The following is a 110,915-nucleotide window of genomic DNA, read 5'->3' on the forward strand; positions in this document are numbered from 1 at the left end:
AGCGAGTGCCATTGCCGTGCTGGTCTTCCTCGGCCAGCTGTTGCTGTTGCCCAAGCTGCCACCGACACAGGCCATCCGCCTGCGCCAGTTGCCGATGATTTTCGGCATTCGCAAGGCCAGGCTGGGCCTGATCGCCACGGCCATGCTGTTCACGGGCCAGTTCGCCGCCTACACGTATATCGCGCCCTTCCTCACACAGATTTCGCACCTGGCCGCCGGCACCGTCAGCGCCATGCTGCTGGTGTACGGCGCTTCCGGCTTCATCGGCAACCTGGTGGGCGGCTGGGCCGCGGGGCGCTACGAACGGGCAGCGCTGATGCTGACGGGCGCCGTGCTGGGCCTGTCCACCCTGGCGCTGGCCGCGCTCGGCAGTCATTCGGTGACGGCGATGCTGCTGGTGGCCGTCTGGGGTTTCGGTTTCGGCGCCATGCCCATCGCCGTGCAGACGTGGATGTTCAAGGCCGCGCCACACTTGATGGAAGGCAGCAGCGCGCTGTTCGTTGCCATCGTGCAAGTGTCGCTGGCGTCCGGCGCCTTGCTCGGCGGCATGGCCGTCGACCGGCTGGGCGTGTCCAGCGCGATGGTGGTGGGCGGCGTGTTCGCCCTCGGCTGCGCCTTGACGATCGCCATCTTTGGCAAGCCGCAAGCCAGCGCCAAGGCGGACGCCGGTGCGGCTTGCGAAGCCTAGCAGGGAAGTCGGTTCAGATGCGCCCGCGGCGAAATTCGCCGAGGAATTTCGTCACGTCGGCCGGCGTCATCACCACATCCACGTCGCCATGATATGCATACAGGAAAGGCGTGCCGCCCAAGCGGTCCGTCAGCTTGGCAAACAGTAAAAAGCGGCTGCCCAGCGGATAGTGTTGCAGGTCGACCAGGCGGCGTGAGCACTGCACGGCCAGCTCGGGCGAAAAGGCCTGGCCTGGCACGGGACGGATTTCCACGCGGCCATGAATCGCGCGCGATTCGACGGCGACGTGCCGGTATGCATAAGTATCACGGGCCATGCCGCCACCTTGAATGAAGTAAAGGCGCCATCTTAAGCGAAGTGGGCGCCGGCCGTGCTACTGCGCCACGATGCGCAGCAAGCGGCCATTGTCTTCATCCGTCAGCGCATACAGATAGCCATCCGGTCCCTGGCGCACGTCGCGCACGCGCGCGCCGATGGCCAGGCGGTCCTGCCCCGTCACCTTGCCGTTCGCATCGACGGCGATGCGGCGGATATCCTTGGCCGCCAGGCCGCCACTGAAGATGCTGCCGCGCCAGGCGACGATCTTGTCGCCCGTGTAGACGGCCAGCCCCGACGGGGCCGGCGACGGCACCCAGGCCACGCTCGGATTGAGCATGCCCGCCACCTCATGCTTGCCGATGGGTTCGTGCGTCGTGTAGTCGGCGCCGTAGCTTTGCAGGGGCCAGCCGTAGTTGCCGCCCGCCACCACCAGGTTCAGCTCGTCGCCGCCATACGGACCGTGTTCCGTGGCCCACACGCGGCCCGAGACGGGATCGAGCGCCAGACCCTGCACGTTGCGGTGGCCGTATGACCAGATTTCCGGCAAGGCGCCCTTGGCCGCCAGCGGATTGCCGGGCGCGGGCTTGCCGTCTTCCGTCAGGCGCAGGATGGAACCCTGGTGCGTGGCCAGGTTCTGCGCCTGCTCGCGCGCCAGGCGGTCGCCTATGCGCAGCGGCGGATTGCCACCGTCGGCCACGCTCATCAGCAAAGTGCCGTCCGGCAGCCACAGCAGGCGAGAACCGAAATGCTGGCCGCCGCTCTTGTCCGTGGCCACCTTGAACAGGGTCTGGATGCCCGTCACCTTCTTGCCATCGAACACGCCGCGCACCAGGGTCGTGCGGTTGGCGTCATTGTTGCCCGTCGACACCGTCATGTAGACTCTTGGCGCGGCCTTGCCCGCATCCTGCGGGTGAATGACGATATCGAGCAAGCCGCCCTGCCCGCCCGTAAACACCTTGGGCATGCCTTCCAGCGCCACGTCCTCGAATTTTTTGCCATTCAGCAAATGCAAAGTGCCCTGCTTGCTGGTGACGAGCGCGCGCCCCTCATCCAGCCAGGCGATGCCCCACGGCTGGCGCACGCCCTGCGCGACGGTCTCGGCCTTCCACCCCTGTCTGGCGGCGGGCGGCTCGCCCGTGGCTTGCAGTTCGGCATGGGCGGGCATGGCGCAAGCCGCGAAGGCTCCCAGCAGCAGTGCGGTGGCAAGGCGTGTGCGCTTGATGGTTGGCATCGGGAATTCTCCTGTGTCGTCAATGAAAAAGGCGGCCGCGATGGTCTTTGCCATCGCGCCGCCTTCTAAAAATAGCACAGATTGCACGGCGGTCGCGCCGCCGTTTTCATGCGATCAGCGATACACCAGATAGTACCTCGCGCGCTGCGTGCTTTTCTGCGCGCCGCCCGTCTGCACCAGCGCCACCGGGTCACCGGCGGCCGTATGGAAGATGCCGATGCCGTAGCTGGGTTCGCCGCCGATGTACGGCAAGGTGACATCGTCTGCAGGGAACAACAGATCTCCTGTGAAACGCTTGTAGCTGGCTTGATACGCCGGATCACTGCCGAGATAGCCGAGGCCATCACGCTCCATCACCAGCGCCTCCGCCTTGACGGGCGAATAGCTCATCGACAACACGCCGTTGTTCGTATTACTCAGAGCAAAGCGACCAACGTATACCAGCGTATCCGCGTTGAAGTATGTACCGCTTGCCGTAAATAGCAGGTCTTCCTTGGGTGACAAGAAAAACGGCGCGGCCATCGGGATCGGATGCGGCATGAAAATAGAGTAGGAGGTTTGCAAGATATAGCCTTGCTGCGAATTAACGAGAAAAGCCGAGGGCTGGAACAGTGGCTCCTCATTGATGGTAACGAGTCCCTTGTTCAGCGATGCCACGAAGATACCCCTCATTTCACCATAGAAACCTCCCCTCGTGGTGCTCTTCTCTACAAGCTGGCCAGTACGCGCATTGAACCCTTCCAACACAGGCTCTCTGAGCGATCCCTTGGATTGACCGGACAGAAAGACAATGCCCGCGTCGGTCGTGAACACTTCCGTCTGCGAACCGGCTGTGCCGGTCGAACGCAGCAGTTTCCCCGCTTCCAGATCAATCAGGCTGACCGCCCCCTCATGCAACACGCCGGCCAGTTTTCCGTCTGCACTCAGACTGAAGGACTTGACGGCGGCAGGCAAACTGACGCTGCTGAAAGTGCCATCGGCCGGATTAATGATTTTCAAGCTATCGGGATTGGGCGTCACCACGATCAGTCGGTCCATTCCCTTGCTGTAATGCGCCTCCAAAGGCCTGAACGGCAACGCCACGACACTGTAGGTGGGGACGATCACATTGAGCTTCAGGTAGGCCACCGCCGTTTGCCGGCCACTGGTGACCGTCATCGACAGCACATACGCGCCGGTCACGTCTGGCGTGAACGACGGCACTACCGCCGTTGCTGCCCCGATCACGGCGACGGAACCGGCAGGCTGGCTGTCAACCGCCCATGCATAAGCGAGTTTGCCGCCTCCGTCGTCATAACTCAGGATGCCGCTGGTCACCACCGGCTGGCCGACGGGCACTGTTTGATTTTCACGGCTGATGACAGCGACCGTGCCTTGGATCACGCCGGATGGCATCGTATTATTAGCATCGAACTGGTACACCGTTTCGGCATATGCGCCCTTGCCATCCGCACCGCGGGCGCGTATTTTATACAGGCCCAGCACATCGGGCGAGAAACGGGCAACCTGATCGACAACGCGCAAATTGGATGTGCTGCCAGCCGGTTTTTCGATCAAATCCCACGTGGTGGTGACCTTGTCACCGTCAGCGTCAGTGCTGCCGGTGGCGTCGAGAACGATACCGGCTCCCATCGACACACTCACGGCTGGTTTGACAAGTGCTTGCGCCGTAAAAGTGGCATTGACCACCACCACCGCATTCGGTACCCGGTTATTCACCAGCACGGTGGCGTTCTTTTCTGCAAAGCCGCCCTTGCTATTCGTCACGCGCAGCTTGAAGATATAGGTGCCCAGGGCATCGGGCTGGAAGTTCAGTTTGGGGGTCGTGACAGCGCCGATGTTCAAGCCGCTGCCGGCAGGTTTGGAGACCATGCTCCAGGCAAAACTCAGCGTCCCGCCGTCGCTATCCTTGCTGCTACCGGCATCGAGTTCAATCTGCCCGCCCATGCTGCCAATGGCATCGGCACCTTCCGCCGCCGCCGACACGGCGCCGGCAAACAGGATGGCAGCCTGCGGCACGATCGCCACGGGCGGTGGCGCCGCAGTTTCGCTGCCACCGCCACCACCGCCGCACCCGGCCAGCATGGCCACGGCCAACATCCCAACGCCCAACCAACGCACGACTGGCCCTTGCATACGACTGCGCATATGATTCCGTTCTCTCAATATTTCCCGTGGTTATAAGGTGACGTCTTGTCGCGTCCGAAAAAGCGGACAAATATTATCATGACAATAACGTTAAATTTTCACCAAATTTTACTTTGGAAATATTAATTTTCAGGAATCATTAAAAAGGGGCTGCCGAATATGCTCAGGCGCGCAGCAGCAAGGCCACGGCTTCGGCCGCGATGCCTTCTTCACGGCCCAGGTAGCCCAGCTTTTCATTCGTCTTGGCCTTGATGTTGACCTGACTCACACTCACGCCCAGGTCTTCGGCCACGTTGGCGCACATGGCGGCGATGTGCGGCGCCATTTTCGGGCGCTGGGCGATGATGGTGGCGTCGATATTGCCGATGATATAACCGGTGGCTTGCACGCGGCGCACGGCTTCGCGCAGCAGGGTGCGCGAATCGGCGCCCTTGAATTGCGCATCCGTGTCGGGGAAATGGCGGCCGATGTCGCCCAGGGCGGCGGCGCCGAAGATGGCGTCGGTAATCGCGTGCAGCAGCACGTCCGCGTCGGAATGGCCGAGCAGGCCCAGGTGATGGGGAATCTTCACGCCGCCGATGATCAGGTCGCGGTGTTCCACCAGCGCGTGGCAGTCATAGCCCTGGCCAATGCGGAAAGGCAGTACGGGAGTGGTGATGGTCGTCATGCGGTCTTTCTGTTCAGGATTCAAGGATGGGCCAAGTACAGCTCGGCCGTGTGTATGTCGCGCGGCAAGGTTACCTTCAGGTTGCGCGGGTGGCCCTCAATGAGCCTGGGTGCCAGGCCCAGCGCTTCGACGGCGCTGGCGTCGTCCGTGATCGCTTGCGGATCGGGCGCTTGCGACAAGGCCCGGTGCAGCAAGGCATAGCTGAACATTTGCGGCGTCTGCGCCAGCCACAGGCCGTCGCGCGGCACCGTCTGCGCCGACAGGCTGCCCGGCCCCGCCCGCTTGACGGTGTCGACCACGGGCAAGGCCAGCAAGCCGCCGGCCGGATGTTCACCGACTTCGGTAATGAGCTTTGCGATCAGCGCCGGCGTCAGGCCGGGCCGCGCCGCATCGTGCACCAGCACCTGGTCGTGGGCGGACAGGCTGCCGTGCAGCGCCTGCAAGCCATTCAAGATCGTTTCCATGCGCGTGGCGCCGCCGCAGCGCAGCACCGATATGCCAACCCCTGCGCCTTGCTCGGGCACGACCGTGTCAATCAGGCCATCCTCGGCGCTGACGACAATGTAGGTATGCGCGATCAGCGGGCTGGCGAGAAAGGCATCCACGGCGTGGCGCAGCATGGGTTTGCCGGCGATGGGTAAATATTGCTTGGGACTGCCCGCATCCATGCGCGCACCCACGCCGGCGGCGGGGATCAGCGCAAAATAACGGGGACGATTCGATGCTGCTGTCATGCGCTTCCTTGTCTTGTCACTGCTGGGCGGACTGTACCTTGCCCGCCAGGATGTTCTGGATTTCGCCCTTGCACGCCTTGCCCAGGCGCGCATATTCCTGCGGCGAATCGATGGCGGCCTGCAAGACTTCCACCTTGCGCATCTCGGCCTTGACGTATGGCAACCAGCCCGTATCGATCTCGCGCGCCAGCGCCGCCTTGGCCGTGCCGCTGGGCGCATACAGGGGCCGCGCCTCGAAACGTCTGGCCAACGCCGCGCGCACGGTCTTTTCCACGCGCGGCAAATGTTCCATATAGGTCTTCATGTGCCGCAGTTCATGCGCGAGTATCTCATCATACGCGCAAGTGCCCGGGGCAAATTCACGGCCGATATAGATCACCACGGGCGCATACGTCAGGGTCACGGTGATCTGCGGCGCCACGCATTCATAGCCGCTGGCAGGATCTTGCAGCATGGGCCCGGCCAGGCCAATTTGCACTTGCGACTCGGTCTTCGTCAGGCCCAGCACCCAGGTATTCGCGCGCGCCGTGCCCTTCATCACGGTCAGCGCCTTGTACGGCAGATGCGTGTCGATGCTGTAGCCGTTCTGCTGCGCCGTCAGCACGGACACCGTCTTGCTGATCGTGTCTTCGCAGCGCACCTGGAACGGCGTGCGCGCCTGCGCCTGTGCACCCAGGGTGACACAGGCAAGCAGCAGGAAAATGGGCAGGCGCAGGCGCAAGATCAAGCCGCTTGCCAGGCGCCGCTGGTGATCTTGTCGAGCCAGAAGATGCCGATGACGGTTTTCACGTCGGTGATCGTGCCATCCTTGACCCAGTCGAGCAGCTGCGGCACGGTGGCCGTAAACGTTTCCAGGAACTCGCCCTCGTCCAGACGGCGCTCGCCGGCGACCAGGCCGCGCGCCAGAAACAGTTCCAGGTGTTCATCGGAATACGCGATGGCGTTGTGGATGGTGGAGACGAATTGCCAGTCGCTGGCCGTGTAGCCCGTTTCTTCCAGCAACTCGCGCTGGGCGCACGCCAGATGCGATTCTCCCGAATCGATCTTGCCGGCCGGGAATTCAATGAAGACCCTGTCCAGCGGATAGCGGTACTGGCGTTCCATCAGCACCGTGCCATCGTCGAGCAGCGGCAGGATGACGACGGCGCCCGGATGCAGAATGAATTCGCGCACCGTCATCTTGCCGTCAGGCAGGGTCACCCGGTCGCGCTGCACTCGCAGGAAGCCGCCCTGGTAGACGAGTTCGCCGTCAACTTTGGTCTCAGTTAAATTCATATCCATGTGTTCTGTATCCATACGTTGATTATGCTCAATAAAAAAAAACGGCGCCAGAGGCGCCGCTTTCGGTCGATGGGGCTAGCGCCGCTTGCGCAAGTAGCGTCCGACAAAGCCGGGAAAAGCCAGCACCAGAAACAGACAACCGGTGATGGCGTAAAACTCCCACGTCTGCGGAAAAGCGTTGCCGATGCGCGCTTCGAGCGCGAACGCCACGGCGCCGACGATGAAATACAGAATCACCATCTCCAGCAGGCGCAGCGCCAGCGGCTTGCGCCAGCCCTGCTCTGCCTGCGCCGCTTTTTTCAGCGGCACGGCGGCAAACAGTTTCTCATTCAGAAATGGCAGGTTGGCGCCCAGGATACCCAGGGCGATCACCAGCCAGCTCGAGGCGGTGACATCCATCGGTCAGGACGCCAGGGTCTTGGTGATGGCGGTCGCGCAGGCAGCCAGGATGCTGTTAGGCATCACACCGAGGGCCAGGACGAACACGCCGTTCAGGGCCAGCACCACGCGCATGTCGCCATGCACGACCAGTGCGTTGGTGTCCGTCGGCTCGTCGAACCACATCATCTTCACGACGCGCAGGTAGTAGAAGGCGCCGATCAGCGAGAACAGCACGGCGGCGATGGTCAGCCACAGCTGGCCCGTGGCCAGCACGGAGGCCAGCACCGAATACTTGGCCATGAAGCCCATCAGCGGCGGCACGCCGGCCAGCGAGAACATGAACAGGGTCATCACCAGCGCGAAGATCGGGCTGCGTTTGCCCAGGCCCTTGAAGTCGGCCAGTTCTTCTGCTTCGAAACCATTACGTGCCAACAACATGATCACGCCAAAGGTACCCAGCGTGGTGAACACGTAGGTGATGACGTAGTACATCGAGGCGCCGTAGGCGGTGGCTGCGCCAGCCGCGTTCAGGGTGTTGTTCGGCGCATCGACGGTGCCGGACAGCAGACCCAGCAGCACGAAGCCCATTTGCGCGATGGTCGAGTACGCCAACATGCGCTTCAGGTTCGTTTGCGCGATGGCGGTGAAGTTACCGATGGCCAGCGACATCACGGCCAGCACCAGCAGCATTTGCTGCCAGTCATGCGCCATCGGCAGCAAGCCCTCGCCCAGCAAACGCAGGGTGATGGCAAACGCGGCCAGTTTCGGCGCACCGCCCAGCAGCAAGGTCACGGCTGTTGGCGAACCTTGATACACGTCAGGCACCCACATGTGGAATGGCACGACGCCCAGTTTGAAGGCCAGGCCAGCGACCAGGAACACCAGGCCGAAGACCATGATGGTGCCGTTGGTCTTGCCGTTTTCCAGCGCCACGCGCAGTTCGCCCAGGTCCAGCGTGCCGGAGGCGCCGTACAGCATCGAGATACCGTACAACATGAAACCGGAAGCCAGCGCGCCCAGGATGAAGTATTTCATGGCCGCTTCCGTGGCCTTGGCATTGTCACGGCGCAGAGCGATCAGTGCATACAGCGACAGCGACATCAGTTCCAGACCCAGGTAGATGATCAGGAAGTTGTTGGCCGAGATCATGATCATCTGGCCCAGCAGTGCAAACAGGGCCAGCACATAGAACTCGCCGCCCAGGTTGCCCGACAGCATGCTGCGGTCGGTGGCATAGGCACGCGAGTAGATCAGGGTCAGCGCCACGGCGCCATACGAGAACAGTTTCAGCAACTGCGACATCGGGTCCGACACGAACATGTTGTGGAACGTGTAGACGGTGGTGCCCGCGTTGAAGTCGCCCACTGTCAGCAAGGCGCAGCCGGCCAGGGTCAGCAAGGACAGCGCATAGGTGATCGAACGCTTCGCCGCAGGCAAGAACATATCGATCAGCAAGAGCGCCGACGTGGCGATCAGCAGAAAGATTTCCGCGTACAGCGGTACCAGATTAGGTGCATTAGTCATGTTATCGGTCTTCTATTTAAGGCAACTTGCTGATGGCGACATGCTGCAGCAGGTCGGCAACCGAAGTTTGCATCGTGTCGGTGAACGGGGCTGGGTACAGACCCATCACGAGCACGGCGATGGCCAGCACAGCAAGCATGAAGAATTCACGTTTGTTGATGTCGGTCAATTCGGCCACATGCTTGTTCTTGATCTTGCCGAACACCACGCGCTTGGCCATCCACAGCGAGTACGCCGCGCCCCAGATCAGTGCCGTTGCAGCCAGCAGACCGATCCAGAAGTTGTATTGCACCGCACCCAGGATCACCATGAACTCGCCGACGAAGCCGGAAGTCGCTGGCAAACCGCAGTTGGCCATCGAGAACAGCACGAACAAGGCGGCAAATTTCGGCATGCGGTTCACGACGCCGCCGTAGTCGGCGATGTTGCGGGTATGCATGCGGTCATACAGCACGCCGATGCACAGGAACATCGCAGCGGAGATGAAGCCGTGCGAGACCATCTGCACGATACCGCCCTGCACCGAAATGTCGTTGAACATGAAGAAGCCCAGGGTCACAAAACCCATGTGCGCGATCGACGAATAGGCGACCAGTTTTTTCATGTCGGTTTGCACCAGGGCAACCAGACCGATGTAGATGACGGCGATCAGCGACAAGGCGATCATGAAACCCGACAGGTAGTGGCTGGCGTCCGGCGTGATCGGCAGCGAAAAACGCAGGAAGCCGTAGGCGCCCAGTTTCAGCATGATGGCGGCCAGCACGGCGGAACCACCGGTAGGCGCTTCCACGTGGACGTCCGGCAACCACGTGTGGACCGGGAACATCGGCACTTTCACGGCAAACGCCATCAGGAAGGCCAGGAAGATGAAGATCTGTTCGTTCATCGTCAGCTTGAACGCATGCCAGGCCAGGATGTCGAAGGTACCCGACACATTGCGCAGGTAGATGATGGCAACCAGGGTCAGCAGCGAACCGAAGAAGGTGTACAGGAAGAACTTGAACGACGCGTACACGCGGTTCGAACCGCCCCAGATACCGATGATGATGAACATCGGGATCAGGGTTGCTTCAAAGAAGAAGTAGAACAGCAAGCCGTCCAGCGCGCAGAACACGCCGATCATCAGACCCGACAGAATCAAGAAGGCACCCATGTACTGGGCGATGCGCTTCTCGATCACTTGCCAGGCCGAAATGACGACGATGACCGTGATGAACGCCGTCAGTGGAATGAACCACAGCGACAGGCCATCGATACCCAGCGAGTACCAGATATTGAAAGTTTCAATCCACGGTGCTTTTTCGACGAATTGCATGCCGTGCGCGGCGTTGTCGAAATGCTGGATCAGCGGCAAGGTGCACAGCATGCTGAGCACGGCGCCAGCCAGCGACAGCCAGCGGGTAAAGCCCGCTTTGCTGTCACGGCCAAGAGCCAGGACCAGGACGCCGCAAATGATCGGCACCCAGATCGACAGACTCAGGTAAGGAGGTAGTGTAGAAATCGTAGACTGCATCATGGTTCTCAGTATTCTTTTATCAGGTCAGCTTACTTAGCGGGCCAGAATGGCAGGAAATAGATCAGGAAGCCCAGCACGCCCAGGATCATCACGAATGCATAGTGATAGATGTAGCCGGTCTGCAACACTCGCGACAGCGAGGACAGCCAGGCGACAACCTTGGCGCTGCCATTGACGACGAAACCGTCGATCAGCTTCTTGTCACCGAAGTTCCACAGGCCATTACCCAGCAAACGGGCACCGCCGGCGAACACGACTTCATTGAACTTGTCCATGTAGTACTTGTTGTCCAGCAGGGTGTGGATCGCGTGGAACTTGGCAAAGAACCAGGCCGGTACACGCGGGTTGACCATGTAGCAGTAGTAGGCTGCCACGACGCCGGACAATGCCAGCCAGAACGGTGCCGTCGACAGGCCGTGGATCGCCATCGCCATTGCGCCGTGGAATTCATGCGACAACTCTTCCATTGCTGGATGGTTTTCGCCGACGAAGATCACGCCCTTGAAGAAATCGCCATGCAGCATCGGGCCGATCGTCAGGTAACCGATCAGCAGCGACGGGATCGCCAGCATCACCAGCGGGAACCACACGACGAATGGGGATTCATGCGGCTTCTGGCCAGGTTCCAGACCGTGGTGCGCGTGGTCGTCTTCGTCTTCTTCATCGTGCGCGTCCGAATCATGCTTGGCCGCAGGCGCGTGATGGTCGTCATGGCCGTGCGCATGCGCCTGGCCGAAACGTTCCTTGCCGTGGAAGACGAGGAAATACATGCGGAACGAGTAGAAGGCGGTGACGAACACGCCAGCCAGCACGGCGAACTGGGCAAAGCCAGCGCCCCAGATGTGCGTCGCTTCGACGGCTTCGATGATGCTGTCTTTCGAGTAGAAACCGGAGAACAGCGGCGTGCCGATCAGGGCCAGCGAACCGACCAGGGAAGTGATCCAGGTGATAGGCATGTATTTGCGCAGGCCACCCATGTTGCGGATGTCCTGGTCATGGTGCATGCCGATGATGACGGAACCGGCGCCCAGGAACAGCAGTGCCTTGAAGAATGCGTGCGTCATCAGGTGGAACACGGCCACCGAGTATGCGGACGAACCGAGCGCCACGGTCATGTAGCCGAGCTGCGACAGGGTCGAGTAAGCGACGACGCGCTTGATGTCGTTCTGGATGATGCCCAGGAAACCCATGAACAGCGCCGTGATGGAACCGATCACCAGGATGAAGGACAGTGCCGTGTCGGACAGTTCGAACAGCGGCGACATGCGCGAGACCATGAAGATGCCGGCCGTCACCATCGTCGCGGCGTGAATCAGTGCCGAGATCGGGGTAGGACCTTCCATCGAGTCAGGCAGCCACACGTGCAGCGGGAACTGCGCCGATTTGCCCATCGCGCCGATGAACAGGCAGATGCAGGCAACGGTCAGCAGGGCCCAGTCGGTACCTGGCAGGGTCAGGACGGACAAGGCTTCCTTCTTGGCGAAGATTTCTTGGTAGTCCAGCGATTGACCATACGCCAGCAGCAGGCCGATGCCCAGGATGAAGCCGAAGTCGCCCACGCGGTTGACCAGGAACGCCTTCATGTTGGCCACGATGGCCGTCGGACGCTGGTACCAGAAACCGATCAGCAGGTAAGAGACCAGGCCTACGGCTTCCCAACCGAAGAACAGTTGCAGGAAGTTGTTGGCCATGACCAGCATCAGCATCGAGAACGTGAACAGCGAGATGTAGGCGAAGAAGCGGTTGTAGCCTTCGTCGTCCTTCATGTAGCCGATCGTGTAGATGTGCACCATCAGGGAGACGAAGGTGACCACGCACATCATCATCGCCGACAGCGAATCGATCTGGAAGCCCACTTCCATCTTCAGGGTGCCGATCGTCATCCAGTTATAGATCGTGCCATTGAATGTCGCGCCATCCATCACTGCCAGCAGTGTCTGCACGGACAGGATGAACGCTATCAGTACGCCCAGGATCGTCGCGGTATGCGACGTCTTGCGTCCGACCAAATTACCCAGGAACTGGGTGCCAAGCAAACCTGCAATCGCGGCACCGGCCAGCGGCGCCAGCGGTACGGCAAGAAGGAGGTTAGGGTTGAGGAGTTGCCCCGCCATGATGAACCTTAATCGTTATTATTCGAGAGATCGAGTCTGAAAAACATCAGCCTTTGAGGCTGTCCAGGTCTTCGACGTTGATGGTATCCAGATTACGGAACATCACCACCAGAATAGCCAGACCGATAGCCGACTCAGCGGCGGCAACCGTCAGGATGAAGAAAACGAAGATCTGACCGGCCGCGTCGCCCATGAAATGGGAGAACGCGATGAAATTCATATTCACCGCCAGCAGCATCAATTCGATTGCCATCAGCAATACGATGATGTTCTTGCGGTTCAGGAAAATACCGACGATCGAGATTGCGAACAGGATCGCGCCCAGGACCAGAAAATGTGTGAGCGATAATGTCATGGTGCCTCCTTAACTTCCGGCTCAGCCGCAGGACGCTCGACGACCGCGTCCATCTTGATGATCTTCAGGCGGTCGTTGCGCTTGACGCGCACCGCATCGCCCGGAGCAAAGTGCTTGGTGTCCTTGCGTTTGCGCAGGGTCAGTGCAACCGCGGCGACGATGGCCACCAGCAGCACGACGGCGGCGATCTCGAAGGCGAACACATATTCCGTGTAGATCAGCAGGCCCAGTTCCTTGGTGCCGCCCAGGTTGACGTTCACCGGAGCGATGCTAGGCGTAAAGTTGCGGAAACCGTGCCACAGGACGGCGGCCATTTCCAGCACGATGATCACGCCCACCGTCACCGACAGTGGCAGGTAGCCCCAGAAGCCTTCGCGCATGCGGTCGATATTGATATCGAGCATCATGACCACGAAGAGGAACAGCACCATCACGGCGCCGACATACACCAATACCAGCACGATGGCCAGGAATTCAGCTTGCAGCAGCATCCAGATGCCCGCTGCGGAAAAGAAGGACAGTACCAAAAACAGTACTGCGTGGACCGGATTACGGGCCGTGATGACGCGCGTCGCTGCCAGAATCAAGATCAGCGCGAAGGCGTAAAACAAAATTGTTTTAAAGTCCATAAAAAACCCAATAGACGTACAGATGAACGAGGGGCGCGCCGCAGCCATTGGCTACGGCGCATCCATCAGCGATAAGGTGCGTCGGCGGCGCGCGCAGCGGCGATGTCATTTTCATAACGATCACCCACGGCCAGCAACATCTCTTTCGTGTAATACAAATCCCCGCGTTTCTCGCCGTGGTATTCCAGGATTTGCGTCTCGACGATCGAATCGACCGGGCAGGACTCTTCGCAGAAACCGCAGAAGATGCACTTGGTCAAGTCAATATCGTAACGCGTGGTGCGGCGCGAACCGTCGTCACGCTGTTCCGATTCGATCGTGATGGCCATCGCCGGGCAAACCGCTTCGCACAGTTTGCAGGCGATGCAACGTTCCTCGCCGTTCGGGTAGCGGCGCAGCGCGTGCAAGCCACGGAAACGCGGCGAGATCGGTGTCTTCTCTTCCGGGAATTGCACCGTGATCTTGCGCGAAAACATGTACTTGCCTGTCAACGCCATGCCCTTGATCAGCTCGCCTAACAAGAGGCTGCTGAAGAAATCTTTTACCTTATCCATTCGTATGCACTCTCTTACTTCCAAATATTCCAGGATGTCTGCATCCAGGCAGCGACGAAGACCAGGTAGACCAGCGTCAACGGGATAAACACTTTCCAGCCGAGGCGCATGATCTGGTCATAACGGTAGCGTGGGAACGTACCGCGCACCCAGATGAACACCGAGACGATGAAGAAGGTCTTGGCGAACAGCCAGAAGAAGCCGCCGAAACCACCCCAGAACTCAAGGAAAGCAAATGGTGCGGACCAGCCACCGAGGAACATGATCGAAGCCAGCGCGCCGATCAGGATCATGTTGGCGTATTCGGCCAGCATGAACATGGCGTAGGCCATGCCCGAGTACTCGACCATGTGGCCGGCAACGATTTCCGACTCGCCTTCGACGACGTCGAACGGGTGACGGTTGGCTTCAGCCAGGCCCGACACCAGGTAGATGACGAACATCGGCAGCAGCGGCAGCCAGTTCCACGACAGGAAGTTCACGCCCTTGTCGGCGAAGAAGCCGATTTGCTGGCCGCCGACGATGTCGATGAAGTTCAGGCTGCCCGAGACCATCAGCACGATGACCATCACGAAGCCCATCGGGATTTCATACGAAATCATCTGTGCCGAAGCGCGCATGGCACCCATGAACGAGTACTTCGAGTTCGAGGCCCAGCCGGCGATGATGATGCCGTAGACTTCCATCGAGGTAATCGCCAGCAGCATCAGCAAGCCCGCGTTGACGTTGGCCAGCACGGCTTGCGGGCCGAATGGCACGACCGACCAGGCGGCCAGGGCCGGCATGATGGTCATGATCGGGCCGATCACGAACAGGCCCTTGGCGGCCTTGGACGGGATGATGATCTCTTTGAACAAGAGTTTCAGTGCATCGGCGATCGGCTGCAGCAAGCCCAATGGACCGACGCGGTTCGGGCCGACGCGGATCTGGATCCAGCCGATCAGCTTGCGTTCCCACAAGGTCAGGTAGGCAACCAGGCCCATCAGCGGCAACAGCACGCACAGGATCTTGATCAGGGTCCAGAAGAACGGCCAGGAGCCGCCCAGCAAATCCTGGCCGCTGCTGTTGATGACGTTTACAAATTCAGGCAGAGCCATCAGATTTTCCCCTCTGCTGTTTCAACTGTGATGTCACCGAACATGCCGCCCAGGCTAGCCGTCGAGGCATGCGCCGCCGACACTTTGACCACATTGGCTGGCAGGCCGGCATGGATTGCCGCCACCAGGATGGCGCTGCCGGAGCCTTGCGCCACTTTGACCTTGTCGCCCGCCTTGATGCCCAGCTTTTCAGCCAGCGCCAGGGACAGGTGCGCTTGCGGCGCGGCGCCATCGACCGTGCGCAGCAGCGGTTCGGAGCGGCGTACCAGCGCGTCGGCGAAGTAGATCGGCACGTCGGCGATGCGTTGCAACGCTGGCGAAGCCGGTGCATAGCTTGCCGCTTCCGGTGCGTTCTTGGCGCTGTTGTTCAGCTGTGCCGACAGATCGGTCACACCAAAGCCAAACGCTTCGTCGCGGATCGCTTCCGAGGTGTCGTAGTCGAAACCGGCCAGGCCCAGGATGTTGCCCAGGACGCGCAGCACTTTCCAGGCTGGACGGGTATCGGCCAGCGGTTTGACGGTGCCGTTGAAACTTTGCGCGCGGCCTTCGCAGTTGACGAAGGTACCCGAGGTTTCAGCGAACGGAGCGATCGGCAGCAAGACATCGGCGTAATCCATGCCGTGCTTGAAGGCCGACATCGCCACGACCATGTCGGCGCCATCCAGGGCGGCGCGGGCCGCTTGTGGATTGGCGGCATCGAGTTCCGGCTCGGCATGCAGCAGCACGTAAGCTTTCTTCGGTACGGCAAAGGCAGCTTGCACGTTGGCGCGCGGCTTGGCGACCAGGTGCGCGCCTACCGTGTTGGCCGCTTCCGTCAGGTAACCGAGCTTGGCGCCCGTCTGCTCGGCGATCCATTGCGCGGCAGCGTGCAATTGCGACGCTTGCGGGTGTTGCGTTGCCGCGTTACCCAGCAAAATCGCGCCATGGTCGCCGGCCATCAGGCTGGCGGCGATAGCCACAGCCACGTCCGAAGCGACAACTGCTTCAAAACCGGCTGGCGCGGCGATTTCTTTGGCTTTGGCAACAGCGACGAGCACTTCCGACAAGGCCGCCAGCCAATCGCCTGGTGCCACGATCATCTTGTTGGCGATGCTGATCAGTTGATCATCGTCGGACGCGTGCAGGATGGACAGCTTGGCGCCGCCCTTGACGGACGCGCGCAAACGCGTGGCCAGCAAGGGGTGATCCTTGCGCAGGAACGAGCCGATGACGAAGGCGCGCTTGATCTGGCCAAATTCGCTGATAGGCATGCCCAGCCATGGTTTCACACTGGCGTCGAGCGCGAAGTCGGTCTGGCGCAGGCGGAAGTCGACGTTCTCGGAACCGAGACCGTGGGCGACTTTTTGCAGCAGGACCAGCTCTTCGACCGTCGAATGCGGGGTGGCCAGCGCGGCGATGGCGTCAGCGCCATGCTCGTGCTTGATATTTTTCAAACCGTGCGCCACGTATTCCAGCGCGGTCTGCCAATCGACTTCTTTCCACTCGTTGCCTTGTTTCAGCATCGGGGAAGTCAGGCGTTCGGCACTGTCCAGCGCTTCGTACGAGAAACGGTCCTTGTCCGAGATCCAGCACTCGTTGACGGCTTCGTTTTCCAGCGGCAATACGCGTTTGACCTTGCCAGCTTTCACTTGCACGATCAGGTTCGCGCCCAGGCCGTCATGCGGGCTGACCGATTTGCGGCGCGACAATTCCCACGTACGGGCGCTGTAGCGGAACGGCTTCGAGGTCAGTGCGCCGACCGGGCACAGGTCGATCATGTTGCCCGACAGTTCGGAGTCGACCGTCTGGCCGACAAACGACACGATTTCCGAGTGTTCGCCGCGGCCGATCATGCCCAGCTCCATCACGCCGGCCACTTCCTGGCCAAAGCGTACGCAACGGGTGCACTGGATGCAGCGCGACATTTCCTGCATGGACACCAGCGGACCGGCTTCCTTCGGCTGCACCACGCGCTTGTCTTCCTTGTAGCGCGATTCGCTCTTGCCGTAGCCCACTGCCAAGTCTTGCAACTGGCATTCGCCGCCCTGATCGCAGATCGGGCAATCGAGCGGGTGGTTAATCAGCAAGAATTCCATCACCGACTTTTGCGCCTGCACAGCTTTATCGCTGGCGGAGCGCACGATCATGCCGGCACTGACCGGGGTCGCACAAGCGGGCAAAGGCTTCGGAGCCTTTTCCACTTCGACCAGGCACATGCGGCAGTTCGCTGCGATCGACAATTTCTTGTGATAGCAGAAGTGCGGAATGTAGGTTCCCAATTTGTTGGCGGCGTCCATCACCATGCTACCAGCAGGGACTTCGACTTTTTTGCCGTCTATTTCGATTTCAACCATGGTGATCGTTACCTGACGCAGCTTAGATATATGCGGGCACTAAGCAATGCTTGTGCTCGATATGATATTCAAATTCTTCACGGAAATTCTTAATGAAGGCCCGTACCGGCATGGCAGCCGCATCGCCCAGCGCGCAAATGGTGCGGCCCTGGATGTTGTCGGCGATCGAGTTGAGCATGTCCAGGTCGTCTGGACGACCCTGCCCCTGCTCGATGCGGTGCACCATGCGGTACATCCAGCCTGTGCCTTCACGGCAAGGCGTACACTGGCCGCACGATTCTTCAAAGTAGAAGTAGGACAGGCGCTCCAGCGCCTTCACCATGCAGCGTGTTTCGTCCATCACGATGACGGCGCCCGAACCCAACATCGAACCGGCTTTCGCGATCGAGTCGTAGTCCAGGTCGGTCTGCATCATGATGTCGCCGCGGATCACCGGCGCGGACGAGCCGCCAGGGATCACGGCCTTGATCTTTTTGCCACCGCGCATGCCACCTGCCAGTTCCAGCAGTTTGGCGAACGGCGTGCCGAGCGGCACTTCGTAGTTGCCCGGTTTTTCCACGTCGCCCGAGATCGAGAAGATCTTCGAACCGCCATTGTTCGGCTTGCCCATCGCCAGATATTTCTCTGGGCCGATGTTCAGCACGAATGGCACGGCCGCGAAGGTTTCCGTGTTGTTGATCGTCGTCGGCTTGCCGTACAGGCCAAACGAGGCAGGGAAAGGCGGCTTGAAGCGCGGCTGGCCTTTCTTGCCTTCCAGGGATTCCAGCAGGGCCGTTTCTTCGCCGCAGATGTAGGCGCCATAACCATGGTGCGCATGCAACTGGAACGAGAACTCGCTGCCCATGATCTTGTCGCCCAGGAAACCGGCGGCGCGCGCCTCGTCCAGCGCTTCTTCGAAACGGGCGTACTCGGCCCAGATTTCGCCGTGGATATAGTTGTAGCCGACGGTGATACCCATCGCATAAGCGCCAATGGCCATGCCTTCGATCAGCGCATGGGGATTGTAACGAATGATGTCGCGGTCCTTGAAAGTGCCCGGTTCGCCTTCATCTGTATTGCAGACGAGGTATTTTTGACCCGGGAACTGGCGCGGCATGAAGCTCCACTTCAAGCCGGTAGGAAAACCCGCGCCGCCACGGCCGCGCAAGGACGAAGCCTTGAGGTCGGCGATGATCTGTTCCGGCGTGATTTTCTCTTCCAGGATACGCCGCAGGGCGCTATAGCCGCCGCGGTTCACATAGTCTTGCAAATGCCAGTTCTTGCCATCCAGATCCTTCAGGATCAATGGATCGATATGGCGGTTGTGGAGTGACGTCATTTCTTGAGTTCCTCCAGCATGGCGTCGATTTTCTCGTTCGACATCCAGCTGCACATGGTTTTATTACTGACCAGCAAGACCGGCGCATCGCCGCAAGCACCCATGCACTCGCCTTCAACCAGGGTGAACTGGCCATCGGCGGTGGTTTCGCGGAAATCGATGCCCAGTTTCTGCTTCAGGTAGTCTGCAGCGCGCACGCCGCCCGACAGGGCGCATGGCAGGTTGGTGCACACGGTGATCTTGTGCTTGCCCACGGGCTTGACGTTGTACATATTGTAGAACGTGGCCACTTCCTGCACGGCAATCGCCGGCATACCGATGTAATCGGCCAGTTCCTTCATGGTGTCCGGCGCCAGCCAGCCCAGTTCATCCTGGGCATGGGCCAGCGCGGCCATCACGGCCGACTGACGCTGGTCGGCCGGGTACTTGGCCAGCTCGCGGTCAATTTTCTTATAGCATTGCTCTGATAACAACATACTTTTTGCCTCTTAGCGGTCAATACTGCCGAACACGATATCTTGCGTCCCGATGATGGTCACGGCGTCGGCAAGCATGTGCCCACGCGCCATCTCGTCGAGCGACTGCAAGTGAGCGTAGTCTGGCGCGCGCAGTTTCATGCGGTACGGCTTGTTGGCACCATCGGACACCAGGTACACGCCGAACTCGCCCTTCGGATGTTCCACGGCGCTGTAGGCCTCGCCTGGCGGCACGTGGAAACCTTCGGTAAACAGCTTGAAGTGGTGAATCAAGGATTCCATGTTGGTCTTCATGTCGACGCGGCCCGGAGGCGCCACCTTGCGGTTGCTGGTCATGACAGGACCTTCATTGTTGCGCAGCCACTCCACGCATTGCTTGATGATGCGGTTCGACTGGCGCAACTCTTCCACGCGGACCAGGTAGCGGTCGTAGCAATCGCCGTTGGTGCCGATAGGAATGTCGAAATCCATCAGGTCGTACACTTCGTACGGCTGCTTCTTGCGCAAGTCCCACTGCACGCCCGAGCCGCGCAGCATGGCGCCCGTAAAGCCCATGGCCAGCGCATCTTCCGGCGAGACGACGCCGATGCCGACGGTACGCTGTTTCCAGATACGGTTATCGGTCAGCAGCGTTTCGTACTCATCCACGGAATTCGGGAAACGGCGCGCGAAGTCTTCGATGAAGTCCAGCAGGGAACCCTGGCGGTTTTCATTCAGCCTGGAAATCGCCTTGGCGTTGCGGATGATCGAAGCCTTGTGCTGCGGCATCGAATCCGGCAAGTCGCGGTACACGCCACCCGGACGGTAGTAGGCCGCGTGCATGCGCGCGCCCGAGACTGCCTCGTAGGCGTCGAACAAATCTTCGCGGTCGCGGAAGCAATACAGGAACGGGCCCATGGCGCCGACGTCCAGCGCGTGGGTGCCGAGCCACATCAGATGATTCAGGATGCGCGTCATCTCGTCGAACATGACGCGAATGTATTGCGCGCGCAGCGGCACTTCCAGGCCCAGCATCTTTTCGATGGCCATCACGTACGCATGTTCATTGCACATCATCGACACATAGTCGAGACGGTCCATGTACGGCACGGATTGCAGATAGGTCTTTTGCTCGGCCAGCTTTTCGGTGGCGCGGTGCAGCAGGCCGATATGCGGGTCGGCACGCTGGATGACTTCGCCATCCATCTCCAGCACCAGGCGCAGCACACCGTGCGCGGCCGGATGCTGTGGCCCAAAGTTCAGGGTGTAGTTCTTAATCTCAGCCATTATTTCATCCCGTAATGTTCTTCGCGGATCACGCGCGGCACGTTTTCCCGCGGCTCGATCGTCACGGGCTGGTAAATCACGCGCTTTTGTTCCGGATCGTAACGCATCTCGACATAGCCGGAGACGGGGAAATCCTTGCGGAACGGATGGCCGATGAAACCATAGTCGGTCAGCAGGCGGCGCAAGTCGTTGTGGCCTTCGAAGAGGATACCCAGCAGGTCGAACGCTTCGCGCTCATACCAGTTGACGGCACGCCAGATGTTCACCACGGACGGCAGCAGCGGCATGTCATCGTTGGGCGCGAACACGCGCACGCGCACGCGCCAGTTGTGCTTGACCGACAGCAAGTGCGAGACGGCCGCGAAACGCAGGCCATCCCAGCTACCATCGCCATAGGTCGAGTAGTCGACACCGCACAGGTCGAGCAATTGCTCGAAATGCAGGGTCGGATCGTCGCGCAAGGTCTGCATCACGGCCAGGTAGTCCCCGGCCTTGACGACCAGGGTGACTTCGCCCAGCGCAACCGTGGTGCTAACGCGATCGCCCAGGGCAGTGCCGAGGGCGTTTTGCAATACTTCTAAATGTGTTGTCATAATCTGAAGCGGCCCGGTTAGCGTGCGATCGTGCTGGTACGCTTGATCTTGTTCTGCAACTGCATGATGCCGTACAGCAAGGCTTCAGCGGTCGGAGGACAGCCAGGCACATACACGTCGACGGGCACGATGCGGTCGCAACCGCGCACCACGGAATAGGAGTAATGGTAGTACCCGCCGCCATTGGCGCAGGAACCCATCGAGATGACCCAGCGTGGCTCTGCCATCTGGTCGTAGACCTTGCGCAAGGCCGGCGCCATCTTGTTGCACAGGGTGCCGGCAACGATCATGACGTCGGACTGACGCGGCGACGGACGAAACACGACGCCGAAACGGTCCATATCGTAGCGGGCTGCGCCCACATGCATCATTTCGACCGCACAGCAGGCCAGACCGAACGTCATCGGGAACATAGACCCGGTGCGCGCCCAGTTGATCAGCTTGTCGGCCGAGGTGGTGATGAAACCTTCGCTTAATACGCCTTCAATAGCCATGGCTTATTCCCAGTCAAGGGCACCTTTCTTCCAAATGTACCAAAATCCGACCACGAATTCAGCGATGAACACCATCATCGTGACGAAACCGGCCCAGCCCAGGTCGCGCATTGCAACGCCCCATGGGAAAAAGAATGCCGTTTCCAGATCGAACAAAATAAACAGGATTGCGACCAGATAGTAGCGCACATCAAATTTCATGCGCGCGTCTTCGAATGCTTCAAAGCCACATTCGTACGGGGAGAGTTTTGCTGCGTCAGGCTTGTGAGGGCCTAACAGGCGCCCCAGGAGCTGGGGAGCGATACCGACACCAAGGCCGATAATAATGAACAGCAGGACGGGGAAGTAATTTTCGAGGTTCACGATTGATAAGCTTATATTGAACGATCGGTTAAATGAGGACGCTGCGATCATTTGCAGCGTATCTAACGCACGACCCCAATCAAAGCTAAGACCAGGATCGAACGACACATCCTCGTAAAAAAAGCCAGCAACTTTGTACGAGCCATGGCTCGTGCGCCGTTGCTGGCTTCTGATTTCTGGTGCCGACGACGAGACTCGAACTCGTACAGCTTGCGCCACTACCCCCTCAAGATAGCGTGTCTACCAATTTCACCACGTCGGCGGTAAGGCCCGTATTCTACTCTGCTTTGCCGCTAAAGTTAATGCACAAATGCATCAAAACACAGATAAAAACGATAAATTTTTACATCTTCCAGCGCGTCACGATTTTTTCCTGCCGCGCTGCCAAAACATTGAGCAATAATCTGCCCGTAATGAGAATTAATCTCGATGAGGTATCGAGATACTACTCAGTGACACTGAATTACTTCGGAATCGCGCCTGCCGGGGTGCTGGCAACAGGGGCTGCCGCCGCTGGGGCGCTGGCCGCTGGAGCCGCAGCAGGTACCGCCGTCGGGATCGCACCCGCGCCGGTGACTGGCACTGGCTTGACGACTTTATCCATCACGCCGCCGCCCACCGTGGTGGCACGCTGGTTGGCCATCAGCGACAGGGCCAGGGTGGCGCCGAAGAAGATCGCAGCGGCAACGCCCGTCGATTTCGACATGAAGTTCGACGAACCCGTCGCACCGAACAGGCTGCCCGAGGCACCCGAACCAAACGCGGCACCCATGTCGGCGCCCTTGCCGTGCTGCAGCAACACCAGCGCGATAATCGACAATGCCGAAATAACCTGTACTACCACTACCAGATTGAACATCATGTTCATTGCAATTCCATTCTTAGTTTAAATTAATTCAATCAGCGGCGTGAATAATCGCCAGGAAATCCGCCGCCTTCAATGCCGCCCCACCGATCAGACCGCCATCGATATCCGGCATCGCCATCAATTCTTTTGCGTTCTCCGGCTTCATGCTGCCGCCGTACAGGATCTGCACGCCGGCGGCCGCTACCGCATTCTTTGTCGCCAGTTGCGCGCGCAACACCAGGTGCACGTCCTGCGCCATTTGCGGCGTGGCTGTCTTGCCCGTGCCGATGGCCCAGACCGGCTCATAGGCCAGCACCAGTTTCGCCACATCGTCGGCGGAAATCGCCGCCAGCACGGCACCCAGTTGCTGCGCCACGACCGCGTCGGTCTGACCCGCTTCGCGCTGCGCCAGCGTCTCGCCGATGCAGACGATAGGCGTAATGCCCGCCGCCAGCGCGGCAACCGTCTTGGCCGCCACCTGCGCATCGCTCTCGCCGTGGTAGGCGCGGCGCTCGGAATGCCCGATCACCACATAGCCGCAGCCGAAATCCTGCAGCATGGCGACCGAGATTTCTCCCGTGTAGGCACCGCTGGCGTGCGCGGAAACATCTTGCGCACCCCAGCCGAGAGGCGAGCCTGCCAATTGCGCCTGGCACTGCGCCAGATATGGCGCGGGCACACAGACGGCGCTGGCGGCGCCAGAGGCAGCCAGGCCAGCAACTATTTCAGACAATAACACCGCGTTCGAGGTGCGACTGCCGTTCATTTTCCAATTTCCGACGACGAGTTTGCGACGCATAGTAGCCTAAATTTTAATAACCCGTCATTCTAACCCCGGCACCGATGCCGGTCAAACTGGCAGCCCCCCGTTTCAGGCAACTTGCAACATGATCTTGCCCACGTGCGTGCTCGCTTCCATCAAGGCATGCGCCTCGTTCGCCTTCTCCAACGGGAAAGTCTGATAGATGACGGGCTTGATCTTGCCCGCCTCGATCAGCGGCCAGACGGTCGTGCGCAAGTGGTTCGCAATGGCAGCCTTGAAGGCGACAGGGCGCGGACGCAGGGTGGAACCGCTGACACTCAGGCGGCGGCGCAGCACTTGCCCCAGGTCCAGGGTGGCCTTGGTGCCGCCTTGCACGGCGATCAGGCCGATGCGGCCGTCGTCGGCCAGGCAATCGATCTCGCGCGGCAGATAGTCGCCGCCCACCATGTCGAGGATGACGTCGACGCCTTTGCCATCAGTCAATTCCTTGACGACGGCAACGAAATCTTCCGTGCGGTAATTGATGCCCCGTTCGGCGCCCAGCGCCTCGCAGGCGCGCGCCTTTTCATCGCTGCCGGCCGTGGCGAACACGCGGTGACCGAGCGCAGCGGCCAATTGAATGGCCGCCACGCCGATGCCGGACGTGCCGCCCTGCACCAGCAACGTTTCGCCTTCAAGCAGCGCGCAGCGGTCGAACACATTGCTCCAGACGGTAAAGAAGTTTTCCGGCAGCGATGCGCCTTCCAGCGCCGTCAAGCCTTTGGGCAAGGGCAGGCACTGGCCGGCGGGCGCAGCGCAGTATTCGGCATAGCCACCACCCTGCACCAGCGCGCAGACCAGGTCGCCCTTCTTGAATGTCGTGTTGGTGAAATCGCCATCGACGACTTCGCCCGCCACTTCCAGGCCCGGCAAGTCGGACGCGCCGGCGGGCGGCGCATACTTGCCCAGGCGCTGCAGCACGTCAGGGCGGTTGATGCCGGCCGCGTGCACCTTGATCAGCAACTCACCCGCCTTATATTGCGGCATGGGACGTTCGGCGATCTGCAAAACGTCGGCGGGACCTGGCTGGCTGATGGCAACTGCACGCATGGCGGGACTCTTTCAAGGGAAAACGGCGATTGTACGCCAAGCCGCCAGCCCTTGCAGACCGCCACCTCACCCGTCAGGCACCACCCGTCTTCGACTGGCGCGGCAGTGGCGTGCCGGGCTTCCATTTGGCCGACAGGGCTTGCCCTTCCTCGACTTGCTCATGCGTCATCTTGCGCACGACGGCGGCGCGCTGGTCGGCCGCATTCGCGTTGCCATTCGCGGCCGCCAGGTTCCACAGCATGTAGGCGATGACGTTGTCTTGCGGCACGCCACCCATGTGATAGCGGTACATCAGGCCCAGCACCTGCTGCGCCTCCGCATGGTTCTGCTCGGCCGCCTTGCGGAACCAGCCGACGGCCTGCTTGTGATCCTGCAGCACGGCGTTGCCCGTGTAATACATGGCGCCCACCACGTACTGGGCATCAGCCTTGCCCTGCTCGGCCGCCTTGCGGTGCCAGAACATGGCTTGCTTGTAATCCTGCGGCAAGCCCCGTCCCATGTAATACATCAAGCCCAGCAAATGCTGGGCATCGGCGCTACCGGTCTTGGCCAGTGGCAGGATTTCCTTGTAGGCGAGCGCGTAATTCTTGTTGTTGTAGGCGCTGGCCCCTTCGGCGAAGCCAGCCCGCGCGGGTAGCTGTATCGTCAACAGCATGAGTAATGTAATGATCAGTTTTTTCATCGGAATGGGATGTGGTCTGACTACTTATTCTTGTCCTGCAGAAGGCCTGCGGCAGGATGCATTTACTTCCAGCTAACTTTGCCCAGGCCCTCGACGCTGACATCGCGGTTGGCCGGCTTGCCGTACACCACCACCGAACCGAGTCCACTCAGGTTCAGCTTGGCATTTGTATGGGCATTCACCGTGGCATTGCCGAGGCCGCTCAATTCCAGGCTGACGGCGTCCGCTTCGAATTGCTGCGCATTCAGGCTGCCCAGGCCGCCCAGGCTGGCTTTCAGGATGCGCCCGCGTCCGCCCAGCACCACCGAGCCGGCGCCCTGCAAGTCCAACTCGGCCCGCTCATTGTTGCCGATCCAGAGCTGCATGCTGCCCACGCCGCCCAGGCTGGCATTGAGCTTGCGGTAGTCGCCCACCAGCTTGATGCTGCCCGCCCCTTCCAGCGACAGGGTCAGCTCCTCGCCCTTGAAACCCGTGATGTCCGTGCTGCCAAAGCCTTCCGAGCTCAATTCGCGCAAGTTCGGCAAGACCAGGTCGGCGCGGATCGACGAAGGGCCGAGCTTGAAGCCGCGCACTTCCGTCTCGATGTGCAGGGTGTCGCCGCTTTGCGCCGTACTGACATCGGCGATGTAGCGCTTGTCGGCCGTGATGCTCAAGGACGCCACGTTGCCCTGGCGAATGCGCACTTCCATCACACCATCGAGCTTGACGCGTACCACGCGGGCGTCGATGTTGCGCATTTCCAGCAAGCGGGTCTCGGCAGCCACGCCGCGCACCAGGCCAAAAGTCGCCAGGAATAGCAGCGCCAGTTGCAGTATCTTTTTCATGTAGTGCATCCTCGGTATCTTGTTTTTATGTGTCGCGGCGCCCTCATGGGGCTCCCGCGCATTGCCACTGGCTGCCACTGTAGCAGCAGCAAAAATTGCTGACAATCAATTATGCGAAACGGGCTTTTTCGGTAGCGCTCAGGCGCTTGGCCTTGACTACCACCACGTGCATGGCAGCCTTGCCCGCGGGCGCGGCCACGGTGGCCGTGGAGCTGGCCACTTGCAGGGCCGGGGCGGCCGGGGCGATGGCGTAGCAGCTGGCGCCGAGCAAGATGGCGGCGGTAACGGCAATGACTTCCATGTTTTTAGCGACGTTCATGTTGGTACTCCTCGGGTATCTGGCAGTGGGCTTGCGGTATGGTGTCACTATAGCCATACCGCCCCCGGCCAACACGCCGATTGCGACGAACTGCGCTTTTGGCAGGCTGGCCTGACAAAAACGCGGATGAACGCGCAGATCGCTACGCTTGCAACTTAAAACTCTTCCCACTCGTCGGCGCCGGACTTGGCCGCCTTGACGGGCTTGGCCGCCGACAACGCACGGGCCGGCGCACGTGGTACGGATGCGGCCGGCTTCGCCTTGAGGCGCGTCACGGGTGCGGATGCTGCGGCAGGGCCCGCATCACCGAGGCGGAACATGCCGACGGCCTGTGCCAGGTCCACGGCCTGCTCCTGCAGGCTTTCCGCGGCAGCGGCGGCCTGCTCGACGAGGGCCGCGTTTTGCTGCGTCATGGTATCCATGTGCGTGACGGCCGTATTGATCTCGCCGATGCCGGCGCTCTGTTCGCGGCTGGCCACCGTGATCTCGCTCATGATGGTCGTCAATTGCTGCACCGAGGCCACCACCTGGTCCATGGTCTGGCCCGCCTCATTGACGAGGCGCCCGCCCGCATCGACTTTTTCCACCGAGTCGCCGATCAGCTCCTTGATTTCCTTCGCCGCGCCAGCGGAGCGTTGCGCCAGGTTGCGCACTTCCGACGCCACCACGGCAAAGCCCCTGCCCTGCTCGCCCGCGCGCGCCGCCTCGACGGCCGCGTTCAAGGCCAGGATATTCGTCTGGAAAGCGATGCCGTCGATGACGCCGATGATGTCGACGATCTTGCGCGAGCTTTCCTGGATGCCGGCCATGGTGCCCACCACCTGCTGCACCACGCGGCCGCCCTTGGCCGCCACTTCCGAGGCGGACATGGCCAGCTCGTTGGCCGCATGCGCGTTTTCCGCATTCTGTTTGACGGTCGAGGTCAGTTCATCCATCGAACTGGCTGTTTCTTCCAGCGCGCCCGCCTGCGCTTCCGTGCGCGAGGACAGGTCGGCGTTGCCAGCGGCAATATCGGCCGACTCGCTGCGCACCAGGGTGCTGATGCTGCGGATCTGCACCAGCACGGTGGCGATCTTTTCGACGAACAAGTTGAAGGCCTTGGCGATCTGCGCCAGTTCGTCCGTGCCTTGCGCGTCGAGGCGGCTGGTCAGGTCGCCGTCGCCCGTGGCGATCGCTTCCATTGCATCGCGCACCAGGCCCAGGCGGCGCAGGGCGCGCGCCACCAGCGCGCTCAATACTGCGGCGGCCAGGACCAGCACCAGCAAGGCCGTCAGGGCCGAGGCACGCAGCATGGAGCTCAGTGCTTGCGTCGCTTCCGCGCGGTCGAGCACGGTCGCCAGCAGCCAGTCGCTGCCCGGCACTTTACTCACATGCAAGATGCCGTTACGCTCGCCGAGGCGAATGGCGGCGCCGTCGCCGCTCTTTTCAATATCGGCCAGCGCCTGCGCGCTCAGGCCCGGGTCCAGCTCGGCCAGCGGTTTCAGGGTCAGCTTGCCGTCAGGATGGGCGATGATCTTGCCGCCGCCATCGACGAGAAAGCCGTAGCTGGACGCCGTCGGCTTGATCGAGGCGACGTTTTGCACCACCGCATCCATCATCACGTCGGCCGCCATCACGCCCGTCACGCTGCCCTTGCCGCCCAGCGGCTCGGCAAACGTCACCACCAGCTTGCCCGTGCTGGCACCGATATACGGCGCCGTGATGACGGGGCCGCCAGTTTCGGACGCCAGCTTGTACCAGGGCCGTGCCGTGGGATCGTAGTCGGCGGCGCGCTGACGCTCCTGCGAAAAGACGGCATGCTTGTCGGCAAAGCCGATATACGCCATGTCGAACGTGCCCGCCTGCTCGGCCGCCTTCAGGGCCGGCAGCGGATCGGCCGCCGTGGCGCCCTGCTTGAGCGAAGCGACGACAGCCTGCTTGGAACGCAGCCATTCGGCGATGGCCGCCGCATGGCTGTGCGACAACTGCAGCATCTGCGTGTCGAGCGCGGCCAGGGTGCTGGAGCGCGTGGTGAAGAAATTGGCGATGGCCACGGCCAGCATGGCCAGCACGACGATGGAAACGGCGATGGCGATCAGCCGCGCCTTAAGGGAGGACAACATGGTGCATCCAATAAAAAAGGGGAAATCGGGAGGGATGCGCCATGGTCCGGGAATAAGATTTTGTCGTCAAGCAATACCGACTCTCAATTACCCAGAAACAACAATTGATACCTTATATTAACTTCACATTGACGATACATTAACTATATCTCGCCCCGCAGCTTGCGCAAGGCGGGCGATTCGCCGCCCGTGGCCTCGATGCGGAAGCGGGCAAATGCCTGTTCCAGCTCGGGGTACTGGCGCAAACCGCCTTCCGTAAAATAACGCCCGCCGGGGATATCACCCCATGGCAGGGGTGCGCTCAAGGCGCCGCTGCCAGCCAGGGCCAGCAGCGGCTCGACCGCGCTGCGCAAGTCGGCCACCTCCCCATCGACGAGCGCCAGGCGCGCCAGCAACTGTTCCAGTTCGGCAGTACAGGCTTGCAGGCGCGACTGATCCATGTTCACTCCTAATTCTTGATGGTGCCCACCAGCACGGGCGCCGACCACAGCTTGCGATTGGGCAACAGGTATTGCAAGGCACCTCCCTTGCGCCGCACCAGGCCGCCCAGCTCTTCGGTCGGCGCCACCGAGCTGACAAACACCGTCACGGCCCCGTTAGGCGTGACCATATACACATCATACAGCGGCGCTTCGCTCCTGAGCGGCAAGCCGAAGCAGTCTGCCAGCGAGTCACACTCGTCGCTGCCTTGCAACTGCCCGATAGTGGTGAAGTATGGCGAATACGGCGAGACGCTCTGTCCGTGCGGCACTACTTTGTAGAGCGGAATATCGATCAGCCCGACGGTCGGCAACTTATTGCCGGACGCCAGCTGTTCGAGGGCCCGCGCATAGATGGTATCGGCCGGCGCGGCGGGATCGGCGGCGCGCAGCTGGGCCAGGAATTGCTGCCCGTCCTCACCCTCCAGCCAGCCGTCGATCACCGGGCGCTGCAAGCCCGCCGTCTTGAACGTGCTGAGGTCATTGATTTCGCGTGCATGCACGGCGCGCAAGGCGTCGATATCCTGCGCCGGCATGGCCGTGGATGCGGCGGCGATGGGAATGGGCAGCGGCACCAGCATGGGCGCGTTGTCCAGCTGGGCCCGGACGCCGGGCGCGACGGCAAGCAGAAAGGCGGCGGCCAGCCCGCAGAATGTGCGCATGCTGCATCTCCTTGGAAGACTCGTTCAGGGGAAGATCCCCTCCCGAATCTACAAGGCGTACAACTGGCCAATGCGAGCTGGATCAAGGCCGATGCGCAAAGCGGCATCTACCTTGATGCAGCACAAACGCGGCGCAAAAAAACCGCCAGGGCTTGCGCGCTGGCGGTTGTTGAGCATGCGGCCAAGGCCGCACTCAGGCGAACCTGAAGGAAATTAAGCGGCTGGCGCTTCGTTGCCTTCAGCAGCTTTCATCGACAGTTTCAGACGACCGCGGTCATCCGTTTCCAGCACTTTGACGCGGACCAGCTGGCCTTCTTTCAGGTAATCGGCCACGGCGTTGACGCGTTCGTTGGCGATCTGGCTGATGTGCAGCAAGCCGTCTTTGCCTGGCATGACTTGCACGATGGCGCCGAAGTCCAGCAGTTTCAGCACGGTGCCTTCGTAGGTCTTGCCCACTTCGACGGAGGCCGTCAGTTCTTCGATGCGGCGCTTGGCTTCCTGGCCGGCAGCGGCGTCGACGGAAGCGATGGTGACCACGCCTTCGTCGCTGATGTCGATCTGGGTGCCCGTCTCTTCGGTCAGCGCGCGAATCACGGCGCCGCCCTTGCCGATCACGTCACGGATTTTTTCCGGGTTGATCTTGATGGTGATCAGACGCGGTGCGAAATCGGACAGTTCGGTTTTGACGTGCGGCATGGCTTTTTGCATTTCGCCCAGGATGTGCTCGCGGCCTTCCTTGGCTTGCGCCAGTGCCACTTGCATGATTTCCTTGGTGATGCCCATGATCTTGATGTCCATCTGCAGCGCCGTGATACCGTTGCGGGTACCGGCTACCTTGAAGTCCATGTCGCCCAGGTGATCTTCGTCGCCCAGGATGTCGGACAGCACGGCAAACTTGCCGCCTTCCTTGATCAGGCCCATGGCGATACCGGCCACGTGTTCTTTCATCGGCACGCCGGCGTCCATCAGTGCCAGGCAGCCACCGCACACCGAAGCCATCGACGAAGAACCGTTCGATTCCGTGATTTCCGATACCAGGCGCACCGAGTAGCTGAACTCTTCAGCTGCTGGCAGGGCGGCGATCAGCGCGCGCTTGGCCAGGCGGCCGTGGCCGATTTCGCGGCGTTTTGGCGTACCGACACGGCCCGTTTCGCCGGTGGCGAACGGAGGCATGTTGTAATGCAGCATGAACGAATCGGTGAACTCGCCCATCAGCGCATCGATCTTCTGGCTGTCGCGGGCGGTGCCCAGGGTAGCGACGACCAGCGCCTGCGTTTCGCCGCGCGTGAACAGGGCCGAACCGTGGGTGCGTGGCAGCACGCTGGTGCGGATCGAGATCGGACGCACGGTGCGCGTGTCGCGGCCGTCGATGCGTGGCTCGCCGTCGAGGATTTGCGTACGCACGATTTTCGCTTCGATGTCGAACAGGATGTTGTTCACTTCGGCGCTGTCGATGGACGCGCCACCGTTGGCGGCGGCTTCAGCCGACAGATCGGCGATCACTTCCGACGTCGCCGCTTTCAGCTTGGCCGTACGCTCTTGCTTGTCCTTGGTTTGATACGCGTCATTGATCTTGGCGTTGGCGAAATGCGCGACGCGGGCGATCAGTGCTTCGTTTTTCGGCGCAGGCGCCCATTCCACTTCCGGCTTGCCGCCGTCACGCACCAGGTCGTGAATCGCGTCGATGACGACTTTCATCTGGTCGTGGCCGAAGACCACGGCGCCCAGCATGATTTCTTCGGACAGTTGTTTCGCTTCGGATTCGACCATCAGTACGGCCGTTTCGGTACCGGCGACCACCAGGTCCATTTCCGACGTTTTCAGTTGCTGGACGGTCGGGTTCAGGATGTACTGGCCATTCGCGTAACCGACGCGCGCAGCGCCGATAGGGCCGCTGAAAGGCACGCCCGATACGCACAGGGCAGCCGATGCGCCGATCATGGCGGCGATGTCCGGATCGATTTCAGGATTGACCGACAACACGTGAATGATGACTTGCACTTCATTCAGGTAGCCTTCCGGAAACAGCGGACGGATAGGACGGTCGATCAAACGGGATGTCAGTGTTTCTTTTTCGGAAGGACGGCCTTCGCGCTTGAAAAAACCGCCCGGGATTTTACCGGCAGCATAGGTTTTTTCAACATAATCAACCGTCAAAGGGAAGAAATCCTGGCCTGGTTTGGCATCTTTGCGTGCCACTACCGTTGCCAGCACGACGGTATCTTCGATCGACACCAGCACTGCGCCGGATGCCTGACGTGCGATTTCGCCGGTTTCCAGGGTCACTTGATGTTGACCGTACTGGAAGGTTTTCGTAACTTTGTTAAACATGGGGTATCCCTTTTCTAATTGCCGACAGATTTTCAGGGGCTGTCGTTCACCTCACCACAGGCGGTGGAAAAACCGTTGCCGCCTTTACTACTTTACTTTTAAAACATGATATCGGTAAGAGAATACTTTACTTACAGACATAAATCCGGAATTCAAATGACAAAATGCCCGCGTCAGCGAACTGGCGCAGGCATTTCTGTATAAACCTTGTGCGGCAAAAATTACTTGCGCAGACCAAGTTTAGCGATCAGGTCGCGATAACGGGTAGCGTCTTTCGACTTCAGGTACGACAACAGGCTCTTACGACGGTTGACCATCATGATCAGGCCGCGGCGGGAGTGGTGATCTTTCGAGTGGGCTTTGAAGTGGCCGTTCAGTTCGTTGATGCGAGCTGTCAGCAGTGCAACTTGCACTTCAGGGGAGCCGGTGTCGTTTTGACCACGTGCGTTGTCCGCGATGATAGCGGCTTTGTTGATGTTTTCTACTGTCATGATAAACCTTTCACATGCGGTGCACAGAGTCTGAACCCTATCCACCGTGAACTACGATTATTAAAATACTGGTCTATGCTTACAACCAGACGCGCAAGTATATCGGAAAAATGCCCGCCTGTATCCTGCCGTGCGCTCTTTTCTCGGCGCATGATAGGATTTTCCCGCATTTCAGGAGGACAAACATGAAAAAACTGCTCAAATTAGCAACGCCTGTGCTGCTGGCCACGCTGGCCGGCTGCGCCAGCTGGAACGTTCCTCCGCCCCAGCCAGGCGAAGCGCGCGCCGCCGTGGAAGCGCGCCTGGGCCGTCCTACGGCCATCTACCAGCTGGCCACGGGCCCGGAACTGGAATACGCCACGGGGCCGTACGGCCAGTACACGTATATGGCGCGCTTCGGCCCCGACGACAAACTCATTTCTTACGAGCAAGTCCTCGACACGCCGGGCTTTGCCCGCATCAAGGTGGGCATGTCGACCCAGCAAGACGTGCTGCACACCCTGGGCCGCCCGACGGAAACATCGTACCTGTCTCTGCCGAAACTGCACGTCTGGTCCTACCGCTACAAGGAATCGGGCGTGTGGGATTCCATGATGCACGTGCACTTCGACCACGACGGCATCGTGCGCATGATGATGAACGGGCCCGATCCGGACAAGGAAGAGCGCCGGTTTTTCTGGTGAAGACAGCCTTATGGCTGGGGATCGATGCGCTCATCCTTGGCATGCAGTTTGTTGAGCGCCGACAAATACGCCTTGGCCGACGCGACGATGATGTCGGGGTCGGCGCCCACGCCGTTGACGATGCGTCCGTCGCGCGACAATCGCATCGTCACTTCGCCCTGCGACTGCGTGCCCGTGCTGATGGCATTGACGGAGAATAAGACCAGTTCCGCGCCGCTGGCGGCCGCGCTTTCGATCGCGTTGACGGTGGCGTCGACGGGGCCATCGCCCCGCCCTTCGCAGCTGCGCTGCACGCCGCCGACGAGAAACTCTACGCGCGCGTGCGGCACGGCGCCCGTCGTCGATTGCTGCGCCAGGGAAATGAAACGGTAGTGCTCACTCTCCTGCGCCTGCTGCTCTTCGCTGACGAGGGCCATGATGTCTTCATCGAAAATCTCGGATTTCCGGTCCGCCAGTTCCTTGAAGCGCAGGAAGGCGGCGTTGACTTCCGCTTCCGACTCCAGCGCGATGCCCAGCTCGTGCAGCCGCTGCTTGAAGGCGTTGCGGCCCGACAATTTACCCAGGACGATCTTGTTGGCGGTCCAGCCCACGTCTTCGGCGCGCATGATTTCATACGTCTCGCGCGCCTTTAAAATGCCGTCCTGGTGGATGCCGGACGCGTGCGCAAAGGCGTTCGCACCCACGACGGCCTTGTTCGGCTGCACGGCAAAGCCCGTGATCTGCGACACCATTTTGGAGGCCGCCACGATTTGCGTCGTATCGATACCCACCGTCAAGTTGTAATACGCGGCGCGCGTGCGCAGCGCCATCACCACCTCTTCCAGCGCCGTGTTGCCGGCCCGCTCGCCAAGACCATTGACGGTACACTCGATCTGCCGCGCGCCGCCTATCATGACGCCGGCCAGCGAATTGGCCACGGCCAGGCCCAGATCGTTATGACAATGGACGGACCAGATGGCCTTATCCGAGTTCGGGATGCGCTCGCGCAAACGCTTGATGGTATTGCCGAAAATCTCGGGCACGGCGTAGCCCACCGTATCGGGGAAATTGATGGTGGTGGCGCCCTCGGCGATCACGGCTTCCAGCACGCGGCAGAGGAAATCTTCGTCCGAGCGGCTGCCGTCTTCGGGGCTGAATTCGATGTCGTCCGTGAACTGGCGCGCGTAGCGCACGGCGTTCTGCGCCTGCGTAAGCACTTGCTCGGGCGTCATGCGCAGCTTCATCTGCATATGCAGGGGCGAGGTGGCGATGAAAGTGTGGATGCGCTTGCGCTCGGCCGGCTGCAGCGCTTCGGCGGCGCGGGCGATGTCGCGGTCGTTGGCGCGCGACAGCGAGCAGATGGTGGACTCGCGCACGGCACCGGCAATCGCCCGTATCGACTCGAAATCGCCCTGCGAGGCGGCGGCGAAGCCCGCTTCGATCACGTCGACCTTCATGCGCTCAAGCTGCTTGGCGATGCGCAGCTTTTCCTCGCGCGTCATGGAGGCGCCCGGCGATTGCTCGCCGTCGCGCAAGGTGGTGTCAAAAATGATGAGTCGGTTGCTGGTGTTCATGGCTGCTCCTGGCTGGCTGAAAACTGGCGACGCTACCGACTCAGCGCATTAATGCTCGGGGTCGGTCTGGATGATGCTGACGGGCTTGCCCTTCGCCATGCGCCAGAAAAACACGGCGTAGCCGGACAGGCCATAGGCGACGAAAATCGGGAACAGCACTTTCGGCGGGTCGATGGAAATGAGCGCGAAGAACAATGCCAGCAGGAATACCACGATGAAGGGCACGGACTTGCGGAAATTCACATCCTTGAAGCTGTAGAACGGTACATTCGTGACCATGGTCAGGCCGGCGAACAGGGCGATCGTCCACGAGACCCAGGCCAGCTGGTTGCCGGCAAATTCCAGGTCGTTCATCAGCAGGATGAAGCCGGCCACCATGGCCGCCGCCGCCGGGCTGGGCAAGCCCTGGAAGAAGCGCTTGTCGACCACGGCGATGTTCGTGTTGAAGCGGGCCAGGCGCAAGGCGGCGCCGGCGCAATACACGAAGGCGGCCAGCCAGCCCAACTTGCCCATGCCGCGCAGCGACCATTCATAGATCACCAGCGCGGGCGCAGCGCCGAACGACACCATATCGGACAGGCTGTCGTACTGGGCGCCGAATTCGCTCTGCGTATTCGTCAGGCGCGCGATGCGGCCATCGAGGCCGTCGAGGATCATGGCAATGAAGATGGCCCAGGCCGCGTGTTCGAATTTCTGGTTCATGGCCATGACGATGGCGTAGAAGCCGCAAAACAGGGCTGCCGTCGTGAAGGCGTTCGGCAACAGATAGATGCCGCGGCGGCGCAAGGTTTTCTTGCCAGTGCCATCGGTCACCGGCTGTCGCACGAATTTGCTGAAGCGGGACGCTTTGGATACTGCGGGAGTGCCGTTCTTGCCTCTACGACGGGGGAAGTTTGCCATGTTGTTCCATATCTTGTGTGCTGCGGGGGATTCGGTGCCAGATGGCAGGCGCATTCGTCTCGCGGCATGCGCCTGCCGATGTTGCCATTATAGAGGAGCCACCGCCAAAGAAAAGTGCGGCGGCGTCAAGCTGGCAATATTGACGCTTGTTCAAACATTATTTGAACTTGATCTTGGCCACCAGGCCCATGTTGAGGGTCGTTTCGCCCGGCTCGAAGCTCGGTTCGGCGACCTGGTTGCCGCCATAGCCCATGGAGTCGGCGCTCATGGCGCGTGCACCAGCCATATTGGCGCGCTGCGCGTAGTTGCCCGAACCTTCGAAATCGATGGTGTCGATCACGGCGTCATTGACGTTGCGGCCCATGGCGCCGGCGATGGCGGCCACGCGCTCGTTGAGGTTCCTGTAGGCGGCGGCGATGCGCTGGTCGTCGAGCTTGCGGATGGTGGCGGGCGCCAGGCCGAAGTTCAAACGGTTCAGGGTCAGCACGCCTTGCGCTGCGGAAACTGTTTTCGGCAAGGCGGCCAGATTCGTCGTCGTCACCTGCAGATACTGGCCCACTCGCCAGCCCGTCGGTACGCGTGGCTTGGCGACGACGCCCGGCGGCAAGGGCGCCGTTTCCGGGTACACGGCGTACGTGTAGTAACCCTGGGTCTTCAGCACGGCTTGCGGATCGGCTTTCTTGACGATGGCCGCGCCCTGGTTCATCTTCTGGTTCACGCGCGAGGCGGCGGCGGCCTTGTCCTTGTCCTGCTCTTCGATGGCCAGGGTGACGGTCACCTGGTCGTTCGCATGCACCACTTCACCATTCGCGGGCACCACCACGAGGGTGCCAGAGGTGGGCAAGGCCTGGGCGTGTGCGCCCAGGGCAACGGTAGCGACGGCGGCAGCCAACAGCGATTTCATGACGGTCATGGTGTTCTCCTGGAAAATAATGGGGCAAAAACAACCATGGGGCCAACAGCCCCATGATTTTTTAACACATGTTAACGCGGAAATGTTTCCACGTTGACGAGCTTACTCGCACTTACTTGAACTTGACCTTGCCGACGACACGCATGTCGAGCGTCGTTTCACCCGGTTCGAAGCTCGGCTCGGCGACGACACTGCTGTCTTCGGCCATCTTGGCGCTGCGCATCATCATCGGCGCGGCGGCAGGACGGCTTTCCGTGGCGTAGTTGCCCGAACCTTCGAAGTCCACCGTATCGAGCACGGCGTCGGAGACGTTGCGGCCCATGGCCTTGGCGATGGCGGCCACGCGCTCATTGAGGTTTTTGTACGTGGCGGCGATACGCTGGTCATCCAGCAGGCGGATGGTTTCCGGCTTCAGGCCAAAATTCAAGCCGTTCAGGGTCAGCACGCCTTGCGCCGCCGATACTGTTTTTGGCAAGGTCGCCAGGTTGGCCGTCGTCACTTCCAGGTACTGGCCGACTCGCCAGGCCGTCGGCAAACGTGGCTTGGCCACGGCGCCAGCCGGCAATGGGCGCTCTTCCGGATACACGGGATAGGTGTAATAGCCGTACGATTTCAGCGCTGCCGACGGGTCGGCTTGCTTGACGATGGCGATGCCCTTGTTCATCTTCTGGTTGACTCTCGACGCGGCGGCGGCCTTGTCCTTGTCCTGTTCTTCGACGGCCAGGGTAGCGACCACCTGGTCGTTGACATGCTTGACTTCGCCAAATGCGGGGACGACCACCAGGGTGCCGGAAGTTGGCAAGGTTTGCGCTTGCGCGCTCAGGGCAACGGTGGCTGCGGCGGCAACAAGGATGGATTTCATCACGGTCATGGGGGTACTCCTAGGTAGTTAATATGGCTGACAGCCTGCGAAAGGGACGCTTTTGCCATCCCTTTCGCCTGAGAAACTTGTCAAACTGTGTAGATTCTAACGCCTCGTTCATTCCCGTGGCGCAAATTAACAAATCCTCACAAAATGCGCTTCCCAGTCACATCTGCTCACATTTCAACACATTGATATTCAAAATAACAGTGTTGTTAGTGACCTATGACCGCGCCGCCGCTGCGCCGGCCCGGCTTGAAACTGTGGCGGTGCGCGCACCAGGCGATAGTCAACGCCACCAGCAGCAAGGCCAGCATGGCCCACGGGAACGATGCCGCGCCATAGCCGTCGAGCAGCATGCCGCCCGCCAGGCCGCCGCCCGCGATGGCCACATTCCAGATGGTCGCCACCATCGCCTGCGCCACATCCATGCCGTCGCCGGCCGCGTCCGCCGACGCCGTCTGCAGCAAGGTGCCGGCGCCGCCGAAGGTGATACCCCAGATGGCCATGCTGACATAGATGACGATAGGGGAGTCCATCGCCAGGCCCAGCGCCACCACCACCAGGGCAAAGGCGGCGATGCAGCCCAGCACGAGCGGGCGCAGCCAGCGGTCGATCAGCTGGCTGACCAGCCAGATGCCGGCCAGCGAACCCACGCCATACACGAGCAGCACCAGGTCGATGCGGGGGCGCAAGCCAGACGGCGCCAGGAACGGTGCGATATACGTATATAAAATATTATGCGCCAGCATCCAGGCGACGATCACAAACAGAATCGGCCGCACGCCCGGCGTCACGAACACCTGGCGTATCGACAGCCGTTCGCCACTCTTTTGCCCCGGATAATCGGGCACGACCAGCAACACCCACGCGACCAGCACCACGGCCATGCCGGACATGATGCCAAAGATGCTGCGCCAGCCCAGCACGCCGCCCATCAGGGTACCCAGCGGTACGCCCAGCGACAGGGCCAGCGGCGTGCCGATCATGGCAATGGCCATCGCCCTGCCCTGCTGCTCGGGACGCACCATGCGGCGCGCATAGCCTGCCATCAAGCCCCAGGCCAGCCCGGCGGCCATGCCCGTCACGAAGCGCGCGACCAGGGCGACGGTGTAGTTGGGCGCCAGGGCCGTCGCCGTATTGAAGATCAGGAAGCCGATGATGGCCAGCAACAAGACATTGCGCCGGCGCCAGGTGCTGGTGAGCGCCGTCAGGGGAATCGCCGTCAGGATGGAGCCGATGGCGTACACGGTCACCAGCTGACCCGTCATGACTTCGGAAATGCCGAGGTCCTTGGCAATCTGCGGCAGCAAGCCGGCCGGCAAGGTTTCCGACAGGAGGGCAAGAAACGCCGTCATGGCCAGGGCCAGCAAGGCCAGGATGGGAATGGAAGAGTCAACAGCAGCCTGCGAGGGCGCCGTGGCGGTGATACGGTCAGTCATGGGGGGTCCTTCTACTTGCGCAAGCGGCTAAATAACTAGCGCCTGGCGTGCGACAAAAGCGGTGATGCGCGTTGCGGTCGGCAGATACCGAAACAGATGCAGTCCATAGGAAACTGCAAAGGAAGGGCGGGATTATATAGGAGACGAGCGAAAAACGTGCGTGCTCAAACAACCGTGCTCAAGCTGCCGTCATGCAGGCATCGTTGGCCGCCTTGCGTGGCGAAAACCAGGCATTCGATTTCGGACTGTACAGCAAGGCGCAGATGACGGCGAACGTGAGCGCGCCAGGCAAGACGTTCATTTTGACCGGCAAGGTCGCCAGGCAGAGTGCAATGTCGATCACGCCCCACACCAGATACACAGTGCGCGCGCCACGCTGCCTTTGCAGCATGGCCAGCGCTGCCACCAGGTTAATGCCCATGCTAAACATCAAAATCGCGTACTGCACCTCGGCGGGAATCACGCTGCGCCCCATTCCGGCCAGCATGGCGGGATCGTTGCGGCCGAGGTAAGCCGACACCAGCGCCGACAGCGAACCGATGACCAGAAACCAGCAGCTGATGGCAACCGAGACGGGGCGCTTGACGACATGCAGATTGCCGACAAAAACTTTAGAAAAAACAAGCATGGTGCTCACGGTTTGGTTGAATGGCCCTGATTGTAATAAAAAAAGCCGGCTTGCGCCGGCTTCTTCGTGGAACGACAGCTGCTTAGTTTTTCGACTGGTCAACCATCTTGTTCTTGGCGATCCAAGGCATCATGGCGCGCAGTTTGGCGCCCACTTCTTCGATCGGGTGCTCGGACGTCAGGCGGCGGCGCGAGATCAGGGTCGGTGCGCCTGCCTTGTTTTCCAGGATGAAGCTCTTCGCGTATTCGCCCGTTTGGATGTCTTTCAGGCATTGACGCATCGCATCCTTGGTGGCCGAGGTCACAACCTTAGGACCGGTCACGTATTCGCCGTATTCGGCGTTGTTCGAGATCGAGTAGTTCATGTTGGCGATGCCGCCTTCATAGATCAGGTCGACGATCAGTTTCAGTTCGTGCAAGCACTCGAAATACGCCATTTCAGGAGCGTAACCGGCTTCCGTCAGGGTTTCGAAACCGGCCTTGATCAGTTCCACGGCGCCGCCGCACAGCACGGCTTGTTCGCCGAACAAATCCGTTTCGGTTTCTTCACGGAAATTCGTTTCGATGATGCCGGCACGGCCGCCACCGTTGGCCGAGGCGTACGACAGGGCGATATCGCGGGCGATGCCCGATTTGTCCTGGTACACGGCGATCAGGTGGGGCACGCCGCCACCCTGGGTGTAGGTGGCGCGCACGGTATGGCCCGGGGCTTTCGGTGCGACCATGATCACGTCCAGGTCGGCGCGTGGCACGACTTGGCCGTAATGCACGTTGAAGCCGTGGGCGAAGGCCAGCACGGCGCCCTGCTTCGCGAACGGGGCGATGTTTTCGTTGTAGACCTGGGCGATGTTTTCATCCGGCAGCAAGATCATGATGACGTCGGCCGCTTTCACGGCGTCGTTGACTTCCGCCACTTTCAGGCCGGCTTGCTCGACCTTGGTCCACGAAGCGCCGCCCTTGCGCAGGCCGACGGTGACGTTGACGCCCGAATCGTTCAGGTTTTGCGCGTGCGCGTGGCCTTGCGAACCGTAGCCGATGATGGCAACGTTTTTGCCTTTGATCAAGGAGAGGTCAGCGTCTTTGTCGTAAAAAACTTTCATGGTATTTCCTATAATTTGATGATGCATTGTTGTTTTAAATGCGGCCCGTGGGCCGCGTAGTGCTGCTGTGTACTTTTATACTTTGAGGATGCGTTCGCCGCGGCCGATGCCGGAACCACCCGTGCGGACGGTTTCCAGGATGGAGGCGCGGTCGATCGAGTCGATGAACGCGTCGAGCTTGACCTTGTTGCCGGTCAGTTCGATCGTGTACGTCTTTTCGGTGACATCGATGATGCGGCCACGGAAGATATCGGCGGTACGCTTCATTTCCTCGCGCTCCTTGCCAACGGCACGGACCTTGATCAGCATCAACTCGCGTTCGATATGCTGGCCTTCGGTCAGGTCAACCACCTTCACCACTTCAATCAGACGATTCAGGTGCTTGGTGATCTGCTCGATGATATCGTCCGAGCCGCTGGTGACGATGGTCATGCGCGACAGGGTCGAGTCTTCCGTCGGCGCCACCGTCAAGGTTTCGATGTTGTAGCCGCGTGCCGAGAACAGGCCCACCACGCGCGACAGGGCACCCGCTTCGTTTTCCAGCAAGACAGAAATAATATGGCGCATGATTAGAGATCCTCCGAACCGAGCATCATTTCGGACAGGCCTTTGCCGGCTTTCACCATGGGCCACACGTTTTCGGACTGGTCGGTAATGAAATTCATGAATACCAGCCTGTCTTTCATGCCAAACGCCTCTTTCAGGGCGCCGTCGACGTCGCCCGGTTTTTCAATTTTCATGCCCACGTGGCCGTATGCTTCAGCCAGCCTTTCGAAGTCGGGCAGCGAATCCATGTACGACTCGGAATAACGCGAACCGTAATCGATTTCCTGCCACTGGCGCACCATGCCGAGGAAACGGTTGTTGAGCATGATGATCTTCGGCGTCAGGTGGTACTGCTTGCACGTGGCGAGTTCCTGGATGCACATCTGGATCGAGCCTTCGCCGGTGATGCAGGCAACGGTGGCGTCCGGATTGGCCATCTGCACGCCCATGGCGTACGGCAAGCCGACCCCCATGGTGCCCAGGCCGCCGGAATTGATCCAGCGGCGCGGCTTGTCGAAGCCATAGTATTGCGCCGCCCACATCTGGTGCTGGCCCACGTCGGACGTGATGAAGGCGTCGCCCTTGGTGATCTGGAACACTTTTTCCACCACCGATTGCGGCTTGATGACCAGGTCGGAAGTCGGGTACTTCAGGCATTCGCGGCCACGCCATTCGGCGATCTGCTTCCACCAGTTACTCAATGCATTGACGTTCGGCTTGGCTTCGGCCGCGTCCAGCTGCGCGAGGAACTCGATCAGCACGTCCTTGACGTTGCCGACGATGGGGATATCGACCTTGACGCGCTTGGAAATCGACGATGGATCGATGTCCACGTGGATGATCTTGCGCGGATGCGAGGCGAAATGTTTCGGGTTGCCGATCACGCGGTCATCGAAACGGGCGCCGATGGCGATCAGCACGTCGCAATTTTGCATCGCCATGTTCGCTTCGTAGGTGCCGTGCATGCCGGGCATGCCGACATACTGCTCGCTCGAGGCGCGGTAGCCGCCCAGGCCCATCAAGGTATTGGTGCACGGGAAACCCAGGCGGTCGACCAGCTTGTTCAGCTCGGGAGCCGCATTCGCCAGGATCACGCCGCCGCCCGTGTAGATCATCGGGCGTTCGGCTTGCAGCAACAGCTGCACGGCCTTGCGGATCTGGCCCGAGTGCCCCTTGTCGACGGGACGGTAGGAACGCATCTCGACTTCCTTCGGATAGTCGAAATGGCATTTGTGCATGCTGATATCCTTGGGGATATCGACCAGCACGGGTCCCGGACGGCCGGTACGGGCGATGAAGAAGGCTTTCTTGATCGTCGCTGCCAGGTCCTTGACGTCCTTGACGAGGAAGTTGTGCTTGACCACGGGGCGGGTGATGCCGACCGTGTCGCATTCCTGGAACGCATCCTGCCCGATGGCGTGGCTCGGCACCTGGCCGGAGATCACCACCATGGGAATCGAGTCCATGTACGCGGTCGACAGGCCCGTGACGGCATTCGTGACGCCCGGACCGGACGTGACGATGGCGACACCGACTTTGTTCGAGCTGCGCGAATAGGCATCGGCGGCGTGGATCGCGGCCTGCTCGTGGCGTACCAGGATATGCTGGAATTTGTTTTGCTGGAAGATGGCGTCGTAGATGTAGAGTACGGCTCCGCCCGGGTATCCAAAGACGTGCTCGACGCCCTCTTCAGCCAGACAGCGCACGACAATTTCTGCGCCGGTAATTGGTCCTGCTGCTGCTTCGGTATTCATGAAACATTCCTTTCAAGGTCCATTGGAGATTGATCGGATGTTCTTTCCTGACGAAGTTCGCTGTGCGCGACAGTGCTCCTGCTTCCCTTTTCATGCGGTCACGCAATTTCTTTGGGCACCCATAGATACCTTACAAAACAACGCTTAACGCAACTCGTTTGGCCGGAGTTTCTGTGGCGCCTGTACGAACCGCTCGCGCTTGTGGCACGGGTTAGAACAAACTGCCTACAAATGAAAGCGCGTCTTGCCGCGGATGGCCTTGTGTGCCGGTCGCGACCTGACCATAGGGCTTTGGGGTGTTCAAAGCGTCCCATACGTTATCGCGTTGCACCATTATGGTCAAGGAAAATGTCAGCCTCGCTGCATTTTTGCTCGCACGACGTGCAAAAACCCTGCGGAAACGCACATTTTTTGCTAGCATGCACGGGGTTGCAAAAAGCATACCCGCCCCCATTTCGCCCACCGCACCCGCAGCCGCTAAGATCCCCATACCGCATGGCAACAGACAAAGAATTATCCGACTTTCTAGAAAATGTCGAGCGGCGCGCTTTCAAGCAAGCCGCCTACGCGGTCCGCAAGGAAGAATCGGCACTCGACATCGTGCAGGATGCCATGATCAAGCTGGCCGAAAAATACGGCGACAAGCCGGCCGCCGAGCTGCCGATGCTGTTCCAGCGCATCTTGCAGAACACCATCCTTGATTATTTCCGCCGAGAAAAAGTTCGCAACACCTGGGTCAGCCTCTTCTCCGGCATGAAGCCCTCGGGCGACGAGCATGAAGATTTTGATATACTTGACACGTATGAATCGGAACAGGGCAGCAGCGCCGCCGAATCGTCGGCCGACCAGGTCGAACGCGCGCAAATGCTTGATTTGATTGATGCAGAGGTACAAAAACTGCCGTCACGTCAACGCGAAGCCTTCCTCATGCGTTACTGGCAGGACATGGATGTGGCTGAAACAGCGGAAGCGATGGGTTGCTCCGAAGGTAGCGTGAAAACACATTGCTCTAGAGCTACCCACACGCTCGCCGAATCGCTGAAAGCCAAGGGAATAAAATTATGAACACCGACGATCTCAATTTCGCTTACAAAGTGCGCCATGCACTGAACGAAAAACTCGACGACCTGCCCGCATCGGCCACCGATCGCCTGGCAGCGGCACGCAAGCTGGCCCTGTCGCGCAAGAAGGCGGACGCGCCCGCCGCCGTTGCCGTGCGCAAGGACGTGTTCGCCGGCATCGCCAGCAGCCTGTTTGTCGAGCCGCTGTCGTGGCTGGGCCGCATGAGCGTGATCATCCCGCTGCTGCTGCTGGTCGGCGGCCTGGTGGGCATCTATCAGTTCGAGCAGGAACAACATATTGCCGAACTGGCAGAAATCGACGCCGCCGTGCTGTCGGACGAATTGCCGCTCTCCGCCTACATGGACCATGGCTTCAACGCCTACCTGACGAAACGCGAGCAATAAGCATGGCACGCTTGAGCGTACGCAAAGGCTGGCTGGCTGGCGGCATCGGCCTGGGCGCCTGTGCCCTGGCTGGCGCCGCATGGGTAGGTGCGCAACAACATCCTGCACCCACGACCACTGCCGTGGCGGCAGCGCCCGTGACTGCCGTAGCACCTGCCCCGGCCGTCAAGCCCGGCTCGCCCCGCACGGCCGGCAAAGGCGGCACGCCGCCCAAGGCCAGCGACAACCCTGCCTGGAACAAGCTGTCGCACGCGCAGCAGGAAGCCCTGCAGCCGCTGGCGGGCGAATGGAACAAGCTCGAACCGCTGCGCAAGCAGAAATGGCTCGATATCGCCAGCCGCTTTGCTTCCATGTCGCCCGACGAACAAACCCGCGTGCATGAACGCATGCGCGAGTGGATCAAGCTGACGCCGGCACAGCGCAGCCTGGTGCGCGAAAACTATGCGCGCACGAAGAAGATTGATCCTGGTCAAAAAACCGCGCAATGGGAGCAGTACCAGCAATTACCGGAAGATCAAAAGAAAAAGCTGGCGACGGAACTGGTGCCGAAAAAGCCGCTGGGCAAGGTGCCTGCAATCAATTCGAATACCAGCAAGCCGCCCGTGATCGTGCCACCGGCCATGCCGGCAGCGCCTGCCGTCGCCGCGCCCGTCCTGCCGCCCGCTCCCGCAGCAGCAAGCGTGCCCGTCGCCGATCCTGCCGCGGCCCCCGCCACCGTGCCCGTCACGCCACCTGCCACGCCTGCCCCACTGCCGAACTATGCCAAATAGCACCAATAGCACGCCCGCCGCCAGCATCACTTCCCATCCCACGATCAAGCGCCGCCTGATTTCCATGGTGTACGAGTCGCTGCTGGCCCTGGCCGTGCTGTTCTTGCCTTTCCTGCTGTTTGAGCTGGCCGTGCAAGGTGCGCATACGCCGTTGACGGAACACATGCGCCAGTGCCTGGCCTTCCTCATCATGGGCGCGTATTTCATCCATCAGTGGAGCCGCGAAGGGCAAACGCTGGCCATGAAGACCTGGCGCCTGAAAGTCGTGCTGGCGGGCCACGCCCACGTGCCGCTGCGCGTGGCCGCCTGCCGCTACATCCTGTCATGGATGTGGCTGCTACCGGCCCTGCTGGTGTCGTACGCATTCGATTTGCAACACTGGACTGCCCTGGGCGCCATCGGCGTGGGCATCCTGGCCTGGTCGGCCACGGCCCTGTTCACGGGCAATGGACAATTCCTGCACGACAAGCTGGCGGGCACGCAGATCGTGCAATTGCCCGCCCCCGCGAAGAAGTCGAAGAAAGTCGCCGCCTGAGTTTTTACGCGGCTTGACCTGGGTCATTGAAGCGCCACGGGGGCTCTGCGATCATGGCATGCCATGAATAATACCGCCCCCCTCCCCCACACACGCTTCGCGCCCTACCGCGAGGAAGTCTGCAGCGAAGACGACGTCAAGCATCTCGTTCACACCTTTTATGCGGCCGCGCGCGATGACGCCATGCTGGGCCCCATCTTTGCCGCCGAGGTCAAGGATTGGGATGCCCATCTGGCAACACTGGTCGATTTCTGGTCAGGTTTGCTGCGCGGCACCATGCGCTACCACGGCAAGCCACTGGCCCAGCACGCAAAAATGGAACACCTGACGCCGTGCATGTTCCGCCGCTGGCTGACCCTGTTTTTTGCGACGACCGAGAGCATGGGCAACCCGGCCCTGCAAGAGAAGGCCGATACCATCGCCTTGAATATTGCTGAGCGGCTATGGAAAAGCTTTGCGGAAAGCCACGCCATCGTGGCGCCGCAACTTTAGAATCGTTCGTAACCCTGCAGATAGCGCCACTGACCTGACGGCATGGCGCCCATCGGGATGCGCCCGATGCGCAAGCGCTTCATGGCGACCACGTCCAGCCCCACCATCTTGCACATGTGGGCGATCTGGCCTGGCTGCACGTTTTTCAGGGCAAAACGCAAACGCGTCTCGTTCTGCCAGCTGACCTTGATCGGCGGCAAAGGCTTGCCATTGAAAGGCAAGCCGTGATTCAGCAACGCCAGGCCATTGTCGGCGATGGCGCCCGACACTTCCACGATGAATTCCTGCTCCACCGTTTTGGCTTCGTCGACCAGCTTGCGGGCGACGCGGAAATCCTGCGTAAACACCAGCAGGCCGGACGCCATGGTGTCGAGCGGATTGGTGATGGTCAGGCCGATCAGGTGGCGCTTGAGGAATCGCGTGACGGCGCTGGGCAGCACGTTTTCGGGGGTGAACAGCTCTTCGGGACGCAAACAGGCCAGGGCCGGCTTGCCTTCGCTGCCCACGCCGCCGTTGATCCCGGCCGGCTTGTGCAGCAAAATCGTCACGGGCGGCATCTCGTCGAGGGTCGCGTTCGGCAACAGCACCACCGCCTGATTGTCGGCCACGCGCGCGCCCGACTCTTCCACCAGCACGCCATCGACCGTGACCCAGCCGCCCTCGATATACAGCTCGGCCTCGCGGCGCGAGCAGGGCACGTCTTCAGACAGGCGCTTGGCCAGGCGGACGGTGGGCATTTCTATTGGTGTGGTCATGGGGAGGCGCAAAAAGCAAGGGAGGAGAAAGCCGGTATTGTAACCGACCCGCTCCTCCCCTCGTTTGGCAATGCGGAAGTCTTACGCGCTGGCCTTGGCCAATTCCTCGGCAAAGAAACGGTGGCCCATCTCTTCCAGGCCCAGCGTCTGCAGCACTTCCTGCAGGCGCTCGGTCGGACGCTGGCGCGGCAAGTTTTTATAACTGGCGATGATCAGTTCATTCTTCATCGAATGCTCCCAGCCCACCAGCTCCGTCACGCTGACCTGGTAGCCATGCGCTTCCAGCTGCAGGCAACGCAGCACGTTGGTGATCTGGCTGCCGAACTCGCGCGTGTGCAGCGGGTGGCGCCACAATTCCGTCAAGGCACTCTTGCCCAGGCTCTTGCCCTTGTTCTTCTTCAAGACGGACGCCACTTCCGCCTGGCAGCAGGGCACCAGCACCATGAATTTCGCCTTCTTCTTCAGGGCGAAGTGGATCGCGTCATCGGTGGCCGTGTTGCACGCATGCAAGGCCGTGACGATGTCGATCTGCTGCGGCAGCAAGGTCGATTCCGTCGATTCGGCCACGGACAGGGGTAAAAACGACATGCCGGGGAACTTGAACTTCTTCGCCAGCTCTTGCGAACGCTGCACCAGCTCTTCGCGCGTCTCGATGCCGTAGATGTGCGAACCATCGTTGCCGTTCTTGAAGAACAGGTCGTACAAAATGAAACCCAGGTAGGACTTGCCGGCGCCGTGGTCGACCAAGGACACGCCGGGGTGATCGAGCTGCACTTCGCGCAGCAGCGGCTCGATGAACTGCGTCAGGTGATACACCTGCTTGAGCTTGCGACGGCTGTCCTGGTTCATCTTGCCGTCGCGCGTCAGGATGTGCAATTCCTGCAGCAAGGCGACCGACTGGCCATCCTTGATCTCGGGCATGTTGCTGGCGGCCGTGATGACGTCTTTCGGCGCGGCGACTGCGGTGGCGGCGGCTGCCGCGCCCTTAGCGCGCTTCATCGATCCACGCCATCTGTATCGCTTCGAGCACTTTTTCGCCGCCGCGCGTATGGTCGTCGTCGAAGCCATCCAGTTCCACCACCCAGTTATGCAGGTCGGTGAAACGCACGGTCAGGGGATCGATGTCCGGATGCGCGTCGTACAGCGCTTCGGCGATCGCGTGTATATCGGACCATTTCATGTTAGTGACTGCCTTCGCTGACCTGGTTGATCGTGTATTTCGGGATTTCGACGACGAGGTCGGCGTCGGCCACGATGGACTGGCACGACAGGCGCGACACGGCTTCCAGGCCCCAGGCCTTGTCCAGCATGTCTTCTTCCAGTTCCGTCGCTTCGTTCAGCGATTCGATGCCTTCACGCACCAGCACGTGGCAGGTGGTGCAGGCGCACGATTTTTCGCAGGCGTGCTCGATGTCGATGTCGTTTTCCAGCAGGATGTCGCAGATGGACTTGCCGGCCGGGGCTTCGATGACGGCGCCGTCCGGGCAAAGCTTGGCGTGCGGCAGGATAACGATTTGTGGCATGGTTTCTTCTTTCAGTCTGTCATTCGGAGCGCGGCCGCAGGCTATGCTCGCGGCGGCGCGCGGTTCAATTAGTCTTGTACGACCTGGTCCAGGGATTTACCCGTCAAGGCCGTGCGCACGCTGCGGTCCATGCGGCGCGAGGCAAAATCCTCGGTGCCGTCGGCCAGCGCTTCGATCGCCAGTTTTAATGCCTGGTGGTCGATGGCGCCGCTTTGCGATTGCGCAATGGCGTCGCGCACCTTGTTCATCAGGCCATCCACGGTGACCCGTTCGACATCGTCGAGCAAGCCGCCGTCTTCGTCCAGCGCCGACTGCGTGGCCAGCAGAATGCGTTCCGCTTCCACCTGCTCTTCGCGCAGCGCGCGCGCCACCATGTCGACGTCGGCGGAGGTGTAGGACTCCTGCAGCATGCGCGCGATGTCGTCGTCGCCCAGGCCATAGGCCGGCTTGACGCTGATCGACGCTTCCACGCCCGAGCGCAATTCGCGCGCCGAGACGGACAGCAAGCCATCCGCGTCGACCTGATACGTGATGCGGATGCGCGCGGCGCCCGCCACCATCGGCGGAATGCCGCGCAGCTCGAAGCGCGCCAGCGAGCGGCAGTCGCTCACCAGTTCGCGCTCGCCCTGCAGCACGTGCACGGCCAGGGCCGTCTGGCCATCTTTAAATGTCGTGAATTCCTGCGCACGGGCGCACGGTATCGTCGAATTGCGCGGGATGATCTTTTCCACCAGGCCGCCCATGGTTTCGATACCCAGGGAGAGCGGAATCACGTCCAGCAGCAGCCAGTCGTCGCCGGCGGCGCGGTTACCCGCCAGCAAGTTCGCCTGGATGGCCGCGCCCAGCGCCACCACTTTATCCGGGTCGATATTCGCGTGCGGCGTCGTGTGGAAGAATTCGCTGACGGCGCGCTGCACGTGCGGCATGCGCGTGGCGCCGCCCACCATCACCACGCCATCGACGTCGTCCGCATCCACGTTCGCGTCGCGCAAGGCTTTCTTGATGGCGTTCATGGTTTTCACGACCAGGTGCGAAGTCATGGCGGCAAATTCCGCCGCCGTGATGCGCAGGTGGATTTCTTCGCCCGAGTTCAGGGCCGCATCGATCATCGTTTCCGACTTGGTCGACAGCGTTTCCTTGATTTCGCGCGCTTTCACCATCAGGATGGCCGTGTCTTCGTCCGACAGCGGCGCCAGCTTGGCGTGCTCGCTGATCCAGCAGAACAGGCGGCGGTCGAAATCGTCGCCGCCCAGGGCCGAGTCGCCGCCCGTGGACAGCACTTCGAAGACACCCTTGCTCAGTTTCAGGATCGAGATGTCGAAGGTGCCGCCGCCGAGGTCATACACGGCGTACACGCCTTCGGAGGCATTGTCGAGGCCATACGCGATGGCGGCGGCCGTCGGCTCGCTGAGCAGACGCAAGACATTGATGCCGGCCAGTTGCGCCGCATCTTTCGTCGCCTGGCGCTGCGCATCGTCAAAGTAGGCGGGCACGGTGATCACGGCGCCGACCAGGTCGTCGCCCAAGGAATCTTCCGCGCGCTGGCGCAGCGTGGCGAGGATTTGCGCCGACACCTCAACCGGGCTTTTCACGCCGGCCACGGTTTTCAGCTGCACCATGCCAGGCGTATCCTGGAAGTCGTAGGGCAGGTTTTCCGCGTAGGCGATATCGGCCAGGCCGCGGCCCATGAAGCGCTTGACGGACACGATGGTGTTCTTCGGGTCGGTGGTTTGCGCGGACAGGGCCTTGTAGCCGATGTTCGCATGGCCATTCGGCAGGTAGCGCACGACGGAGGGCAGCAGGGAGCGCCCGTCTTCGTCGTTGAGCACCTCGGGAATGCTGTTGCGCACGGTGGCGACCAGGGAATTGGTGGTGCCCAGATCGATGCCGACGGCCAGGCGGTGCTGGTGCGGCGCGGTCGACATGCCTGGTTCGGAAATTTGCAGAAGTGCCATTGTATTCGTGCCTCGATTAATTTTGTGCGTGGTGCTGCTGATGCCTGTCGCGCATTATAAGACGCGCGCCAGACTGGCGCTTGGCCGGTCAGGCTTCCATGGCCTCGTAGGCAAAACGGACTTCTTCGCCGAATTTGTCGAGGAACATCAGGGCGCGCACGCTTTGCGCGGCATTCACATAGTCGCCCGCGTCGAGCTGGGCCGCCACCTGGGCCAGCAAGACCTTGCGCTCACCGCGCAACTGGCGGTCCAGGGCGTCGAGCGCGTCGGCATCCTTGCCGGCACGCGCGTCGCCCAGTTCCTCGCGCCATTCCATCTGCTGCATCAGGAAGCTGACGGGCATGGCCGTGTTCGATTCCGTCTGCAAATCGACGCCATTGAGTTCGCACAGGTATTGCGCGCGCTTTTGCGGGCTTTTCAGGGTTTGATAGGCTTCATTGGCACGCGTGGCCCATTGCATCGCCACGCGCTTTTCAGCGCTGCTGGCGTTGATGAAGCGGTCCGGATGGACCTTGCCCTGCACGTCGCGGTAGGCGGAGTCGAGCGCGCTCATGTCGAGCCCGAACTGCGCCGGCAACTGGAATAATTCGAAGTGATTTTGCATAATGGTCGGTGGTCGCTGTACCGCAATCGATGGGTACAGCGCACCGACCGGGGTCTTGCCAGCTGTTTAAATCCTGAAGGACTCGCCGCAGCCGCAGGCGTCTTTTTCGTTCGGATTGTGGAACTTGAAGCCTTCGTTCAAGCCTTCGCGCGCGAAATCGAGTTCCGTGCCGTCGATGTAAGGCAGGCTTTTCGGGTCGACGAAGACTTTCACGCCGTGCGACTCAAAAACGCTGTCTTCGGCCGCCACTTCATCGACATATTCGAGCTTGTAAGCCAGGCCCGAGCAGCCCGTGGTGCGCACGCCAAAGCGCAAGCCCATGCCCTTGCCGCGCCGTTCGATATAACGGTTGATGTGTTTCGCCGCTTTTTCGGTCAGTGTGATCATGTATTTCTCCGCAACTGCCCCGGCCTTGCGGCTGGGGCGGGCTGCCAACGTTTAAGCTGCTACTGGATGGCGGGTCTGGTAATCCAGCACTGCCGCCTTGATGGCGTCTTCCGCCAGGATGGAGCAGTGGATTTTCACTGGTGGCAGGGCCAGTTCTTCGGCGATCTGCGTATTCTTGATGGCCAATGCCTGGTCCAGGGTTTTACCTTTAACCCATTCGGTCACCAACGAGCTCGACGCGATGGCCGAACCGCAGCCATAGGTCTTGAATTTCGCATCTTCGATCAGGCCATCGGCGCCGACCTTGATCTGCAGTTTCATCACGTCGCCGCAGGCGGGCGCGCCCACCATGCCGGTGCCGATGGTTTCATCACCCTTGTCGAAAGCGCCCACGTTGCGCGGGTTTTCGTAGTGATCGAGTACTTTGTCCGAGTAAGCCATTTTGATGCTCCTTTAATATTCTTGCCGGCCCCGTGAGCGGAGCCTTCGTGATGGTTAGTGTGCCGCCCATTGGATCGAATTGATGTCGATCCCTTCCTTGAACATGTCCCACAGGGGCGACAGCTCACGCAATTTGTGTACTTTCGATTTCAGCAGGTTCACGGCGAAGTCGATGTCTTCCTCGGTCGAGAAGCGGCCGATGGTGAAGCGGATCGAGCTGTGCGCCAGTTCGTCGCTGCGGCCCAGGGCGCGCAGCACGTACGATGGCTCCAGGCTGGCCGAGGTGCAGGCCGAACCGGACGACACGGCGATATCCTTGATCGCCATGATCAGCGACTCGCCTTCGACGTAGTTGAAGCTCACGTTCAGGTTGTGCGGCACGCGGTGCTCCATGTCGCCGTTGATGTAGACTTCTTCGATCTCTTGCAAGCCCTTCGCCAGGCGGTCGCGCAAAGCCTTGATGCGGCCGATTTCGCTGTCCATTTCTTCCTTGGCGATGCGGAAGCTCTCGCCCATGCCGACGATCTGGTGCGTCGGCAGGGTGCCCGAGCGCAGACCGCGTTCATGGCCGCCACCGTGCATCTGCGCTTCCAGGCGCACACGCGGCTTGCGGCAGACGTACAGGGCGCCCACGCCTTTCGGGCCGTAGGTTTTGTGCGCCGTGAAGGTCATCAGGTCGACCTTGGTCTTTTGCAGGTCGATGACGACCTTGCCCGTCGCTTGCGCGGCGTCGCAATGGAAGATGATGCCTTTCGAGCGGCAGAACACGCCGATTTCGTCGACCGGCTGGATCACGCCGATTTCGTTGTTCACCAACATCACCGACACGAGGATGGTATCCGGGCGCACGGCCGCGGCCAGTTGCTCGACGGTGATCAGGCCGTTGTCCTGCGGTTCCAGGTAGGTCGCTTCGAAGCCGATGCGTTCCAGTTCGCGCACCGTGTCGAGCACCGATTTATGCTCGGTCTTGACGGTGATGATGTGCTTGCCCTTGGTCTTGTAGAACTGCGCCGCGCCCTTGATGGCCAGGTTGTTGCTTTCCGTCGCGCCGGAAGTCCAGATGATTTCGCGCGGATCGGCGTTCACCAGGGCCGCCACGTAGCCGCGTGCCTCTTCCACGGCTTTTTCCGCCGTCCAGCCATACATGTGGCTGCGCGATGCCGGATTGCCGAACTGCTCGCGCAGGTAAGGAATCATCTTGTCGGCGACGCGTGGGTCGATCGGCGTGGTGGCCGAGTAATCCATGTAGATCGGGAAATGCGGTGCGGTTTCAAAGTGCACTTGGCCTACGTTTTTTTCAGGGGCGTTCATCAATAACTCCAATGCAATCAGCAACTTAGTATTTTGTATTTATCAACCGAGGGCGGCGTGGTTACGGTGCATCACCATCACGCTTTGCTCGGCAATCTTTTGTCTCTGCTGGTCGACCAGGTCCTGCAAGGACACAGAATCCAGATAATCGACCATTTTTTCGTTGAGCGTGGACCACAGCTCATGCGTCATGCAGCGCGCGCCCGTGGCCGCGTCGGCGCCGTGGCAATGTTCCTTGCCGCCGCACTGCGTGGCGTCCAGCGGCTCATCGACGGCGATGATGATGTCGGCCACCGTCACCTTGTCGGCACGGCGCGCCAGGCTGTAGCCGCCGCCCGGACCACGGATCGATTCGACGATCTCATGCCGGCGCAGCTTGCCAAACAGCTGTTCCAGGTAGGACAGGGAAATCGACTGGCGCTGGCTGATGCCGGACAAGGTGACCGGTCCCTTGCCCTGGCGCAGGGCAAGATCAATCATCGCTGTCACGGCAAAACGACCTTTTGTAGTCAGACGCATACATCCTCGGTTCAACTGTTCAATAACTAGTTTAAAATATTGCGGCTTTTCAACTTCTCAAACCCTGAGTAGTTGAATGATTTAGTCAAGTATAACAAATTCGGCGGGGTTTGTCAGAGCGCCCCTCGATGACCACAGGGCTGGAAGGGGCATAGCCGGCCGCGCCAGGCGCGGCGGCTTCGGGAAAACAACAGTACGGCTCAGGCGCGCAGAGCGCTGCGCACTTTCATCAGCTCAAAACCCAACAGGTTCAAGCCGTCCCAGGTGGCGGGGTCCAGGATGCGCGGATTGTCCGACGCCAGGCCCACGCCCCAGATGCGGTCGACGGGACTGGCTTCGACGATGACGCGTTCGCCCGTTCCCAGCAGAAACTTGCGCAGCGCGGCCTTTTGCGAGAACTTGGCAAAGTTGCCATCGAAGACGATGCCGGCGCGCGCCGCTTCCCATACCCTGGCGTCAAAGTTCACCACTTCGCGCCCCAGCTTCTTCACTTCCGACGGCCGCCCGGCCGCCACGATGCGCGCCTGCACCGCCGTATCGCCAAACAGAGCCGCCTTTTGCGCCATCATGTAGTGCTCGGCCGTCGCATACGTCACGCCGGCGAGGCTGAACGGCGACGGAAACCACTGACTGAAGCAACTTTTGTCGGGCACCTGCGGCTGCGCCGGCGTGTGCCCCCAGAAATACAGATAGTCGGGCACGCCGCCCGCCGCTATCCACGCCTTCAATTCTTCCACGTTACTGATTTGCATATTCCCCGCACTTCCGCCAGACAGGCGATGATTCAAGCTCAAGCACGCAATAGTTGCATCGGGCCAAACAAGGCCTGCATGTCACGATTGCCGATAAAGGACAGATTATACGGATGTTCCGCCGTCACCTGCGGCAACGATGCCGCCACCGGCAGGCGTTTGATGAGCTCGGCTATCTTGCCCCACAACACCAGTTGCGGCAAGGCCGCCCCGCCCTGCTGCGCCAGCGCTTCCAGCACCACCTGCAGGAAAGGCAACCAGCCGCGCGCATCCTGCACGGGCGGCACGTGGGAACGGAACACCAGCGCCGCGTTGAGCAGCAAGAAGCCCTGCTCCGTCATCTTGCGCTGCAAGTCGGGCAGGGTCTGGATCACGCCGCTGCCGGCTTTCTGTGCGGCGGCGGCCACGGGCGCCATGGCGGCGCCGGACGTGTCGCCGCCCTGCAACTGGCCATCGGCCACCAGCAGCATCTTCATGAAGTTGCGCAGAGAGGTGGCGCGGTTGACGGGTTTCGACAGCCCCGTGGCCGACCACAGACTGCCGACGGCGCCATCCATGAAGCACACGCCCGTGGCGCTATCGGCGCGCGGATACGGCCCCTCGCCCACCAGTACGTAGCGCACCTGCGCCAGCGGCAGGGCAAAGGCGGCGAACAGCCGGCCCTGCGTGGGCAGGTAATCATCGACGGCCAGCGCCGGCAGGTAGGCGGGATCGGCCACCATCACGGCCTGCAAGCCGCGCAGCAGGATGGGACGCCAGGAAGCGTGCGCCAGGGACAGGGCATCGGTGATGCTGGCAGGAACGGTGATTGCGGTCATGAGGCGTGAAGTATTTGGGCAAACGCAAATTGTAGCCTACCGGCAAGCTGGCATTGACTGCCCCAAATCAAGCACGCATAAAAAATCCCCGGTCTGTTGCCAGGCCGGGGATTCTTGTATTGCGCCGCATCAAGGCTATTCGGCGTCAGGCTGCCGCGACGGATGGGCGGCGGCAAAGGCCGGCAAGCCGGCGCAATGCGCGTGGATGCGCGCCACGCGCGGGTATGGCGCCAGGTCGATGGCAAAGCGCTGCGCATTGAACACTTGCGGCACCAGGCAGCAATCGGCCATCGTCGGGCTGTCGCCATGGCAGAACAGGCCAGCTCCGGCCGGGTCGCCCTGCGCCAGCAGCGCCTCCACGGCCGCCAGTCCCTCGGCCATCCAGTGGCGGTACCACTCCTGTTTGGCTTCGTCCGACAGGCCCAGGGTATTTTTCAGGTATTTCAGGACGCGCAGATTCGTCAGCGGATGCGCGTCGCAGGCGATCGCCAGCGCCAGCGCGCGCACGCGGGCGCGTCCCAGCGCATCGCCCGGCAGCAGCGGCACGGCTGGCCGCGTTTCGTCCAGGTATTCGAGCATCGCCAGCGACTGCGTCAGGATGGCGCCATCGTCATCGAGCGCCGGCACCAGCGCCGAGGGATTCACGGCACGGTAGGCCGGCAGCAACTGCTGGCCGCCATCCTGCAGCAGATGCACGGGGATGCTGTCGTAGGCGATGCCCTTCAAATTGAGGGCAATGCGCACGCGGTAGGCGGCCGAACTGCGGAAATAGGTGTACAACTTCATGCTCATGGCGGGGCGTCCTTTCAGGCGCGGCCGGCGTACAGCGCGACCGTCTGCTCGATGCTGCCGAAGATGCTGGCGCCGGCCGCGTCGCGCATCTCGATGCGCACCGTGTCGCCGAACTTCAGGTACGCCGTTTTCGGTGCACCGTGTTCGATGGTTTCATACATGCGCACTTCGGCCAGGCAGCAATAGCCCACACCGCCGTTCTCGATGCTGGAACCGAACAGATTGCCCTGCTTGTTCGACACGGTGCCCGAGCCGACGATGCTGCCGGCGCCCAGTTCGCGCGTCTTCGCCGCATGCGCCACCAGCTGCGCAAAATTGAAGGTCATGTCTTCGCCCGCATTCGGCTTGCCGAACGGCTTGTCGTTCAAGTCCACCAGCAGCGGCAAATGCAGCTTGCTATCCGCCCAATCGGCTCCCAGTTCATCGGGCGTGACGGCGACGGGCGAAAACGCGCTGGCCGCCTTCGACTGGAAGAAACCGAAACCCTTGGCCAGTTCGCCCGGGATCAGGTTGCGCAGCGAGACATCGTTGACCAGCATCACCAGGCGAATCGCTTTCGCCGCATCGTCCACGCTGGCGCCCATGGCGACGTCACCCGTGACGACAGCCACTTCCGCTTCCAGGTCGATGCCCCACTCTTCCGACAGGGCGAAGATGGGGTCGCGCGGGCCGATAAAACTGTCCGAGCCGCCCTGGTACATCAGCGGGTCCGTGTAGAACGAGGCCGGCACTTCCGCGTTGCGCGCCTTGCGCACCAGTTCCACATGGTTGATGTAGGCGGAACCGTCGGCCCACTGGTAGGCGCGCGGCAGCGGCGAGTGGCACAGATTGGCATCAAACGGCTGCGCGTCCGGCGCCTGGCCCGCGTTCAAGTCGGCGTAGGCCTGTTCCAGCTTGGGCGCGACGGCGTCCCAGTTGTCGAGCGCCGCCTGCAAGGTGGGGGCGATGGCGGCCACGCGCTGGTACTGGCGCAGGTCACGGCTGACGAGGATCAGGGCGCCGTCGCGGCTGCCGTTTTTCAGGGTTGCGAGTTTCATGGTGTTCCTTGTTCGGTGTGTGTTTCAGAGAGTATCGATCCGGGGCGCTCAGGCGTCAGCCGGCGCATGCATCCAGGCGGCGTGCTTCGGCGCGCGGCGCGTCTGCGACCATTCTTCCAGCATTTCCCATTTGACGGCGTCCAGTTTGGCCATCATTTCGGGCGTGCCCACGTTGGCCGCCAGTTCCAGGCGGTGACCGTTCGGGTCGAAAAAATAAATCGACTGGAAGATGGCGTGGTTGACGGGGCCCAGCACCTCGATGCCGGCGGCCACCAGGCGCTCCTTGGCGGCCAGCAGTTCTTCCATGCTGCCCACTTCCAGCGCCAGGTGCTGCACCCAGGCCGGGGTATTGCGGTCGCGGTCCATCGGCGGCTGCGTCGGCAGCTCGAAGAAAGCCAGTACATTGCCATGGCCCGCGTCGAGGAAGACGTGCATGTACGGGTCCGGCGCCTTGGTCGACGGCACCAGGTCTTCGGCGATGGCGAGGACGAAATTCATGTTCAAATGCTTGACGTACCACTCGACGGTTTTCTTCGCGTCGATGCAGCGGTAGGCGACGTGGTGGATTTGCTTGATCTTCATGGTGTTTGTCTCCAATGGATGCGCCCGGGGCGCGATGGCTGGCCTGTTTTTCAGCTTTTCACCATTAGAATCGAGTTACAGCTATCATACAAACAATTTTTAACCATTGATTTATCGGATTATCTTATGAGTCCCAGCCTGCGGCAAATGCGCGCCTTCGTGGCGCTGGCCAAGACCGGCAGTTTTACCCTGGCCGCCGAATACCTGCACGTGACGCAATCGGCCTTGAGCGGCTTGATCAAGGAACTGGAAAGCGTGCTGGGCGTGCGCGTGGTTGAGCGCAGCACGCGCAAGACGCAGCTGTCGGAAATCGGCCGTGAACTGTATCCGCTGTTTGAAAAGATGATCGAGGACCTCGATGGCGCCATGGCCGGCATCGCCCAGCGCAAGGCCCTGAAAACGGGCATGGTGCGCATCGCCGCGCCGCAGATGATGGCGTGCACCCTGCTGCCGGAAGTGATCGCCGCCTACCGCCAGGCGCACCCGGAGGTGCAGCTGCGCCTGGTCGATTGCCCCGTGGAAAATGTGTCGGCGCGCGTCTTCAGCGGCGAAGTCGATTTCGGCATCGGCCCCGAACGTGACCCGACGGCGGAAATCGCCGCGCAAGTGCTGTTCGAGATGCCCTTCGTGCTGGTCTTCCCCGAGCAGCACCCGCTGCAGCAGAAAGAGCGCGTCACCTGGGCCGACGTGGGCGATTACCCCTTCATCTCGCTGCAGGGCCAGTTCACGGAACGCCTGCTGCGCGACATGCACGGCGCGTTTCGCGAGCTGTCGCTCAATCCCTACAACGAAGTGACCTTCATGACGACGGCGCTGGCCATGGTCAGCGCCAACCTGGGCATCACGGTCTGCCTGCCGTACGCGGAACCGATGGTCAAACTATACAAATTGCACATGCGCGCCCTGCACGAGCCGGAACTGACGCGGCGCTTTTTCGTCTACACCAAGACGGGGCGTTCGCTGTCGCCGGCCGCCGAGAGCTTCATGGCCTTCCTGTTCCGCTTTGTCGAGACGCACGAGTGGAACGTGGGAGCGGGCGGCCCCGCCGCCCGCGACGCACCGCCGGCCGGCGGCCCCGCTGGCGCCGCTTTATAATAGGGTACCGCCCCTTGCCGCTAACGCCATGACCCAGCCTGACCAGCACGACCTGTCGCCCATCGACGCCGCCACCATCGCCATCAACCAGCGCATGAACAAATTCGACGGTCACGACCAGGTCTGGCTGTTCGGCTATGGCTCGCTGATCTACAAGGCGGACTTTCCCTATATCGAACGGCGCCCCGCCAGCATCGCCGGCTGGACGCGGCGCTTCTGGCAAGGCTCGCACGATCATCGGGGCACGCCGATGGCGCCGGGCCGGGTCGCCACCATCGTGCCACAGGCGGGCGCCGTGTGCGACGGCATGGCTTACCTGATCACGCCCGAAGTCTTCGCCCACCTCGACCACCGCGAAAAGAACGGCTATTTGCGCCTGGCCACCGACATCACCTTCGACGATGGCAGCAAGGTCGAAGGCCTGGTGTACATCGCCAACGAGGAAAACGCTGCCTTCCTCGGCGCCGCCCCGGAACTCGACATCGCGCGCCAAATCGCCCGTTCAAACGGACCCAGCGGCCCGAACAGCGAATACCTGCTGCACCTGGCCAACGCCCTGCGTGAGCTGGGCAAGAGCGATCCACATGTCTTTGCCATCGAGCAACATCTGGCGCAGCTCCAGACAGCTGCCCAGGACAGCGCCGCAGCATACCCCGGCGGCATCAGCGCTGACGCCGGTTTAACTTAAAACAAATCCAGCTGCCCCGCATTACCCCCTTTTTCCCTGGCTCCCAACGGCGGCACCACCAGCGGGCGGCGGAACTGCGTGCAATCGAGCTGCTTGAAGCGGCCGCCCTTGCCGTGCAGCCCCAGCCGATGCACGGCCTTTTCAAAGCGCTGGCGGATGAGGTCCGCCCACACGCCCTCGCCCCGCATGCGCGTGCCGAACGCGCTATCGTAATCCTTGCCGCCGCGCATTTCGCGCACGCGGTTCATCACGCGCTGGGCCCGCTCCGGGAAGTGCGCTTCCAGCCATTGCTGGAACAAGGGGCTCACTTCCCACGGCAGGCGCAGCACCACGTAATGGGCGTGGATGGCGCCCGCGTCGCGCACGGCTTCGAGCAACTGCTCGATTTCCGGCTCCGTCACGAAAGGAATGATGGGCGCGATGCTCACGCCCACGGGGATACCCGCCTCCGTCAAGGTGCGGATGGTACGCAGGCGCCGCGCCGGGGCCGCCGCGCGCGGCTCCAGGGTGCGCGCGATGGCGGGGTCGAGCGTGGTGACAGTGACGGCCACGGCGGCCAGGCGCCTGGCCGCCATGGGCGCGAGAATGTCGATGTCGCGTTCGATCAGTGACGATTTCGTGATCAACGCAACGGGATGATCGCACTCGTGCAACACTTCCAGCACGCGCCGCGTCAGCTGCCGTTCGCGTTCGCACGGCTGATACGCATCGGTATTGACCCCCAGGGCGATCGGTTCGGGCACATACGACGGCTTGGCCAGTTCGCGCCGCAACAGGTCGGGGGCATTCACCTTGGCGTAGATGCGGCTTTCGAAATCCAGGCCCGGCGACAGGCCCAGATAGCTGTGCGTGGGACGGGCAAAGCAATATATGCAGCCGTGTTCGCAGCCCCGGTACGGGTTCAGCGACACATTGAAGGGCAAATCGGGCGAAGCATTGCGCGTGAGGATGGTGCGCGCCTGCTCATCGCTGACCTGCGTCTTCCAGCCCGGCGCCGCCTCCCCCTCCGCCCCATCCAGGCCGCCCACGCTCCAGCCGTCATCGAAACCGGCGCGCGCATGCGCCTCGTAGCGCCCTTGCAGGTTCGACACGGCACCGCGCCCCTTGAGGGCTTTCAGCGATTGCGGCGGCAACATGGCTTGCCCGGCGAAGCTGTCATCGTGCTCTGGAATGATTGCTTTCATGAACGGCCCCATTAACTGTATATACGTACAGTATACTATGCCGCTGTGCGGGCAAGATCAAGGGCTGGCGTGCTGCCGTTTCACGCTTTTTCACCATGCGGCATGACATAACTCAACTGCTGTGCGACAAAGCCATCAAATGCCGTGATCAGGGGAACGAAGCGGGACGCGTCCTGCTCCAACTGCATCAGGGCATAGCAGGTCGCTTCCAGGGTCGATAGCTGGTCTGGCGCGTGCGCCTTGCGGATCAGGTAATGGGAAGCGGGCGTGTCGCGCAGGGGCAGGCGCGGCAGCTGTTGCAACTGGGGATTCAGGTACAGCATCTTGCGGCTCTTGCGCCAGGTGGCGTCCAGCACCACCAGCCGCAATCGGGCCGGATCGAGCAGGATGGCGGGGTCGAGCGCTGGCGGCGGCGCGATGCCCAGCGAACGGTCGCCTGGCGTCTCCGGGTACAACAGCACGTTGTGCTTGTCGGCCAGCACTGCGGCGAGCGTATCGGGGGCAAACTGCTCGCCCGTCAGCATGCGGCTGTTGGGCAGGCTCAGGTGCAACAAGCGGGCACTGCCCTTGGCGTTGTGGACTTCCAGCGGATGCTGCAGGATCAGCACGTCCACTGCGTGGGCAACGGGGGCGATCCAGCGGCATATGCAGCTGCTTTCGGCGCGCAGACAGCTTGGACAGCGCGCGCGTTTGGCGGTTTCAGCCAGGGAGGACGTTGCGAAGGTAGAACTGGAGGTACGGCGGGTGGTCATGGCGGAGCGCGTTCGCGGCTGTCTTCAAGCCGCGATTGTAGCGCCCGCGCCATGCCACGGGGAATCTGCGCTTAAAACTCTTCCCATTCGTCGGCGCCGGAGGCCACCGGCGCCTTCGGCGCGCGTGCGCGCACAGCTTCCGCCGGCGCCGCCACGCCCGCCGCGGGTGCAGTCATGGCTGGTGCCGGCGCACGCCGCACGGCGGGCCGCATGGCAGCTTGCATGACAGTTTTGACCGGCGCAGGCGCTTTCACAGACGGGGCCCCACTGGCGGAAACAGAGTGCTGCGTGGCATCGAGCTTGAACACGCCCACCACGTCGGCCAGCCTGGCTGCCTGTTCCTGCATGGATTCAGCCGCCGCAGCGGCTTCTTCCACGAGGGCCGCGTTTTGCTGCGTCACCTGGTCCATCTGACCAATGGCCTGGTTGACTTGTTCGATGCCTGCGCGCTGCTCATCGCTGGCATCGGTGATCTGGTTCATGATCTGCGTCACGTGGCTGATGCTTTGCACGATTTCGTCCATGGTGCGACCCGCCTTGTCCACCAGTTGCGAACCGGCCTCGACCTTTTGCACGGAATCGTCGATCAAGCCTTTGATTTCCTTGGCCGCCGCGCTGGAGCGCTGCGCCAGGTTGCGCACCTCGGAAGCCACCACGGCAAAACCGCGGCCCTGCTCGCCAGCCCTGGCCGCTTCCACGGCCGCGTTCAGGGCCAGGATATTCGTCTGGAAGGCGATGGCATCGATTACGCTGATGATGTCGACAATCTTGCGCGAGGAATCGTTGATCGAACCCATGGTGCTGACCACTTCCGACACCACCACGCCGCCCTTGCTGGCGATCTGCGAGGCGTCGATGGCCAGTTGATTCGCGCTGCGCGCATTGTCGGCATTGCGTTTCACGGTCGAGGTCAGCTCTTCCATCGAAGACGCCGTCTCTTCCAGCGAGCTGGCCTGCTCTTCCGTGCGCGATGACAAGTCCAGGTTGCCGGCGGCAATTTCGCTCGACGCCGTGCTGATCGATTCGGTGCCCACGCGCACCTGGCCGACGATACTGACCAGTTTATCGTTCATGTTTTTCAGCGCATGCATCAGCTGCCCCGTTTCATCGCGGCTGTCCACCACGATATGGCTGGTCAGGTCGCCGGCGGAAACGGCTTCCGCCACCTCGACGGCGCGCGTGATGGGACGCGTGATCGAGCGCGTGATCCAGTAGGCGCAGGCGATGCCCAGCAAGATGGCGACCGCGCCCAGCGAGATCAGCAGCAAACGGCCGTTTTCATAGCGCGAACGGATGTGCGCGGCCGCTTCATCGAGCAATCTGGCTTCCAGCACTTCCAGCTTCTTCAGCGCTGCCAGGTAAATGTCGCGCTTGGCGGCCATGTCGCCTTCGTACAGGCGCTTGCCCAGTTCCAGGTCGCCCGCATTCTTGGCCTTGAAGACATTCTTGCGCACTTCCGTGTACGCCTTGCGCGTGCTCAGCACTTCCTGGTACAACGCCTGCTCTTCAGCGTTCAGCTCGCTCTTGCCGATAGCGTTCTGGATTTCCGTGGCGCGGGCGGACGAGACCGCCATTTCCTGTTCAAACTGCTTCTGGTGTTCGGGATCGCCCACTTTCCAGGCGGCCGCCGTGCGCGCCGCATTCACCTCGATGACCTTGGTCCATTCACCGATCAGGCGCTCATTACGCACCTTGACATTGACCAGTGCATCGGTTTCCTTGCTGGCGCTTTGCATCTGCACGATGCCCACCACGGTCAGGCTCGTCAACAGCAGCAGGACGGCGGCAAAAGCGCCACCGAGGCGTACGCCGATTTTGAGGTTTTTCATTGCGTGATTCCTATCTGAAAAAAACAATGCACAGACGCCACGAAACCGACTTGCTGCTACGTACCAATATAGCAGGCATCCGCCGTGCGGCAATCACGAGCGGCGACGCAACGCTACCCAGGTCGCCAGAATGGCGGCGCGCCGCAGCGCACCACTTTGGAGCAGATTGTGAGTGAATCAGGATGGTATTGCAAGAAATAACATGCAGAAAAGCAACAATTGCAAGGCGCTATGCCGCCACGAACGGGCTGCAGGCAAGCATGGTCAGTTTTGCTTCACATAGATCAATTTTGACGTATCGAAACCCAGCCCCCGGGCTTTCTCAACCAGGCGCTGCTGCAAGGCAGGGTCCATGGTGGGCGTGCGCGACAGCAACCACAAGTATGACTTGTCGGGGCCGCTGATCATGGAGTAGCTGTAATCTTGCTGATCCAGGTCAAACACAATGTAGGAACCATAGAAGGGGCCGAAGAACGACACTTTCAGGTAGCCCACGTCTTTCTTGTCCACGAAATACGCCTTGCCTTCCGCTTCCTTCCACTTCGCGTCCGCCTCCTTGTAGCCGCGATTGAGTACTTTCAGGCCGCCATCCTGGCGCAGGCTGTAGTCGGCCGTCACATGGCTCAGGCCCCGTTCGAACGAGTGGTCGAGGCGCGCGATCTCATACCACTTCCCCAGATAGCGGGTCGTGTCAAAGTGATTGACGGGATGAATATTCTCGGGCCGGCCCACACAGCCGGCCAGCACGAGCACAAACAGGAACAACAGTTTTTTCATGCTCTTCTCCATAGCTAAAATCAGGGTAATAATGCCTGGTCGACGATGCGGCGGATCGCGCCACTATGTTGCATGCGCACGATGGCGGCATTGAATTGCTCGATAAAGTCATCGCGATAGGGGTAGGCGGCCGGCCGGCGCACCGTGAAGCCCAGGTGGCCCTGCTGGCTGGCCAGCTGCGCCGTTTCCTCGATCGCCTGCATCGGCGCGCCCGGCGGACTCTCGCGCCCGATGCGCTGCAATTCCCACTGTGCCGACAGGCGGTCGCTGACATAGCAATCGATGCGCCCGCGCATCAGCTTGAGCAGATTCGTGCGCGTGCCCTTGGCCGGGTCAAGCACGATTTTTTCGGCGCGCAAGGACGCCGTCAATGCCGCATCGCCAAGCAGGAAACCCGCGTTCACGCCAATGTGCAGGCCGCCGTAATCGGCGGGCCACTGCCGCAGCGCGCGCCTGGCCAGCACGTCCTGGTTACACAGCACCACCAGCTGCTCCATCAGCAGCGGCACGGAATAGCGCACATACGGCCGTTCGCTGCGCCACGAATACGGCGGGTACAGGGCAAAGGCCTCGCCCGTCTGCAGCATCAGCAGCCCCCGTTTCCAGGGCACGGGGCGCAGCTGCACCGCATACTGCGGCATCGCTTGCACGGCTTCGCGCACGATCTCCGTGTAGATGCCTTTCAGCTGGCCATTCTCGACATAGGAGTACGGCGGATAATCGTCGTCGCCATAGATCACCAGCGGCGTCGCCGTCCCGGCCTGCGCGCTGGCAGCGATGAACAGGCATAGCGCGGCAGGCAACATGGGCATTCTGGGCATGCCCAAAGATTAGCATGGAAGCGCGACAAGCGATCATCCGTTCGCGCTGTTCGTGCCCAGCATCTCGTCGAGCTGCGCCAGCGTGCCCGAGTCCTTCACGACGGCGCGCAGCCACAGGTGCAGCGGCAGCTCGCCCCAGCTGGCGGCCTTGTCGGCCAGGTAGGCAACGGGGCTGTGCGGCTCCGTTCGGCGGAAAAAATCGGCCACCTGGCGCAGTTGGGCCAGCGCCTGCTGGCGCTGCACGATGACGCCCCCGCCCCCGCCGGCGCCCTGGCCGGCGGCGGGCGACGCATCAGCGAAGTCCGCGCCGGGCGACAGCGGCGCGATGAAATGAATGACGTTTTCCAGCGCTTCACGCGCGGCGCGAAAACTCGGGCCATCGGCTCCGAAACGCGCGTCGACGCTGAGTTCGAACGCCAGCAGCGACTGCATGCAGTATTGCGCATCGGCCAGCAAGCCGTCGGAAAAGGCGCGCGTATTCCTTTGCCGCGCCGCTTCCATCTGCGCCAGGGTCGCAGCGTCGTCGTGGCGCGTATCGCCCCAGCCCTGCTCCGCTGCGCCCTGCGCCAGGCTGGCCGCCGCGCGCTGGCGCGCCGCATCGAAATCCTGCAGTGAAAACAGGCCATCGGCGCCCTCGGTCAGCGGGATCTGGCGCAGCAGTTGCGGCGTGCGCGACAGCAGCCAGAAGACATTGCCGATGCGTTGTTCCTGGTCGCCCTCTTCCGCCGGCGGATACAGGCCTTCCCAATAGCGCTCGCACAGGCCGGCCAGCAGCGCGTAGCCATCGCCGAGGCCACGGAAGTGGCGCGTCTTCGCGTGCGCCTCTGCCAGCCACACGGCCACGCGCAAATCCTTGCTGCGCGCGGCGATCAGCTGTTCGCAGCGCGTCGCCACGAAAGGCCAGTCGGCTTCCTTCAGCGCCGTCACCCACTCGCCCTGGTCCAGGCTCGGGTCATCGTGCTGGCGCGCGCGCGCGATGGCGTCGAGCTCCTGGCTGAAGGTGATGTCGTCGCCGCATGGGCTGACGGCGCTGACGGGATGCAGCAACTGCTCCAGGTTGAACATGGCGCTCTCCGGAAGGTGGATTATCGGATCGTGTACTTGAATTGCCCCTGCTTGCCGGCGCTGACGCGTATCGAGGCGATCGGCTCGCCTTCTGCCATGCGCGCCAGCACCGCTTCGGCAATCGCTGGCAACAGGCTGCCGTTGAGAATTTGATCGACATTGCGCGCGCCCGAGTCGACCTCGGTGCAGCGCGCCAGAACGGCGTCGACCAGGCCCGCGTCGTGGCTGAACTGCGCCTGGTGGTTGCGCGCGATGCGCGCGCCGATATGCGCCAGTTTCAGGGCGATGATCTCGGCCAGCACCGCGTCGCTCAGGGGATAGAACGGCAGCACCTTCAGGCGCCCCAGCAAGGCCGGCTTGAAATGCGCCACCAGTTGCGGGCGCACCAGTTCTTCCAGGGCAGCCGGCGTGGGCAAGTCTTGCGCAACCCGGTTCAGGCAGGCGGCCATCATGGCGCCCGAACCCAGGTTCGAGGTAGCGATGATGATGGTGTTGCGAAAATCGACTTCGCGCCCTTCCGCATCATCGAGCACGCCCTTGTCGAAGACCTGGAAGAACAGTTCGAGCACATCAGGGTGGGCTTTTTCCGCTTCATCGAGCAGCACCACGCTGTAGGGCTGGCGCCGCACGGCTTCCGTCAGCACGCCGCCCTCGCCATAGCCGACATAGCCGGGCGGCGAGCCTTTCAGGCCGGCCACGCTGTGCGCTTCCTGGTATTCGCTCATGTTGATGGTAATGAGCTTGCGCTCGCCGCCATACAGCAGGTCGGCCAGCGCCAGCGCCGTTTCCGTCTTGCCCGTGCCGGACGGCCCCGTGAACAGGAACACGGCTTGCGGCTTGTTCGGGTCGTCCAGACTGGCGCGTGCCGTGCGCACGCGCTGCGCCACCGCCGCGATGACGTGGTCCTGTCCCAGCACCCGTTCGCGCAGCGCCCCGTCCAGGGTCAGCACCGTACGGATCTCGTCCTTGAGCATTTTCCCCAGCGGGATGCCGGTCCAGCCGGCGACGATGCCGGCCACCACCTGCGCATCGACTTCCAGCGGCGACAGCGGCGCTTCTCCCTGCAGGGCCGCCAGCTCCTCCTTCAGCGCCAGCAGGCGGGCCGCGCCGACTTCGCCCGGCCGCTCGCCGCGCAGCTGCCCACGCAAGTCGCCGATCTGCGCCACCAGCGCCTTTTCACGCTCCCAGCGTTGCGCCAGCGCCGCGACCGCCGCCTGTCCTTCCTCATGTTCGCGCCGCAGCTGCGCCAAGCGCGCGGCGGCGGCTTTATCGGGCACTTCGCCATCGCTGGCCTCGCGGGTCAGGGCGGCGATTTCCGCGCCGATGCGTTCCTGCCGCCGGTGCGCGTTTTCCAGCTGCGCCGGCGTGGCGCGCTGGCCCAGCGCCACCTTGGCGCAGGCCGTATCGAGCACGCTGATGGCCTTGTCGGGCAACTGGCGCCCGCTGATGTAACGGTGCGACAGGCGCACCGCCTCGACGATGGCGGCGTCGCGCACGCGGATGCCGAAATGGCGCTCCATCAGCGGCGCCATGGCGCGCAGCATGGCGCAGGCGATGTCTTCGCTTGGCTCATCCACCTTCACCACCTGGAAGCGCCGCGCCAGCGCCGCATCCTTTTCAAAGTATTTTTTGTACTCGCTCCAGGTGGTGGCGGCAATGGTGCGCAGGGCGCCGCGCGCCAGCGCCGGTTTCAGCAAATTGGCCGCGTCGTTCTGCCCCGCCTGGCCACCGGCGCCGATCATGGTGTGCGCCTCGTCGATGAAGAGGATGGCGGGATGCGGGCTTTTCGTCACCTCATCGATGACATTTTTCAGCCGGCTTTCAAATTCTCCCTTCACGCTGGCACCGGCCTGCAGCAAGCCCATGTCGAGCGAGTGGATGTGCGCGCCCTGCAGCACCTCGGGCACGTCGCCGGCGGCGATGCGCAAGGCCAGGCCTTCCACCACGGCCGTCTTGCCCACGCCCGCCTCGCCCGTGAGTATCGGATTGTTCTGGCGCCGGCGCAGCAGGATGTCGACGGCCTGGCGTATCTCGCCCTCGCGGCCGATCACCGGATCGAGCTTGCCGTCGCGCGCCAGCTGCGTCAGGTCGGTGGTGAACTGGTCCAGCGCCGGGGTCTTGCTGGCCAAAGTAGCAAGCGGATCGTCGGGTGTCTCGGAAAACTGCGGCACGGCCGCGCTTTCCTCTGCGGAGCCCGCCGTCAGCTTGTCCGGATGGTGCTTCAATTGCTCCACGCTGAAGCGGGCGAACAGCTTCGAGCCGCGGTACGCGAGCTGCGACAGTTCCGGCTCCGTCAGCAGCGCCAGCAACAGGTGGCGGCTGCGGATGGGTCCCGGCTGCGCCGTATCGAGCGAGGCGATCAGCCAGGCGTGCTCGAACAGCAACGGCAAATGGGGTGAAAACACGGGCGTGCGCGCGCTGCCCGTCCGGAAGCCGCCGATCTCGCGGCGCAGGTCCGCCTCCAGCGCCGTCAGGCTGATTTCGCTGCGCCGCGCGATGGTGACGAAATCGCTGCGCTCCTGTTCCAGCAGCGCCAGGAACAGGTGTTCGATATCGACTTCATACTGTCCCAGTCCCACGCAGATGCCGGCGGCGCGGGTGGCGGCCGTGCGCGCCGTGTCATTCAGTTTGGCGATCAGGGTTTTCAAATGATTGCTCATGCGGCGGCTCCCTTGCGGTTGATCGAATAGCGCAGCGACGACGGCTGCAGCACGGCGTCGAAATTGACCGTCTCGCCACCGGACATCACGGCCAGGGTGCCGCTGATGACGAAGCCGACGCGGTTGATGCTGCCCGCTTCGCGCTCCAGGCGGGCGCGCACATTGCGCAGGCGCGGTTCGTGGCGTTCGATGGCCGCCTTCAGCGCGGCGCAGATGCGGGCGCGGTCTTCGCTGCTGGACAAACACATGCCGGCGAAATCGATCAAGCCATAGTTGACGATGGACGCCGCGCATTCCGGATAGGCGTCCAGCGCGCCGGGCGGCAGGGCCACGCGCGTGTTGAGCAGCTCTTCCAGGTCACGCGCCACCGCATCCTTCAATTGTTCCAGCGACAGGCGCGCCGCCACGCCGCCCGCCGCACCGCCGTCGCCCATCAGGCGATCGAACAGGCCGGGTACATAACTGTCCATGCGCTCTCCTGAAAAGTCGGCGCGACGCGCGGGCGTTGGTGGCCGCCGCGCGCCGCGCACCATGGATCAAGCCACGCGGTTCGCGGCCAGGTCCCAGCCGCCCGAGGTATTGCCGCCGGCGCCGCCCGTCACTTTTTGCTGCGTGTATTTCCACTTCACTTTCGAGAACTTGAAGCCGACGTGTTCACCGAGGATGTCGCCTTCTTCCACGTTCGGCGTGACGGCGCCGATCAAGACATTCTCGATTTCGATTTCAAAGTACTTGACGCGCTCACCCTGGCCGTCGGCGCGCATGAATTCGAAGCGCGCCTTGGGAATGGTCTTGCCGGCCGAGCAGGTCTGCAGCAGCACCGGCGAGGCCAGGTCGGCCAGCTTGGAGATGACGATGTCCTTGTGTTCGCAGCGTTCGGCCGTGTGGCCGCCGCCCGTCGAGGCGGTGGCGGACTTCGGCTGCTCGACGCTCCAGCTGACCGATTTGCACTCGATCCAGTCCTTGTGCTTGTCATCGGTGGACTCGCCCTTGATGCCGTCTATCTGCAGATATACATCGATTGCCATGGTGTGCTCCTCTGGTTGAAAGATGGGTGGTTCATGAATTGGTCGACTTCGGCAACTCCGCGACCAGTCGGAGCGAAACGGATAATTCATCGAGCTGGAAGTGCGGCCGCAGGAACGACACGGCGCGGTACACGCCGGGCCGGCCCGGCACTTCATGCACCTGCACGGACGCCTCGCGCAGGGGGAACTGCGCCTTCTGCTCCTGGCTGGCGTTATCGTCGAGCAGCACGTACTGCATCAGCCAGCGGTTCAGAAAATCTTCCACGTTGGAGGCGGCGGCAAAGCTGCCGATCTTGTCGCGCATCATGGCCTTCATGTAGTGGGCGATGCGCGACACAGCAAAGATGTACTGCAGCTGCGACGACAGCACCGCATTCGCATTGGCCGCGTCGCTGTTGTACTTACGGCTCTTCTGCGCCGACTGCGCGCCGAAAAATGCCGCATACGCCGTGTTTTTGCAGTGCACCAGCGAGATGAAGCCCAGGTCCGACAATTCCTTTTCGCGGCGGTCGGTGATCGCCACTTCGGCCGGGCATTTCAGGGCCACGTCGCCCTCGTCCGTCTTGAAGGTGTGGGTCGGCAGGTCGTCCACCAGGCCGCCGCCCTCCACGCCGCGGATGGCGGCGCACCAGCCGTAATCGGCAAACGCGCGCGTCAGCTTGCTGCCGAACGCATACGCGGCGTTACACCACAGGTATTTGTGATGGTCGCTGCCGTCGACTTCCTCGACAAAATTAAAACCTTCAACCGTGGTGCCATCGACGGGATTGAAGGGCAGCCGGCCCAGGAAGCGAGGCAAGGTCAGGCCCACGTAGCGCGCATCCTCGGATTCGCGGAAGGCTTTCCATTTCGCGTACTCGATGGTGTCGAACACCTTGGCCAGGTCACGCGGCTTGCCCAGGTCGCCGTAGCTTTCCAGGCCAAACAGTTCCGGCGCGGCCGAAGCGATGAAGGGTGCGTGCGCGGCGGCCGCGATGTGCGACATCTGCTCGACGAAATACATGTCTTCCGGCTGGCGCGAGATGGCGAAGTCGCCCAGCAGCGCGGCGAACGGCGCGCCGCCGAAGGTGCCGAATTCCTCTTCATACACCTTCTTGAACATGCTGCTCTGGTCGAATTCCAGCGCCGCCTGGAAATCCTTCACCAGTTCGCGCTTGGTGGCGTTGAACATGCGGATCTGCAGGCGCGTGCCCGTATCGGAATTGCCGACCAGGTAGCGCAGCCCCGTCCAGCTTTGTTCGAGCTGCTGGAACGGCTCCGCGTGCATGATTTCGCTGAGCTGGGCGGAGATCAGGCGGTCGATTTCCGCCACGCGCGCGTCCAGCGTCGCCGACAGGCTGGTCGACATCAGCACCGTGCCGTCGAGCACCTGCGCCACCAGTTCCGAGATCAGGTCGCGCGCGCGCGCATGCTCGGCGCCGGATTTGGCGACGCGGCTCTGCTCGACGATCTGGTCCAGCAAGTCGGTCGCGGCCGGGGCATCGGATGCGGATACAGCGAGGGCTTCTGGGGCTTCTGCCTGGGCGCTCATCTCAATCCTCCTGTGCAGGGAACTGCGGTTTCAGGCTGGCCAGGCTGTCCGTGTTGTTCAGCACTTCCGTCAGCAAATCTTCCAGCTTGTCGTTGCCGGCCAGCTTGTTGCGCAAGTCGGCCAGCTTGGTGCGCGCCTCGAGCAGCTTGCGCAAGGGATCGACCTGGCGCACCACCGATTCCGGGCGAAAGTCATCCATCGAGCGGAAGTGCAGGTCGACGGCGAACGTGCCGCCCGCCTCGCTGATGCGGTTCGGCACGGCGAAACGCGCCACCGGCTCCACGCCGGCCAGCACTTCGTCGAAGTTGTCGCTGTCGATGGCGACGAACTTGCGGTCCTTCAGGCGTTTTTTCTCGCTGTCCGGATTGCCGCCAAAGTCGCCCAGTACGCCGACCACGAAGGGCAGCTCCTTGTTTTCAATCGCGTCGCCAATCTCGACGTCATAGGTCATTTGCACGCGCGGCGCGCGTATCTGCTTCAGGCGTTTCTGCACGCTGTCGGACTTGGGCATGTCGCTTCCTTTGCAAGGGGATGGTGGGGATGCTGGCTTATTTCAAGCCGCTGAACGGGTCGGCCGCGCTGCCTTGCTGCGCCGCGCCTTTCGCCGCCGGCGAGCCGGAGCCGGATGTGGCAGCGCGCTTGCCGGCCGCCGGCGGACGCTTGGCCGGCGGCACCAGCACGTCTTCGCCGATGCTGGCGCGCAGCAGCTTGGCCAGCTCCTGCGCTTCCGAGCGCAGCGAACCATTCAGATTGTTTTGCCGCGACAGGTCTGCCAGCGCCTTGCCGGACAGGCGCAAACCGCTGACGGCGACGATGCTGTTGGCGACCTTGTCATCCGGGTCGCGTTCCAGCGCTTCGAGCGCATGACCGATGGCGTCGCCGTACTGACCGCGGTCGAACTTCATCTGCGCCATTTGCAGCCACGGTGCCTTGTCGGCCGGGTAGCTGCTGCCACCGGCCTTGAGCAGGGTCATGGCGCGTTCGTACTGGCCGGCGCGCGCGGCCGCATCGGCGTCGCTCATCACTTGCGCCAGGGTCGGCGCGGCAGGTTTGGTGGGCGCCGGCTGGTCTGGCGTGGCGCAGGCAGCCAGCAGCAAGGCGCTGGCGAGGCAGGCAATACGGGGCAACATGGTGGCTGGCTTCATCGGGCATTCCTTCACGTGGAGGACGCTACCGCTGGGAAAGATGGGCGGCGCCTTGGTGGAGGCCATTATTGATCGCCAATTTTTTTGCCAGATTGAGATTAATCAGCAAAGAAGAAGTTCCACATCACAGCCCCGTGCAGGTGCATGAATCCTGATCTGGCGCAGGAACTGCGTTGATCGCAGGCGGACTTTGCGCCAACGCAAGCAGGCCGCTGGCACATGCGTTTAAATGACTGCAAGACTTTTATTTCCACTCTCCATTTTTGCAAAGATCGTCCATGCCATCTGACGCCCCGCTCCGCCGCCTGGTCCGCGCCACCCCGCTACTGCTGCAGGCCCTTCTGCTGGCCGGCTGCGCGGGCGGCGCCATCGGCACCCTGGCCAACGCGGCGCTGCAAATGGCCGGCGTGGCCAAGCCGCCGCCCGAACTGCCGGACGCGCAAAAACCGCCGCGCAACGTCAGCATCCGCCTGCACGCGGCGCAGCGCCTCAACACCGATGCCGAAGGCCGGCCGCTGGCGCTGGTGGCGCGCATCTACAAACTGCGCCAGAGCGCCGCCTTCGAGCAGGCCCCATACGACAGCTTCCTCGACGCGCAGCGCGAAAAAGCCGCACTGGGCGCCGACCTGATGGAAGTCAAGGAAGTGCTGCTGGTGCCGGGCCAGCGCTACGAAGTGCAGGAAAAAGTCAGCAAGGAAGCGTATTTCATCGGCGTGGTGGCCCTGTTCCGCGCACCGGCAACGCAGCGCTGGCGCGCCACCTTTGGCGCCGCCGACGCGGAACGTAGCGGCATCACCGTCGGCCTGCATGCCTGCGCGCTGAGCGTCAGCGGCATGGCCGCGCTGTCGGCCCCGCGCTGCCAATAGGCACACGGGCACGACACACATACAAGGAGAAACGCGATGGGCATGGCAGCGAAAGTCTTGTGGGGAGAGGGCCTGTTCCTGCGGCCGCAGCATTTCCAGCGCCAGGATCAGTATCATGAAGCGCGCCTGCATCACACGGCCAGTGCGCTGCATCCCTACCTGTGGGGCGTGGCGCACATGGAATGGGATCTGGCGGCGCTGCAGACGGGCACCCTGCGCCTGCACGCCCTGTCGGCGATCTTCCGCGACGGCGAAGTGTTCGAGGCGCTGGGCGATGGCGCACCGGGCAGCGACACCCTGCCCCCGCCGGTGGATCTGGAAGCGCTGCCGCCGGCGGTGCAGGAAGTGACGTACTACGCGGCGCTGCCCATCCTCAACCGCGAGGGCATGAATTACACGGCGCAGGCGTCAACGGCAGGCACGCCTGCCACCACGCGCTTTGCGCACGCCATGCGCGCCACGCCCGACCTGTTTACGGAGTCCGCCGTCGCCGACGTGGCGTACTTGAAGAAGACCGTGCGCCTGATTCCCGACAGCGAGGCGCGCGGCTCCTACGACTGCCTGCCGCTGATCGCCCTGCGGCGCACGGTGTCGGGCGGCTTCGAGCCCGTGCCATCGTTCATGGCGCCCAGCCTGGCGATCGCCGGCGCGCCGCGCCTGCAGGGTGTACTGGAACACCTGCTCGACGCCTTGCAGGCGAAGGTGAGCGCGCTGCACGGCCACCACCGCGAGCCGAGCCGCAACGTGATCGAATTTCGCTCCGGTGACGTGTCCTCGTTCTGGCTGCTGCACACGGTCAGCACGGCCGCCGCCGCGCTGATGCACTATGTGCGCCATCCGGCCCTGCATCCGGAGCGCCTGTACGAGGCGCTGCTGGGCCTGGCGGGCGGCTTGCTCAGCTACTCCAAGCACTATACCCTGGCCAGCCTGCCCGCCTACGACCACGCGCAGCCGGGCGCCTGCTTCGACGCCATCGACGCGATCATCCGCGAACTGCTCGACACCGTCATCTCGTCGAAGTATTTTTCCATCGCCCTGCTGGAGGACAAGCCGTCGTATTACCTGGGCAAGCTCGATTCGGGCAAGATCGACCAGCACACCACCCTGTACCTGGCGATACGCGCCGCCATGCCCGCCATCGAACTGGTGGATGTAGTCCCGCTGCGGGTAAAAGTGGGTGCGCCCGACGACGTGGAAAAATGCGTGCTCGCGGCCATGCCCGGCCTCAAATTGTCGCATGCGCCGCAAGTGCCGGCGGCTATTCCCGTGCGCCCGGACACCTATTATTTTGCGATTGAAAACCGCGGCGCCCTGTATGAGCAGATGCTCAAGGCGCAGTCGATTTCCGTGTACGTGCCGGCCGGCATACGCGACCTGCAGCTGGAACTGATCGCGGTGACGGCATGAGCCAGCTCATCGAACGGCGCGCGGCGCCCTCCCTGCTGGGACCACGCGGTGCCGCCCCTGCAGGCAACAGCCGGCATGCCGGCAGCGCCCTGCTGGACCTGATGCACGAAGGCTTTTACATGCTGTTCATGCTGAAGCACGGTTCGGCGCCTGGCGACGAGCAAAGCTTCATGGACCGCATCACGGCCTTCCTCGACGACTTCGAACGCGAAGCGAAAAAGATCCGCGCCGATGGCGACGATATCGAGGCGGCCAAGTATGCATTCTGCGCGGCCGTCGATGAAATCATCCTGGCCTCGCCTTTCACCCTGCGCAAGCAGTGGGAAAGGCGCCCGCTGCAGCTGCTGATCTTTGGCGACCAGCTGGCGGGCGAACATTTTTTCGACCGCCTCGACGCCTTGCGCGGCAAGGGCGCCATGCGCGTGCAGGCGCTGCAGGTTTTCCACATGTGTTTATTACTGGGATTCCAGGGCAAGTATGCGATCGACGGTGGAGAGAAACTCAGCTACCTGACGGCGCGCCTGGGCGATGAAATCGCCCACATCAAGGGCAAGAGCCGTGGCTTCGCGCCACGCGCGGAACGCCCCGACCAGGTGGTCAACAAGCGCGGCAGCGACGTGCCACTGTGGGCGCTGTCGAGCTTTTTCGCCCTGCTGGCCATTTGCGCCTACCTGGGCCTGAAAACGCATCTGACGCGCGGCACGCAAACGACCCTGGTCGCGTATGCGGACCTGGTCAAGCTGGCGCCGCGCCCGGCGCACCTGACCATTACATTACCCTGATCATTGCGCATGTCCCATTACGCGTGGTTCATTGAGCAATGCGGAACTCGATGCGCCGGTTTCTCGCCCGGCCATCGGCCGTGGCGTTGCTGGCCACGGGGCGGTCCGGTCCCTGGCCCGACACCAGTACCGAATCGGCCACGATGCCCTTGCTGGCCAGGTAGGTGCGCACGGCTTCGGCGCGCGCCTGGCTCAGGGCCACATTGCTGGCGCGCAGACCTGTGTCGTCCGTGTGGCCGATCACTTCCACCTTGCGTCCCCGTAGCTTGAGCATGACGGCCGCCATCTCGTCGAGAATGGCCAGGCCGGCCGGCGTGATGGACACCTTGCCGCTGTCGAACTCGATGATGCGCTTGTCCAGCGCCGCATCGAGCAAACCCTGCTCGGCCTCGGCCGCCTTGACGCGCAAGCCGTTGTTGACGGTGTAAGTGGGATTGAGGCTGGTGGCGATGTCGCTGGCGATCTGCTGGCGCTGCGCCTCGTTCGCCACTTCGCCGCGCACGCTGACGTTGTTGCCGGCGATGCTGATCTGCCCCCGCGAAATAAGCTTCAGGTTCGGCGCGATCAATTTTTGCACGTAGGCGTTCCAGTTGGCCGGCACGGCCACGTTGCCGATGGCGATCTGGTCGACCACGCGCTCGGCGCCATACAGTTCGCGCAGGCGGGCCAGCACGGCCGCCTTGCCCGCCTCGTCGGCCAGGGTGCCCGTGACGAGGATCTGCCCCGGCATCGGCGTCTGGGGCGCTTGCGCGTGGCAGGGAACGGCCGCGGCAAGCAGCGGCAGCAGGAAAATGTGAGATTTCATCGCAATCCTTCAGGCAAAGGTATCGGCAAACATGGCGCAGGCCGAGCGCAGCGATAGCTGGTCCTGCTGCAGGCAGGCGGAAAACTGGCGCAGCGCCGCAGCGTCTCCCAGCTGCTCGTCAACCCAGTCGAGCTGGTCGAACACGATCAGCCGTTCGCTGCCAGCCTGCGGATCGATCAGCGCGCGCAAGCCGTGCGGGTCGGCGCCGCAAAAACCGATCACCAGCACGGGCGCCTCGTCGAGGTGGGAAAAGAACAGCGCCAGTTCGAAATCGGCCTGGCGCAGGAAAGGCGCGATCAGGTGCAGCCAGAAGCTGGCCACCAGCTCGCGCAGCTGTGCCTCGTGCGGCAGCGGCAGCACCAGGCTTTTCTCGAGGCGCGGCAAGCCGCTCTGGCGCACCGGCTGCAGCAGCAGGCCCAGGCCCAGCAGCAATTCGCGCACCGTCACCGGAAACGCGGGCGAGGCGAGCATCGTTTGCAAGCCGTGCACGGTCTGCGCCTGCAAAAAGGCGGCCAGCCGCGCCGCGTGGCATGGGGCGGCCGGTTCGACTTCGACCACGTTGCCGGCCAGCGCCAGCAGCGCCGGCCCCGGTTCGGCGCTGGTCACGATGCCTTGCGAGAGCTGCTCCACGCGTTGCCACAGGGGCGCCAGCGCCAGCGGGCTGCAAGCGACAAAGGCTTCGGCGTCATCGACTTCCAGCACGCCCATGGCCATGAAGGGAAAGCGCCGCTGCGACTGGTCATTGCTCGCTTCCAGGCGTCCGGCGATGGCGCGCCGGCTGCGCGTGCCGACAAAGGCAAAGCGCAGCGGCGGCAAGGCGTCGTAATTGAGTTTCCAGCGCGGTTCCACCGTCAGGGCAGTCATGACCTGCGCCAGCCAGTCGTCGAGCAGCTGCACCAGCGCGTGATTGTCGCAAGCCTTGATAAAGTCGCCGCGCGCGGGGATCTTGCCGAAGTACCCCAGGCGCACCTGCTGCGCCGCGCGCATCATGGCATCACCCCGGACACCGCCGCGGCGGCGATGGTCGGCACCGGTGCGGCAGGCACGCCCGGCGTGCCGACGATGGTCTCGGGCAGCTGCATGCCGCGAAAGCCCCGCTCCTGCAACGCCGTGGCGGCACCGGCGCCCGTCGTTTCCGCACTGCTGGTGATTTTCAGGTCGACCGCCACGGCCACCTCGCCGCGCGCCCAGCGCAGTTCGAACACGCCGCCATCCTTGCGCTTTTTGCTCGCCGCATCGATCATGCGCTTCAGGCCGAATTGCCCCGGCTCGTTAAACAGTTCCACAGTGCGCCCGTCGAAGGTGACGGCCGTGATGCGCGCGCCCTGGACGCCGGACGCGCCCTGCGGGCCGGGATGCACCATGTTCGTCCACTGCGCCGGCGTGTTGCGGTAGCGCAGCTGCTGGCCGTCGATCTCCACCGTGTATTCCAGGGTGCCCGGGGCGGGCGACGGCTGGATCTGGAACACGGTTTGCGCCGCCGTCGACGTGGCCGCCACGCCACCCGCGCCCAGCGGCGCGATCCAGCCTGGAAAACGCGCCACCACCTGCGGCGACAGGCTGATGCCCATGTCGGCCCAGGTGCGCGGTGCCAGCACGTCGCCGCGCCGCACCACCAATGGTCCCATGGACGTCGTGACGAATTTCGCCACCAGACCTTCCGGGCCGAAGAACTGGCCGATCTCCAGGTTGCTCGCCTCGATGCGCGCCGTGGGCGCGAACGGATACTTGTTGGCCAGCGATTTCTGGAACGGTTCATATACCTGCGCCGCCCAGGTCTTGTTGATCTCCAGTTCCGCCGGCGCGACGATGACGGCAAAGGTCTGCATCAGCGGGCGCACGAGGATGGGACGAATCGCCTGCTTTTGCGCCTCGCTCATCCCCGTGAGCATCTGCTCGTCGACCAGTTTCAGGGTGTCGGCCAGTTCGGAACCACTACCCTCCAGCGTCTGCTGCATGAACTGGCGCGCGCCCGGCCCCGCGTCGCCCTGGTTCTTCAACTGATTCAAACGACTGCGCAGTTTCGACAGCGCTTCCAGATAGGCGCGCATCAGCGAAGCATTGTTGTCCCTGGCCGCCACCAGCTTGCCCACGCCGGCAAATTCGCGCCCCACGGGGCCCATGGGTTTATCCAGGCGGGCCGGGTCGATCTGCGCATTCAGGCCCGGATTGGCCGTCAGCGGCGACGGCGCGCGGCGCAGCACGGTTTCCTTGAACCAGGCGATGATGCCCCGCTCGGCCTTGCGCAATTGCGCATTCTGCAGCGCCGGGTTATCCCACGAGGTTTCCTCGTAAATGGTCGTCAGCAGTTTGGCAATCGGCGACGACTGCGGGTCGCCCAGGCGGTTCATCGCCTGCACGGCGCCGTCAAAGCCTTTCAGGTCGGCGACAGCGACGCCCTGCACGAATTTCTGCCACTCGCGCGCGTAGTCGGTCTTGTACATGGCCACCAGGTTTTTCTCGATCTGCTCCGGGCTGCCTTCCAGGGTCAGGTCGTCGGTGGAGGCGCTTTTCAGCACCCAGTCGGCGCTTTGCAGCTCGCGGTTGGCGGCGTCGCGAAACGCGCCCTCGACGAACTTTTCCCACGCCTGGCGCGTAAAGGCGCCGGAGACGGCGTAACTGCCCGCCAGCAGCGCCTGATCCTGTTCGCCGACGATGCGCGCCACCGTCATGCCGGGAAAACGCGTCGAAGCGCGCGCGCGAATGTCGGCATACACGCGCTCGCGCGCCGGCATGCCGCGCACCACGCGGCGCAGGTTTTCGCGCGCCTGGTCGACCAGCGCCAGCTTCTGCTCGATGCGCGGCCAGGACGGATCGCCGATCTGCGCCAGGTAAAACGTCAGCAGCCGTTCGGCGCTGCGTATCATCTGCTCGCGCGGCATGGCGCCCCGGTTACCCTCCAGCCAGCCGCGCCAGAAGCGCGTCATCTGGTCGTTCAGGTGGCTGCTCTCGGCATGCGTCTTATCGGCCAGCATCAGGTAGGTTTTCAGCGCGTTGTAGGCATCTTCCACATTCGTCGGCGACGCAGCCTGGTACTGCACGCTGCGCGGCGCGGCGGGTACGGTGGCGGCTGGCGTCTGCGGCGTGCGCGCCGTGGGCTGCAGCTGGTCGGCGCTGGCGTTCATTTCGAACAGCAAGGCTTCCAGCGCGCCCGCCACGGGGTCCAGCATGACCTGGCGCGCGCCGGCAAAATATTCCTCACGCAGCTTGCGCTCAAGTAAATCGCCCTGATACAGGCCCAGGCGCAAGGACCACGGCCGTTGCGTGCGGTACGCCTCCAGCTGCTCAATGCGGTCCTGCAAGATCTCCAGCGCTTCCAGGCGCGACTGCAAGTCCATGCGCCGCTCCTGCAGCTTCACCACTTTGTTTAAATCGGCCTCGACATTGGCCACCAGTTGCCGGTTGCCCAGATAAGACCAGCTCCAGCCGCCCAGGCAGGCACCCAGCGACACCGTGGCGGCAAAGAACACGGCATATTTGAAGCGCAGCTTGGCGCGGTTGGCATAGTTGGCCACCAGGTGCTTGTCGGCAAAAATCACCTTGCGGAACAACTCCAGCAGGAAATAGCCATGCTGGCGCGCGCCCGATGGCACGGCGGCCGGGGCCGGCGCGAAGGCCAGGTCGAAGCGGCGCGCCACCTGCTGCGAAGAGGCACTCACGGGCTCGCCCTCCTGCAGCGCGCTGGTGAAATAAAAGCCGCGGAACACGGGCTGGAACTGGAACGGGTTTTCCTCGAACAGGGTGGCGATGAAGGCGCGCAGGGCCGGCTTGATGGCGGCAAATTCCAGCGGAAAAGTAAATACGCCGGGCGCCATCGTCTTGCGTTGCCGGTGCGCCATGTTGGCCAGGCTCAGCTCCGTCAAGCCATCGTGCAATTCATCGAAACTCTGGTCGAAGAACGCCAGCAAGTCCGCCGTGGGCAGCTTGCGCTGGTAAGGCATGGTGGCGCCCCAGACGCGCTCGCGTTCGCTGCGTTCGGCATCGGCAAAAAACTCCGTGAAGCCGGCGATCAGGTCCGCCTTGGTAAACACGATGTACAGGGGTGCGAACACTTCCAGGCGTTCGATGACGTCCTGCACACGCTTGCGCAGGCTGCGCGCCAGTTGCATGCCCACGTCGGGGTTGCCTCCCAGTTCGGCGATGCTGACGGCGATGAGGATGCCGTTGATGGGTGCCTTGCGCCGGTATTTTTTCAGCAGGTCGAGAAAGCCGAACCACTCGCCGCGATGCTCGTCAACGACAGAATAACGTCCCGCCGTATCGAGCACGATGCCATCCGTGGTGAAAAACCAGTCGCAGTTGCGCGTGCCGCCCACGCCTTGCACGACCTTGCCGTCGGCGAAAGGGAATTGCAGGCCAGAATGCAGGATGGCGCTGCTCTTGCCGGCGGCCGGATTGCCGATGATCATGTACCACGGCAATTCGTACAGGGCGGCGGCGCCCGATTTGAGGCCCAGCTTGGACGTCTTGATGGTCTCGATGGCGGCCAGCATGCCCGTGCGCACCGCGTCGACTTCACCCTGCTGGGTGCTATTGGCCGTCGAGGCCGAGGCCGCTTGCGCGGCGGCGATCTCGGCCTCGTTGAGGATGGCTTGCCCCAGCGCCTGGGCATTGCGCCGCGCGCGGCGCCGGCGCCACAGCCACAAGCCCAGCCAGGTGACAAAGGCCAGCAACAGCAAGGCCAGCGCCCAGATCAGCGCCACTTCCAGCACCTCGGCCCCCAGGTACAGGAACACGGCCAGCGCCACGAAGCCGAGGATGGTCAGATTGCGGCTGTCGGAAAGGAAATACCAGATTCGTCGCAGCATGATGAGCCCAGGGTGAGGTCGCAAAGCAAGGTGGATTCGACCCATGCTGACAGCAATACGGCGCGCCTTTGTTGACATATGGCAAGTACCAGGCGCCAGCGCACGGCAGGCGCTGGCGTGCCATTGACGCTGCGCAAGTAAGCTTGCAGCGGTGAAAATGATGGCGCGGCGCGGCGCTAGAATGGCTGGCGCGGCTTACTTGCCCAGCACGCGCGGTTGCGGCAATTCCGTGTGGCCAAAATCCATCATGGTCCAGCGCCCGCCCCAGCGCAGGCCCACCGATTCGGCCGTCACGCCATATAAACGGTAGCCGCGCATGGCCCAGGCATTTTTTTCAGAAATGATGAGCTTTCCTTCATGCATGAATGCGCAATCGGCCGCCAGGCCATACTGGTGATAGCTTTGAAACGCCCTGGCGTTGGTCACGTTCGGGCCCGCCGCCGCCAGCTGGTCCTGGCGCGCGGGGCTGCGATAGCCTTCCAGCAATACCATGTCGTAGCCATGCACGTCCTTCATGATCTTGAAGACCAGCAGCAAACGCTGCGCGTAGTCGTGGTCGAGCAATTGCCAGTTGCGGCTGGCGCCGCCCAGCAGCGGGCGCAGCTGCGTCACTTCCGCCGTGGAAAACAGCAGCGGCGGCAAGGTTGGAGGCGGCACCAGCTGTTCGCCTTTCAGCAAGTCGCTGACCTGGTCGTTGATGACATGTTGCCGGTCGGCATAGCCACGCAGGGCGATGCGGTCGCTGGACAACCACGCCAGCAGGGGCGGCACGATGACCAGCACGCTGCCTGCCAGGCTCAGCCAACGATGCCGCCACAGCAGCTGCCAGGCGCGCGTCATGCCCGAGCCCGTGTGCCGTTGCATGCGCTGCCACTGCGCGCCGCTGCCGCCTTTCAGATGCTGCGCGCGCCGCTGCACGCGCCAACCCAGGTTGACGAGCGTGTGCAGCACGATGGCGCGACCACCGGGAAACAGCAGCAGCCAGCAGGCAAAACAGGCCAGCAGGAAATACATCAGGACCAGGGCGACGAACATGGGGCGCTCCGTGACAGGGATGGGCGTAGGCCGGATAGCAATTTCCCGGCGGTATCGCTAGATCGTAGGCGTCCGTGGCCCGCATGAGCGCGGTTTACATCAAGGTCAGTCGAGTTTGATCCACTGCGGAGGTGATATTTTGTCTCTATTGAAAACCGGGGATGGCCAGGCGCACGGTCCTGACCTGCTGAGCAAGGCCGGCGCGGCTGGCGCGCACAGCGACGGCAAGGGCATCCTGTCGCAGCTCGAACACGGCGTCGCCGCGCCTGCGGCCAGGCCCGCCCTGCGTTGGCGCCCCGGCTGGCGGCACTGGGCCGCTGGCACGCTGTGCCTGGCGGTGCTGATCACGGCCATGCTCACTGATGACACGAGCATCATGCCGCCAGCGCCCGCCACGGCCGTGACTGTGGCTGCGCCCGCACCGCCGGCGCCATCCGCACCCATTGTGCCCCCGCACACAGTGCAGGCGGCCACCATCATCAATACGGCGGCCCCGCCCTTGCCTGCGGTCGCTGCCACAACGGCAAGCGCGCGCGCCAGCGCGCCACGCAAGGCAGCACCGCCCGCGCGCCCGCAGGGGCCGAGGCCGGCCGCAGCACCCGGCGACAGCGATGTCGCCTTGCTGACGGCAATGGTGGCCCATGCGCACCAGCAGGAAGGCACGGCAAAACCCGTGCGCGACGTGGTGCTGCGCAGGCAGGAACAGGAAACGGCGGAACTGTTGCGGCGCTGTCAGCAGCTGGGCTTGATCGAAGGTATGCTGTGCCGCTCGCGTATCTGCTCGGGCCGCTGGGACAGCGATCCCGCCTGCCATTGAGCGCCCGTGCGGGCTATCACGTGTTTCTCGGGTGAGTGACCGCGTCCATGCGGCCTTGCAAAAAGCCTTCCATCAGCGCCAGCAACGCCTGCGGCTGCTCCTGGTGCGGTGCATGCCCGCATTGTTCGACCATGGCGGGCACGGCGTTGAGGGCCTGCGCCACGATCGTGTCGACCTGGGCCGCGCTGCCGTACTGGTCTTCGCTGCCCTGCAGCACCAGCGCCGGACATTCGACGGACGGCAGCAGGTATTCGATGTTCCAGAACTGGAAACCGTAGCTGAGCCAGGTATCCGACCAGGCCTTGAAGATGGATTCCGTCTTGTCGCCATGGTATTTCGCCAGCGCGCGCAGCTTGCCCGCGCCAAACGCCGCGTCCGCCACGCGAATACCATCGAGCGTGACGCCCTCGACAAACACGTGCGCCGCTTCGGTGATGATGCCGCGCAAGCGCGGTGGCTGCTGCGCCGCATAAATGAGGGCGATGCTGCCGCCATCGGAGTGGCCGATGAGAAAATGGTCCTGTCCCGGCAGCAGTGCGGCTAACACTTGCGGCAACTCGCACAACGCGTAGTCGTGCAAATAATGGAGCTGGCGGCGCGCCGCCAGCGGCGACGATTGCCCATAGCCGTGGCGGTCATACAGCAAGCCGCGGCAGCCCGTCGCCTGGCATAGCTGCGCGGGAAAATCTTTCCACATCGCACAGCAGCCGAGTCCCTCGTGCAGGAATACCAGGCAAGGCTTGGCGGGGTCGCCTTCAATCAATTCGTAATAGATATCGGTTTCGGCACTCAGGTTCAGTATCGGCATGGGCTAGGCTCGCAACGGGTTGCGTATCGACAGGTCGGCTGCGCCTATTGTGCCATTGTCCTGCGCGGCATGCGTGGTGGCCCCATAAAAATAGCCTACGGGAAAAGATCTTGCCCCTTGCCCGCAAGGTGTTTGCGCCAGCACAAGTTAGCGCCGTTTTTCCGGTGGCCTTGCGCGCTTTTTGCCCGCGCGTTTACCTAGAATGGCTTACTCCAACAGCATGGAGCAGGCGGCTACCTTATCAGCCAGGACGTGACACTGGCCGTCACGGCAACAGATAGGGCGTCTTGCCGCACGACGACAGGTGCGGCGTCCAAACTATCGATCAGGAGTACATCATGGAAATGAAAGTGGAACATCGCACCGGTAGCAACCTGGCACTGGAAGAAACCGATCTGCCGACGGAGCAGGAAGGAAAAAGCGCCAAAGGCGCGGCCGCACAGGACTTGAACCTGAGCCCCGCCGCCTTCACCACCTATTACACGTGGACCGCCAATGGCGTGCATCCTTCGGTCAACTTCGCCAATGCCAACGTGAAAGCCAATTCCCGCGTATTTCTCAACATCAGCGAATTTGGCGCGAATGCCCAGGACCGTTTCATCGGCGCCGCCCGCATGGCCGTGTACAACATCGCGCCGTACAACGGGGGCTTCCGGGCCTGGGTGGAAATCTCGTGGGGCAGCCCGCTCAAGGTCCGTTTCGACGTGTTTGTCGATCCCTGATCCGGGAAACACTGCGCGTGTCCCTGCCACCAGCAGAGCGGCACCGCGTATGTCGCTAAGACACTGAAGGGAGGGCAAGCGTGAACGGGAAACTGTGCGCGCAAAACAAAAGGGCCACGTGTTGCCACGTGGCCCTTTGCTACTGCTTGTTCTGGCTCCCCGACCTGGACTCGAACCAGGGACCTGCGGATTAACAGTCCGTCGCTCTACCAACTGAGCTATCAGGGAAAGGAGGCCGAATTATATACGTCAAAATTTCGCATGTCCAGTTTCAATCTGCATGGCCAGCAAAATACGCCGCCAGGGAACAAGCCTTGCCAGGTGGCTGGGTCCGTCTGCGCGGCGCCACGCAAGATAGTAGAATAGCCAGGCCTTGCCGACACGCAAGGCACTAACGGCATGCCGGCAGCGGGGCGTCGACCACCGCGCCGCCAGCATGCGCTTGCAAGGCTCACCCTTGCCCCTGGCTGACTGCTCTCACCCGACATGACAGAATCAAGCGCATCCCTGGTGGACAAGCCCGGCAGCGGCGACAGCTCGGCGGAAATTGCCGAGCATATCGCGGCCGCCATCGTGGCGCGCCAATTGCCGCCCGGTACGCGGCTGCGCGAAGAGGCGCTGAGCCGCCTGTATGGCGTCAGCCGCACCAAGATCCGCGCCGCCCTGCTGATCCTGTCCAAAGACAAACTGATCCGCATGGTGCCCGACAAGGGCGCCTTCGTCAGCCAGCCCACAGAAGCGGAAGCGCGCGACATCTTCGCCGCGCGGCGCATCATCGAAGCGGCCCTGGCGCGCGAATTCGTCGCGCGGGCCAAACCCGCCGACTACCGGATGCTGGAGCGGCACCTGAAAGCGGAGCGCCTGGCGCTGGCGCAAGCGACGCCGCTGCGCTCGCAACTGCTGGGCGACTTCCACATCTTGCTGGCCGACATCGCCGGCAACGCCGTGCTGCGCGATATCGTGCGCGAACTGGTGGGCCGCAGCTCGCTGATCACCATGCTGTACCAGTCCGGGCACGCCGCAGCCTGCTCGTATGACGAACACGGCCGCTTTCTGGAGGCGGCGCGCAGCGGTGACGCGGACCTGGCGGCGCGCCTGATGGTCGAGCACCTGACGCATGTGGAAGCGGCCTTGCGCTTCGACGGCAGTGCCGGCGACGCCAAAAAAGACCTGGTCGCGGCGCTACTGATGTAAACCGCCCCATCAAAAAAGGCCGCCCCTGCGGATGCACGGGCGGCCTTGTCATTGCGCCGGCAACTGCTTGCCGATGCCTGTCCTACTCTCCTCGCTATTCGCCCAGGTAGATAAACTTGAACAGGAAGATGGCGGCGATGATGTAAGCCACCACCGACACTTGCTTGCCCTTGCCCGTCAACAGTTTCAATACAGCGTAGGTGATGAAGCCGAACGCCACGCCGCTGGCCACCGAATAGGTAAATGGCATCATCAGCGCCGTGATGGCGGCTGGAATGCTTTCCGTGCTGTCATCCCAGTCGATGAAGGTCAGTTCGCGCAGCATCAGGCAGGCGACGTACAGCAGCGCGGGCGCCGTCGCGTACGGCGGCACCGTGTGCGCCAGCGGAGCGAAGAACAGGCTGCCCAGGAACAGCAGCGCGACGGCCACGGCCGTCAAGCCCGTGCGGCCACCCGCTTGCACGCCGGCCGCGCTTTCCACGAAGGCCGTCGTGCTGGACGTACCCAGGCAGGCGCCGGCGGCAATCGCCGTGCTGTCGGCCAGCAAGGCCTTGTTCATGCGTTCCATCTTGCCGTCTTTTAACAAGCCGGCACGGTTGGCCACGCCCATCAGGGTGCCCGTCGCATCAAACAATTCCACCAGGAAAAACACCAGCACGACGTTGACGATGCCGATCGACAGCGCGCCCATGATGTCGAGCTTGAACAGGGTCGGCTCGATGGCGGGCGGCGTGGAAACGATGCCGTTGAACTGGTTGCCGCCAAAGAAGAAGCTGGCGACGGTGATGGTGAGAATGCCGATCAGGATGGCGCCCGGCACTTTCAGGCGGTCCAGCGCGACGATGATGAAAAAACCGAGGATGGCCAGGATGGGCGCCGCCTGGTGCAAGTCGCCCAGGGCGATGATGGTGGCCGGGTTCGACACCACCACGCCCGCGCTTTTCAGGGAAATGATGGCCAGGAACAGGCCGATACCGACAGTGATGGCCGTGCGCAACGCGGGCGGGATGCTGTTGATGATCATCTCGCGCACCTTGAACAGGCTGACGAGGATAAACAGGCAGCCGGAAATGAAGACGGCGCCCAGCGCCACTTCCCAGCTCATGCCCATGCCCTTGACCACCGTGTACGAGAAGTACGCATTCAGGCCCATGCCCGGCGCCAGCGCGATCGGGTAGTTCGCATACAGGCCCATGATCAGGGTGCCGATGGCGGCCGCCAGGCAGGTGGCGACGAAAACGGCGTCTTTCGGCATGCCCGCGTCGCCGAGGATGGACGGGTTGACGAAGATGATGTAGGCCATCGTCAGGAACGTGGTCAGGCCGGCCAGCAGCTCCGTGCGCACATTGGTCCCGTTGTCCTTCAGTTTGAAATAGCGTTCCAGGAACTGCATGATTAACCCCTTGTTTTGGTAAAACCGCGCGCCGGGTCTTGGCCCATGCGCATCTTTTTTTCTTGCAACAACTGTTTACTTGGTCGGTACGTTGGCAGGCTTGAAGGCCCACCAGCGGCTGCCCGCAAAATTCCAGACCAGCCCGATGCCCGTCGCCAGCACCTGCGCCAGCCAGTAATACCAGCCCAGTTGGTGTACCAGCAGCCACATCAGGCCCGTATTGATGCACCAGCCTATGCCCAGCAAGGTGAAATACTTGGACGCCGCCTCGCCATGGCCCTTGTCGCTTTTAAACGTGAAAAAGTAATTGAGGAGGTAGTTGACGACGGAACCCATGATGTAGCCGATGCCGGAAGCGGCGGCGGCGCTGATGCCGGCCCATTCCACGCCGCCCCACAGCACGCTGTATTGCACGGCCGTGCCGGAAGCGCCGACGGCGGCGAAACGCAAAAATTGGTGATGCAGGGAATGAGACATTGTCAATTTTCAAATGAGCGAAAGCAGGATCGGACCAGAATAAAAAATGGCTACGATTGCTCGTAACCATTTTTCAGCCTGCATTTTACTGCAAGTTGCGCCCAACGTTCATATTCGCCGCCGATTCTCCACGGCTCCGATGCTTATTCCTTGCCTTGGCGGCGCCGGCGCAACCATACAAACAGCGCGACCAGCAGCAAGATACCCGCGATGCCGCCCGGCAGCATGAAGGGCTGCATGCGCGCCAGCACGGGCTGCTCGCCACCGCTGCGCGCCTGCGCCACGTAAGCGGGGGTGACCGACACGTCCGGGTTGCCATACTGCTTCAGCACGTAATTGGCGATCGAAGCGATCTGCTCGTCCGTCAATGGCTGCACGTAGGAGCGCTGGTCGAAACGGGGCATGAACGCTTCATGTTCTTCCCCTTCGATCTTGCGCTCGACGCCAAACAGGATGGCCGAGACCAGGTTGGCCGGCGTGGCGCCGCCCGTTGCCGTGTTGTTGAACAGGGCGGGATAAGCCTGGCCCGTGCTGCCGGCGCCGCTGGCCGAATGGCAGCTGGCGCAATAGCCGGAAAACAGCACCGCGCCGCTGTTCAGCGAATGGTGCTCGGTGGAGCCGGCCATGCCGCGCAGCGCAGCTTCCTCGCTGGCGGCGCTGCCGTAACTGAAGGCGGCCCTGGTCTGCCCCGGCGCGCGCACGGCCGGCACCGTGCGCAAGTACGCCACGATGGCGGCCACGTCGTCGTCGCGCAAAAATTGCAGGCTGTTCTGGATGGCTTCGGCCATGCCGCCCGCCGCCTGCCCCTTGCCTTCCACGTGACCTGTTTTGAGGTAGGCGGCGATTTCCCCGTCCGTCCAGGCGCCGATGCCGCTGACCTTGTCGGACGTGATGTTGGGCGCATGCCAGGAGCCGAGGGCGGCGCCCGCCAGGGTTTGGCTACCGATTTCCGCCATCAGCGCGTTGCGCGGCGTATGGCAAGCGCTGCAGTGCGCCAGGCCTTCGGCCAGGTAGGCGCCGCGATTGATCTGCGCGCTTTTCGCCGGGTCCGGCACAAAGCGCTTATTGTCGAGGAACAAGGTATTCCAGCCCAGCATGGACAGGCGCACATTGAACGGGAATGGCAGCGCCGTCTGGCGCGCCGGCTCGTCGACGGGCTGGACGGCCTGCATGAAGTAGTAATACAGGTCGCCCACGTCCGCATCCGTCAGCATCGCATAGCTGGTGTAAGGCATGGCAGGGTACAGATGGCTGCCATCGGCGCGCACGCCGTCGCGCAGCGCGCGCGCAAAATCCGCTTCGCTGTAATGCCCGATGCCGCCTTTTTTCGACGGTGTGATATTCGTCGCATAAATCGTGCCCAGCGGCGAATCGATGGCGTAGCCACCCGCATACGGCTTGCCGCCTGCTGCCGTATGGCAGGCCATGCAATCGGCCGCGATGGCCAGGTAGCGGCCCCGCTCCAGGCGCGCATCGGGCTTGGCGGCCACGGGTGCGGCCGGGCGGTCCGGCGTGAGGGTGACGGGTGGCGCCGGTGGCACCGGTGGCACAGCGTACGCGGCCAGCGGCAAACCGGCCGCCAGCGTCAGACTCAGTAACAAACGGCGCATCATGCGGCCTCCCTTGCCAGGGTGCGGGCGATGTCGTCGGCCGCGCGCAAACCGAGCGCGGCCATGCTGAGGGTGGTGTTGACGACGCTGGCCGACGGCATGGCGCCGCCGCCCGGCAGCCACAGGTTGGCATGATCGTGGGCGCGGCAATTGCCGTCGACGACGGAATCAAGACGGTTACTACCCATGATGACGCCGCCCATGATGTGGTTGTTGGCGTTCAGGCTGTCGGTGATATGGAATTCCACGGCGCCGAACAGCTTGCCGATGTGTTCGAGCTGCGCATGCGCGGCCTTCGCGCCAGCGCGCACGTAGTCGCCCACGTCATAATAAATGTCGGGACAGGCCAGGCCCAGCGGGTCCTTGCGCGTCTTGCTCAAGGTCAAGCGGTTGTGCGCTTCGGGCAGCGGTTCCAGGCTGATCGACAAGTCCACGCCAAACGCGGCGCGGCGGCGGATTTCATCGTCGAGATCCTTGCCCACCAGGCCCAGCTTCAAGGATTGCTGCGTAGCAGGTCCCACCCTGGTAATGTTATTCAGGATCATCTTGTTGGCCGAATACTGCGCGCGGAAGGCGCCGTCGCGCGGTCCCACCAGGCAGCTGCTCTGCGCCGGGCCACGGCCCGTCCAGATCGGCTCATTGGCGAGGAAGGTACAGTGGAAACCCGAGTGGTCCATCATGTTGCGACCGACCTGGTCCGAACTGTTGGCGATGCCGTTCGGATTGTTCTGATTCGCCGCCAAGAGCAGCAAACGCGGTGTTTCGATGCCGTTGCAGGCAATCACGAAGGCCTTGCCCGTCGCCATGTGCGACTGTTTTTTCGCGTCATACCAGTGCACGGCGGTGACGCGGTTGTTCTGGTCCGTGTCGATGCGGTAGACGACGGCCTCGGCCAGCACGCCCGCCCCTTTCAGCTCGGCCCGCTCCACGTGGTGGATGCCGTTGTACATGGCGCCGATGGGGCAAATTGGCTGGCAATTGTTATTGCCGCAGCAAGTGGGACGGCCCTGCCATGGACGCGTCGAGCGCCCTTGCGGGATCGGCACGGAGCGGTAGCCGTGCGGGTTGACCACTTCGGCGAAGCGCTTGTCGCCATAGCCCCAGGGCACCATGTCCATCGGATACGGTTTGCTGCGCTCGCTGGGCGACTGCTGCGCCGGATCGTTGGGGCCGGCCACGCCCATTTCCTGCTCGGCGCGGCAATAGTACGGTTCCAGCTCATCGTAGGAAATGGCCCAGTCGCGCCCTACCCCGTAATCGCTTTTCATGCGCATGTCGGACGGCAAATGGCGCCAGCACGATGCGGCCCAGTGCCAGGTGGTGCCGCCTACCGTGCGCAGATAACCCTGCTGGAAACTGCTGCCACTGGGGCCGGACAATTCCACATAGTTGTTCTTTGGGAAATACAGGGGCGCGGGCGCATTGTCCGCCTGCGGATACAGGCCCTGGAAGTCGGAGCCGACGCGGTTCTCGAACGGCATGTTGCGCCAGTTTTCCACGGCTTGCCCCCGCTCGATGCGCAAGCCCGCTTCCAGCATGATCACGGAATGGCCTTGGGCGGCCAGCTGGTCGGCCATCATGGCGCCCACGACACCGGTGCCGACGATAACGACATCGGCGACAACGTCGCCATTACTCTTGAATTGCGGTGATTTCATTTTGCTTGCTTGCCTTTCGGTTCGGGAGTGCCGGTAGTGGCCGGGGCCGGTATGGGTTTGGGCGCCACGGGCGCGGAGACGCGCACGGCCGGCGGCGCCTTCAGCCACCACAGGGGGCCGTAGTTGCAATAGGTGGGCACGACCTGGCCATCGGCCACCGTGCGGTACATCAACGCTTCCGCATACGCGACGACGATGGACTTCGTGCCCTGCGCCGCATTGCCGGCGACGGTGCCCGTGTACCAGGCGGCGACGATGGCCAGCGCCAGCTCGCGCAAGCTGGCGTCCGCAGCGGTGGCGGCCGCCAGCAGGGCTTTCGCTTCCTGGCCCATGACGAGCAGCGCGCCCAGCCGCGGCAAGCGCTCGGCGAAGCCGGGCACGTTCGTGCGCATGGCTTGCTCGATGCGCGCCGCCGTGTCAGCGGACAGATCGCGGTGGCCCGTGATGGTTTGCGACAAGGTGTAGAACAGCATGGTGACGGGCACCAGGCCGGGCGCCGGAGCGCTGGCCGGCGCCTGCATGGCGGCGGACAGGGGATTGCTCCAGAACCCTGCCTGCGCCAGCAAGGCGGCCAGGCCGATCAGGGCGTGGCGGCGGCTGATGCGAGGAAGGGATGAAACGGATGTTGCAGATGGTTCAGTGCCTGGATGGTTCATGAGACTCCCGCAAGACTTGTTATTTTATTGACTTCGATGATTGCGCTACATTGCATTTGCGCATAGATGGAACCGGTTCCATATTATCCTACAGAAGTAAATAGTCTGCCAATGTAGTACTACTACTGAGACACTGCCCTGGGCAATTCCGGTATGGATTCAGGCATTCTGCGCAGGCAAAACGCCAGTCCCGGCTGACTGCCCAGGCGATAACGGAAGTCGAGCACGCTGCCGCCGGCCAGGTTGGGCTTGCCAGGCAAGGCCAGGGGCAGGTTCAGGCTGCACTCATGGTCGCCCAGGACGATGTCGCCATGCACGCGGATGCGCGTCAGCAATCGCGGCGCCTGCCCCAGCACGTCAGGCAGGCGGATGCTGGCGGCCGGCAAACTGTCGCCCTGCTCGTCCTGCCTGCCCTGCCAGGCGCGCAAGGCGTCACCATCGAGGGCAAACACGCGGCCCCAGTCGGTGCACGGCGCATCCGGCGCGCGCCGGTCCAGGCCCAGGTGCACGGTGACGGATGCCGGCAGCGGCGCCGCCGCAGGCGCTTGCGCGTGCAGATTGCGCAGGATGGCCACCTGCGGCTCCTTGCCCAGCGCCGTATTCATGGTTTCGCTGACGATCACGCCGGCATGGCGCCGCCAGCAATGCGGTAGGCGGCCGCGTCGGCGCAAATGTATGCCGTGACATGGCTATCCAGGCCCAGGCTTGCAATCAGTTCGCGCGCATAGGCCAGGGTCTCGGCATGCACGTCGAGGATGACAAACTGCACCAAGTCCGCATCCAGCACGGCCATCACAGGCAGGGCAAGCAAGGCGAACGGGCCGCAGCCCGCATACAGCACGCGCACGGGCCGGCCACCGCTCACCTCCAGGCGCTCGCGCACGGCCAGCGCCAGGCCCTGGATGATGGCGGCGCTGCGGTACGGCTCGCGCGCGCACAGGCCCGCCTGCACGGGCGAGATGGCCCAGCCGCTGGGAAGAAAGCTTTCGCCGTCGCGCAAACCGTCCTGCCGGTCCATGGGCAGGCGCGAATGGCGCTCGACGAGCCGGCGCAGCTGCACCGTTTCACCGACCAGGCTGGCCAGGGAGCGCTGCGGGTCGCACAGCGCGGCCGCGATGGCGGCCAGTTCCGCGCGTGCCGGATTCATGCGAGACTCCACTGGCAAGACGGGATAAAGACAGAATGCATGGCGGCTTCCTTGAAATGATTGCAAGTACGCGGAAAAATTGGCAGCATAGCAAATAAATACATGCCTGCTCATTTGCCGCCATCGCAACCACCTACCGGAGCACCGATGCACGCCTTGCCGCTTTCCGCCCTCGCCAGCCTGCCCGCCCCCTACCAGTTGCGCGTCCAGTGCGAGGACGACGAAGGCTTTGCCGCCGCGCTGTACGGCTCCACACGCGGCGACTTGCGCCAGATGCCGGCCGAGCCCGCCGTCATCGAACAGCTGATCGCCATGCAGCAGCGCATGCAAAGCCACGGCTACCGCCAGGCGTATCCGCACGCCGTGTACCTGGTGCTGCAGCACGGCGACATCCCCATCGGCCGCCTGATCCTGGACCGCCAGGATCAGGTGCTGCACCTGGTCGACATCGCCATCCTGCCCGCCGCGCAAGGCAAGGGCGCCGGCAGCGCCGTGCTGCGCGGCCTGCAGGCGCAAGCCGCTGCGGAGCAATGGCAGATCCACCTTGCGGTCAACAAGGGCAACGCCGCCGCGCGCGCACTGTACCTGCGGCTGGGCTTTCGCCTGCGCGGGGAAAACGAGGTGCAGGAGCAACTGGAATGGAGCGCGCCATAGTGCCGGCGCAACATACCCCCAGCACCTGGCTGCAACTGCCGCTGCGCTTCGACGTGGCGCGCATGCAGAGCGACAGCGACCAGTTCGCCGCCGGCGAATGGATCAGCCATTTCAACACGGGCGCCTATGACACGGGCTGGAGCTGCATACCGCTGCGCTCGCCCGGCGGAGCAGCCGACAACATCATGCCCGTCGACGGCGCCGCCTACGCAGACACGCCGCAACTGGCGCGCTGCCCCCGCCTGCGCGAAGTGCTCGCCAGCTTCGCATGCGAGATCCGCGCCGCGCGCCTGATGGCGCTGGCGCCGGGCGCCATCATCCGCGCGCACCGCGACGCCGGCACGTCGCTGGCCGATGGCTTGATCCGCATCCACATCCCCATCCACACTTCACCGCAGGTGCTGTTTACCATCGATGGCGCAACCGTCCACTTCACGGCCGGGCACGCCTGGTACATGGATGCCAGCTGCCTGCACGCGGTGCACAACAGAGGCACGACGCCGCGCATCCACCTCGTGCTCGACTGCATCAGCAATGCCTGGCTCGAAGCGCTGTTCGCCTCGGCCGGCTTCGTGCCGAAAGCGGCCCACAAGTATGGCGACCCCAGCATCCACGATGGCAATGTGCGGGCCGTCATCGCCCAGCTGCGATTGTCGCCCTCGCCTGCCAGCCTGGCACTGGCCAGGGAATTGGCCACGCTGGCCGCCTTGGCCGACGGGAGCGCGCCGTGAGCGCCGCACCGGGCCTGGCCCAGCAGGAACGCTTGCTGGCCAGGGGCGAGACGGTGCCGTGGCACGAGGGCATGGATCTGCGCGGCTGGTATCCGCTGTACGTGGAGCGCGGCGATGCGCTGGCGGACGCTGCCATGTGCTGGCGCGAGCTGGGAGAAACGGCTTTCAGCGACGCCTTCTTTGTCAATACGCTGACGCGCCAGCCGCATGAGGAGCGCCGCGTCTGCCGCACGCCGCTGGCCGCGCTGGCGACGCCCGGCGATTGCCTGGCGCCCGACGCCTTCATCTTCCACGTCTCGCGCTGCGGCTCAACCCTGCTGAGCCAGCTGCTGGCGTCCTTGCCGCAATGCATAGTCATGTCCGAGCCGCCCGTTATCGACTCGCTGCTGCGCCTGCATCACGACAGCGGCGACCCGGCGGCCAGCATCACCCTGCTGCGCCAGGCCATCCTGGCACTGGGCCAGCGCCGCTCCGGCGAAGAATCACACTTCATCATCAAGTTCGACTGCTGGCACATCCACAGCCTGGACTTGCTGCGGCAAGCATTTCCCGGCACGCCCTGCCTGTTCGTCTACCGCGAACCGCTGGCCGTGCTCGCCTCGCACCAGCGCCAGCGCGGGCCGCAAATGGTGCCCGGCATGCTGCACCCGGCACAGCTGCCGCTGCCCGCGCACCAACTGGCGCCGGGCGATATCGACGGTTATACGGGCCTGGTGCTGGCCAGCCTGCTCAACGCCGCCCTGCCCCATGCGGCTGCCGGCCAGTTGCAGTTAATTGACTACAAGCAATTGCCAGGCATCCTCTTCAGCGATTTATTGGCCCGCTTCGGCATCGCCACTACAGCGACGCAGTTGCAAGCGATGCGCGCGCGCGGCGGTGTGCATGCGAAATACGGCACCGTCTACCGCGGCGATCCGCCAGTGCCAGCAGCAGACGGCCTGGCCGCCATCGCCGCGCAATTGCAACCGGGCTATCTGGCGCTGGAAGCGTTGCGGCTGCATGGCGGGCAAGCCAATGACTTCCATGAAACCCAACTCTGACAAGGAGGCATGTCGACGTACCCGCTGAAGACCATGCGATAGATAGCTGTTCAACTACGGCGCAATCCCCGCGTGCAATGCGCCGCCCTTACAAGCAACCTGAAACTGACCCTCACACCATGATAAAAAAAATGACATTGGCAGTGCTCTTGACCGCCCTGATTCCCTTCTACGCATGCCAGGCGCAAACCACGGCGGAAGCGAAACCGGCTTCCGCGGAAGTCACCACCACCCTGACACCCAATATTGGCGGCATCAAGCAAGTGGTGGAAATCAGGACGGACGACGCGAACAAGCCCGTCCTGCTGTTTTTATCCGGCGGCCCGGGAAGCTCCATGATCAAGGGGGCGGATGCCTTTACGAATCTCCTGAAAAGCAGATTTACGATTGTGCAATGGGACCAGCGGGATGCCGGAAAAACCTTGAAACTGAATCCCTCCCCCACTCAGCCGTCCGTCGGGCAGATGGAGCAGGACACGTATCAAGTCATCCAATTTCTGCGCAAGGAGTTAAAGCAGGACAAAATATACTTGCTGGGCAGTTCCTGGGGCAACGTACTGGGCTTTGACATCGTCAAGCATCACCCGGAACTGCTGCATGCCTACTTCGCGTCGAATCCTGTCGTGAGCCAGCTGGAAAGCGAGAAGGAATTGCTGCAAGCCTTGAAAACCCATTTCAGGGACAATGCCCTCGCCAGCCGGGAACTGGACAGCATCAGTTTCCCGTTTGCCAGTGACGAAAGCATGTTTTACTTAAGAAAATGGCTTTTTTACAAGGATGGCAAGGAATTTGCAACGAGCGAGGGATTCAAGACGGGCTTTCTGCAATGGTCAAAAACCTGGTCGCCCGTCTGGAACGAGGTCATGAACATTGATCTGCCCAGTACCTTGAAGAGCGTTGACTGCCCCGTGTATTTCTTCGTCGGCAAAAACGATATCCAGACCTCAACCAGGATCACGCAAGCGTATTTCGAGGCCTTGAAGGCACCAAGGAAGGGGCTGTTTTTCTTTGACCATTCCGGGCATCAGATACACCAGGATGAACCGGCAAAGTTTCAAGAAGCCATCATCAAGACATTGGATGCGGCTGCCAATTCCTGATGCAACGTCCGGTAGCCTGGCCTAGTCGTCGGCAATGCTCGCAGCGGCCTTGCGGATCAGCGACGCCACCGCATGGGCTTGCGAAATGTAAATGGCATGGCTGCCGACAACTTCGACCACCTTCGAGCCCGCTCGTTGGGCCATCTCGCGCTGCATCGCCGGTGCAATCATCTTGTCGCCGGTCGCGACCAGGTACCAGCTGGGCTTGTTCCTCCAGGCTGGCGTTTCGACCACGCCAGTCAGGGCGGCCAGGCCCCAGGGCACTTGCGATGCCGCCATGAAGTTGGTCTTACCCTTGGGCACATCGGCCGCGAAGGCAGCCGCAAACTTTTTCTGGTCGAGCAACAGGAAACCATCGTGCGGAGGCAGGATTGGCGGCAGCGGTGCGCCAGGCGGGGCATTCTTCAGCAAGGAATCGACAGACTCGCCCTGGTCCGGCACGAACGCCGCGATGTAAACCAATGCCTTGACCTTGGGGTCGTTCCCCGCTTGCGTGACCACGGCACCGCCATACGAATGACCTACCAGGACCACGGGACCCGGCACTGCGGCGATGACCCGCTGGGTCGCGGCCACGTCGTCCGCCAGTGATAGCGTTGAGTTTTGCACAATGGCAACATGACAGCCATCGTTACGCAGCACCCGGTAGACCCCTTCCCAGCCCGATCCGTCAACAAAACCGCCATGCACGAGCACGATCGTTGCCAGTCCGACGCTTGTGACTTCATTCATGTCAGCCTCTCCCCGAAGTTGAAAGCGATGACAGACCCGCCAACGCCTTGCCCCTTTAGTCTATCGCCGGATGCCTGACGATCTGTGCGGTGGATCAAGAGCAGGCGACACGGGCGTCTCACGCTGCCCCTGAAACGCAAAAAGCCCAACCGTTCAAGGCTGGGCTTTCTGCTACTGCATGTTCTGGCTCCCCGACCTGGACTCGAACCAGGGACCTGCGGATTAACAGTCCGTCGCTCTACCAACTGAGCTATCAGGGAAAAGAGGCCGCATTTTATAGGGTAAATTTTACGCTGTCCAGATTTCCCCCGAAAAAGGTGTATTTTCCTGCCTCACCTTGCACGACGGTCAGCCGGGATGCTCTTGCGGATAGTAGTCAAATACCAGCACACGGCCCAGCCATGGCTTGAGCTGCTCGACAAAGGCCAGGTGGGCCGGATGGGTCAGATACACGTCGCGCGCTCCGGCGTCATCGAAGGTCAGGGTAAAGCAATCGGTAAAGCCATCATCGAGGCCTTCCGGGCTGACGTTCGGCCCCCATTCAAATTGCCGCACGCCGGGAATGCGGTGTTTCAGCTGGGAAAATTCGTAGACGAGTTCGGCATGCTTGGCGGAGGTGATGCCATCGAGGAAGTCGCACAGGACGATATGGCGCAAGGCAGAGGTACAAGTCATGGGAAGGGGCTCCTGAAGTGATGCATTCAGGATAGCGCAAAACGCGATCACGCACAGGCCGGCCCTACGGGCTGCGGCGAAAAACAAAAAAGGCCATGTTTTTCAACATGGCCTTCCGAATTCTGGCTCCCCGACCTGGACTCGAACCAGGGACCTGCGGATTAACAGTCCGTCGCTCTACCAACTGAGCTATCAGGGAAAAGAGGCCGTATTATATAGGCCAAATCTGGCGCTGTCCAGATTTCCATAGGGAAATTCTTATGCCGGCCATGACGCCTGCGCTGGCGCCGCAAAAACAAAAAAGGCCACGTTTTTCAACGTGGCCTTCCGAATTCTGGCTCCCCGACCTGGACTCGAACCAGGGACCTGCGGATTAACAGTCCGTCGCTCTACCAACTGAGCTATCAGGGAAAAGAGGCAATATTATATGTCGGCTGTTTCGTATTTGCAAGACTCATACTGCACCCCGACAAACACGGCCTTCGCCGACTTCCCACTGCCATCAGCACCACACTTGCATGCAGCGCCGAAGAAGCAAGATCTTAAAGCACTTTGGCGATCGCGTCAATGACGATGTCGATATTGCGCGAATTCAACGCTGCCACGCAGATACGGCCCGTGTCGACGGCGTAGATCGATTGCTCGCGCAAGGTCGCCACTTGTTCCTTGGTGAGACCCGAGTACGAGAACATGCCGATTTGCTGGCGCACGAATTCGAAGTCGTGGCCTGGCGCCTTGACCTTCAGTTTTTCCACGAAGGCATTGCGCATTTCACGGATGCGCACGCGCATGCCGGCCAGCTCCTCTTCCCACAGCTGGCGCAGTTCCGGCGTGGCCAGGACGGTGGCGACCACCTTGCCGCCGTGTACTGGCGGGTTCGAGTAGTTGGTGCGCACGACGCGTTTCAATTGCGACAACAGACGGGACGCTTCCTCGGCGCTCGATGCGACGACGCTCAGGGCGCCCACGCGCTCACCGTACAGCGAGAACGATTTCGAGAACGAGTTCGATACCAGCAGCGGGCCGCCCGCGTCGGCGAAGCGGCGCACCACGGCGCCGTCTTCGGCGATGCCGTTGGCAAAGCCCTGATAAGCCATGTCCAGGAACGGCACCAGGCCGCGCGACGTGACCACGCTGATGATCTGATCCCACTGGGCCACGCTCAGGTCGGCGCCCGTCGGGTTGTGGCAGCAGGCGTGCAGCACGACGATGGAGCCCGCAGGCATGGCGTTCAGGCTGGCCAGCATGCCGTCGAAGTTCACGCCATGGGTGGCGGCATCGTAGTACGTGTAGTTATTCACGACGAAACCGGCGCTTTCGAACAGCGCGCGGTGGTTTTCCCAGCTCGGGTCGCTGATGTAGACTTGCGCACCCGGCGCGAAGCGCTGCAGGAAGTCGGCGCCGATCTTCAGTGCACCCGTGCCGCCGATGGCTTGCACGGTGATGGCGCGGCGCTCTTGAATAACGGCGCTATCGGCGCCAAATACGAGTTCTTGCACCGCCTTGTCGTAGGCAGCCAGGCCTTCGATCGGCAGATAGGTGCGTGGCGAAGCCTGCTCGATCAGGATGGCTTCCGCCTTGCGTACGCAAGCTAACAGAGGCACTTTACCGTTGTCGTCATAATAGACGCCAACGCCCAGATTGATTTTGGCGGGATTCTGGTCCGCGTTAAATGCTTCGGTGATGCCCAGGATCGGGTCGCGTGGGGCCATCTCGATGGCGCTAAACAGACTGGCAGAAACAGTTGGGTTCGTCATGATAAGATTGGATTCGATTGGAAGCAGGTTCACAGCGGAGTTGTAGACAGCGCCCCAAAATACAACGCCAGGGCCGCCAGCAGAGCACTATTCTAACAAAGGTCTGATTCACATGCCCGAATTATCTACCGCCAGCGAGGCGGAAAGCGCAATTATCTCTTTCCCGGATTCCCCCTTCAAGCTGCACCAGCCCTTCTCTCCGGCCGGTGATCAGCCGGCGGCGATCGCCCAGTTATCCGAGGGAATTGCCGATGGACTGGCCTTCCAGACCCTGCTGGGCGTGACCGGTTCGGGCAAGACCTACACCATGGCCAACGTCATCGCGCGCATGGGCCGGCCCGCCATCGTCTTCGCCCCCAACAAGACGCTGGCGGCGCAGCTGTACAGCGAGTTCCGCGACTTTTTCCCGCAAAATGCGGTCGAATACTTCGTCAGTTACTACGATTACTACCAGCCCGAAGCCTACGTGCCGCAGCGCGACCTGTTCATCGAAAAGGACTCGTCGATCAACGAGCATATCGAACAGATGCGTTTGTCGTGCACCAAGTCGCTGATGGAGCGGCGCGACGTCATCATCGTCGCCACCGTCTCGGCCATCTACGGTATCGGTAACCCCAACGAATACCACCAGATGATCCTGACGTTGCGCGTAAAAGACAGAGTCAGCCAGCGCGACGTCATCGCGCGCCTGATCCAGATGCAGTACACGCGCAACGAGGTCGACTTCGGCCGCGGCACCTTCCGCGTGCGCGGCGATACCATCGACATCTTCCCCGCCGAGCATGCGGAACTGGCCGTGCGCCTGGAAATGTTCGACGACGAGATCGAATCGATCCAGCTGTTCGACCCGCTGACGGGCCGCGTGCGGCAAAAAATCCCCCGCTTCACCGTGTACCCGGGTTCGCACTACGTGACGCCCCGCTCCACCGTGCTGCGCGCCGTGGAAACCATCAAGGACGAGCTGCGCGAGCGCCTCGATTTCTTCCGCAAGGAAAATAAATTGATCGAAGAGCAGCGGCTGGAACAGCGCACGCGCTTCGACCTGGAAATGATGGCCGAAATCGGTTTCACCAAGGGCATCGAAAACTACTCGCGCCACCTGTCCGGCGCGCTGCCGGGCGAACCGCCGCCCACCCTGGTCGACTATCTGCCGCCCGACGCGCTGATGTTCCTCGACGAGTCGCACGTGCTGACGGGCCAGCTGAGCGCCATGTACAACGGCGACCGCTCGCGCAAGACGAACCTGGTCGACTACGGCTTCCGCCTGCCGTCGGCGCTGGACAACCGGCCCTTGAAATTCGAGGAATTCGAGCAAAAGATGCGCCAGACGGTGTTCGTCTCGGCCACGCCGGGCGACTACGAAAAAAACCATTCCGACCAGGTGGTCGAACAGGTGGTGCGCCCCACGGGCCTGGTCGACCCGCAGATCATCGTGCGCCCCGCCAGCACGCAGGTGGACGACCTGATGTCGGAAATCGTCGAGCGCATCAAGAAGGACGAGCGCGTGCTGGTCACCACGCTCACCAAGCGCATGTCGGAGCAATTGACGGAATACCTGGGCGACCATGGCATCAAGGTGCGCTACCTGCACAGCGATATCGAAACGGTGGAGCGCGTGGAAATCCTGCGCGACCTGCGCCTGGGCACCTTCGACGTGCTGGTGGGGATCAACCTGCTGCGCGAGGGCCTGGACTTGCCGGAAGTGTCGCTGGTCGCCATCCTCGACGCGGACAAGGAAGGCTTCTTGCGCTCCGAGCGCAGCCTGATCCAGACCATCGGCCGCGCCGCGCGTAACCTGAACGGCACGGCGATCCTGTACGGCGACCGCATCACGGACTCCATGCGCCGCGCCATCGACGAGACGGAGCGCCGCCGCGCCAAGCAGATCGCTTTCAATACGGCCAACAACATCATCCCGATCGGCGTGAAAAAATCGATCCGCGAAATGATCGACGGCGTCTACAGCCCGCAGGAAGCGCGCGACAACCTGCAAGTGGCGCAGGAAGCGGCGAAGTTCGAAGCCATGAACGAGAAACAGGTCAGCAAGGAAATCAAGCGCCTGGAAAAACTGATGCTCGACCACGCCAAGAACCTGGAGTTCGAAAAGGCGGCGCAGGTGCGCGACCAGCTGCACATCCTCAAGCAGCAGCTGTTCGGCGCGCCGGGCACGGACAATGTGGCGTCGATACTGGGAAAATGAATACCACGCCATGCGTAGGTCGGATTAGGCCCTGCGGGCCGTAATCCGACAACATTGTTGGCGCTGGTGGTGGTGTCGGATTACGCGCGGAGCGCTAATCCGACCTACGCGGCGACCCGACCTGCCGGCTTTCAACGTTCCTGAACAAACGCCGTCACCGCGTCGACCAGCGCGGGCGCCAGCGGCAGCGCGGGATCGCCATACGACGGCAGTTGCTGCGCCAAATCGCCACTGACCATTTTCAATACATGGTTCATGCCCGGCACAATCACCAGTCTGGCCGCCGGTGCGGCGGCCGACAAGGCTTGCGCATCGGCCACCGACACTTGCAAATCGGTCGTCCCCTGCAGTATCAATAGCGGCATGCGCAAGGCGCCAACCGCCGCGCGCGGATCGACCTTCAGCGATGAAATCAGATACGGCTGCACCGAAGGCCGGTACAGCGCCAGCAAGGCCGGCGGCACGTCGCTTACCCGCTCGCCCCGCTTAAGCGCCAGCAGGATGCGCTCGTTTTGCGCATACAGGTCGGGCGGCAGACGCGGCTTCAATTGCACGCGCAGGATATCGTCGAGCGCATTGCCGGCGCCGGCAATCAGCACACAGCCATCAAGCTGCGCTCTCTGGCAAGCCACCATCGCGATCAGCGCCCCCTCGCTATGCCCGGCCATCAGCACATTCGTAAAGCGCGGGTCGGCGCGCAACTGACGCAACCACGCAGTGGCGTCATCGATATAGTCGTCCAAGCGCAGGTCGGCTTCGCGTCGCCCCGCCGATGCACTGGCGCCGATCCCGCGCTTGTCATAGCGCAGCGTAGCGATGCCATTGCGCGCCAGCGCGTCGGCCAGCATGCGCAACGTATTACTCTGGCCCGGCAGCATGGCGCTATTGCCATTGCGATCGGTCGGACCGGAGCCCGCATGCAGCAGCACCACTGGCACTTTCCCTTGCCGATCCGGCATCGACAGCGTGCCATGCAAGACGCCGCCAGCCACCGCCAGCGCCACCTCCTGTTCACCTCCGGTGGCGGCGCGTACCGGCAAGCACACCATCAAGACCAGCATTCCCAGCATCCATCGCAACATCGCCCCCTCCTGTCAGTGCATTTCCAGTTGATCTTTATCCAGCCGCTTGTACTGCACCAGCGAGTACAGGATGGCCAGCGGCGCCCAGGCGAACACCAGCACCAGCAGCAGCCAGCCCGGTGCGCCACACGCCAGCGCGGCCAGTCCCAGCAAGCCGCTGCCCACCATCAGCCTGGCGGCCAGCCGGTGCGTGGCATACCAGACGCGCTCACTGGCCAGTGTCCACGGGGTGCGGATACCCAGATAAAAATTGCGCCGCACCTTGCCCATGGGATTACCTGCCAGGATCAGCATCACGCACAGGCCCGCCGGTACCGCCCGGCCGATGGGCACCGCCACGCCAGCGGCACTGGCCAGTACCAGGCCATGTACATACGCCAGCAGGCCCAGCACGACGCCGAAGCTGTAGTAGAAGGTCGACTCGAACGGCTGCACCTCGAAGCGGCGCGGCGACAGCGAGGGCAGCACGAGCGCCAGCATCAGCATGCACGCCATCAGGCCCGGCCCGAGCAGCCACAGCACGGCGCGCGGCGCATAGCCGTCCACCTCGCCGCGGTAATTCCAATGCACGGCCACCACCTCCGGCAACTGCGGCCAGGCATACAGGGTGGCCGCACTGACGGCCACGATCATCAACAGGCTCAGGGCGATAAAGCGCGCTTTCATCATTTGCTCTCCTTGTGGTCGGTATCGGTCAGGTCCAGCATCCAGGCCAGTACGTCCTGCAGCACCGTGGTATTCAAGCCATACCAGATGGTCTGCCCTTCGCGCCGGCGCGTGATCAGATCGGCATCCGCCAGCACCGCAAAATGATGCGACATGGTCGGCTTGCTCATCTCAAACCGGGCGGCCAGGTCGCCGGCCGTCATTTCACCGGTCCGCAGCAGCCGCAGTATCTCGCGCCGCGCAGGATCGGCGATGGCCTTGAAGGCGCTGTTGGTGGCACTCATATTGAGACAAACGCCTAATTAGATAACCATCTAAATATAAAGACAAGTGCGACGGAGGTCAAGCGATTTCCAGCGCCTGCCCCGTCCCTTCCCCTACTCCGGCAGCGAGTAATCGATGTCGTAGAAATGCTGGCCATTTTCAATGCGGATGGCCAGCGTGCCGCTGATACCCGTCAGCTGCCCCGTGCCGGAATGCGGCACGATGACGATGCTCAGCTCCTGCCTGCCGTCGGCCATCGTGCCCGCATGCTGCGCCACGAAGCTGCCCTGCCTGCCCTGCAGCACGCCTGCAATGGCTTCCATCGCGACATAGCCGGCCGCGCCTTGGGTGTCCGTCACGCCATTGAGCATCTGCCCAGTGGCAGTGGCAACCAGGTCGCCCGCATACACCTTGTCAAGCAGCACCCTTCCCAAGCTCGTGCGCCCCGCGCGCTGCGGCGCCGTGGCCGGCGTCATGCTGATGCTAAAACTTCCCGTAGCGTGCGCGTGCATGCGATGATCTCCCTCTGCAGACAAGGCGGCGCCGGCTGGCGCCACCAATAGACAACATGCGGCCAGCATCAGGCCCGACAAACTGTGTGATTTCATGATTCCCTTCCGATCAATGCGAGAGGGCCAGCTTAAGGCCGCGCAGGAGACAAATATTGGATAAAACCGACAGTACGATGAATCTGCTCGCCGCGCGCGGCCAGGCGCCAAAAGGCATCGTCGACCCGCAGGCGGCGGCGCGCCGCATACGCCTGGCAACCTATCCACCGGCTGCCGCGCTGGCGCCGTTTGTCGACTACTTCTGGGTGGTGGAATGGGACCGGCGGGGCTGCGCGCCGGAGACGCAGCGCGTGCTGCCCTACCCGAACGCCCACCTGGTATTCGACCTTGGGCGCAGCGCCATCCATGGCGTGGTGCGCGGCGCCTTTGACCGGCCGTTGATCGGTGCCGGCAAAGTATTGGGCGTGCGTTTCGCGCCAGGCGGCCTGCGCCCGTTCATCACGCAGCCACTGTCAACCTTCACCGACACGACCATCGCGGCCGATGCGCTGCTGGGCATGCCGGCAGCGCAAGCCGAGGCGCTGGTGCTGCAGCAAGCCGGCGATGCGGCCATGGTGGCGCAAGCACAGGCACTGCTGCTGGCAAGACTGCCGCAGGTCGATGAGGCCGCCCTGCTGGCCGCCCGCTTGACTGCTGCGGCGGCGGCCCACCACGGCCCCACGAGCGTGGAGCAGCTGTGCGAGCACATGGCCATCGGCGAACGCAGGCTGCAGCGCCTGTTCGCCAACTACGTGGGCGTGCCGCCGAAATGGGTGATCCAGCGCTACCGCCTGCAAGAGGCGATCTGGCGCCTGGCGCAGCCCGATGCGCCCGACCTGGCCAGCCTGGCGCATGCACTGGGCTTTTTTGACCAGGCCCATTTCAGCCGCAGTTTTGCGGAACTGGTGGGCAGCACGCCGTTCGACTATCGCCGCTCGCAGCTGCCCACGCCTGCCTAGCTGGCAGCCTTGACGTCGTCCATGTAGGCGCGGATGATGCTGGCGAAATCCACATCGGCCGTCAAGCCCAGCGCTTCGGCGCGGGCCGTGTCCCAGGCGCCAGGCCAGCTCTTCACGATGCGCTCGATGGCGGGATCGGGCGCGTAGCTGATACGGGCCGTCACGTCGCTGCCGGCCACGTCTTCAAGTGCCGCGATCATCTCGCCCACGCTCACGCTCAAACCTGGCAAATTCACCGTGCGGCTGGCGCCAAACATCTCGCCTGCCAGTTCGTGGCCGGCGATCAGGGATGCGATGGCGCCACGCGGCGACAGCAGCCACAGACGCAGATCGGTGGCCACGGGACAGACGGCCGCCTCGCCGTTCAACGGTTCGCGGATGATGCCGCTGGCGAACGACGACGCCGCCTTGTTCGGCTTGCCAGGACGCACGCTGATGGTCGGCAGGCGCAGCACGCGCCCGTCGACAAAGCCGCGGCGGCTATAATCGTTGAGCAGCAATTCGCCGATGGCCTTTTGCGCGCCATACGACGACTGGGGATTCAGGGCCGTCGTATCCTGCACCACGTCCGGCAGCTTGCCGCCATACACGGCCACGGAACTGGTAAACACGACCTTCGGCTTGTGCCCCAGTTCGCGGCAGACGTCGAGCAGCAAACGCGAAGCGTCGAGGTTGATGCGCATGCCCAGTTCAAAATCAGCTTCCGCCTGGCCACTGACGATGGCGGCCAGGTGGAAAATCGAAGTGGTCTGCGTGTTGATGGTGGCGCGCATCAGGGCACCGTCAGCGATATCGCCCGTGACCACCTTGACGCGCGCATCGTTGAAGTCGTGCGCGGCCACCACGTCGACCAGCACCAGCTCACTGATCGTTTGCAATTGGCCATGGCTGTCCGTCAGCTGGCCTTGCGCCAGCAACTGCCGCGCCAGGCGCTGTCCCAGGAAACCGGCGCCGCCGGTAATGAGTACTTTCATTTTCATGCTCCTTGTTTGTTGTTGTAAGCGGCAAGCCAACCCAGGCCATCCTCGGTGCGTCCGCGCGGACGGTATTCGCAGCCGATCCAGCCCCCATAGCCCAGGTCATCCAGCAGGGTATACAGATACGGGTAATTGACTTCGCCATCGTCCGGTTCATTGCGCGCCGGGACGCTGGCGATCTGCACGTGGCCGATGCCGTCGAAGTTGTTCTTGAACGTCATGGCGATATCGCCCTCGACGATCTGCGTGTGGTAAAAATCCATCTGCACCTTGACGTTGGGTGCGTCCGACTCCAGGCGCAGCGCATGGCCCTGCGCCTGCGTGACGAGGAAGTAGCCGGGCATGTCGCGCCAGTTGATCGGTTCGATCAAGAGTTCAATGCCATGCTCGCCCACGGCCTTCGCCGCGTACTTCAAATTGGCCAGGTAGGTGGCGCGGTGCAGCGCGAGGTCGGCGCCCACGGGCAGCAGGCCCGCCATCATGTGCACGCGTGGCGTGCCCAGTGCCAGCGCATACTCGATGCCACGCGTCACACCGGCACGGAATTCCGCTTCGCGGCCCGGCAGCGAGGCGATGCCACGCTCGCCGGCCGCCCAGTCGCCCGGCGGCAGGTTGAACAGCACATTCTGCAAGCCGTGCTCGCGCAGCCAGCCGGCTACCTCCTGCGGCGCGTAATCGTAAGGAAACAGAAATTCGACACCCTGGAAGCCCGCTTGCGCGGCGGCGGCAAAGCGCTGCGGGAAAGGCACTTCATTGAACATCATGGTCAGATTGGCGGCAAAGCGGGGCATGCGTATCTCCTGGATTTCTTATATGTCGAGTTTGAATGTGTGTTTCAGGTCCGCGATCTGTTCCGCGTCGAGCGGGCGCGTGGGCACATCGCGCAGCAGCAGGAACAGCTTGGCCGTCTCTTCCAGTTCCTCGGCCGCGTACACGGCCGCTTCCAGGCTGGTGCCCGAGACCACGGGGCCGTGATTGGCCAGCAGCACGGCCGAGTGCTTGCGCGCCATGGCGCCGATGGCGCCGGCCAGCGCCGGGTCGCCCGGACGGTGGTAAGGCACGAGAGGCAAGCGCCCCACCTTCATCACAAAATATGGCGTGAGCGGCGGGATGCAATCGTCATGATTCAGGCCGCACATGCAGGACACTGCCGCCGAATGCGTCGAGTGCAAATGCACGATGGCGCCGGCGCTGCCGCGCTCTTCGTACATGGCGCGGTGCAGAAATGCCTCTTTTGACGGCGGCGCACCGCTGATCAAGTTGCCGTCCCAGTCCAGCTTGGACAATTGCGCGGGATCGAGCCGCCCCAGGCTGGCATTTGTGGGCGTGAGCAGCCAGCCGTCGGACAGGCGCACGCTCAGATTGCCGCTGCTGCCCGCCGTCAGGCCCCGCTCGAACAGGGACTTGCCGAAATCGACGATCTGCTCGCGCTGGCGCGATTCGTCGGCGCTCATGCCAGCACCTGCCAGGCCTTGCTGAAGAAATCCACGGTGCCGAAATTGCCGGACTTGAGTGCCAGCACCAAAGGCGCCATGCCATCGTCGCCCGGCGCCGGCAAGGCTTGCGTCCAGGGCACGCCGGGGTCGATCTCTGGCCCGATGCGCAAACCGGCCACGCCCAGCGCCTTGACGACGGCGCCCGAGGTTTCGCCGCCGGCGACGATCAGCTGGCCCACACCGAGGCGCACCAGCCCTTGTGCGATGGCGGCCAGGGCTTCCTCGACGAGGGCGCCGGCCCGCTCCACGCCCAGCTGTGCCTGCACGGCGCGCACGGCGTCCGGCGTGGCCGTGGCATAGATCAAAACAGGGCCTTGCGCCAGGTGCGCGCCAGCCCATTCCAGTGCATGCTCCACCACGGCGCCCACCACCTCGCCTCCCGCGGCAAGCTGCAGCGGGTCGACGTGGAATGACGGTGCGCTCTCGCGCAGGTGCGCCACCTGCTGCTGCGTGGCCACCGAACAGCTGCCTGAAATCACGGCGCGAAATCCGGAGGCCGGCGGCAAGCGCCCTGCCTGTCCCGCAGGCGATGGCGACAACTGGCCCCGCTGGCGGAAATTCTGCGGCAGTCCCAGCGCAATGCCGGAGCCGCCCGTAATCAGTTTCAAGTCGGCGCAGGCGGCGCCGATGGCTTCCAGGTCGCGGTTGGAGACGGCATCGACGACAGCAAAATGGCAGCCCTGGCCGCGCAAGTCCGTAAAACGCTGGGCGATGGCGGCGGCGCCCTTCTCCACCACGGAGAAATCGGCCAGGCCCACCTTGGCTTGCACCTGCTGCTGCAGCACGCGCACCAGGTTGGAATCCATCATCGGCGTCAAGGGATGGTCGCGCATACCTGACTCGGCCAGCGGCACGTCGCCGACGAACAGGTTGCCCTTGTAGATAGTGCGGCCATTCGCGGGGAACGCGGGACAAGCAATCGTGAAGTCCGTGTCGAGCGCCCGCATCAACGCTTCGGCCACGGGACCGATATTGCCGCGCGGCGTGGAGTCGAACGTGGAGCAGTACTTGAAGTAGAATTGGCGGCATCCGGCCTGCTGCAGCCAGGCCAGCGCGGCCAGCGACTCGGCCACCGCGTCTTCAGGTGCATTCGTGCGCGACTTGAGGGCGATGACGACGGCATCGACATCGCCGGGTGGCGGCCCTTGCGGCACCCCGATCAATTGCACCGTGCGCATGCCGGCCTTGACCAGCATGCCGGCCAGGTCGGTGCCACCCGTGAAGTCGTCGGCGATACATCCCATTAGTACGGTCATGATTGTTCCTTCTTGATTCATTTACGCTTTCGCTGGCAATGTAATTCCAGGGAAAAGCTTGATGACGGCGGAGTCGTCCTCGCCGCCAAAACCGGCGGCCGACGCCTGCATGAACATCTGGTGCGCCGTGGCCGACAGCGGTAATGGAAACACGCTTTTTTTCGCGTAATCGAGCACGATGCCCAGGTCTTTCACAAAAATATTCACGGCCGACAGCGGCGTGTAGTCACCCTTCAGGATGTGCGGCACGCGGTTCTGGAACATCCAGGAACTGCCGGCGCTGTTCGAAATGACTTCGTACAGGGCATCCGGATCGCAGCCGGCACGCAGGCCCAGCGCCATAGCTTCGGCGGCGGCGGCAATGTGCACGCCGGCCAGCAACTGGTTGATCATCTTGACCTTCGAACCTTGCCCCGGCTGCTCGCCCAGACGGTACAGTTTGGCGCAGATGGCATCGAAAACGCCGGCGCAGGCGTCAAACGCATCGGGCGCACCGGCCGCCATCACCGACATTTCGCCAGCAGCCGCCTTGGCCGCGCCGCCTGAAATGGGCGCGTCGATGAAACGCAATCGCATGGCCGCCAGGCGCGCGCCGAGCGCTTCGGCAAACTCCGGCGCCACGGTGGCACAGGCGATGACCACGCTGCCCGGTGCCAGGGCGCTGGCCGCACCGTGTTCGCCAAACAGCACGGCTTCCGTCTGCTGCGCATTGACGACGACGATCAGCAAGGCTTGCACCTGCGCCGCCAGCGCGGCCGGAGATTGCGCCGCATGGGCGCCCAGGTCCACCAGCTTTTGCATGGTCTCGGGCCGCACATCGCAGGCATGCACTTCAAAACCGACGCGCAGCAGCGATTGGGCGATGCCCATGCCCATGGCGCCCAGGCCGATCACGCCCACTTTTTCGATTGTTGCAGTCATTATTTACTCCATTATTTATTTACGAGCTTGGCCGGCACCCGCATGATGATGAAGGCGCCAAACACCAGGATGCCGGCCAGCAGGTAGATGGCAATATCGGTCGACTGGGTCAAGTCCTTGATGGAGCCGATCATGTACGGTGCCGCGAAACCGGCCAGGTTGCCCACCGAATTGATGGCGGCGATGCCGGCAGCGGCCGAGACGCCACCGAGGAAGGCCGTCGGCAAGCTCCAGAACATGGGCGAGGCAGCCAGGATGCCACCGGCGGCGATGGTCAGGAAGAAGATGGCCCAGCCCGTGTTGTGGGCGCCGGCCAGCGCGCTGCAGACGATGGCGGCAGCGCCTACCACCAGCGGGATGGCCATGTGCCAGCGGCGTTCGCGGTACTTGTCCGAGCTGCGGCCAAGCAGGATCATGGACGCCACGGCTACCGAATACGGAATCGCGGTGAACAGGCCGATATTGAGCACGCCCGTCACACCGGCCGCCTTGATCAGGCTGGGCAGCCAAAAGGTCAGCGAATACTGGCCCATCACGCAGCAGAAATAAATCAGGGCCATGACCCAGATGCGCGGGTCGGCGAACATGGCGCGGATCGACGGGTGCGACACCTTGCCCTGCGCTTCCGTGGCGATACGCTGCTCGAGGATGACTTTTTCGTCTTCCGTCAGCCACTTCGCGGCGCGGATGCTGTTATCCAGATACAGCAGCACGGCCACGCCCATCAGCGCGGCGGGAATCGCTTCAAGCACGAACATCCACTGCCAGCCCGCATAACCGTGCCAGCCGGCGAAGGTCTCCATGATCCAGCCCGACAGCGGGCCGCCAATCAGACCCGCCACGGGAATGGCGGCCATGAAGGTGCACACCATGCGCGCGCGGCGCTCGGATGGATACCAGTAGGTCAGATACAGGATGATGCCCGGAAAGAAGCCCGCCTCGGCGATGCCGAGCAGGAAGCGCATGACGTAGAACTGGGTCGGCGTGGTGACGAACATGAAGGCGCCCGAGATGATGGCCCAGGTGATCATAATGCGGGCGATCCACACGCGCGCGCCGATCTTGTGCAGCATCACGTTGCTGGGCACTTCGAACAGGAAGTAGCCAAGGAAGAACACACCCGCGCCCAGACCGTACACGGTTTCGGAAAACTGCAGGTCGGCCAGCATTTGCAGCTTGGCGAAGCCCACGTTCACACGGTCGAGATAAGCGACGATGTAGCACAGCATGAGGAAGGGAATGATGCGCCAGGTCACCTTGCGGTAGACGGCGTCGTCGATGGTTTTCTGGCTGGCGGCGGCGCCGGCCG

General features: G+C 62.5%; 115 protein-coding genes and 5 tRNA genes (2 of these 120 cut by a window edge). 21 read left to right on the forward strand and 99 right to left on the reverse strand.

The window, feature by feature from the left end:
* Positions 1-688 carry the 3' portion of an MFS transporter gene (locus tag O0882_RS00810; RefSeq protein WP_289944540.1) on the forward strand. The gene continues 530 nt to the left of window position 1, outside the view, so only the last 688 of its 1,218 coding nucleotides appear in the window; the start codon falls outside the window, past its left edge; the stop codon is at positions 686-688.
* A 13-nt stretch (positions 689-701) separates the two neighbouring features.
* Here O0882_RS00810 and O0882_RS00815 read toward each other — a convergent pair whose 3' ends face one another.
* From O0882_RS00815 to rpsO, 34 genes are all read right to left on the reverse strand, one after another.
* Positions 702-1,004 (reverse strand): hypothetical protein, encoded by a 303-nt coding sequence (locus tag O0882_RS00815; RefSeq protein WP_289944542.1) that lies wholly within the window; start codon positions 1,002-1,004, stop codon positions 702-704.
* Between the two features lie 57 nt (positions 1,005-1,061).
* A complete protein-coding gene (locus tag O0882_RS00820) occupies positions 1,062-2,291 on the reverse strand; it encodes a PQQ-dependent sugar dehydrogenase (protein ID WP_289944544.1) in 1,230 nt (409 codons plus the stop codon).
* A gap of 60 nt (positions 2,292-2,351) precedes the next feature.
* Positions 2,352-4,328 carry a hypothetical protein gene (locus O0882_RS00825; protein WP_289944547.1) on the reverse strand — a complete coding sequence of 659 codons (1,977 nt, stop codon included), beginning with the start codon at positions 4,326-4,328 and terminating at the stop codon, positions 2,352-2,354.
* A gap of 220 nt (positions 4,329-4,548) precedes the next feature.
* Complete coding sequence (gene ispF / locus O0882_RS00830) at positions 4,549-5,052, reverse strand: 2-C-methyl-D-erythritol 2,4-cyclodiphosphate synthase (protein ID WP_289944549.1); 504 nt, start codon at positions 5,050-5,052, stop codon at positions 4,549-4,551.
* 20 nt (positions 5,053-5,072) lie between these two features.
* Complete coding sequence (gene ispD, locus O0882_RS00835) at positions 5,073-5,786, reverse strand: 2-C-methyl-D-erythritol 4-phosphate cytidylyltransferase (protein ID WP_289944551.1); 714 nt, start codon at positions 5,784-5,786, stop codon at positions 5,073-5,075.
* A 16-nt stretch (positions 5,787-5,802) separates the two neighbouring features.
* Positions 5,803-6,513, reverse strand: a complete 711-nt coding sequence (locus tag O0882_RS00840; RefSeq protein WP_289944556.1) for a hypothetical protein — start codon at positions 6,511-6,513, stop codon at positions 5,803-5,805.
* The gene (locus O0882_RS00845) at positions 6,510-7,067 is read right to left on the reverse strand and encodes an NUDIX hydrolase (protein WP_289944559.1); all 558 of its coding nucleotides are present in this window, start codon (positions 7,065-7,067) and stop codon (positions 6,510-6,512) included. The genes O0882_RS00840 and O0882_RS00845 overlap by 4 nt, the downstream gene beginning before the upstream one ends.
* A 75-nt stretch (positions 7,068-7,142) precedes the next feature.
* The gene (locus O0882_RS00850; RefSeq protein WP_289944561.1) at positions 7,143-7,466 is read right to left on the reverse strand and encodes a DUF2818 family protein; all 324 of its coding nucleotides are present in this window, start codon (positions 7,464-7,466) and stop codon (positions 7,143-7,145) included.
* Between the two features lie 3 nt (positions 7,467-7,469).
* On the reverse strand, positions 7,470-8,972 hold the full coding sequence (gene nuoN / locus O0882_RS00855; protein WP_096236656.1) for an NADH-quinone oxidoreductase subunit NuoN: 1,503 nt from the start codon (positions 8,970-8,972) through the stop codon (positions 7,470-7,472).
* A gap of 16 nt (positions 8,973-8,988) precedes the next feature.
* The gene (locus O0882_RS00860) at positions 8,989-10,488 is read right to left on the reverse strand and encodes an NADH-quinone oxidoreductase subunit M (protein WP_219133602.1); all 1,500 of its coding nucleotides are present in this window, start codon (positions 10,486-10,488) and stop codon (positions 8,989-8,991) included.
* 29 nt (positions 10,489-10,517) lie between these two features.
* Entirely contained in the window at positions 10,518-12,602 is a 2,085-nt protein-coding gene (nuoL, locus tag O0882_RS00865) for an NADH-quinone oxidoreductase subunit L (protein ID WP_289944566.1), read from the reverse strand.
* Positions 12,603-12,648: 46 nt separating this feature from the next.
* Entirely contained in the window at positions 12,649-12,957 is a 309-nt protein-coding gene (nuoK, locus tag O0882_RS00870) for an NADH-quinone oxidoreductase subunit NuoK (RefSeq protein ID WP_010399724.1), read from the reverse strand.
* Positions 12,954-13,586 (reverse strand): NADH-quinone oxidoreductase subunit J, encoded by a 633-nt coding sequence (locus O0882_RS00875; RefSeq protein ID WP_071076364.1) that lies wholly within the window; start codon positions 13,584-13,586, stop codon positions 12,954-12,956. The genes nuoK and O0882_RS00875 overlap by 4 nt, the downstream gene beginning before the upstream one ends.
* Before the next feature lie 65 nt (positions 13,587-13,651).
* The gene (nuoI, locus tag O0882_RS00880; RefSeq protein ID WP_010399726.1) at positions 13,652-14,140 is read right to left on the reverse strand and encodes an NADH-quinone oxidoreductase subunit NuoI; all 489 of its coding nucleotides are present in this window, start codon (positions 14,138-14,140) and stop codon (positions 13,652-13,654) included.
* Positions 14,141-14,154: 14 nt separating this feature from the next.
* The gene (nuoH, locus tag O0882_RS00885; protein WP_071076363.1) at positions 14,155-15,237 is read right to left on the reverse strand and encodes an NADH-quinone oxidoreductase subunit NuoH; all 1,083 of its coding nucleotides are present in this window, start codon (positions 15,235-15,237) and stop codon (positions 14,155-14,157) included.
* Positions 15,237-17,570, reverse strand: a complete 2,334-nt coding sequence (gene nuoG, locus O0882_RS00890; RefSeq protein WP_289944568.1) for an NADH-quinone oxidoreductase subunit NuoG — start codon at positions 17,568-17,570, stop codon at positions 15,237-15,239. Before nuoG ends, nuoH begins: the two co-directional genes overlap by 1 nt.
* A 22-nt stretch (positions 17,571-17,592) precedes the next feature.
* Positions 17,593-18,888, reverse strand: coding sequence for an NADH-quinone oxidoreductase subunit NuoF (gene nuoF, locus O0882_RS00895; protein WP_289944569.1), 1,296 nt, complete (start codon positions 18,886-18,888; stop codon positions 17,593-17,595).
* On the reverse strand, positions 18,885-19,364 hold the full coding sequence (gene nuoE, locus O0882_RS00900; protein WP_289944571.1) for an NADH-quinone oxidoreductase subunit NuoE: 480 nt from the start codon (positions 19,362-19,364) through the stop codon (positions 18,885-18,887). Before nuoE ends, nuoF begins: the two co-directional genes overlap by 4 nt.
* Positions 19,365-19,376: 12 nt before the next feature.
* Positions 19,377-20,630, reverse strand: coding sequence for an NADH-quinone oxidoreductase subunit D (locus tag O0882_RS00905; RefSeq protein WP_141170145.1), 1,254 nt, complete (start codon positions 20,628-20,630; stop codon positions 19,377-19,379).
* Positions 20,630-21,223 carry an NADH-quinone oxidoreductase subunit C gene (locus O0882_RS00910; RefSeq protein ID WP_289944579.1) on the reverse strand — a complete coding sequence of 198 codons (594 nt, stop codon included), beginning with the start codon at positions 21,221-21,223 and terminating at the stop codon, positions 20,630-20,632. The genes O0882_RS00905 and O0882_RS00910 overlap by 1 nt, the downstream gene beginning before the upstream one ends.
* Before the next feature lie 17 nt (positions 21,224-21,240).
* Positions 21,241-21,717: an NADH-quinone oxidoreductase subunit B gene (locus O0882_RS00915; protein ID WP_010399733.1), complete on the reverse strand. Its 477-nt coding sequence runs from the start codon at positions 21,715-21,717 to the stop codon at positions 21,241-21,243.
* Positions 21,718-21,720: 3 nt separating this feature from the next.
* Positions 21,721-22,080 carry an NADH-quinone oxidoreductase subunit A gene (locus tag O0882_RS00920; RefSeq protein ID WP_071076971.1) on the reverse strand — a complete coding sequence of 120 codons (360 nt, stop codon included), beginning with the start codon at positions 22,078-22,080 and terminating at the stop codon, positions 21,721-21,723.
* Between the two features lie 177 nt (positions 22,081-22,257).
* Positions 22,258-22,342, reverse strand: a tRNA-Leu gene (locus O0882_RS00925).
* A gap of 201 nt (positions 22,343-22,543) precedes the next feature.
* On the reverse strand, positions 22,544-22,948 hold the full coding sequence (gene secG, locus O0882_RS00930; protein ID WP_071076357.1) for a preprotein translocase subunit SecG: 405 nt from the start codon (positions 22,946-22,948) through the stop codon (positions 22,544-22,546).
* Positions 22,949-22,976: 28 nt separating this feature from the next.
* Positions 22,977-23,726, reverse strand: a complete 750-nt coding sequence (tpiA, locus tag O0882_RS00935; RefSeq protein ID WP_289944582.1) for a triose-phosphate isomerase — start codon at positions 23,724-23,726, stop codon at positions 22,977-22,979.
* Between the two features lie 72 nt (positions 23,727-23,798).
* A complete protein-coding gene (locus tag O0882_RS00940) occupies positions 23,799-24,779 on the reverse strand; it encodes an NAD(P)H-quinone oxidoreductase (RefSeq protein WP_289944584.1) in 981 nt (326 codons plus the stop codon).
* 73 nt (positions 24,780-24,852) lie between these two features.
* A complete protein-coding gene (locus O0882_RS00945; RefSeq protein ID WP_289944586.1) occupies positions 24,853-25,461 on the reverse strand; it encodes a tetratricopeptide repeat protein in 609 nt (202 codons plus the stop codon).
* 62 nt (positions 25,462-25,523) lie between these two features.
* Positions 25,524-26,285: a DUF2807 domain-containing protein gene (locus tag O0882_RS00950; RefSeq protein WP_289944588.1), complete on the reverse strand. Its 762-nt coding sequence runs from the start codon at positions 26,283-26,285 to the stop codon at positions 25,524-25,526.
* Positions 26,286-26,394: 109 nt separating this feature from the next.
* Complete coding sequence (locus tag O0882_RS00955; RefSeq protein ID WP_289944589.1) at positions 26,395-26,604, reverse strand: hypothetical protein; 210 nt, start codon at positions 26,602-26,604, stop codon at positions 26,395-26,397.
* 155 nt (positions 26,605-26,759) lie between these two features.
* Entirely contained in the window at positions 26,760-28,706 is a 1,947-nt protein-coding gene (locus O0882_RS00960; RefSeq protein WP_289944592.1) for a methyl-accepting chemotaxis protein, read from the reverse strand.
* Between the two features lie 143 nt (positions 28,707-28,849).
* Positions 28,850-29,146 (reverse strand): hypothetical protein, encoded by a 297-nt coding sequence (locus tag O0882_RS00965; protein ID WP_289944593.1) that lies wholly within the window; start codon positions 29,144-29,146, stop codon positions 28,850-28,852.
* Positions 29,147-29,154: 8 nt separating this feature from the next.
* Positions 29,155-29,847 (reverse strand): hypothetical protein, encoded by a 693-nt coding sequence (locus tag O0882_RS00970; RefSeq protein ID WP_289944595.1) that lies wholly within the window; start codon positions 29,845-29,847, stop codon positions 29,155-29,157.
* A 213-nt stretch (positions 29,848-30,060) separates the two neighbouring features.
* Positions 30,061-32,178, reverse strand: a complete 2,118-nt coding sequence (gene pnp / locus O0882_RS00975; protein WP_071076349.1) for a polyribonucleotide nucleotidyltransferase — start codon at positions 32,176-32,178, stop codon at positions 30,061-30,063.
* A gap of 221 nt (positions 32,179-32,399) precedes the next feature.
* The gene (rpsO, locus tag O0882_RS00980) at positions 32,400-32,669 is read right to left on the reverse strand and encodes a 30S ribosomal protein S15 (protein WP_071076969.1); all 270 of its coding nucleotides are present in this window, start codon (positions 32,667-32,669) and stop codon (positions 32,400-32,402) included.
* Positions 32,670-32,854: 185 nt separating this feature from the next.
* On the opposite strand from rpsO, the gene bamE reads away from it, so the two are divergent.
* Positions 32,855-33,352: an outer membrane protein assembly factor BamE gene (bamE, locus tag O0882_RS00985; protein ID WP_289944603.1), complete on the forward strand. Its 498-nt coding sequence runs from the start codon at positions 32,855-32,857 to the stop codon at positions 33,350-33,352.
* Positions 33,353-33,360: 8 nt separating this feature from the next.
* Here bamE and O0882_RS00990 read toward each other — a convergent pair whose 3' ends face one another.
* The 9 genes from O0882_RS00990 to O0882_RS01030 all read right to left on the reverse strand — a co-directional run bounded on the left by O0882_RS00990 (position 33,361) and on the right by O0882_RS01030 (position 43,049).
* On the reverse strand, positions 33,361-34,905 hold the full coding sequence (locus O0882_RS00990; protein WP_289944605.1) for a 2-isopropylmalate synthase: 1,545 nt from the start codon (positions 34,903-34,905) through the stop codon (positions 33,361-33,363).
* A 48-nt stretch (positions 34,906-34,953) separates the two neighbouring features.
* Positions 34,954-35,805 carry a CDP-diacylglycerol--serine O-phosphatidyltransferase gene (gene pssA / locus O0882_RS00995; RefSeq protein ID WP_289944607.1) on the reverse strand — a complete coding sequence of 284 codons (852 nt, stop codon included), beginning with the start codon at positions 35,803-35,805 and terminating at the stop codon, positions 34,954-34,956.
* A 157-nt stretch (positions 35,806-35,962) separates the two neighbouring features.
* Positions 35,963-36,718, reverse strand: coding sequence for an SIMPL domain-containing protein (locus O0882_RS01000; RefSeq protein ID WP_289944609.1), 756 nt, complete (start codon positions 36,716-36,718; stop codon positions 35,963-35,965).
* Positions 36,719-36,830: 112 nt separating this feature from the next.
* Positions 36,831-37,589, reverse strand: coding sequence for an SIMPL domain-containing protein (locus tag O0882_RS01005; protein ID WP_289944611.1), 759 nt, complete (start codon positions 37,587-37,589; stop codon positions 36,831-36,833).
* 206 nt (positions 37,590-37,795) lie between these two features.
* Positions 37,796-39,022, reverse strand: coding sequence for an MFS transporter (locus O0882_RS01010; RefSeq protein WP_289944613.1), 1,227 nt, complete (start codon positions 39,020-39,022; stop codon positions 37,796-37,798).
* Positions 39,023-39,200: 178 nt separating this feature from the next.
* Complete coding sequence (locus O0882_RS01015) at positions 39,201-39,650, reverse strand: hypothetical protein (protein WP_289944616.1); 450 nt, start codon at positions 39,648-39,650, stop codon at positions 39,201-39,203.
* Between the two features lie 82 nt (positions 39,651-39,732).
* Entirely contained in the window at positions 39,733-40,749 is a 1,017-nt protein-coding gene (gene ilvC, locus O0882_RS01020) for a ketol-acid reductoisomerase (protein WP_096236700.1), read from the reverse strand.
* 75 nt (positions 40,750-40,824) lie between these two features.
* The gene (gene ilvN / locus O0882_RS01025; RefSeq protein WP_071076341.1) at positions 40,825-41,316 is read right to left on the reverse strand and encodes an acetolactate synthase small subunit; all 492 of its coding nucleotides are present in this window, start codon (positions 41,314-41,316) and stop codon (positions 40,825-40,827) included.
* A 2-nt stretch (positions 41,317-41,318) separates the two neighbouring features.
* Positions 41,319-43,049, reverse strand: a complete 1,731-nt coding sequence (locus O0882_RS01030; RefSeq protein ID WP_100873806.1) for an acetolactate synthase 3 catalytic subunit — start codon at positions 43,047-43,049, stop codon at positions 41,319-41,321.
* 495 nt (positions 43,050-43,544) lie between these two features.
* On the opposite strand from O0882_RS01030, the gene O0882_RS01035 reads away from it, so the two are divergent.
* From O0882_RS01035 to O0882_RS01055, 5 genes are all read left to right on the forward strand, one after another.
* Positions 43,545-44,114, forward strand: a complete 570-nt coding sequence (locus O0882_RS01035; RefSeq protein WP_034750048.1) for an RNA polymerase sigma factor — start codon at positions 43,545-43,547, stop codon at positions 44,112-44,114.
* Positions 44,111-44,515 (forward strand): DUF3619 family protein, encoded by a 405-nt coding sequence (locus O0882_RS01040; protein ID WP_035820561.1) that lies wholly within the window; start codon positions 44,111-44,113, stop codon positions 44,513-44,515. Before O0882_RS01035 ends, O0882_RS01040 begins: the two co-directional genes overlap by 4 nt.
* Before the next feature lie 2 nt (positions 44,516-44,517).
* Positions 44,518-45,285 carry a DUF3106 domain-containing protein gene (locus O0882_RS01045; protein WP_289944626.1) on the forward strand — a complete coding sequence of 256 codons (768 nt, stop codon included), beginning with the start codon at positions 44,518-44,520 and terminating at the stop codon, positions 45,283-45,285.
* A complete protein-coding gene (locus tag O0882_RS01050; RefSeq protein ID WP_289944627.1) occupies positions 45,275-45,820 on the forward strand; it encodes an RDD family protein in 546 nt (181 codons plus the stop codon). The genes O0882_RS01045 and O0882_RS01050 overlap by 11 nt, the downstream gene beginning before the upstream one ends.
* A gap of 63 nt (positions 45,821-45,883) precedes the next feature.
* The gene (locus tag O0882_RS01055; protein WP_071076336.1) at positions 45,884-46,312 is read left to right on the forward strand and encodes a group III truncated hemoglobin; all 429 of its coding nucleotides are present in this window, start codon (positions 45,884-45,886) and stop codon (positions 46,310-46,312) included.
* On the opposite strand, the gene O0882_RS01060 is transcribed toward O0882_RS01055, so the two are convergent.
* The 15 genes from O0882_RS01060 to O0882_RS01130 form a co-directional block, all read right to left on the reverse strand.
* A complete protein-coding gene (locus tag O0882_RS01060) occupies positions 46,309-47,067 on the reverse strand; it encodes an rRNA pseudouridine synthase (protein ID WP_289944629.1) in 759 nt (252 codons plus the stop codon). The two genes, O0882_RS01055 and O0882_RS01060, sit on opposite strands and share 4 nt — an antisense overlap.
* A gap of 81 nt (positions 47,068-47,148) precedes the next feature.
* Complete coding sequence (locus tag O0882_RS01065) at positions 47,149-48,066, reverse strand: SAM-dependent methyltransferase (RefSeq protein ID WP_289944630.1); 918 nt, start codon at positions 48,064-48,066, stop codon at positions 47,149-47,151.
* Positions 48,053-48,247 carry a Fe-S cluster assembly protein IscX gene (gene iscX, locus O0882_RS01070; protein ID WP_071076333.1) on the reverse strand — a complete coding sequence of 65 codons (195 nt, stop codon included), beginning with the start codon at positions 48,245-48,247 and terminating at the stop codon, positions 48,053-48,055. The genes O0882_RS01065 and iscX overlap by 14 nt, the downstream gene beginning before the upstream one ends.
* 1 nt (position 48,248) lies before the next feature.
* Positions 48,249-48,590, reverse strand: a complete 342-nt coding sequence (gene fdx / locus O0882_RS01075) for an ISC system 2Fe-2S type ferredoxin (RefSeq protein ID WP_035820570.1) — start codon at positions 48,588-48,590, stop codon at positions 48,249-48,251.
* Between the two features lie 68 nt (positions 48,591-48,658).
* Complete coding sequence (gene hscA, locus O0882_RS01080; RefSeq protein ID WP_289944633.1) at positions 48,659-50,545, reverse strand: Fe-S protein assembly chaperone HscA; 1,887 nt, start codon at positions 50,543-50,545, stop codon at positions 48,659-48,661.
* Positions 50,546-50,633: 88 nt separating this feature from the next.
* On the reverse strand, positions 50,634-51,149 hold the full coding sequence (hscB, locus tag O0882_RS01085; protein WP_289944635.1) for a Fe-S protein assembly co-chaperone HscB: 516 nt from the start codon (positions 51,147-51,149) through the stop codon (positions 50,634-50,636).
* A 66-nt stretch (positions 51,150-51,215) separates the two neighbouring features.
* On the reverse strand, positions 51,216-51,536 hold the full coding sequence (iscA, locus tag O0882_RS01090) for an iron-sulfur cluster assembly protein IscA (RefSeq protein WP_010399774.1): 321 nt from the start codon (positions 51,534-51,536) through the stop codon (positions 51,216-51,218).
* Between the two features lie 51 nt (positions 51,537-51,587).
* Positions 51,588-51,977, reverse strand: a complete 390-nt coding sequence (iscU, locus tag O0882_RS01095) for a Fe-S cluster assembly scaffold IscU (RefSeq protein WP_076567031.1) — start codon at positions 51,975-51,977, stop codon at positions 51,588-51,590.
* Positions 51,978-52,031: 54 nt separating this feature from the next.
* Complete coding sequence (locus tag O0882_RS01100) at positions 52,032-53,258, reverse strand: IscS subfamily cysteine desulfurase (RefSeq protein WP_289946765.1); 1,227 nt, start codon at positions 53,256-53,258, stop codon at positions 52,032-52,034.
* Positions 53,259-53,330: 72 nt separating this feature from the next.
* Positions 53,331-53,807 carry a Fe-S cluster assembly transcriptional regulator IscR gene (iscR, locus tag O0882_RS01105; protein WP_034779566.1) on the reverse strand — a complete coding sequence of 159 codons (477 nt, stop codon included), beginning with the start codon at positions 53,805-53,807 and terminating at the stop codon, positions 53,331-53,333.
* A gap of 200 nt (positions 53,808-54,007) precedes the next feature.
* Entirely contained in the window at positions 54,008-54,559 is a 552-nt protein-coding gene (locus O0882_RS01110; RefSeq protein WP_289944641.1) for an NADAR family protein, read from the reverse strand.
* A 38-nt stretch (positions 54,560-54,597) separates the two neighbouring features.
* Positions 54,598-55,377, reverse strand: coding sequence for a uracil-DNA glycosylase (locus tag O0882_RS01115; protein WP_289944643.1), 780 nt, complete (start codon positions 55,375-55,377; stop codon positions 54,598-54,600).
* A gap of 135 nt (positions 55,378-55,512) precedes the next feature.
* On the reverse strand, positions 55,513-56,163 hold the full coding sequence (gene maiA / locus O0882_RS01120) for a maleylacetoacetate isomerase (protein ID WP_289946767.1): 651 nt from the start codon (positions 56,161-56,163) through the stop codon (positions 55,513-55,515).
* A 20-nt stretch (positions 56,164-56,183) separates the two neighbouring features.
* Complete coding sequence (locus O0882_RS01125; protein WP_289944645.1) at positions 56,184-57,206, reverse strand: fumarylacetoacetate hydrolase family protein; 1,023 nt, start codon at positions 57,204-57,206, stop codon at positions 56,184-56,186.
* A gap of 48 nt (positions 57,207-57,254) precedes the next feature.
* Complete coding sequence (locus O0882_RS01130; protein ID WP_289944646.1) at positions 57,255-57,788, reverse strand: VOC family protein; 534 nt, start codon at positions 57,786-57,788, stop codon at positions 57,255-57,257.
* 126 nt (positions 57,789-57,914) lie between these two features.
* Here O0882_RS01130 and O0882_RS01135 point away from each other — a divergent pair, with 126 nt between their 5' ends.
* Positions 57,915-58,883, forward strand: coding sequence for a LysR family transcriptional regulator (locus tag O0882_RS01135; protein WP_289944648.1), 969 nt, complete (start codon positions 57,915-57,917; stop codon positions 58,881-58,883).
* A gap of 61 nt (positions 58,884-58,944) precedes the next feature.
* The gene (locus O0882_RS01140) at positions 58,945-59,571 is read left to right on the forward strand and encodes a gamma-glutamylcyclotransferase (RefSeq protein WP_289946769.1); all 627 of its coding nucleotides are present in this window, start codon (positions 58,945-58,947) and stop codon (positions 59,569-59,571) included.
* Here the strand turns inward: O0882_RS01140 and O0882_RS01145 are convergent.
* The 12 genes from O0882_RS01145 to O0882_RS01200 form a co-directional block, all read right to left on the reverse strand.
* A complete protein-coding gene (locus O0882_RS01145) occupies positions 59,568-60,707 on the reverse strand; it encodes a PA0069 family radical SAM protein (protein WP_289946771.1) in 1,140 nt (379 codons plus the stop codon). The genes O0882_RS01140 and O0882_RS01145 overlap by 4 nt on opposite strands.
* 128 nt (positions 60,708-60,835) lie before the next feature.
* Positions 60,836-61,507, reverse strand: a complete 672-nt coding sequence (locus O0882_RS01150) for a tRNA-uridine aminocarboxypropyltransferase (RefSeq protein WP_289944650.1) — start codon at positions 61,505-61,507, stop codon at positions 60,836-60,838.
* Between the two features lie 71 nt (positions 61,508-61,578).
* Positions 61,579-63,336, reverse strand: coding sequence for a methyl-accepting chemotaxis protein (locus O0882_RS01155; protein WP_289944652.1), 1,758 nt, complete (start codon positions 63,334-63,336; stop codon positions 61,579-61,581).
* A gap of 264 nt (positions 63,337-63,600) precedes the next feature.
* Positions 63,601-64,113, reverse strand: coding sequence for a lipocalin family protein (locus O0882_RS01160; protein ID WP_289944656.1), 513 nt, complete (start codon positions 64,111-64,113; stop codon positions 63,601-63,603).
* A 20-nt stretch (positions 64,114-64,133) separates the two neighbouring features.
* Positions 64,134-64,919: a transporter substrate-binding domain-containing protein gene (locus O0882_RS01165; RefSeq protein ID WP_289944658.1), complete on the reverse strand. Its 786-nt coding sequence runs from the start codon at positions 64,917-64,919 to the stop codon at positions 64,134-64,136.
* A gap of 48 nt (positions 64,920-64,967) precedes the next feature.
* Positions 64,968-65,999, reverse strand: a complete 1,032-nt coding sequence (tssA, locus tag O0882_RS01170) for a type VI secretion system protein TssA (RefSeq protein ID WP_289944659.1) — start codon at positions 65,997-65,999, stop codon at positions 64,968-64,970.
* A 20-nt stretch (positions 66,000-66,019) separates the two neighbouring features.
* The gene (gene tssH / locus O0882_RS01175) at positions 66,020-68,659 is read right to left on the reverse strand and encodes a type VI secretion system ATPase TssH (RefSeq protein WP_289944661.1); all 2,640 of its coding nucleotides are present in this window, start codon (positions 68,657-68,659) and stop codon (positions 66,020-66,022) included.
* Positions 68,656-69,129 (reverse strand): type VI secretion system baseplate subunit TssE, encoded by a 474-nt coding sequence (tssE, locus tag O0882_RS01180; protein ID WP_289944663.1) that lies wholly within the window; start codon positions 69,127-69,129, stop codon positions 68,656-68,658. Before tssE ends, tssH begins: the two co-directional genes overlap by 4 nt.
* 66 nt (positions 69,130-69,195) lie before the next feature.
* Positions 69,196-69,687: a type VI secretion system tube protein Hcp gene (locus O0882_RS01185; protein ID WP_034750126.1), complete on the reverse strand. Its 492-nt coding sequence runs from the start codon at positions 69,685-69,687 to the stop codon at positions 69,196-69,198.
* 31 nt (positions 69,688-69,718) lie between these two features.
* Positions 69,719-71,218, reverse strand: a complete 1,500-nt coding sequence (gene tssC / locus O0882_RS01190; protein ID WP_289944664.1) for a type VI secretion system contractile sheath large subunit — start codon at positions 71,216-71,218, stop codon at positions 69,719-69,721.
* Between the two features lies 1 nt (position 71,219).
* Entirely contained in the window at positions 71,220-71,729 is a 510-nt protein-coding gene (gene tssB / locus O0882_RS01195) for a type VI secretion system contractile sheath small subunit (protein WP_141170178.1), read from the reverse strand.
* A 37-nt stretch (positions 71,730-71,766) separates the two neighbouring features.
* Positions 71,767-72,363 (reverse strand): tetratricopeptide repeat protein, encoded by a 597-nt coding sequence (locus O0882_RS01200; RefSeq protein WP_289944665.1) that lies wholly within the window; start codon positions 72,361-72,363, stop codon positions 71,767-71,769.
* Positions 72,364-72,641: 278 nt separating this feature from the next.
* Between O0882_RS01200 and tssJ the strand changes: the two genes are divergently transcribed.
* The 3 genes from tssJ to icmH are packed head-to-tail and all read left to right on the forward strand — an operon-like array spanning position 72,642 to position 75,418.
* Positions 72,642-73,229, forward strand: coding sequence for a type VI secretion system lipoprotein TssJ (gene tssJ / locus O0882_RS01205; RefSeq protein ID WP_289944666.1), 588 nt, complete (start codon positions 72,642-72,644; stop codon positions 73,227-73,229).
* A gap of 36 nt (positions 73,230-73,265) precedes the next feature.
* A complete protein-coding gene (gene tssK, locus O0882_RS01210; protein ID WP_289944667.1) occupies positions 73,266-74,636 on the forward strand; it encodes a type VI secretion system baseplate subunit TssK in 1,371 nt (456 codons plus the stop codon).
* Positions 74,633-75,418, forward strand: a complete 786-nt coding sequence (gene icmH, locus O0882_RS01215) for a type IVB secretion system protein IcmH/DotU (protein WP_289944668.1) — start codon at positions 74,633-74,635, stop codon at positions 75,416-75,418. The genes tssK and icmH overlap by 4 nt, the downstream gene beginning before the upstream one ends.
* 28 nt (positions 75,419-75,446) lie before the next feature.
* On the opposite strand, the gene O0882_RS01220 is transcribed toward icmH, so the two are convergent.
* From O0882_RS01220 to O0882_RS01235, 4 genes are all read right to left on the reverse strand, one after another.
* Entirely contained in the window at positions 75,447-76,223 is a 777-nt protein-coding gene (locus tag O0882_RS01220; RefSeq protein ID WP_289944669.1) for an OmpA family protein, read from the reverse strand.
* Positions 76,224-76,232: 9 nt separating this feature from the next.
* The gene (tagF, locus tag O0882_RS01225; RefSeq protein ID WP_289944670.1) at positions 76,233-77,213 is read right to left on the reverse strand and encodes a type VI secretion system-associated protein TagF; all 981 of its coding nucleotides are present in this window, start codon (positions 77,211-77,213) and stop codon (positions 76,233-76,235) included.
* Complete coding sequence (gene tssM / locus O0882_RS01230; RefSeq protein ID WP_289944671.1) at positions 77,210-81,031, reverse strand: type VI secretion system membrane subunit TssM; 3,822 nt, start codon at positions 81,029-81,031, stop codon at positions 77,210-77,212. Before tssM ends, tagF begins: the two co-directional genes overlap by 4 nt.
* A gap of 195 nt (positions 81,032-81,226) precedes the next feature.
* Entirely contained in the window at positions 81,227-82,066 is an 840-nt protein-coding gene (locus tag O0882_RS01235; protein ID WP_289944672.1) for a M15 family metallopeptidase, read from the reverse strand.
* A 139-nt stretch (positions 82,067-82,205) separates the two neighbouring features.
* On the opposite strand from O0882_RS01235, the gene O0882_RS01240 reads away from it, so the two are divergent.
* A complete protein-coding gene (locus O0882_RS01240; protein WP_289944675.1) occupies positions 82,206-82,883 on the forward strand; it encodes a hypothetical protein in 678 nt (225 codons plus the stop codon).
* A 16-nt stretch (positions 82,884-82,899) separates the two neighbouring features.
* Here O0882_RS01240 and O0882_RS01245 read toward each other — a convergent pair whose 3' ends face one another.
* Positions 82,900-83,691 carry an alpha/beta hydrolase gene (locus tag O0882_RS01245; protein ID WP_289944678.1) on the reverse strand — a complete coding sequence of 264 codons (792 nt, stop codon included), beginning with the start codon at positions 83,689-83,691 and terminating at the stop codon, positions 82,900-82,902.
* A gap of 338 nt (positions 83,692-84,029) precedes the next feature.
* Between O0882_RS01245 and O0882_RS01250 the strand changes: the two genes are divergently transcribed.
* Positions 84,030-84,413, forward strand: a complete 384-nt coding sequence (locus tag O0882_RS01250; RefSeq protein WP_289944680.1) for a hypothetical protein — start codon at positions 84,030-84,032, stop codon at positions 84,411-84,413.
* A 152-nt stretch (positions 84,414-84,565) separates the two neighbouring features.
* Here O0882_RS01250 and O0882_RS01255 read toward each other — a convergent pair.
* Positions 84,566-84,641 (reverse strand) — tRNA-Asn (locus O0882_RS01255).
* Between the two features lie 258 nt (positions 84,642-84,899).
* On the opposite strand from O0882_RS01255, the gene O0882_RS01260 reads away from it, so the two are divergent.
* Positions 84,900-85,607, forward strand: coding sequence for a GntR family transcriptional regulator (locus tag O0882_RS01260; RefSeq protein WP_289944682.1), 708 nt, complete (start codon positions 84,900-84,902; stop codon positions 85,605-85,607).
* Positions 85,608-85,701: 94 nt separating this feature from the next.
* Here the strand turns inward: O0882_RS01260 and O0882_RS01265 are convergent, their stop codons facing one another.
* From O0882_RS01265 to O0882_RS01295, 7 genes are all read right to left on the reverse strand, one after another.
* Positions 85,702-87,000 (reverse strand): NCS2 family permease, encoded by a 1,299-nt coding sequence (locus O0882_RS01265; RefSeq protein ID WP_289944683.1) that lies wholly within the window; start codon positions 86,998-87,000, stop codon positions 85,702-85,704.
* Positions 87,001-87,075: 75 nt separating this feature from the next.
* On the reverse strand, positions 87,076-87,477 hold the full coding sequence (locus O0882_RS01270; RefSeq protein ID WP_289944686.1) for a GtrA family protein: 402 nt from the start codon (positions 87,475-87,477) through the stop codon (positions 87,076-87,078).
* A 143-nt stretch (positions 87,478-87,620) separates the two neighbouring features.
* Entirely contained in the window at positions 87,621-89,090 is a 1,470-nt protein-coding gene (locus O0882_RS01275; protein WP_354670236.1) for a c-type cytochrome, read from the reverse strand.
* Positions 89,087-90,745, reverse strand: a complete 1,659-nt coding sequence (locus tag O0882_RS01280) for a GMC family oxidoreductase (protein ID WP_289944689.1) — start codon at positions 90,743-90,745, stop codon at positions 89,087-89,089. Before O0882_RS01280 ends, O0882_RS01275 begins: the two co-directional genes overlap by 4 nt.
* A complete protein-coding gene (locus O0882_RS01285) occupies positions 90,742-91,401 on the reverse strand; it encodes a sugar dehydrogenase complex small subunit (RefSeq protein ID WP_289944691.1) in 660 nt (219 codons plus the stop codon). The genes O0882_RS01280 and O0882_RS01285 overlap by 4 nt, the downstream gene beginning before the upstream one ends.
* A gap of 122 nt (positions 91,402-91,523) precedes the next feature.
* Positions 91,524-92,024, reverse strand: a complete 501-nt coding sequence (locus O0882_RS01290) for a hypothetical protein (protein ID WP_289944693.1) — start codon at positions 92,022-92,024, stop codon at positions 91,524-91,526.
* Positions 92,021-92,548 (reverse strand): hypothetical protein, encoded by a 528-nt coding sequence (locus O0882_RS01295; RefSeq protein WP_289944694.1) that lies wholly within the window; start codon positions 92,546-92,548, stop codon positions 92,021-92,023. The genes O0882_RS01290 and O0882_RS01295 overlap by 4 nt, the downstream gene beginning before the upstream one ends.
* Positions 92,549-92,695: 147 nt before the next feature.
* Here O0882_RS01295 and O0882_RS01300 point away from each other — a divergent pair, with 147 nt between their 5' ends.
* The 4 genes from O0882_RS01300 to O0882_RS01315 all read left to right on the forward strand — a co-directional run bounded on the left by O0882_RS01300 (position 92,696) and on the right by O0882_RS01315 (position 96,073).
* Positions 92,696-93,202 carry a GNAT family N-acetyltransferase gene (locus tag O0882_RS01300; protein ID WP_289944696.1) on the forward strand — a complete coding sequence of 169 codons (507 nt, stop codon included), beginning with the start codon at positions 92,696-92,698 and terminating at the stop codon, positions 93,200-93,202.
* On the forward strand, positions 93,187-93,933 hold the full coding sequence (locus O0882_RS01305) for an aspartyl/asparaginyl beta-hydroxylase domain-containing protein (RefSeq protein ID WP_289944698.1): 747 nt from the start codon (positions 93,187-93,189) through the stop codon (positions 93,931-93,933). Before O0882_RS01300 ends, O0882_RS01305 begins: the two co-directional genes overlap by 16 nt.
* Entirely contained in the window at positions 93,930-94,973 is a 1,044-nt protein-coding gene (locus tag O0882_RS01310; protein ID WP_289944700.1) for a sulfotransferase, read from the forward strand. The genes O0882_RS01305 and O0882_RS01310 overlap by 4 nt, the downstream gene beginning before the upstream one ends.
* 131 nt (positions 94,974-95,104) lie before the next feature.
* A complete protein-coding gene (locus O0882_RS01315) occupies positions 95,105-96,073 on the forward strand; it encodes an alpha/beta hydrolase (protein ID WP_289944703.1) in 969 nt (322 codons plus the stop codon).
* A gap of 21 nt (positions 96,074-96,094) precedes the next feature.
* On the opposite strand, the gene O0882_RS01320 is transcribed toward O0882_RS01315, so the two are convergent.
* From O0882_RS01320 to O0882_RS01345, 6 genes are all read right to left on the reverse strand, one after another.
* A complete protein-coding gene (locus O0882_RS01320; RefSeq protein WP_289944705.1) occupies positions 96,095-96,805 on the reverse strand; it encodes an alpha/beta hydrolase in 711 nt (236 codons plus the stop codon).
* 184 nt (positions 96,806-96,989) lie between these two features.
* A tRNA-Asn gene (locus O0882_RS01325) sits at positions 96,990-97,065 on the reverse strand.
* An 88-nt stretch (positions 97,066-97,153) separates the two neighbouring features.
* The gene (locus O0882_RS01330; RefSeq protein ID WP_116745121.1) at positions 97,154-97,480 is read right to left on the reverse strand and encodes a Dabb family protein; all 327 of its coding nucleotides are present in this window, start codon (positions 97,478-97,480) and stop codon (positions 97,154-97,156) included.
* A gap of 123 nt (positions 97,481-97,603) precedes the next feature.
* Positions 97,604-97,679: transfer RNA gene (locus tag O0882_RS01335), tRNA-Asn, on the reverse strand.
* Between the two features lie 136 nt (positions 97,680-97,815).
* A tRNA-Asn gene (locus tag O0882_RS01340) sits at positions 97,816-97,891 on the reverse strand.
* 131 nt (positions 97,892-98,022) lie between these two features.
* Positions 98,023-99,237: an amino acid aminotransferase gene (locus tag O0882_RS01345; protein WP_289944710.1), complete on the reverse strand. Its 1,215-nt coding sequence runs from the start codon at positions 99,235-99,237 to the stop codon at positions 98,023-98,025.
* A 112-nt stretch (positions 99,238-99,349) separates the two neighbouring features.
* Between O0882_RS01345 and uvrB the strand changes: the two genes are divergently transcribed.
* Complete coding sequence (gene uvrB / locus O0882_RS01350) at positions 99,350-101,437, forward strand: excinuclease ABC subunit UvrB (protein WP_289944712.1); 2,088 nt, start codon at positions 99,350-99,352, stop codon at positions 101,435-101,437.
* A 131-nt stretch (positions 101,438-101,568) separates the two neighbouring features.
* On the opposite strand, the gene O0882_RS01355 is transcribed toward uvrB, so the two are convergent.
* From O0882_RS01355 to O0882_RS01370, 4 genes are all read right to left on the reverse strand, one after another.
* Positions 101,569-102,519, reverse strand: coding sequence for an alpha/beta fold hydrolase (locus tag O0882_RS01355; RefSeq protein ID WP_289944715.1), 951 nt, complete (start codon positions 102,517-102,519; stop codon positions 101,569-101,571).
* A 12-nt stretch (positions 102,520-102,531) separates the two neighbouring features.
* A complete protein-coding gene (locus O0882_RS01360; RefSeq protein ID WP_244198901.1) occupies positions 102,532-103,188 on the reverse strand; it encodes an SdpI family protein in 657 nt (218 codons plus the stop codon).
* Positions 103,185-103,469: an autorepressor SdpR family transcription factor gene (locus tag O0882_RS01365; protein WP_289944720.1), complete on the reverse strand. Its 285-nt coding sequence runs from the start codon at positions 103,467-103,469 to the stop codon at positions 103,185-103,187. Before O0882_RS01365 ends, O0882_RS01360 begins: the two co-directional genes overlap by 4 nt.
* Before the next feature lie 93 nt (positions 103,470-103,562).
* Positions 103,563-104,057 carry a DUF3224 domain-containing protein gene (locus tag O0882_RS01370; RefSeq protein ID WP_289944722.1) on the reverse strand — a complete coding sequence of 165 codons (495 nt, stop codon included), beginning with the start codon at positions 104,055-104,057 and terminating at the stop codon, positions 103,563-103,565.
* 56 nt (positions 104,058-104,113) lie between these two features.
* Between O0882_RS01370 and O0882_RS01375 the strand changes: the two genes are divergently transcribed.
* Entirely contained in the window at positions 104,114-104,956 is an 843-nt protein-coding gene (locus O0882_RS01375; RefSeq protein ID WP_289944725.1) for a helix-turn-helix domain-containing protein, read from the forward strand.
* On the opposite strand, the gene denD is transcribed toward O0882_RS01375, so the two are convergent.
* The 6 genes in view from denD to O0882_RS01405 are tightly spaced (at most 21 nt apart) and all read right to left on the reverse strand, a layout consistent with a single transcriptional unit that may run on beyond the window.
* Positions 104,953-105,930, reverse strand: a complete 978-nt coding sequence (gene denD, locus O0882_RS01380) for a D-erythronate dehydrogenase (protein ID WP_289944727.1) — start codon at positions 105,928-105,930, stop codon at positions 104,953-104,955. The genes O0882_RS01375 and denD overlap by 4 nt on opposite strands.
* 2 nt (positions 105,931-105,932) lie before the next feature.
* Complete coding sequence (otnI, locus tag O0882_RS01385; RefSeq protein WP_289944728.1) at positions 105,933-106,724, reverse strand: 2-oxo-tetronate isomerase; 792 nt, start codon at positions 106,722-106,724, stop codon at positions 105,933-105,935.
* A gap of 18 nt (positions 106,725-106,742) precedes the next feature.
* Entirely contained in the window at positions 106,743-107,387 is a 645-nt protein-coding gene (otnC, locus tag O0882_RS01390; RefSeq protein ID WP_289944730.1) for a 3-oxo-tetronate 4-phosphate decarboxylase, read from the reverse strand.
* Complete coding sequence (otnK, locus tag O0882_RS01395) at positions 107,384-108,685, reverse strand: 3-oxo-tetronate kinase (RefSeq protein ID WP_289944732.1); 1,302 nt, start codon at positions 108,683-108,685, stop codon at positions 107,384-107,386. The genes otnC and otnK overlap by 4 nt, the downstream gene beginning before the upstream one ends.
* 21 nt (positions 108,686-108,706) lie before the next feature.
* Positions 108,707-109,606 (reverse strand): L-threonate dehydrogenase, encoded by a 900-nt coding sequence (gene ltnD, locus O0882_RS01400; RefSeq protein ID WP_289944735.1) that lies wholly within the window; start codon positions 109,604-109,606, stop codon positions 108,707-108,709.
* Positions 109,607-109,617: 11 nt separating this feature from the next.
* Positions 109,618-110,915, reverse strand: partial view of an MFS transporter gene (locus tag O0882_RS01405; protein ID WP_071076292.1) — the 3' portion only. The gene runs 31 nt beyond the window's last position; the window shows 1,298 of its 1,329 coding nt (coding positions 32-1,329); the start codon falls outside the window, past its right edge; it ends in the stop codon at positions 109,618-109,620.

The organism is Janthinobacterium sp. SUN073 (assembly GCF_030397665.1).
GTDB lineage: Bacteria > Pseudomonadota > Gammaproteobacteria > Burkholderiales > Burkholderiaceae_D > Janthinobacterium.

What these genes read in the sequence shown, in the direction of transcription:
- nuoN (WP_096236656.1), bottom strand. Translation starts at nt 8,972, where the DNA reads ATGACTAATGCACCTAATCTGGTACCGCTGTACGCGGAAATCTTTCTG.
- nuoH (WP_071076363.1), bottom strand. Translation starts at nt 15,237, where the DNA reads ATGGCTCTGCCTGAATTTGTAAACGTCATCAACAGCAGCGGCCAGGAT.
- O0882_RS01155 (WP_289944652.1), bottom strand. Translation starts at nt 63,336, where the DNA reads ATGAAAAACCTCAAAATCGGCGTACGCCTCGGTGGCGCTTTTGCCGCC.
- O0882_RS01315 (WP_289944703.1), top strand. Translation starts at nt 95,105, where the DNA reads ATGACATTGGCAGTGCTCTTGACCGCCCTGATTCCCTTCTACGCATGC.
- O0882_RS01235 (WP_289944672.1), bottom strand. Translation starts at nt 82,066, where the DNA reads ATGTTCGTCGCCCTGGTCCTGATGTATTTCCTGCTGGCCTGTTTTGCC.
- otnC (WP_289944730.1), bottom strand. Translation starts at nt 107,387, where the DNA reads ATGAGCGCCGACGAATCGCGCCAGCGCGAGCAGATCGTCGATTTCGGC.
- O0882_RS01055 (WP_071076336.1), top strand. Translation starts at nt 45,884, where the DNA reads ATGAATAATACCGCCCCCCTCCCCCACACACGCTTCGCGCCCTACCGC.
- tssH (WP_289944661.1), bottom strand. Translation starts at nt 68,659, where the DNA reads ATGAGCAATCATTTGAAAACCCTGATCGCCAAACTGAATGACACGGCG.
- O0882_RS01280 (WP_289944689.1), bottom strand. Translation starts at nt 90,745, where the DNA reads ATGAAATCACCGCAATTCAAGAGTAATGGCGACGTTGTCGCCGATGTC.
- O0882_RS00850 (WP_289944561.1), bottom strand. Translation starts at nt 7,466, where the DNA reads ATGGATGTCACCGCCTCGAGCTGGCTGGTGATCGCCCTGGGTATCCTG.
- O0882_RS01000 (WP_289944609.1), bottom strand. Translation starts at nt 36,718, where the DNA reads ATGACCGTCATGAAATCGCTGTTGGCTGCCGCCGTCGCTACCGTTGCC.
- O0882_RS00815 (WP_289944542.1), bottom strand. Translation starts at nt 1,004, where the DNA reads ATGGCCCGTGATACTTATGCATACCGGCACGTCGCCGTCGAATCGCGC.
- O0882_RS00915 (WP_010399733.1), bottom strand. Translation starts at nt 21,717, where the DNA reads ATGGCTATTGAAGGCGTATTAAGCGAAGGTTTCATCACCACCTCGGCC.
- uvrB (WP_289944712.1), top strand. Translation starts at nt 99,350, where the DNA reads ATGCCCGAATTATCTACCGCCAGCGAGGCGGAAAGCGCAATTATCTCT.
- O0882_RS00905 (WP_141170145.1), bottom strand. Translation starts at nt 20,630, where the DNA reads ATGGCTGAGATTAAGAACTACACCCTGAACTTTGGGCCACAGCATCCG.
- rpsO (WP_071076969.1), bottom strand. Translation starts at nt 32,669, where the DNA reads ATGACAGTAGAAAACATCAACAAAGCCGCTATCATCGCGGACAACGCA.
- denD (WP_289944727.1), bottom strand. Translation starts at nt 105,930, where the DNA reads ATGAAAGTACTCATTACCGGCGGCGCCGGTTTCCTGGGACAGCGCCTG.
- hscB (WP_289944635.1), bottom strand. Translation starts at nt 51,149, where the DNA reads ATGCAAAATCACTTCGAATTATTCCAGTTGCCGGCGCAGTTCGGGCTC.
- O0882_RS01150 (WP_289944650.1), bottom strand. Translation starts at nt 61,507, where the DNA reads ATGACCACCCGCCGTACCTCCAGTTCTACCTTCGCAACGTCCTCCCTG.
- tssC (WP_289944664.1), bottom strand. Translation starts at nt 71,218, where the DNA reads ATGAGCGCCCAGGCAGAAGCCCCAGAAGCCCTCGCTGTATCCGCATCC.
- O0882_RS01035 (WP_034750048.1), top strand. Translation starts at nt 43,545, where the DNA reads ATGGCAACAGACAAAGAATTATCCGACTTTCTAGAAAATGTCGAGCGG.
- O0882_RS01295 (WP_289944694.1), bottom strand. Translation starts at nt 92,548, where the DNA reads ATGAATCCGGCACGCGCGGAACTGGCCGCCATCGCGGCCGCGCTGTGC.
- O0882_RS01060 (WP_289944629.1), bottom strand. Translation starts at nt 47,067, where the DNA reads ATGACCACACCAATAGAAATGCCCACCGTCCGCCTGGCCAAGCGCCTG.
- O0882_RS01050 (WP_289944627.1), top strand. Translation starts at nt 45,275, where the DNA reads ATGCCAAATAGCACCAATAGCACGCCCGCCGCCAGCATCACTTCCCAT.
- O0882_RS01040 (WP_035820561.1), top strand. Translation starts at nt 44,111, where the DNA reads ATGAACACCGACGATCTCAATTTCGCTTACAAAGTGCGCCATGCACTG.
- O0882_RS01360 (WP_244198901.1), bottom strand. Translation starts at nt 103,188, where the DNA reads ATGATGAAAGCGCGCTTTATCGCCCTGAGCCTGTTGATGATCGTGGCC.
- O0882_RS01270 (WP_289944686.1), bottom strand. Translation starts at nt 87,477, where the DNA reads ATGTCTCATTCCCTGCATCACCAATTTTTGCGTTTCGCCGCCGTCGGC.
- tssE (WP_289944663.1), bottom strand. Translation starts at nt 69,129, where the DNA reads ATGGACAGTTATGTACCCGGCCTGTTCGATCGCCTGATGGGCGACGGC.
- O0882_RS00965 (WP_289944593.1), bottom strand. Translation starts at nt 29,146, where the DNA reads ATGGATCAGTCGCGCCTGCAAGCCTGTACTGCCGAACTGGAACAGTTG.
- O0882_RS01200 (WP_289944665.1), bottom strand. Translation starts at nt 72,363, where the DNA reads ATGAAGCCAGCCACCATGTTGCCCCGTATTGCCTGCCTCGCCAGCGCC.
- tssJ (WP_289944666.1), top strand. Translation starts at nt 72,642, where the DNA reads ATGCCATCTGACGCCCCGCTCCGCCGCCTGGTCCGCGCCACCCCGCTA.
- ispD (WP_289944551.1), bottom strand. Translation starts at nt 5,786, where the DNA reads ATGACAGCAGCATCGAATCGTCCCCGTTATTTTGCGCTGATCCCCGCC.
- tssK (WP_289944667.1), top strand. Translation starts at nt 73,266, where the DNA reads ATGGGCATGGCAGCGAAAGTCTTGTGGGGAGAGGGCCTGTTCCTGCGG.
- O0882_RS00970 (WP_289944595.1), bottom strand. Translation starts at nt 29,847, where the DNA reads ATGCGCACATTCTGCGGGCTGGCCGCCGCCTTTCTGCTTGCCGTCGCG.
- O0882_RS01250 (WP_289944680.1), top strand. Translation starts at nt 84,030, where the DNA reads ATGGAAATGAAAGTGGAACATCGCACCGGTAGCAACCTGGCACTGGAA.
- O0882_RS01115 (WP_289944643.1), bottom strand. Translation starts at nt 55,377, where the DNA reads ATGACCGCAATCACCGTTCCTGCCAGCATCACCGATGCCCTGTCCCTG.
- O0882_RS01275 (WP_354670236.1), bottom strand. Translation starts at nt 89,090, where the DNA reads ATGATGCGCCGTTTGTTACTGAGTCTGACGCTGGCGGCCGGTTTGCCG.
- O0882_RS01185 (WP_034750126.1), bottom strand. Translation starts at nt 69,687, where the DNA reads ATGGCAATCGATGTATATCTGCAGATAGACGGCATCAAGGGCGAGTCC.
- nuoI (WP_010399726.1), bottom strand. Translation starts at nt 14,140, where the DNA reads ATGGATAAGGTAAAAGATTTCTTCAGCAGCCTCTTGTTAGGCGAGCTG.
- O0882_RS01145 (WP_289946771.1), bottom strand. Translation starts at nt 60,707, where the DNA reads ATGTTGCCGCCGCAATCGCTGAAAGCCCTCAAGGGGCGCGGTGCCGTG.
- nuoF (WP_289944569.1), bottom strand. Translation starts at nt 18,888, where the DNA reads ATGACGTCACTCCACAACCGCCATATCGATCCATTGATCCTGAAGGAT.
- O0882_RS01045 (WP_289944626.1), top strand. Translation starts at nt 44,518, where the DNA reads ATGGCACGCTTGAGCGTACGCAAAGGCTGGCTGGCTGGCGGCATCGGC.
- tssM (WP_289944671.1), bottom strand. Translation starts at nt 81,031, where the DNA reads ATGCTGCGACGAATCTGGTATTTCCTTTCCGACAGCCGCAATCTGACC.
- maiA (WP_289946767.1), bottom strand. Translation starts at nt 56,163, where the DNA reads ATGAAGTTGTACACCTATTTCCGCAGTTCGGCCGCCTACCGCGTGCGC.
- O0882_RS01160 (WP_289944656.1), bottom strand. Translation starts at nt 64,113, where the DNA reads ATGAAAAAACTGTTGTTCCTGTTTGTGCTCGTGCTGGCCGGCTGTGTG.
- O0882_RS01320 (WP_289944705.1), bottom strand. Translation starts at nt 96,805, where the DNA reads ATGAATGAAGTCACAAGCGTCGGACTGGCAACGATCGTGCTCGTGCAT.
- O0882_RS01305 (WP_289944698.1), top strand. Translation starts at nt 93,187, where the DNA reads ATGGAGCGCGCCATAGTGCCGGCGCAACATACCCCCAGCACCTGGCTG.
- O0882_RS01245 (WP_289944678.1), bottom strand. Translation starts at nt 83,691, where the DNA reads ATGCCGATACTGAACCTGAGTGCCGAAACCGATATCTATTACGAATTG.
- iscU (WP_076567031.1), bottom strand. Translation starts at nt 51,977, where the DNA reads ATGGCTTACTCGGACAAAGTACTCGATCACTACGAAAACCCGCGCAAC.
- O0882_RS00950 (WP_289944588.1), bottom strand. Translation starts at nt 26,285, where the DNA reads ATGAAAAAGATACTGCAACTGGCGCTGCTATTCCTGGCGACTTTTGGC.
- tpiA (WP_289944582.1), bottom strand. Translation starts at nt 23,726, where the DNA reads ATGCGTCGCAAACTCGTCGTCGGAAATTGGAAAATGAACGGCAGTCGC.
- ilvC (WP_096236700.1), bottom strand. Translation starts at nt 40,749, where the DNA reads ATGAAAGTTTTTTACGACAAAGACGCTGACCTCTCCTTGATCAAAGGC.
- otnI (WP_289944728.1), bottom strand. Translation starts at nt 106,724, where the DNA reads ATGCCCCGCTTTGCCGCCAATCTGACCATGATGTTCAATGAAGTGCCT.
- iscR (WP_034779566.1), bottom strand. Translation starts at nt 53,807, where the DNA reads ATGCGTCTGACTACAAAAGGTCGTTTTGCCGTGACAGCGATGATTGAT.
- O0882_RS00990 (WP_289944605.1), bottom strand. Translation starts at nt 34,905, where the DNA reads ATGAACACCAGCAACCGACTCATCATTTTTGACACCACCTTGCGCGAC.
- O0882_RS01165 (WP_289944658.1), bottom strand. Translation starts at nt 64,919, where the DNA reads ATGTTGCCTGCCGCGCTATGCCTGTTCATCGCTGCCAGCGCGCAGGCC.
- O0882_RS01030 (WP_100873806.1), bottom strand. Translation starts at nt 43,049, where the DNA reads ATGAATACCGAAGCAGCAGCAGGACCAATTACCGGCGCAGAAATTGTC.
- ispF (WP_289944549.1), bottom strand. Translation starts at nt 5,052, where the DNA reads ATGACGACCATCACCACTCCCGTACTGCCTTTCCGCATTGGCCAGGGC.
- icmH (WP_289944668.1), top strand. Translation starts at nt 74,633, where the DNA reads ATGAGCCAGCTCATCGAACGGCGCGCGGCGCCCTCCCTGCTGGGACCA.
- pnp (WP_071076349.1), bottom strand. Translation starts at nt 32,178, where the DNA reads ATGTTTAACAAAGTTACGAAAACCTTCCAGTACGGTCAACATCAAGTG.
- nuoE (WP_289944571.1), bottom strand. Translation starts at nt 19,364, where the DNA reads ATGTTGTTATCAGAGCAATGCTATAAGAAAATTGACCGCGAGCTGGCC.
- O0882_RS01300 (WP_289944696.1), top strand. Translation starts at nt 92,696, where the DNA reads ATGCACGCCTTGCCGCTTTCCGCCCTCGCCAGCCTGCCCGCCCCCTAC.
- ilvN (WP_071076341.1), bottom strand. Translation starts at nt 41,316, where the DNA reads ATGCGCCATATTATTTCTGTCTTGCTGGAAAACGAAGCGGGTGCCCTG.
- O0882_RS00875 (WP_071076364.1), bottom strand. Translation starts at nt 13,586, where the DNA reads ATGGACTTTAAAACAATTTTGTTTTACGCCTTCGCGCTGATCTTGATT.
- O0882_RS01125 (WP_289944645.1), bottom strand. Translation starts at nt 57,206, where the DNA reads ATGAAACTCGCAACCCTGAAAAACGGCAGCCGCGACGGCGCCCTGATC.
- nuoL (WP_289944566.1), bottom strand. Translation starts at nt 12,602, where the DNA reads ATGGCGGGGCAACTCCTCAACCCTAACCTCCTTCTTGCCGTACCGCTG.
- iscX (WP_071076333.1), bottom strand. Translation starts at nt 48,247, where the DNA reads ATGAAATGGTCCGATATACACGCGATCGCCGAAGCGCTGTACGACGCG.
- tssA (WP_289944659.1), bottom strand. Translation starts at nt 65,999, where the DNA reads ATGTTCAACCTGGAGCAGTTGCTGCATCCCGTCAGCGCCGTCAGCCCA.
- nuoK (WP_010399724.1), bottom strand. Translation starts at nt 12,957, where the DNA reads ATGACATTATCGCTCACACATTTTCTGGTCCTGGGCGCGATCCTGTTC.
- O0882_RS01110 (WP_289944641.1), bottom strand. Translation starts at nt 54,559, where the DNA reads ATGCAAATCAGTAACGTGGAAGAATTGAAGGCGTGGATAGCGGCGGGC.
- O0882_RS01010 (WP_289944613.1), bottom strand. Translation starts at nt 39,022, where the DNA reads ATGACTGACCGTATCACCGCCACGGCGCCCTCGCAGGCTGCTGTTGAC.
- O0882_RS01285 (WP_289944691.1), bottom strand. Translation starts at nt 91,401, where the DNA reads ATGAACCATCCAGGCACTGAACCATCTGCAACATCCGTTTCATCCCTT.
- otnK (WP_289944732.1), bottom strand. Translation starts at nt 108,685, where the DNA reads ATGACCGTACTAATGGGATGTATCGCCGACGACTTCACGGGTGGCACC.
- O0882_RS01355 (WP_289944715.1), bottom strand. Translation starts at nt 102,519, where the DNA reads ATGTTGCGATGGATGCTGGGAATGCTGGTCTTGATGGTGTGCTTGCCG.
- O0882_RS01220 (WP_289944669.1), bottom strand. Translation starts at nt 76,223, where the DNA reads ATGAAATCTCACATTTTCCTGCTGCCGCTGCTTGCCGCGGCCGTTCCC.
- iscA (WP_010399774.1), bottom strand. Translation starts at nt 51,536, where the DNA reads ATGATCACACTGACCGAAAAAGCGGCGAAACACATCAACCGTTATATC.
- secG (WP_071076357.1), bottom strand. Translation starts at nt 22,948, where the DNA reads ATGAACATGATGTTCAATCTGGTAGTGGTAGTACAGGTTATTTCGGCA.
- pssA (WP_289944607.1), bottom strand. Translation starts at nt 35,805, where the DNA reads ATGGCAAACTTCCCCCGTCGTAGAGGCAAGAACGGCACTCCCGCAGTA.
- O0882_RS01135 (WP_289944648.1), top strand. Translation starts at nt 57,915, where the DNA reads ATGAGTCCCAGCCTGCGGCAAATGCGCGCCTTCGTGGCGCTGGCCAAG.
- O0882_RS01365 (WP_289944720.1), bottom strand. Translation starts at nt 103,469, where the DNA reads ATGAGTGCCACCAACAGCGCCTTCAAGGCCATCGCCGATCCTGCGCGG.
- O0882_RS00955 (WP_289944589.1), bottom strand. Translation starts at nt 26,604, where the DNA reads ATGAACGTCGCTAAAAACATGGAAGTCATTGCCGTTACCGCCGCCATC.
- O0882_RS00845 (WP_289944559.1), bottom strand. Translation starts at nt 7,067, where the DNA reads ATGGATATGAATTTAACTGAGACCAAAGTTGACGGCGAACTCGTCTAC.
- O0882_RS00945 (WP_289944586.1), bottom strand. Translation starts at nt 25,461, where the DNA reads ATGAAAAAACTGATCATTACATTACTCATGCTGTTGACGATACAGCTA.
- fdx (WP_035820570.1), bottom strand. Translation starts at nt 48,590, where the DNA reads ATGCCACAAATCGTTATCCTGCCGCACGCCAAGCTTTGCCCGGACGGC.
- hscA (WP_289944633.1), bottom strand. Translation starts at nt 50,545, where the DNA reads ATGGCACTTCTGCAAATTTCCGAACCAGGCATGTCGACCGCGCCGCAC.
- O0882_RS00860 (WP_219133602.1), bottom strand. Translation starts at nt 10,488, where the DNA reads ATGATGCAGTCTACGATTTCTACACTACCTCCTTACCTGAGTCTGTCG.
- O0882_RS01345 (WP_289944710.1), bottom strand. Translation starts at nt 99,237, where the DNA reads ATGACGAACCCAACTGTTTCTGCCAGTCTGTTTAGCGCCATCGAGATG.
- O0882_RS01370 (WP_289944722.1), bottom strand. Translation starts at nt 104,057, where the DNA reads ATGAAATCACACAGTTTGTCGGGCCTGATGCTGGCCGCATGTTGTCTA.
- O0882_RS01130 (WP_289944646.1), bottom strand. Translation starts at nt 57,788, where the DNA reads ATGAAGATCAAGCAAATCCACCACGTCGCCTACCGCTGCATCGACGCG.
- O0882_RS00960 (WP_289944592.1), bottom strand. Translation starts at nt 28,706, where the DNA reads ATGTTGTCCTCCCTTAAGGCGCGGCTGATCGCCATCGCCGTTTCCATC.
- tssB (WP_141170178.1), bottom strand. Translation starts at nt 71,729, where the DNA reads ATGCCCAAGTCCGACAGCGTGCAGAAACGCCTGAAGCAGATACGCGCG.
- O0882_RS01005 (WP_289944611.1), bottom strand. Translation starts at nt 37,589, where the DNA reads ATGACCGTGATGAAATCCATCCTTGTTGCCGCCGCAGCCACCGTTGCC.
- O0882_RS00820 (WP_289944544.1), bottom strand. Translation starts at nt 2,291, where the DNA reads ATGGCAAAGACCATCGCGGCCGCCTTTTTCATTGACGACACAGGAGAA.
- nuoG (WP_289944568.1), bottom strand. Translation starts at nt 17,570, where the DNA reads ATGGTTGAAATCGAAATAGACGGCAAAAAAGTCGAAGTCCCTGCTGGT.
- O0882_RS01260 (WP_289944682.1), top strand. Translation starts at nt 84,900, where the DNA reads ATGACAGAATCAAGCGCATCCCTGGTGGACAAGCCCGGCAGCGGCGAC.
- O0882_RS01065 (WP_289944630.1), bottom strand. Translation starts at nt 48,066, where the DNA reads ATGAAGCGCGCTAAGGGCGCGGCAGCCGCCGCCACCGCAGTCGCCGCG.
- O0882_RS01265 (WP_289944683.1), bottom strand. Translation starts at nt 87,000, where the DNA reads ATGCAGTTCCTGGAACGCTATTTCAAACTGAAGGACAACGGGACCAAT.
- O0882_RS00940 (WP_289944584.1), bottom strand. Translation starts at nt 24,779, where the DNA reads ATGCGTGCAGTTGCCATCAGCCAGCCAGGTCCCGCCGACGTTTTGCAG.
- O0882_RS00910 (WP_289944579.1), bottom strand. Translation starts at nt 21,223, where the DNA reads ATGACAACACATTTAGAAGTATTGCAAAACGCCCTCGGCACTGCCCTG.
- bamE (WP_289944603.1), top strand. Translation starts at nt 32,855, where the DNA reads ATGAAAAAACTGCTCAAATTAGCAACGCCTGTGCTGCTGGCCACGCTG.
- O0882_RS01015 (WP_289944616.1), bottom strand. Translation starts at nt 39,650, where the DNA reads ATGCTTGTTTTTTCTAAAGTTTTTGTCGGCAATCTGCATGTCGTCAAG.
- tagF (WP_289944670.1), bottom strand. Translation starts at nt 77,213, where the DNA reads ATGATGCGCGCGGCGCAGCAGGTGCGCCTGGGGTACTTCGGCAAGATC.
- ltnD (WP_289944735.1), bottom strand. Translation starts at nt 109,606, where the DNA reads ATGACTGCAACAATCGAAAAAGTGGGCGTGATCGGCCTGGGCGCCATG.
- O0882_RS01330 (WP_116745121.1), bottom strand. Translation starts at nt 97,480, where the DNA reads ATGACTTGTACCTCTGCCTTGCGCCATATCGTCCTGTGCGACTTCCTC.